The organism is Bacillus sp. M6-12, from assembly GCF_002860285.1.
Classification (GTDB): Bacteria; Bacillota; Bacilli; order Bacillales; family DSM-1321; genus Peribacillus.
This window is the reverse complement of record NZ_PGVF01000004.1, coordinates 57,672-173,014: the sequence shown is the minus strand read 5'-3', so window position 1 is coordinate 173,014 and position 115,343 is coordinate 57,672. Positions and strand designations below refer to the sequence as shown.

The 115,343-nt window shown below is 41.9% G+C and carries 110 protein-coding genes, 3 pseudogenes and 1 riboswitch (1 of these 114 only partly in view); of the genes and pseudogenes, 73 read left to right on the top strand and 40 right to left on the bottom strand.

Features of this window, described 5'->3' with window-relative positions:
* The 4 genes and pseudogenes from htpG to CVD28_RS07390 form a co-directional block, all read left to right on the top strand.
* A protein-coding gene (htpG, locus tag CVD28_RS07405) for a molecular chaperone HtpG (RefSeq protein ID WP_101591726.1) crosses the window boundary here: on the top strand, positions 1 to 1,290 show its 3' portion. 591 nt of this gene lie to the left of the window's left edge; the window shows 1,290 of its 1,881 coding nt (coding positions 592-1,881); the start codon falls outside the window, past its left edge; the stop codon is at positions 1,288 to 1,290.
* 479 nt (positions 1,291 to 1,769) lie between these two features.
* Positions 1,770 to 2,270 (top strand): cupin domain-containing protein, encoded by a 501-nt coding sequence (locus tag CVD28_RS07400; RefSeq protein WP_101591750.1) that lies wholly within the window; start codon positions 1,770 to 1,772, stop codon positions 2,268 to 2,270.
* Between the two features lie 151 nt (positions 2,271 to 2,421).
* Positions 2,422 to 4,470: a catalase gene (locus CVD28_RS07395; RefSeq protein WP_101591725.1), complete on the top strand. Its 2,049-nt coding sequence runs from the start codon at positions 2,422 to 2,424 to the stop codon at positions 4,468 to 4,470.
* A gap of 39 nt (positions 4,471 to 4,509) precedes the next feature.
* Positions 4,510 to 4,953, top strand: a pseudogene (locus tag CVD28_RS07390) (amino acid ABC transporter ATP-binding protein); the annotation flags it as partial.
* Positions 4,954 to 5,048: 95 nt separating this feature from the next.
* On the opposite strand, the gene CVD28_RS07385 reads toward CVD28_RS07390, so the two are convergent.
* The 4 genes from CVD28_RS07385 to CVD28_RS07370 form a co-directional block, all read right to left on the bottom strand.
* Positions 5,049 to 6,698, bottom strand: coding sequence for a M20/M25/M40 family metallo-hydrolase (locus CVD28_RS07385; protein ID WP_101591724.1), 1,650 nt, complete (start codon positions 6,696 to 6,698; stop codon positions 5,049 to 5,051).
* A gap of 233 nt (positions 6,699 to 6,931) precedes the next feature.
* A complete protein-coding gene (locus CVD28_RS07380) occupies positions 6,932 to 8,377 on the bottom strand; it encodes a serine hydrolase domain-containing protein (protein ID WP_142384737.1) in 1,446 nt (481 codons plus the stop codon).
* 82 nt (positions 8,378 to 8,459) lie between these two features.
* Complete coding sequence (locus CVD28_RS07375; RefSeq protein WP_101591722.1) at positions 8,460 to 9,035, bottom strand: response regulator transcription factor; 576 nt, start codon at positions 9,033 to 9,035, stop codon at positions 8,460 to 8,462.
* Positions 9,007 to 10,404, bottom strand: a complete 1,398-nt coding sequence (locus CVD28_RS07370) for a sensor histidine kinase (protein ID WP_101591721.1) — start codon at positions 10,402 to 10,404, stop codon at positions 9,007 to 9,009. The genes CVD28_RS07375 and CVD28_RS07370 overlap by 29 nt, the downstream gene beginning before the upstream one ends.
* Before the next feature lie 156 nt (positions 10,405 to 10,560).
* Positions 10,561 to 10,674, top strand: a riboswitch (SAM riboswitch).
* 109 nt (positions 10,675 to 10,783) lie between these two features.
* On the opposite strand from CVD28_RS07370, the gene CVD28_RS07365 reads away from it, so the two are divergent.
* From CVD28_RS07365 to CVD28_RS07340, 6 genes are all read left to right on the top strand, one after another.
* Complete coding sequence (locus CVD28_RS07365; protein WP_101591720.1) at positions 10,784 to 11,617, top strand: MetQ/NlpA family ABC transporter substrate-binding protein; 834 nt, start codon at positions 10,784 to 10,786, stop codon at positions 11,615 to 11,617.
* Between the two features lie 184 nt (positions 11,618 to 11,801).
* Positions 11,802 to 12,815 (top strand): methionine ABC transporter ATP-binding protein, encoded by a 1,014-nt coding sequence (locus tag CVD28_RS07360; protein WP_101591719.1) that lies wholly within the window; start codon positions 11,802 to 11,804, stop codon positions 12,813 to 12,815.
* 57 nt (positions 12,816 to 12,872) lie between these two features.
* The gene (locus CVD28_RS07355; protein ID WP_101591749.1) at positions 12,873 to 13,490 is read left to right on the top strand and encodes a methionine ABC transporter permease; all 618 of its coding nucleotides are present in this window, start codon (positions 12,873 to 12,875) and stop codon (positions 13,488 to 13,490) included.
* A gap of 14 nt (positions 13,491 to 13,504) precedes the next feature.
* Entirely contained in the window at positions 13,505 to 14,281 is a 777-nt protein-coding gene (locus tag CVD28_RS07350; RefSeq protein WP_101591718.1) for an enoyl-CoA hydratase/isomerase family protein, read from the top strand.
* Between the two features lie 19 nt (positions 14,282 to 14,300).
* Positions 14,301 to 15,437: an alpha-hydroxy acid oxidase gene (locus tag CVD28_RS07345; RefSeq protein WP_101591717.1), complete on the top strand. Its 1,137-nt coding sequence runs from the start codon at positions 14,301 to 14,303 to the stop codon at positions 15,435 to 15,437.
* Between the two features lie 28 nt (positions 15,438 to 15,465).
* A complete protein-coding gene (locus CVD28_RS07340) occupies positions 15,466 to 16,656 on the top strand; it encodes a CaiB/BaiF CoA transferase family protein (RefSeq protein ID WP_101591716.1) in 1,191 nt (396 codons plus the stop codon).
* A 167-nt stretch (positions 16,657 to 16,823) separates the two neighbouring features.
* Here CVD28_RS07340 and CVD28_RS07335 read toward each other — a convergent pair whose 3' ends face one another.
* A complete protein-coding gene (locus CVD28_RS07335; protein WP_101591715.1) occupies positions 16,824 to 17,354 on the bottom strand; it encodes a PhoX family protein in 531 nt (176 codons plus the stop codon).
* A complete protein-coding gene (locus tag CVD28_RS07330; RefSeq protein ID WP_101591714.1) occupies positions 17,351 to 17,932 on the bottom strand; it encodes an alkaline phosphatase PhoX in 582 nt (193 codons plus the stop codon). The genes CVD28_RS07335 and CVD28_RS07330 overlap by 4 nt, the downstream gene beginning before the upstream one ends.
* A 483-nt stretch (positions 17,933 to 18,415) precedes the next feature.
* Here CVD28_RS07330 and CVD28_RS07325 point away from each other — a divergent pair, with 483 nt between their 5' ends.
* Entirely contained in the window at positions 18,416 to 20,077 is a 1,662-nt protein-coding gene (locus tag CVD28_RS07325) for a 5'-nucleotidase C-terminal domain-containing protein (RefSeq protein WP_257985790.1), read from the top strand.
* Positions 20,078 to 20,458: 381 nt separating this feature from the next.
* Here the strand turns inward: CVD28_RS07325 and CVD28_RS07320 are convergent, their stop codons facing one another.
* The 3 genes from CVD28_RS07320 to CVD28_RS07310 form a co-directional block, all read right to left on the bottom strand.
* Positions 20,459 to 21,922, bottom strand: coding sequence for an alpha-amylase (locus tag CVD28_RS07320; protein ID WP_101591713.1), 1,464 nt, complete (start codon positions 21,920 to 21,922; stop codon positions 20,459 to 20,461).
* Positions 21,923 to 22,159: 237 nt separating this feature from the next.
* Complete coding sequence (locus tag CVD28_RS07315; RefSeq protein ID WP_101591712.1) at positions 22,160 to 22,669, bottom strand: hypothetical protein; 510 nt, start codon at positions 22,667 to 22,669, stop codon at positions 22,160 to 22,162.
* Positions 22,670 to 22,848: 179 nt separating this feature from the next.
* Positions 22,849 to 23,094 (bottom strand): hypothetical protein, encoded by a 246-nt coding sequence (locus CVD28_RS07310; protein WP_101591711.1) that lies wholly within the window; start codon positions 23,092 to 23,094, stop codon positions 22,849 to 22,851.
* Between the two features lie 196 nt (positions 23,095 to 23,290).
* On the opposite strand from CVD28_RS07310, the gene CVD28_RS07305 reads away from it, so the two are divergent.
* From CVD28_RS07305 to CVD28_RS07295, 3 genes are all read left to right on the top strand, one after another.
* Entirely contained in the window at positions 23,291 to 24,007 is a 717-nt protein-coding gene (locus tag CVD28_RS07305; RefSeq protein ID WP_101591710.1) for a class I SAM-dependent methyltransferase, read from the top strand.
* A 243-nt stretch (positions 24,008 to 24,250) separates the two neighbouring features.
* Complete coding sequence (locus CVD28_RS07300; RefSeq protein WP_101591709.1) at positions 24,251 to 24,943, top strand: response regulator transcription factor; 693 nt, start codon at positions 24,251 to 24,253, stop codon at positions 24,941 to 24,943.
* The gene (locus CVD28_RS07295) at positions 24,921 to 27,164 is read left to right on the top strand and encodes a sensor histidine kinase (RefSeq protein WP_101591708.1); all 2,244 of its coding nucleotides are present in this window, start codon (positions 24,921 to 24,923) and stop codon (positions 27,162 to 27,164) included. Before CVD28_RS07300 ends, CVD28_RS07295 begins: the two co-directional genes overlap by 23 nt.
* A 96-nt stretch (positions 27,165 to 27,260) precedes the next feature.
* Here CVD28_RS07295 and CVD28_RS07290 read toward each other — a convergent pair whose 3' ends face one another.
* A complete protein-coding gene (locus tag CVD28_RS07290; RefSeq protein ID WP_101591707.1) occupies positions 27,261 to 28,814 on the bottom strand; it encodes a glycosyl hydrolase family 28-related protein in 1,554 nt (517 codons plus the stop codon).
* Between the two features lie 471 nt (positions 28,815 to 29,285).
* Between CVD28_RS07290 and CVD28_RS07285 the strand changes: the two genes are divergently transcribed.
* The 11 genes from CVD28_RS07285 (at position 29,286) to CVD28_RS07235 (ending at position 38,852) form a co-directional block, all read left to right on the top strand.
* Entirely contained in the window at positions 29,286 to 30,476 is a 1,191-nt protein-coding gene (locus tag CVD28_RS07285) for an ABC transporter substrate-binding protein (RefSeq protein ID WP_101591706.1), read from the top strand.
* Positions 30,477 to 30,617: 141 nt separating this feature from the next.
* Positions 30,618 to 31,496 (top strand): branched-chain amino acid ABC transporter permease, encoded by an 879-nt coding sequence (locus CVD28_RS07280; RefSeq protein ID WP_101591705.1) that lies wholly within the window; start codon positions 30,618 to 30,620, stop codon positions 31,494 to 31,496.
* 17 nt (positions 31,497 to 31,513) lie between these two features.
* A complete protein-coding gene (locus CVD28_RS07275) occupies positions 31,514 to 32,488 on the top strand; it encodes a branched-chain amino acid ABC transporter permease (RefSeq protein ID WP_101591704.1) in 975 nt (324 codons plus the stop codon).
* On the top strand, positions 32,463 to 33,242 hold the full coding sequence (locus CVD28_RS07270; protein WP_101591703.1) for an ABC transporter ATP-binding protein: 780 nt from the start codon (positions 32,463 to 32,465) through the stop codon (positions 33,240 to 33,242). Before CVD28_RS07275 ends, CVD28_RS07270 begins: the two co-directional genes overlap by 26 nt.
* Positions 33,242 to 33,949: an ABC transporter ATP-binding protein gene (locus CVD28_RS07265; protein ID WP_101591702.1), complete on the top strand. Its 708-nt coding sequence runs from the start codon at positions 33,242 to 33,244 to the stop codon at positions 33,947 to 33,949. The genes CVD28_RS07270 and CVD28_RS07265 overlap by 1 nt, the downstream gene beginning before the upstream one ends.
* 751 nt (positions 33,950 to 34,700) lie before the next feature.
* Complete coding sequence (locus CVD28_RS07260; protein ID WP_101591748.1) at positions 34,701 to 35,462, top strand: threonine/serine exporter family protein; 762 nt, start codon at positions 34,701 to 34,703, stop codon at positions 35,460 to 35,462.
* Between the two features lie 18 nt (positions 35,463 to 35,480).
* A complete protein-coding gene (locus CVD28_RS07255; RefSeq protein ID WP_101591701.1) occupies positions 35,481 to 35,909 on the top strand; it encodes a threonine/serine exporter family protein in 429 nt (142 codons plus the stop codon).
* 138 nt (positions 35,910 to 36,047) lie between these two features.
* The gene (locus CVD28_RS07250; protein WP_101591700.1) at positions 36,048 to 37,097 is read left to right on the top strand and encodes a class I SAM-dependent methyltransferase; all 1,050 of its coding nucleotides are present in this window, start codon (positions 36,048 to 36,050) and stop codon (positions 37,095 to 37,097) included.
* Between the two features lie 269 nt (positions 37,098 to 37,366).
* Complete coding sequence (locus CVD28_RS07245) at positions 37,367 to 37,705, top strand: ASCH domain-containing protein (protein WP_101591699.1); 339 nt, start codon at positions 37,367 to 37,369, stop codon at positions 37,703 to 37,705.
* A gap of 9 nt (positions 37,706 to 37,714) precedes the next feature.
* A complete protein-coding gene (locus CVD28_RS07240) occupies positions 37,715 to 38,155 on the top strand; it encodes a DUF2269 family protein (protein ID WP_101591698.1) in 441 nt (146 codons plus the stop codon).
* 238 nt (positions 38,156 to 38,393) lie between these two features.
* Entirely contained in the window at positions 38,394 to 38,852 is a 459-nt protein-coding gene (locus CVD28_RS07235) for a hypothetical protein (RefSeq protein ID WP_101591697.1), read from the top strand.
* Between the two features lie 72 nt (positions 38,853 to 38,924).
* On the opposite strand, the gene CVD28_RS07230 is transcribed toward CVD28_RS07235, so the two are convergent.
* Complete coding sequence (locus CVD28_RS07230) at positions 38,925 to 39,734, bottom strand: DUF2935 domain-containing protein (protein ID WP_101591696.1); 810 nt, start codon at positions 39,732 to 39,734, stop codon at positions 38,925 to 38,927.
* Between the two features lie 151 nt (positions 39,735 to 39,885).
* Between CVD28_RS07230 and CVD28_RS07225 the strand changes: the two are divergent.
* Both CVD28_RS07225 and CVD28_RS07220 read left to right on the top strand, forming a co-directional pair.
* A pseudogene (locus CVD28_RS07225) lies at positions 39,886 to 41,066 on the top strand (NupC/NupG family nucleoside CNT transporter).
* A 125-nt stretch (positions 41,067 to 41,191) separates the two neighbouring features.
* A complete protein-coding gene (locus CVD28_RS07220) occupies positions 41,192 to 41,830 on the top strand; it encodes a spore coat protein (protein ID WP_101591695.1) in 639 nt (212 codons plus the stop codon).
* A 76-nt stretch (positions 41,831 to 41,906) separates the two neighbouring features.
* On the opposite strand, the gene cstA is transcribed toward CVD28_RS07220, so the two are convergent.
* From cstA to CVD28_RS07205, 3 genes are all read right to left on the bottom strand, one after another.
* Positions 41,907 to 43,712, bottom strand: coding sequence for a carbon starvation protein CstA (cstA, locus tag CVD28_RS07215; RefSeq protein ID WP_101591694.1), 1,806 nt, complete (start codon positions 43,710 to 43,712; stop codon positions 41,907 to 41,909).
* Between the two features lie 263 nt (positions 43,713 to 43,975).
* Positions 43,976 to 44,722: a LytR/AlgR family response regulator transcription factor gene (locus CVD28_RS07210; protein WP_101591693.1), complete on the bottom strand. Its 747-nt coding sequence runs from the start codon at positions 44,720 to 44,722 to the stop codon at positions 43,976 to 43,978.
* Positions 44,697 to 46,478: a sensor histidine kinase gene (locus CVD28_RS07205; RefSeq protein WP_101591692.1), complete on the bottom strand. Its 1,782-nt coding sequence runs from the start codon at positions 46,476 to 46,478 to the stop codon at positions 44,697 to 44,699. The genes CVD28_RS07210 and CVD28_RS07205 overlap by 26 nt, the downstream gene beginning before the upstream one ends.
* A gap of 323 nt (positions 46,479 to 46,801) precedes the next feature.
* Between CVD28_RS07205 and CVD28_RS28620 the strand changes: the two genes are divergently transcribed.
* Positions 46,802 to 46,930, top strand: coding sequence for a hypothetical protein (locus tag CVD28_RS28620; protein WP_257985788.1), 129 nt, complete (start codon positions 46,802 to 46,804; stop codon positions 46,928 to 46,930).
* A 305-nt stretch (positions 46,931 to 47,235) separates the two neighbouring features.
* Here the strand turns inward: CVD28_RS28620 and CVD28_RS07195 are convergent, their stop codons facing one another.
* The 5 genes from CVD28_RS07195 to CVD28_RS07170 form a co-directional block, all read right to left on the bottom strand.
* Positions 47,236 to 48,891, bottom strand: a complete 1,656-nt coding sequence (locus CVD28_RS07195; RefSeq protein ID WP_101591690.1) for a glutamine--tRNA ligase/YqeY domain fusion protein — start codon at positions 48,889 to 48,891, stop codon at positions 47,236 to 47,238.
* Between the two features lie 238 nt (positions 48,892 to 49,129).
* Positions 49,130 to 50,236, bottom strand: coding sequence for an AI-2E family transporter (locus tag CVD28_RS07185; RefSeq protein WP_101591747.1), 1,107 nt, complete (start codon positions 50,234 to 50,236; stop codon positions 49,130 to 49,132).
* Between the two features lie 516 nt (positions 50,237 to 50,752).
* Positions 50,753 to 51,481, bottom strand: a complete 729-nt coding sequence (locus CVD28_RS07180) for an amino acid ABC transporter ATP-binding protein (RefSeq protein WP_180954035.1) — start codon at positions 51,479 to 51,481, stop codon at positions 50,753 to 50,755.
* A gap of 26 nt (positions 51,482 to 51,507) precedes the next feature.
* Positions 51,508 to 52,173 carry an amino acid ABC transporter permease gene (locus CVD28_RS07175; RefSeq protein ID WP_101591687.1) on the bottom strand — a complete coding sequence of 222 codons (666 nt, stop codon included), beginning with the start codon at positions 52,171 to 52,173 and terminating at the stop codon, positions 51,508 to 51,510.
* A 20-nt stretch (positions 52,174 to 52,193) separates the two neighbouring features.
* Positions 52,194 to 52,973, bottom strand: a complete 780-nt coding sequence (locus CVD28_RS07170; protein ID WP_101591686.1) for a transporter substrate-binding domain-containing protein — start codon at positions 52,971 to 52,973, stop codon at positions 52,194 to 52,196.
* A gap of 408 nt (positions 52,974 to 53,381) precedes the next feature.
* Here CVD28_RS07170 and CVD28_RS07165 point away from each other — a divergent pair, with 408 nt between their 5' ends.
* Together CVD28_RS07165 and purU are read left to right on the top strand one after the other, a co-directional pair.
* Positions 53,382 to 54,071, top strand: coding sequence for a pseudouridine synthase (locus CVD28_RS07165; RefSeq protein ID WP_101591685.1), 690 nt, complete (start codon positions 53,382 to 53,384; stop codon positions 54,069 to 54,071).
* 113 nt (positions 54,072 to 54,184) lie between these two features.
* A complete protein-coding gene (purU, locus tag CVD28_RS07160; protein ID WP_101591684.1) occupies positions 54,185 to 55,078 on the top strand; it encodes a formyltetrahydrofolate deformylase in 894 nt (297 codons plus the stop codon).
* Positions 55,079 to 55,134: 56 nt separating this feature from the next.
* Here purU and CVD28_RS07155 read toward each other — a convergent pair whose 3' ends face one another.
* Complete coding sequence (locus tag CVD28_RS07155; protein WP_257985787.1) at positions 55,135 to 55,740, bottom strand: SIMPL domain-containing protein; 606 nt, start codon at positions 55,738 to 55,740, stop codon at positions 55,135 to 55,137.
* 297 nt (positions 55,741 to 56,037) lie between these two features.
* Here CVD28_RS07155 and rluF point away from each other — a divergent pair, with 297 nt between their 5' ends.
* Positions 56,038 to 56,727, top strand: a complete 690-nt coding sequence (rluF, locus tag CVD28_RS07150; protein WP_101591682.1) for a 23S rRNA pseudouridine(2604) synthase RluF — start codon at positions 56,038 to 56,040, stop codon at positions 56,725 to 56,727.
* Between the two features lie 84 nt (positions 56,728 to 56,811).
* Positions 56,812 to 57,546, top strand: a complete 735-nt coding sequence (locus tag CVD28_RS07145; protein ID WP_101591681.1) for a YwaF family protein — start codon at positions 56,812 to 56,814, stop codon at positions 57,544 to 57,546.
* A 62-nt stretch (positions 57,547 to 57,608) separates the two neighbouring features.
* Here CVD28_RS07145 and CVD28_RS07140 read toward each other — a convergent pair whose 3' ends face one another.
* The 4 genes from CVD28_RS07140 to CVD28_RS07125 form a co-directional block, all read right to left on the bottom strand.
* Positions 57,609 to 57,800, bottom strand: coding sequence for a YwbE family protein (locus tag CVD28_RS07140; protein ID WP_101591680.1), 192 nt, complete (start codon positions 57,798 to 57,800; stop codon positions 57,609 to 57,611).
* Position 57,801: 1 nt separating this feature from the next.
* A complete protein-coding gene (locus CVD28_RS07135) occupies positions 57,802 to 57,996 on the bottom strand; it encodes a hypothetical protein (RefSeq protein ID WP_101591679.1) in 195 nt (64 codons plus the stop codon).
* A 170-nt stretch (positions 57,997 to 58,166) separates the two neighbouring features.
* Positions 58,167 to 58,349, bottom strand: a complete 183-nt coding sequence (locus tag CVD28_RS07130) for a hypothetical protein (RefSeq protein ID WP_142384736.1) — start codon at positions 58,347 to 58,349, stop codon at positions 58,167 to 58,169.
* Positions 58,350 to 58,621: 272 nt separating this feature from the next.
* Positions 58,622 to 60,181 carry an FAD-dependent oxidoreductase gene (locus tag CVD28_RS07125; RefSeq protein ID WP_101591677.1) on the bottom strand — a complete coding sequence of 520 codons (1,560 nt, stop codon included), beginning with the start codon at positions 60,179 to 60,181 and terminating at the stop codon, positions 58,622 to 58,624.
* Between the two features lie 507 nt (positions 60,182 to 60,688).
* On the opposite strand from CVD28_RS07125, the gene CVD28_RS07120 reads away from it, so the two are divergent.
* The 8 genes from CVD28_RS07120 (at position 60,689) to CVD28_RS07085 (ending at position 68,076) form a co-directional block, all read left to right on the top strand.
* The gene (locus CVD28_RS07120; RefSeq protein ID WP_101591676.1) at positions 60,689 to 61,894 is read left to right on the top strand and encodes a ParM/StbA family protein; all 1,206 of its coding nucleotides are present in this window, start codon (positions 60,689 to 60,691) and stop codon (positions 61,892 to 61,894) included.
* 9 nt (positions 61,895 to 61,903) lie between these two features.
* Complete coding sequence (locus tag CVD28_RS07115; protein WP_101591675.1) at positions 61,904 to 62,497, top strand: hypothetical protein; 594 nt, start codon at positions 61,904 to 61,906, stop codon at positions 62,495 to 62,497.
* Between the two features lie 206 nt (positions 62,498 to 62,703).
* Positions 62,704 to 64,257, top strand: a complete 1,554-nt coding sequence (locus CVD28_RS07110) for a DEAD/DEAH box helicase (RefSeq protein WP_101591674.1) — start codon at positions 62,704 to 62,706, stop codon at positions 64,255 to 64,257.
* A 198-nt stretch (positions 64,258 to 64,455) separates the two neighbouring features.
* The gene (locus tag CVD28_RS07105) at positions 64,456 to 64,800 is read left to right on the top strand and encodes a lmo0954 family membrane protein (protein ID WP_101591673.1); all 345 of its coding nucleotides are present in this window, start codon (positions 64,456 to 64,458) and stop codon (positions 64,798 to 64,800) included.
* A 26-nt stretch (positions 64,801 to 64,826) separates the two neighbouring features.
* Positions 64,827 to 65,474 (top strand): PspA/IM30 family protein, encoded by a 648-nt coding sequence (locus tag CVD28_RS07100; protein ID WP_101591672.1) that lies wholly within the window; start codon positions 64,827 to 64,829, stop codon positions 65,472 to 65,474.
* 202 nt (positions 65,475 to 65,676) lie between these two features.
* Positions 65,677 to 66,408 carry a cell wall-active antibiotics response protein LiaF gene (gene liaF, locus CVD28_RS07095; RefSeq protein WP_180954027.1) on the top strand — a complete coding sequence of 244 codons (732 nt, stop codon included), beginning with the start codon at positions 65,677 to 65,679 and terminating at the stop codon, positions 66,406 to 66,408.
* On the top strand, positions 66,405 to 67,451 hold the full coding sequence (locus tag CVD28_RS07090) for a sensor histidine kinase (protein WP_101591671.1): 1,047 nt from the start codon (positions 66,405 to 66,407) through the stop codon (positions 67,449 to 67,451). The genes liaF and CVD28_RS07090 overlap by 4 nt, the downstream gene beginning before the upstream one ends.
* Positions 67,444 to 68,076 (top strand): response regulator transcription factor, encoded by a 633-nt coding sequence (locus tag CVD28_RS07085; RefSeq protein WP_101591670.1) that lies wholly within the window; start codon positions 67,444 to 67,446, stop codon positions 68,074 to 68,076. The genes CVD28_RS07090 and CVD28_RS07085 overlap by 8 nt, the downstream gene beginning before the upstream one ends.
* 145 nt (positions 68,077 to 68,221) lie before the next feature.
* Here the strand turns inward: CVD28_RS07085 and CVD28_RS07080 are convergent, their stop codons facing one another.
* Together CVD28_RS07080 and CVD28_RS07075 are read right to left on the bottom strand one after the other, a co-directional pair.
* Positions 68,222 to 69,271, bottom strand: a complete 1,050-nt coding sequence (locus CVD28_RS07080) for a serine hydrolase domain-containing protein (RefSeq protein WP_101591669.1) — start codon at positions 69,269 to 69,271, stop codon at positions 68,222 to 68,224.
* 65 nt (positions 69,272 to 69,336) lie between these two features.
* Positions 69,337 to 69,783, bottom strand: coding sequence for a MarR family winged helix-turn-helix transcriptional regulator (locus CVD28_RS07075; protein ID WP_257985786.1), 447 nt, complete (start codon positions 69,781 to 69,783; stop codon positions 69,337 to 69,339).
* Between the two features lie 179 nt (positions 69,784 to 69,962).
* On the opposite strand from CVD28_RS07075, the gene CVD28_RS28615 reads away from it, so the two are divergent.
* Complete coding sequence (locus tag CVD28_RS28615) at positions 69,963 to 71,144, top strand: class I SAM-dependent methyltransferase (RefSeq protein ID WP_257985785.1); 1,182 nt, start codon at positions 69,963 to 69,965, stop codon at positions 71,142 to 71,144.
* 244 nt (positions 71,145 to 71,388) lie between these two features.
* Positions 71,389 to 72,384, top strand: a complete 996-nt coding sequence (locus tag CVD28_RS07065) for an ABC transporter substrate-binding protein (RefSeq protein WP_101591668.1) — start codon at positions 71,389 to 71,391, stop codon at positions 72,382 to 72,384.
* A 213-nt stretch (positions 72,385 to 72,597) separates the two neighbouring features.
* Here CVD28_RS07065 and CVD28_RS07060 read toward each other — a convergent pair whose 3' ends face one another.
* On the bottom strand, positions 72,598 to 74,151 hold the full coding sequence (locus CVD28_RS07060) for an ABC-F family ATP-binding cassette domain-containing protein (protein WP_101591667.1): 1,554 nt from the start codon (positions 74,149 to 74,151) through the stop codon (positions 72,598 to 72,600).
* A gap of 308 nt (positions 74,152 to 74,459) precedes the next feature.
* On the opposite strand from CVD28_RS07060, the gene CVD28_RS07055 reads away from it, so the two are divergent.
* From CVD28_RS07055 to CVD28_RS07005, 11 genes are all read left to right on the top strand, one after another.
* Positions 74,460 to 76,652 carry a DNA topoisomerase III gene (locus CVD28_RS07055; protein WP_101591666.1) on the top strand — a complete coding sequence of 731 codons (2,193 nt, stop codon included), beginning with the start codon at positions 74,460 to 74,462 and terminating at the stop codon, positions 76,650 to 76,652.
* Between the two features lie 183 nt (positions 76,653 to 76,835).
* Positions 76,836 to 77,561, top strand: a complete 726-nt coding sequence (locus tag CVD28_RS07050; protein ID WP_101591665.1) for a polysaccharide deacetylase family protein — start codon at positions 76,836 to 76,838, stop codon at positions 77,559 to 77,561.
* On the top strand, positions 77,558 to 78,166 hold the full coding sequence (locus CVD28_RS07045) for a DedA family protein (protein WP_101591664.1): 609 nt from the start codon (positions 77,558 to 77,560) through the stop codon (positions 78,164 to 78,166). Before CVD28_RS07050 ends, CVD28_RS07045 begins: the two co-directional genes overlap by 4 nt.
* On the top strand, positions 78,166 to 79,299 hold the full coding sequence (locus CVD28_RS07040; protein ID WP_101591663.1) for an MGDG synthase family glycosyltransferase: 1,134 nt from the start codon (positions 78,166 to 78,168) through the stop codon (positions 79,297 to 79,299). Before CVD28_RS07045 ends, CVD28_RS07040 begins: the two co-directional genes overlap by 1 nt.
* Before the next feature lie 34 nt (positions 79,300 to 79,333).
* Positions 79,334 to 79,807 carry a Cys-tRNA(Pro) deacylase gene (gene ybaK, locus CVD28_RS07035; RefSeq protein ID WP_101591662.1) on the top strand — a complete coding sequence of 158 codons (474 nt, stop codon included), beginning with the start codon at positions 79,334 to 79,336 and terminating at the stop codon, positions 79,805 to 79,807.
* A 375-nt stretch (positions 79,808 to 80,182) separates the two neighbouring features.
* Positions 80,183 to 81,289 carry a PRK06851 family protein gene (locus tag CVD28_RS07030; protein ID WP_101591661.1) on the top strand — a complete coding sequence of 369 codons (1,107 nt, stop codon included), beginning with the start codon at positions 80,183 to 80,185 and terminating at the stop codon, positions 81,287 to 81,289.
* A 252-nt stretch (positions 81,290 to 81,541) separates the two neighbouring features.
* Positions 81,542 to 82,081: a GNAT family N-acetyltransferase gene (locus CVD28_RS07025; protein ID WP_101591660.1), complete on the top strand. Its 540-nt coding sequence runs from the start codon at positions 81,542 to 81,544 to the stop codon at positions 82,079 to 82,081.
* A gap of 28 nt (positions 82,082 to 82,109) precedes the next feature.
* Positions 82,110 to 83,087 (top strand): aldo/keto reductase, encoded by a 978-nt coding sequence (locus CVD28_RS07020; RefSeq protein WP_101591659.1) that lies wholly within the window; start codon positions 82,110 to 82,112, stop codon positions 83,085 to 83,087.
* Positions 83,088 to 83,102: 15 nt separating this feature from the next.
* Positions 83,103 to 83,780, top strand: a complete 678-nt coding sequence (locus tag CVD28_RS07015; protein ID WP_101591658.1) for a DNA alkylation repair protein — start codon at positions 83,103 to 83,105, stop codon at positions 83,778 to 83,780.
* A gap of 87 nt (positions 83,781 to 83,867) precedes the next feature.
* A complete protein-coding gene (locus CVD28_RS07010) occupies positions 83,868 to 84,728 on the top strand; it encodes a Cof-type HAD-IIB family hydrolase (RefSeq protein ID WP_101591743.1) in 861 nt (286 codons plus the stop codon).
* A gap of 30 nt (positions 84,729 to 84,758) precedes the next feature.
* On the top strand, positions 84,759 to 85,853 hold the full coding sequence (locus CVD28_RS07005; protein ID WP_101591657.1) for a PQQ-dependent sugar dehydrogenase: 1,095 nt from the start codon (positions 84,759 to 84,761) through the stop codon (positions 85,851 to 85,853).
* A 521-nt stretch (positions 85,854 to 86,374) separates the two neighbouring features.
* On the opposite strand, the gene CVD28_RS07000 is transcribed toward CVD28_RS07005, so the two are convergent.
* The 6 genes from CVD28_RS07000 to pdxK all read right to left on the bottom strand — a co-directional run bounded on the left by CVD28_RS07000 (position 86,375) and on the right by pdxK (position 91,653).
* The gene (locus CVD28_RS07000) at positions 86,375 to 87,028 is read right to left on the bottom strand and encodes a TetR/AcrR family transcriptional regulator (RefSeq protein WP_101591656.1); all 654 of its coding nucleotides are present in this window, start codon (positions 87,026 to 87,028) and stop codon (positions 86,375 to 86,377) included.
* A gap of 29 nt (positions 87,029 to 87,057) precedes the next feature.
* Entirely contained in the window at positions 87,058 to 88,083 is a 1,026-nt protein-coding gene (locus tag CVD28_RS06995) for an ABC transporter permease (protein WP_101591655.1), read from the bottom strand.
* The gene (locus CVD28_RS06990) at positions 88,073 to 88,804 is read right to left on the bottom strand and encodes an ABC transporter ATP-binding protein (protein WP_101591654.1); all 732 of its coding nucleotides are present in this window, start codon (positions 88,802 to 88,804) and stop codon (positions 88,073 to 88,075) included. Before CVD28_RS06990 ends, CVD28_RS06995 begins: the two co-directional genes overlap by 11 nt.
* Before the next feature lie 594 nt (positions 88,805 to 89,398).
* On the bottom strand, positions 89,399 to 90,070 hold the full coding sequence (gene bshB2 / locus CVD28_RS06985) for a bacillithiol biosynthesis deacetylase BshB2 (protein WP_101591653.1): 672 nt from the start codon (positions 90,068 to 90,070) through the stop codon (positions 89,399 to 89,401).
* Positions 90,071 to 90,230: 160 nt separating this feature from the next.
* Complete coding sequence (locus CVD28_RS06980) at positions 90,231 to 90,581, bottom strand: YojF family protein (protein WP_101591652.1); 351 nt, start codon at positions 90,579 to 90,581, stop codon at positions 90,231 to 90,233.
* 256 nt (positions 90,582 to 90,837) lie between these two features.
* A complete protein-coding gene (gene pdxK / locus CVD28_RS06975; protein ID WP_101591651.1) occupies positions 90,838 to 91,653 on the bottom strand; it encodes a pyridoxine/pyridoxal/pyridoxamine kinase in 816 nt (271 codons plus the stop codon).
* A gap of 511 nt (positions 91,654 to 92,164) precedes the next feature.
* Here pdxK and mobA point away from each other — a divergent pair.
* The 7 genes and pseudogenes from mobA (at position 92,165) to CVD28_RS06935 (ending at position 96,479) form a co-directional block, all read left to right on the top strand.
* On the top strand, positions 92,165 to 92,794 hold the full coding sequence (gene mobA, locus CVD28_RS06970) for a molybdenum cofactor guanylyltransferase (protein ID WP_101591650.1): 630 nt from the start codon (positions 92,165 to 92,167) through the stop codon (positions 92,792 to 92,794).
* Positions 92,795 to 92,861: 67 nt separating this feature from the next.
* Positions 92,862 to 92,993, top strand: coding sequence for a hypothetical protein (locus CVD28_RS06965; protein ID WP_180954026.1), 132 nt, complete (start codon positions 92,862 to 92,864; stop codon positions 92,991 to 92,993).
* A 47-nt stretch (positions 92,994 to 93,040) separates the two neighbouring features.
* Positions 93,041 to 93,535 (top strand): annotated as a pseudogene (locus tag CVD28_RS28610) (substrate-binding domain-containing protein).
* A 267-nt stretch (positions 93,536 to 93,802) separates the two neighbouring features.
* Complete coding sequence (locus tag CVD28_RS06950; RefSeq protein WP_101591646.1) at positions 93,803 to 94,267, top strand: molybdenum cofactor biosynthesis protein MoaE; 465 nt, start codon at positions 93,803 to 93,805, stop codon at positions 94,265 to 94,267.
* Positions 94,260 to 94,493, top strand: coding sequence for a molybdopterin converting factor subunit 1 (moaD, locus tag CVD28_RS06945; RefSeq protein ID WP_101591645.1), 234 nt, complete (start codon positions 94,260 to 94,262; stop codon positions 94,491 to 94,493). Before CVD28_RS06950 ends, moaD begins: the two co-directional genes overlap by 8 nt.
* Before the next feature lie 3 nt (positions 94,494 to 94,496).
* The gene (locus tag CVD28_RS06940) at positions 94,497 to 95,516 is read left to right on the top strand and encodes a MoeB/ThiF family adenylyltransferase (protein WP_101591644.1); all 1,020 of its coding nucleotides are present in this window, start codon (positions 94,497 to 94,499) and stop codon (positions 95,514 to 95,516) included.
* A gap of 231 nt (positions 95,517 to 95,747) precedes the next feature.
* A complete protein-coding gene (locus tag CVD28_RS06935) occupies positions 95,748 to 96,479 on the top strand; it encodes a nuclease-related domain-containing protein (RefSeq protein WP_180954024.1) in 732 nt (243 codons plus the stop codon).
* Between the two features lie 254 nt (positions 96,480 to 96,733).
* Here the strand turns inward: CVD28_RS06935 and CVD28_RS06930 are convergent, their stop codons facing one another.
* Both CVD28_RS06930 and CVD28_RS06925 read right to left on the bottom strand, forming a co-directional pair.
* Positions 96,734 to 97,063, bottom strand: coding sequence for a general stress protein (locus CVD28_RS06930; RefSeq protein WP_101591642.1), 330 nt, complete (start codon positions 97,061 to 97,063; stop codon positions 96,734 to 96,736).
* Positions 97,064 to 97,305: 242 nt separating this feature from the next.
* The gene (locus tag CVD28_RS06925; protein ID WP_257985783.1) at positions 97,306 to 98,748 is read right to left on the bottom strand and encodes a phospholipase D family protein; all 1,443 of its coding nucleotides are present in this window, start codon (positions 98,746 to 98,748) and stop codon (positions 97,306 to 97,308) included.
* A 255-nt stretch (positions 98,749 to 99,003) separates the two neighbouring features.
* Here CVD28_RS06925 and CVD28_RS06920 point away from each other — a divergent pair, with 255 nt between their 5' ends.
* The 6 genes from CVD28_RS06920 (at position 99,004) to CVD28_RS06890 (ending at position 101,758) form a co-directional block, all read left to right on the top strand.
* Positions 99,004 to 99,690: a uracil-DNA glycosylase gene (locus CVD28_RS06920; RefSeq protein ID WP_180954022.1), complete on the top strand. Its 687-nt coding sequence runs from the start codon at positions 99,004 to 99,006 to the stop codon at positions 99,688 to 99,690.
* A 476-nt stretch (positions 99,691 to 100,166) separates the two neighbouring features.
* Complete coding sequence (locus CVD28_RS29225; protein WP_101591740.1) at positions 100,167 to 100,283, top strand: potassium channel family protein; 117 nt, start codon at positions 100,167 to 100,169, stop codon at positions 100,281 to 100,283.
* A gap of 197 nt (positions 100,284 to 100,480) precedes the next feature.
* Complete coding sequence (locus CVD28_RS29220) at positions 100,481 to 100,672, top strand: NAD-binding protein (protein ID WP_101591739.1); 192 nt, start codon at positions 100,481 to 100,483, stop codon at positions 100,670 to 100,672.
* A 134-nt stretch (positions 100,673 to 100,806) separates the two neighbouring features.
* On the top strand, positions 100,807 to 101,025 hold the full coding sequence (locus tag CVD28_RS06900) for a cation:proton antiporter regulatory subunit (RefSeq protein ID WP_257985791.1): 219 nt from the start codon (positions 100,807 to 100,809) through the stop codon (positions 101,023 to 101,025).
* A 45-nt stretch (positions 101,026 to 101,070) separates the two neighbouring features.
* The gene (locus tag CVD28_RS06895) at positions 101,071 to 101,364 is read left to right on the top strand and encodes a YwdI family protein (protein ID WP_101591639.1); all 294 of its coding nucleotides are present in this window, start codon (positions 101,071 to 101,073) and stop codon (positions 101,362 to 101,364) included.
* A gap of 22 nt (positions 101,365 to 101,386) precedes the next feature.
* A complete protein-coding gene (locus CVD28_RS06890) occupies positions 101,387 to 101,758 on the top strand; it encodes a DUF423 domain-containing protein (RefSeq protein ID WP_101591638.1) in 372 nt (123 codons plus the stop codon).
* Positions 101,759 to 102,181: 423 nt separating this feature from the next.
* On the opposite strand, the gene gerQ is transcribed toward CVD28_RS06890, so the two are convergent.
* Positions 102,182 to 102,760, bottom strand: coding sequence for a spore coat protein GerQ (gerQ, locus tag CVD28_RS06880; RefSeq protein ID WP_257985782.1), 579 nt, complete (start codon positions 102,758 to 102,760; stop codon positions 102,182 to 102,184).
* Between the two features lie 271 nt (positions 102,761 to 103,031).
* A complete protein-coding gene (gene hemQ / locus CVD28_RS06875; RefSeq protein WP_101591636.1) occupies positions 103,032 to 103,775 on the bottom strand; it encodes a hydrogen peroxide-dependent heme synthase in 744 nt (247 codons plus the stop codon).
* Between the two features lie 370 nt (positions 103,776 to 104,145).
* Between hemQ and pta the strand changes: the two genes are divergently transcribed.
* Positions 104,146 to 105,123 carry a phosphate acetyltransferase gene (pta, locus tag CVD28_RS06870; RefSeq protein ID WP_101591635.1) on the top strand — a complete coding sequence of 326 codons (978 nt, stop codon included), beginning with the start codon at positions 104,146 to 104,148 and terminating at the stop codon, positions 105,121 to 105,123.
* A 416-nt stretch (positions 105,124 to 105,539) separates the two neighbouring features.
* The gene (locus CVD28_RS06865; RefSeq protein ID WP_101591634.1) at positions 105,540 to 106,388 is read left to right on the top strand and encodes a lipoate--protein ligase family protein; all 849 of its coding nucleotides are present in this window, start codon (positions 105,540 to 105,542) and stop codon (positions 106,386 to 106,388) included.
* A 337-nt stretch (positions 106,389 to 106,725) separates the two neighbouring features.
* Here the strand turns inward: CVD28_RS06865 and CVD28_RS06860 are convergent, their stop codons facing one another.
* Positions 106,726 to 107,469: an RsfA family transcriptional regulator gene (locus tag CVD28_RS06860; RefSeq protein ID WP_101591633.1), complete on the bottom strand. Its 744-nt coding sequence runs from the start codon at positions 107,467 to 107,469 to the stop codon at positions 106,726 to 106,728.
* Positions 107,470 to 108,069: 600 nt separating this feature from the next.
* Here CVD28_RS06860 and CVD28_RS06855 point away from each other — a divergent pair.
* The 3 genes from CVD28_RS06855 to CVD28_RS06845 all read left to right on the top strand — a co-directional run bounded on the left by CVD28_RS06855 (position 108,070) and on the right by CVD28_RS06845 (position 111,090).
* A complete protein-coding gene (locus CVD28_RS06855) occupies positions 108,070 to 108,291 on the top strand; it encodes a DUF1450 domain-containing protein (RefSeq protein ID WP_101591632.1) in 222 nt (73 codons plus the stop codon).
* A 790-nt stretch (positions 108,292 to 109,081) separates the two neighbouring features.
* The gene (locus CVD28_RS06850; RefSeq protein ID WP_101591631.1) at positions 109,082 to 110,386 is read left to right on the top strand and encodes an HD domain-containing protein; all 1,305 of its coding nucleotides are present in this window, start codon (positions 109,082 to 109,084) and stop codon (positions 110,384 to 110,386) included.
* A 170-nt stretch (positions 110,387 to 110,556) separates the two neighbouring features.
* On the top strand, positions 110,557 to 111,090 hold the full coding sequence (locus CVD28_RS06845) for a YwgA family protein (protein ID WP_101591630.1): 534 nt from the start codon (positions 110,557 to 110,559) through the stop codon (positions 111,088 to 111,090).
* 234 nt (positions 111,091 to 111,324) lie between these two features.
* On the opposite strand, the gene CVD28_RS06840 is transcribed toward CVD28_RS06845, so the two are convergent.
* A complete protein-coding gene (locus CVD28_RS06840) occupies positions 111,325 to 111,510 on the bottom strand; it encodes a 2-hydroxymuconate tautomerase (RefSeq protein ID WP_101591629.1) in 186 nt (61 codons plus the stop codon).
* A 140-nt stretch (positions 111,511 to 111,650) separates the two neighbouring features.
* On the opposite strand from CVD28_RS06840, the gene CVD28_RS06835 reads away from it, so the two are divergent.
* Both CVD28_RS06835 and CVD28_RS06830 read left to right on the top strand, forming a co-directional pair.
* Positions 111,651 to 112,307, top strand: a complete 657-nt coding sequence (locus tag CVD28_RS06835) for a site-2 protease family protein (RefSeq protein WP_101591628.1) — start codon at positions 111,651 to 111,653, stop codon at positions 112,305 to 112,307.
* Positions 112,308 to 112,332: 25 nt separating this feature from the next.
* Positions 112,333 to 112,845, top strand: a complete 513-nt coding sequence (locus CVD28_RS06830) for a YwhD family protein (protein ID WP_101591627.1) — start codon at positions 112,333 to 112,335, stop codon at positions 112,843 to 112,845.
* A 155-nt stretch (positions 112,846 to 113,000) separates the two neighbouring features.
* Here CVD28_RS06830 and CVD28_RS06825 read toward each other — a convergent pair whose 3' ends face one another.
* A complete protein-coding gene (locus tag CVD28_RS06825) occupies positions 113,001 to 115,076 on the bottom strand; it encodes a transglycosylase domain-containing protein (RefSeq protein WP_101591626.1) in 2,076 nt (691 codons plus the stop codon).
* Positions 115,077 to 115,343 lie beyond the last annotated feature (267 nt).

Here is a 115,343-nt window from a genome sequence, read left to right as displayed (position 1 = left end):
TACTCTGATTTCATCCGTTATCCAATCAAGATGGATGTGACGGGAAGACGTCCTAAGGAAGGCGACGAAAACGAATTCGAGGAGTATCAGGAAGAACAGATTATAAATAGCATGGTTCCGATTTGGCGCAAGAATAAAAACGAACTGACATCTGGGGATTACGAGAATTTTTATCAGGAAAAGCATTACGGTTTTGACAAGCCGCTTAAGCATATCCATATCAGTGTTGACGGTGCTGTGAGATATAATGCAATACTGTACATTCCGGAAAAAATGCCTTTTGACTATTATTCCAAGGAATTTGAAAAAGGATTGGAGCTATATTCAAGCGGCGTATTGATCATGGAAAAATGCCCAGACCTGCTTCCTGACTATTTCAGTTTTGTAAAAGGAATGGTTGACTCGGAGGATCTTTCGCTTAATATTTCGCGGGAAATCCTGCAGCATGACAAACAATTGAAGCTGATTGCGAAAAACATTAATAAAAAAATCAAGAGCGAACTACAATCCTTATTAAAGGATGAAAGAGAAAAATATGAAGAGTTCTACAAAGCCTTTGGCAGACAGTTAAAGTTTGGGGTTTATAGTGATTTTGGAGCAAATAAGGATGTTTTGCAGGACCTATTGATGTTCTATTCTTCCAAAGAGAAGAAGCTGATTACATTGGATGAGTATGTATCAAGAATGCCGGAGGACCAAAAATATATTTATTATGCTTCCGGCGAAACGAATGAACGGATTGAAAAATTGCCGCAGACAGAGCTTGTATCTGAAAAAGGCTATGAAATACTGTATTTTACAGATGAAGTTGATGAATTCGCGATCAGAATGCTAATGGCGTATAAAGAAAAAGAATTCAAATCAGTTTCCAGCGGTGATTTAGGCATTGAGGCTGAAGAGAATCAGGATGAAAATGATTCAGCTGCCGATGAAAATAAAGAGATCTTTGACTACATGAAAAACACTTTATCCGGCAAAGTAAAAGATGTAAGGGTATCAAAAAGATTGAAGTCCCACCCAGTATGCTTATCTACTGATGGTGAAGTTACGATTGAAATGGAAAAAATTCTGAAAGCCATGCCTAACAGCCAAAATGTGCAAGCGGAAAAGATTCTGGAAATTAATCCGAATCATGAAGTATTCAGCGCATTAAAAGCTGCATTTGAAAACGATAAAGACAAATTAAATCTATATACCAACCTGTTGTACAACCAGGCCCTTCTCATCGAAGGCCTGCCAATCCAGGATCCGGTAGAATTTACGAATGATATTTGCAAAGTGATGGTATAAAAGTTGATGTTTTAGATAAACTGAGCAGAAATTGCTTGGTTTATCTTTTTTTATGGCTAGTTTTTAACAGGTTCAATATGAGAGATTTCGTTTGCAAATTTTCTGGTGATATCGGCAACTTTGATAGCTTAACTGACAACTATTTGCATAGAATCGTTAACTGGAATTCACTGGTCTCTTGTGCTGGGTGGTAAATAGCTCCCTAACATTGACTTGGGCAAATTTTTTCGGTCAAGATTGAAAATTTCTTGTTTAACTTTGTATTTTTATCGATCAAGAACGAAAATTTATCCTCTGCTTTTTGAATTTTCTCGTACAACTTTGAAAAAATATCGATTTCTCGACAATATAATCTAAATTTCGACATAATAAAAGGCGTATAACCGGGTAGCCATTTACCTTTGAATTTGGATGCAGATAATTATTTAAAAGGGGTATACATAAAGGAAACTAATTTTAAAAAGATAGGAGCGATCACTATGGATTCGCAGGTGAAATCTTTTTTTCTGAATGATGATGGAGAAATTCCGAATAATAGCGAACTCCCAGTTATCATGTATGAAGGAATTTTCAGTGATAATCCGAATGGCATTGAAGCTACCTTCAACCGCCATAACTGGTCCGGCAGCTGGACGGGCGACATATATGATTTCCATCATTACCATAGTAATGCGCATGAGGTATTAGGTGTGAAATCAGGCAATGCCATTGTTCTTGTCGGAGGAGATGCAGGTGAACGGATGGAGCTGAAGGCAGGGGATGTTATCGTGCTTCCAGCAGGAACGGGGCATATGAAAATTGGCAGCAGTCCGGATTTCGAGGTGGTGGGTGCATATCCTGATAGCAAAACCCCTAATCTTATAGAGAGAGATCCTGCGGCCAGAGCCCAGGCTTTGTCGGAAATAAAAGAGGTCCCTGTTCCCGAAACGGATCCAGTCTTCGGGAAAGGCGGCCCATTGATTCAAAAATGGATGAAATAATTTTTGATAGATTAGTTGCCTGTCACATTTCGGTGACAGGCATTTTGCTAACCAATATGTTGTGAGCGACTCCGTTTACTACAACTCAAACCTGGGTACGAGGATAAGGTGTAAAAAATTACATAATTCTCATGCCAGGAGGGTAAACCGTATGAGCGATGAGCGTAAAGTGAACAGCAACAGCAAACAGGAGCAGCTTGAACAGTTTCGTGTTAATGATCAAGGTAAGAGTATGACAACGAATCAAGGTCTTAAGGTTTCGGAGGATGAGTTTTCTTTAAAGGCCGGTGAACGGGGTCCTACATTAATGGAGGATTTTCATTTTCGGGAGAAGATGACGCATTTTGACCATGAGCGGATTCCGGAACGTATCGTTCATGCCCGCGGTTTTGCAGCTCATGGGGAGTTTCAGGTTTATGAATCGATGAAGGAGTATACGAAGGCGAAATTTTTGCAGGATCCCTCTGTAAGGACGCCTGTATTTGTGCGGTTTTCTACCGTTGCCGGCTCGCGTGGGTCAGCTGAGACAGTGCGGGATGTACGAGGTTTTTCAACGAAATTTTATACTGAAGAAGGTAATTACGACTTGGTGGGAAACAATATCCCAGTCTTTTTTATTCAGGATGCCATCAAATTCCCGGACCTGATACATGCGGTGAAGCCTGAACCGCATAATGAAATGCCACAGGCAGCTTCCGCACACGATACGTTTTGGGACTTTGTTGCAAACAATCAGGAATCCGCCCATATGGTTATGTGGCATCTATCTGATCGGGCGATTCCCCGAAGCTTCCGGATGATGGAAGGGTTCGGAGTGCACACATTCCGTTTTGTTAATGATCAAGGAAAATCCCATTTTGTAAAATTCCACTGGAAGCCTGTGCTTGGTGTACATTCTCTTGTATGGGATGAAGCACAAAAAATAGCAGGGAAAGATCCTGATTTCCACCGCCGCGATTTGTGGGAGTCGATTGAAATGGGAAATTTCCCTGAATACGAATTAGGGGTTCAGCTTCTTGCCGAAGAGGATGAATTCAAGTTTGATTTTGATATACTGGATGCGACAAAAATTTGGCCGGAGGAGGATGTGCCGGTAAAAATCATTGGCAAGATGACGTTGAATCGCAATGTGGACAATGTTTTTGCAGAAACGGAGCAAGTTGCCTTCCATCCGGGCCATGTCGTGCCGGGAATAGATTTTTCTAACGATCCGCTGCTGCAGGGCAGGTTATTTTCCTATACCGATACGCAGCTTATCCGCCTGGGCGGCCCGAACTTCCATGAGCTGCCGATCAACCGTCCTGTTTGCCCGTTCCACAACAATCAGCGTGATGGATATAGCCGTCAAACAATAAATGTTGGACAAGTAAGCTATCACAACAATTCGCTTGCCGGAAATACCCCCTCGCCAGCAACTGAAGCAGATGGCGGGTATGCGCATTATCAGGAAAAAGTAGAGGGCCGGAAAGTCCGTGCCAGGAGTGAAAGCTTTAAAGACCATTTCTCACAGGCAACGATGTTTTGGAATAGCATGAGCCAGCCTGAAAAAGAGCACATTATCCAAGCCTTCAGCTTTGAACTTGGTAAAGTGAAGAGCAAGTTGGTTCAGCAGCAAGTAGTTGACATGTTCGCCAATGTAAATCTTGAGTTAGCAACAGCGTTTGCCGCTGAGATCGGTGCAAACCCGCCTAAATCGGGAGGCTCGGACATTACAAAGTCTTCTCCTGCACTGAGCCAGGAGAACACAAAGAAAATGCCGAACACACGGAAAGTTGGTGTCATTATTGACAATGACTTTAACGGCGCCGAAGTAATGACGATACTGGCTTCCCTGCAAGCAGAAGGAATACAGCCGGAAATAGTAAGCGAAAAACTTGGGAAAGTACAGGCTATGGACGGAACCGAGCTTGAGGTAAACCATACGTTTTTAACAGCGGATCCCGTCCTGTTCGATGCAATTTATGCAGTTGGCGGCAATGCAGAGAGTAAAAAGTTCTATAAGAATGCTGCTTACTTTATTAACGAAGCCTTTAATCACTATAAGCCAATCGGAGCAACCCATGAAGGTAAGCAATTTCTGGAAATAGAAAATATGATAAAAAGTCCGGGAGTGGTGATCGGTGAAGATGTAAACGAATTTATATCCGCATTCATCGAGGCGGTTGCCGCTCATCGCCATTGGAACCGGCAAGTGGTTTAATCTAAGCGGTTGCAGAAAGGAGAACTCCTTTCTGCATTAGTTCTTGAGAATGTTACACTTGCACCAATAAAAGTCCGTTCTTCGGATAAAGAAGCTGCAAATAAACGAGCCCTTGAACTTCTGGATAAAGTAGGGCTGCGTGAGAAGGCTGCAAGCTATCCTGGGGAATTATCAGGTGGACAAAAGCAGCGTGTAGCCATTGCACGGGCACTGGCTATGGATCCCATAATCATGCTATTTGACGAACCAACTTCAGCTCTGGATCCAGAGATGGTTGGTGATGTACTGGAAGTCATGAAACAGCTGTCCAAAGAAGGGATGACGATGGTAGTGGTTACCCACGAAATGGGGTTTGCCCGAGAAGTAGGCGACCGGGTTATTTTCATGGATGGCGGCTATATTGTGGAAGAAAACATTCCGAATGAGCTATTTAACAACCCTCAGCATGAACGGACCAAAGCATTTCTGAGTAAAGTTTTATAAACAGATCGAAGGGTTCCCTTCGGTCTTTTTTTTCGGCCGGATTATAAGCAAAAGAAAAAGGCAAGCTTCATCGCCTGCCTTCTTAACATAGTTATTTATTTTAAAAGATTCTGTATCACAAGGTTTGTTAAGTTTGGAACCACTTCAAGAGAATAAGTCATTTCCATTCGTTCAAGCTTTTTATGGGCGTCAATACCATAAGGGCCGATGTTGATAACAGGAACATTTAAATCGCGGATATCCTGATAGTTGACATAGTGCTTCGTGCCCCAGCCTGGGTTATTTTTAGAAACTGCGTTAATGCCTTCATCGTCATCACTGAGGGCAATAAAGCTCATATCCGAAATATAGGGGAAGAAGTTCCTTGTCACAATCGGATAATGGTACTGCGGCTGCATTGCTTCCACTGCATGGTCCAATGATGTAATAAGAGCTTGTTCCGCGTCTGTTTTACCAGTCAGTTCTATTCTTGGTGAATAGAGTGATGAGTAGAATAAGATGATTGCGGGGTTTTTGTCATTCATCCATTTCCAGGCTTCTTCTACTGCACGTGCAGCGAACATCCGGGTATCCAATTCTGAATTCTGCATCAGCATTTCCTTGAATTCGTTCATATGCGCCACAAATTTATCGCCATTTTCTGCAATCAGCAGCTGTTCCATTTCTTCATAGTTCATAACCCTAGTTTTCCATGGCAGGCTATGATAAGGCTCCCCGCTCATCGAACAAAACTGCTTATACCTTTCATCAAATGAGGAAAGGGCATTTTGGAACGCAATTGAAGCCTGTTCTTTTAGCTTTGTTAATACATCCTTTGGAGACCAGGAATGGATAAAAAAGTTATAATATACATAAGCAGACAATGCTGTTTGAACGGTATATGACGGTTTTAAATCGGTTTGTTTTAGCGAAACTGGCGGCACAGTTATTTCTCCAAAAGCCTCGTTGCTAAGCTCCGGATTATAGTTAATTTGTTTCGTTAATTCAGCGGCAATAAAGTTAGGGTCAAGGCCTTCGAAGCAGGAGCCAACATGGGTTTCTGCCCCGGTAATAAAGAAAGAAGGCAAAAGCTTTCCGACTGTTCCTTTGTAGATATACCGATTTTTATCACCCTCATAACGGGGTGAAACGAAATCTGCATTGATCGCAGCGGCATATTCAAATCCGTGTTCTTCCTTCCAGCTCTTAAAGGTCTTCAAAGCTGAAAGAACACCGTGTGAGCTGTCTTCCTCATCACATTCTGAAAGGAATACAATGTTTCCTTCTAATTCTTCCGGGTGTTCAGAATAATATTTTAACAAGTAAAGATGGCTTGCCACTCCGCTCTTCATGTCCAAAACTCCACGTCCGAACATCCAGTCACCTGAATCCAGATGCTCTTGTGCCGAAATCGGAAGCTGCTCCTTTTTGAGTGCTTCCATCAGTTCATCAGGGGAGCAGGCATAAGGCATTAATTGATTAAAGTCATCAATTCCGACAGTGTCCATATGGCCCATTAAGATGACAGTCCTGTTGCTGCGGCCTTTTGTACCTTTAACGAAGGCAAGTACATTGTACCTTTCATGTTCATCCAGGATGGTTGGCTCAATAGTTACATGGGATGGATTATCGATAAAATAAGGGAAAGTTAAGATCAGTGTATATAAAGAATGGGCGATAACCTTTTCGCCGCCTGTATTGACAATACTCTCAATATTAACCAGTTGTTTTGTAAAGCTAAGCACATCTTCTCGACATTGCAGCATACATTGTTGCCCCTTTTTCAAGTAAGTTCGTAATGTAGAAAAATGTATATCATGATATAAATATTCGTCAAGGCTTTTATCATACTGTAAATTTTCCAACAAACTAACATTTCTAAAAAGAATCTTACAGCAAATTTTATTAAAATTGGGCGAATTCACCACTCCTTTATGCAGTGGGCGGCCCTTTGAAAGAATGGTCACTTACAAAATATTATTAGCAGACTGCAGAACGCTTAAAAAAATCTGCCAGATTGATTGGCTCGATATTGAATATAACCAGAAAAAATCAGCGATAGCTTGCAGAGCCCGACAGCAAACAAAACAATCGCGCAAAGAATCAAAAATCCTGAGGCATCCGGAACAAAATCCAGTAAAAATGGCCATGTGAAACCAAGCAGCTGCGGCAACTGGAATAGAATAAAGGAGGGCAAAAGAAAATTGAAAAACAAAGGCTGAATATAAAGCTTAAAAAAACCAAGTTTCCGATTAAGAAAGCTATTTTTCCAGCTTTTAATATTTTTTATATGAAGCCCCATTAATATGATGATGATCAATAGAACTGCGTACATAATGGCATATGTTTGATAAAATGCTGAACTGTTAATCTTGCCAGGTTCCTGGCTTGCCATAATTTCTGTAATCCCACTGGCTATCTTTTCAATCAAGCCGGAAGTAAGAATCGAGTTATTCATATTGGCCAGCAGTATAATGCCATAGTTGTGATCGGGAACCATGATCATGGTGGAATGGTAATTAGGCACTTCTCCAGAGTGCCAGATTGTCGGGATACCATTTGTCGAAGAGTTGACCCAGCCCATTCCATAATAGCTGTCTTCCCCAAAAATGGGAGCCTTCACAGCCGGTTTATGCATTTGTGCTATACTTGCGTCAGACAACACCTCTGTCCCCTTATAGCGGCCGTCATTCATTTGGGCAATCAGGAAATGGGCCATATCCTCGGCGCTGGAAATAAGATACCCAGCTGCAAGATAATTTTTATGAAAAGGCATTTTCTTTGGAACATTGAACCCAAACAATGTAATATGTCCGGCTGCAAGGCCATGCTTCTCAGCCTCCGCTTCGGATACAAAGCTATTTTTCATTTCAAGCGGTTTAATGATATTCTCCTTTATATACACCCCATAAGGTATACCGGTTACAGATGTAACGATATCGCCCAGCAGTTTATAGTTTTCATTTGAGTATTCGAAAACAGTTCCTATATGATCTGCTTTCACCTCTGATTCAGCATTTGACCAATCGAGCGTTCTAGGAAGCCCGCTTGCCTGGTTGAGCAAATTCCTGACAGTAATATTTTTTGGGAGTTTTACCTCTGGCAAATAGGTCTGGATGGAAGCATCTAAATCTATCTTACCGGTTTCAGCTAATTGCATAATGGCCATCGCTGTGAAGGATTTGGCCGTTGACCCGAGGATAAACGGGGTTTGTGGTGTTAATTTTCTTTTTGAATTACCTGAGTTTCCGTAGCCGACCATATGCACAATTTCTTTATCCTTTACAATTCCGAGCGACAATCCCGTAATATGGGCTGCTGCCATTTCTTTTTGTATATACCTATCAATTTGCTGATAAATATCTTTATCCTCCGCCCTGACTTTATTGCTAGGGAAAACCATACTCAATAAAAGACATAGCATTACTATTTTTACTAATTTCAAATCCAACACCTCATCCTAAGCTTTATAGGATAAGTGTAAGAAAGAATGCAAAACAAAAGGAGGGTGAAATTTTCTCCCCTCCCTACTTTCGCCGTTTAAGTTTCTTTGAAATGTTTTTCATATGTGAGCCGATAGTGTCCAGCGTCGTATGGAAGTGCTGGGCCATTTGGGAGCGGGTATAGCCTGCTTCCTTTAGGTTAAAGATATTTCTTTCTGTCGGTGTTAATGACTTGAGCCGGATTTCTTTCAGAATCGCTCCAGTTGAATCGGGGTGCAGGGAAATCTGGTTTCGGTGAGCATCGCGAATGCAATCGAGAATATCCATGATACTGGATTTATTAACAAAATTATTAGCTCCAAATTCGATTGCCTTTACGATGACTGCAGGATCAGTAAGTGCGGACAGAATAATAATTTTTATATCTTTTTTAAGCTGGGAAATTTCTAGCGTCGCTTCAATTCCATCCAGATTATTTTCTGTTAAATTGATATCCATTAAGATAATCTCTATGGGCAATAGTCCGGCTGCTTCCATGGCTTCTTCCTTAGTTGATACCACTTTAACCACATCAATATCCGCTTCTGACTGGAGATCGCGGACTAAGTCTCTCTGCCATCTGGGATCGTCTTCAACCAGCATGAGTTTTATTTTTTCCAAGGGTCCCGAACCTCCATAACCTGCGGTGTGAATTCTTTCGAGGCAGCCGAATCTGAATCACAGTGCCTTTATCAACTTCTGAGTAGGGGATGGCTAGTGTGCCGCCATGTTTCGTAACAACAAAGTAACTATAGTACATGCCGATCCCTTGGTGAGACGATCCCTTTTTAGTTGTAAATAAAGGAGTGATTACGTCCTTAATATTTTCTCTGGGAATCCCTTTCCCGTTATCAGCCACTTCTAAGATGATTTCATTCCTTGCCTTGTACAGGTTTAGTTTTATCCATCCTGCCGAATGCTGAATGGCTTCCATGCTATTGGATAATAAATTAAGGATGCATTCCTTCATATGCAAAGGGTCTGCCTCTAGTTTTAGGCCTGGAGAGAGGTTTAATTGAACCTCTATCCGGCTGTCCAGCAATTCGGGTCTAATTGTTTCCACTGCGTCTGTAATAATAGAATCCAATGTAAGAATAATAGGGTTCAAGTCGATATCGTCAGTTTTTTTGACAGCTGCAAGCATGTCGTTCATATGGGCCAGTGATTCGTCCATAGAATCAATTTGATAGGAAAAGTCAGTTTTTACCTCTCCATCCAAACTTGCAAGAAGATTTTTATTTCGTTCGTTCAGGTACATCAGCCGGTGAATTTCATTCTTAAAGGTGTGCATCACCATAGATCCTGCCTGAATTTTTAACTCGAGGGGATCAGTGTCAAAGGTAAGAGTTTCCTTGAAAAAGTCAGGTCCTATTTCGATATAACGTTTCAGCAGGACGAATGTTAAGCATAAACAAAACAAAAGTAAACCCCAGGTTGTTGTTTGTGAAGGGGCATATCCGCCAATTTTAATGGCCTGGGAAATATCAAAAATAAGCGTTGCCACCAGGGTGAGCAAACCAAACGTAAATATCTTCGCATCCCGGTTGCCGGAATTAGCCTTGTAAATAGTTTCAATCGCTATCAAGACCACCGTGACAATGTTCAGCAGGCTGTAAGGAAAGAAGGACTCTTCCAGGCGGATAAAAGAAAACAGCGATAGAAAAATGATCAGCATCCAGCTAATCAAGTGGACCTGCCATAGCCGAGTATTTACTTTCTTAAAACCAGAACCAAAGATTTGCTCGTAAAATAGTAAAAAGAATGTGCTGGCACCGTAAGATACATACTTTGATACGGAGGCAGCAGTGAATTCAGGCCAGATTTGCCATACGGCGGCCAGATTTACTGCCATAGCTCCCAGGAAAAGTGAGAAATATAACAGATAGGACTGCCTTTTCCTTGAAAATGAGTAGATATATAACATGATGGAAAATAAACTTATTAATAAAAAGATAGACGTAAAATAAATCTCTAATGTATGGGCTTTCATTGTGGCTCCTGCTTAATTTATCAAAATGGGATATGTTCATTATAGACCGTAAAAATGAAAAATACGATTTGTAGTTTTTAAAAAAACTTATTGACTATTAAGAAAATGTCATGTAAATTAATAGCAATATACTAACCTAATTAAATATTTTGATATCTCTTATCAAGAGTAGCGGAGGGACTGGCCCGATGAAGCTCGGCAACCGTTCATGTACTAAACATGGAAAGGTGCTAAATCCTGCAAAACACATTGTGTTTTGAAAGATGAGAGAGGACGAACTTATTTTACACGTGCGCCTCTCTTCTTCTGAAGGGAGGCTTTTTACCTTTTATATCAAATATGCAGGTTGGCATACTTAAAAAATTTAGGGGGAATTTGCATGAAAAAGTTCGCATTTATTTTGTCGTTTATTTTACTAATTGGAGTATTGGCGGCATGCGGAAGCAAAGACACTGCATCAGGCAGTGATAAAAAAGAAAATCAGTTAAGTGAAGAAAAGCTTGTTATTGGTGTTACGGCCGGCCCGCATGAGCAGGTTGTAGAAAAGGTAAAAGAAGTTGCGGCCAAAGATGGTTTAGAAATTGAACTAAAGGTATTCTCTGATTACGTTATGCCGAACACTGCGCTTGAAGAGGGTGAGCTGGATATGAACAGCTATCAGCACAAGCCATTCATGGATCAATTTAACAAAGATAAGAGCACTCATTTATCAGCTGTCGGAAAGACAATTTTAAACCCTATGGCAATTTATTCAAACGAGTTCAAAAGTCTTGAAGACCTGCCAAACGGAGCAAAAGTCGGCTTGCCAAACGACCCGACAAACGGTACACGTTCACTATATCTGTTTGAAGCAGCAGGGCTGATTAAGATCAAAGAAGACAAAAGGGAAACAGCAACGATTCATGATTTAGAAGAAAACCCTAAGGAAATCGAGTTTGTTGAGCTGGAAGCAGCCCAAATTCCTAAACAGCTGCCTGAACTGGATGCAGCAGCGATTAACACGAACTTTGCTATTGATGCCGGTTTAAGTCCGAAAGAAGATGGAATCTTCCTTGAGCCAATTGAGTCACCATATGTGAACTGGCTTGTTGTAAGAGACGAAAATAAAAACGATCCGGCTGTTAAAAAAGTGCTAAAGGCTTTCCATACAGACGAAGTCAAGGCATTCATTGATGAAGAATTTAAAGGTTCTATCCTGCCTGGCTGGGAATAATACCCTTCTTGTGAGGCTAGATGAAAAGACAGAAAGCAGAACCATATGGCATAGCACCATATGGTTCGAGCTCTTTTAGAAAGAGGATGTGCTGACGTCGACGTTTGGCACAGGACGTGCCAGAACTTAGCCGACCGTCCATTTTTCCAGGGCGCTTACGCATTTCTTGAAAGGAAGTGAACTCATGATTGTACTTGAAAATGTTTCAAAGGTTTTTGAAACGAAAAAGGGCAGGGTGGAAGCAGTTAAAGATGTAAACCTTCATGTAAAGAAGGGTGAGATACATGGCGTAATTGGTTATAGCGGCGCCGGAAAAAGTACGCTGATCCGCTGTGTAAATTTATTGGAAAAGCCGACAGAAGGAAGAGTCTTGATAAACGGGGAAGAAATTACATCTTTGTCATCAGGCAAGCTGGCGGAAAAAAGAAAGCATATTGGCATGATTTTTCAAGGCTTCAATTTGCTGAAAACGGCGACAGTTTATGATAATATCGCAATTCCATTAAAGCTGATTGGACTCAATAAGTCCGAGGTAGAAAACCGCGTAAAAAAGTACCTGGATATTGTGGGTCTTTCCGACAAGGTAAATTCCTACCCGAGCCAGTTATCCGGCGGGCAAAAACAGCGCGTTGCAATTGCAAGGGCTTTATCTCAGGAACCGGAAATCCTGTTAAGCGATGAAGCGACAAGCGCATTGGATCCAGAAACAACGGATTCTATCCTGGATCTGCTGCTGAAAATCAATAAAGAGCTGGGGATCACGATTCTCTTGATCACCCATGAAATGAATGTAATCCAGAAAATATGTGATTACGTATATGTGATGGAAAATGGGGACATTGTCGAACAGGGAACAGCGATTCAACTATTTACTAAACCGGAAAGGGAAACAACAAAGAAATTTTTAAATACAATTGCCCAGCGAAAACTGTCGCCGTCGCTCATCAATCAATTACAGGTAACCGGGTCAGTCCAGAGGCTTACCTTCGTCGGAGAGTCGACAGGGCAGCCGCTTTTGGCAGCAGTAAGTAAGCAATTTAATGTTAGCCCAAATATTTTAACGGCTAATATTATTGAGCTGAAGAATGGCATCGTTGGCAATATTGTCATCCATCTCGAGGGTGACCAAAAAGATATCGGAGACTCCTTGCAATTTTTAAAAGAAAAAGGGGTTAGCATCGAGGGATTGGAGGGATAAGCATTGGAAAGAGTTCAACAATTTACTGAACAATGGCTTCCGATTATTGGAGAAGCGATGGTGGAAACATTTCAAATGGTCGGGATATCGCTTCTCTTCTCGGTTGTAATTGGCATTCCCCTTGGTATTTTACTAGTCTTGACACGTCCGGGCCAGGCCATGGCAAACAAGTGGGTATATCAGCTATTAAATCTGCTTATCAACATTATTCGCTCTGTACCATTCATCATCCTCTTATTCTTCATTCTTCCATTTACAAAGCTGATTGTCGGGACAACGATTGGTGTACAGGGTGTAATCGTGCCTCTTGTCATTTATACAGCTCCATATATTGCGAGACTGATGGAATCATCCCTCTTGGAAGTCGATAGCGGAGTGCTTGAAGCCTACGAGGCAATGGGGATCCCTACAAGGCATATCATCTGGCATGTTATGCTTCGTGAAGCTAGGCCATCCATCATTCTTGGATTGACCATTGCAACTGTGGGATTAATTGGGGCAACTGCGATGGCAGGACTTGTTGGAGCTGGAGGGCTCGGAGATTTGGCCTATCGTTTTGGACATCTGCGCTACGAGGTTGATGTCATGTATGCGACCGTATTAATCCTGATTATCCTTGTTCAAAGCATCCAGACAATCGGGAATAGATTGTCAGCCCGTCTAAAAAAAGATTAAAGGCAGGTTGTATCATGTCAAAGGAACTTTATATCGAGAGAGATGGCGCGATTGCTTCGCTAATAATCAACCGTCCTGAAAAAAAGAATGCCTTTACGCTGGCGATGTTTGAAAACTTGCCTCTATTGCTTGATGAAATTGAACGGGACTCAAGTATCAAGCTCCTAATCATCCGGGGAGTGGATGATACCGCTTTTGCGGCTGGTGCCGACATCAGTGAATTCCTTGAGTTCCGTCTCTCTGACGAGAAAGCAAAGGAATACAATGATAAGGCTCTATATGCGGTGGAAAAGCTGTACCGGTTTCCCAAGCCAACCATTGCTCTAATCCGCCGTCTCGCTATAGGCGGGGGACTTGAGCTGGCGCTTGCCTGTGATTTTCGTTTTGCATCAGAAGACAGCCTGGTTGGGATAACAGCTGCCAACCTTGGGATTGTCTACAATTTAACTAGTACAAAGAGACTTATGGATGCAGTAGGACCCTCAAAAGCCAAGGAATTACTTTATACTGGAAAATTAGTAAAAGCAGCCGAAGCGAAAACACTCGGGTTAATTGATTTTCTTCACCAAGGTGATGAGATTTATGAAGAAATGAATAATTTCGCAAAGCAGCTATCTGAAAAGTCATCTATTGCATTATCCGGAACTAAACAGGTGATCCAGGCCATTTTGGATGGTGCCAAAGAAGAAGATGAATACATATCCAAAGCTGTGTTAGAGTCCTATAACTCGGATGATTATAAAGAAGGCATCCAAGCTTTTTTAGAAAAAAGAAAACCGCGGTTTTCGTGAAGGGTGGAATTGGAAGGCTATGAATACAACAAGTGTGGACGCGTTATTACAAAACATCAGTTCAGATGACTATTTTCCGATTTCATATGAAGAGCTTGAACAGGGGGCGAAACAAAAAATGTCTGCGGGGGCTTATGGGTATGTCAGCTCTGGTGCGGGCGGAGAAGAGACTCTCAGAAGTAATGAAGCTTCATTTAAGAATTACTCCATTATGCCAAGGGTGTTAAGTGATGTTTCAGGGTTAGATACAAGTGTTACGCTCTTCGGACGGAAATTTCCCCATCCAATATTTCTTGCCCCTGTCGGCATGCTCAAGCTTGCAGATGAGGAAGCTGACATTGCCGTTGCTAAAGCGGCTGCAAAGCATGAGCTTCCGTTCGTATTAAGCACGGTCGCCAGTTATTCAATTGAAAAGGTAGCTGAAGCTTCTGATGGCCCCAAATGGTTCCAGCTTTATTGGTCAAACAATGAAGCGATCTCCTTCAGCATGGTGAAAAGGGCAGAGGAAGCGGGATACGAGGCGATTGTATTAACAGTTGATACGGTTATGCTTGGCTGGAGGGAAGAGGATATGCGAAATCGTTTTTCGCCTCTGAAGCTTGGGTTCGGAAAAGCAAATTACGAGACAGATCCTGCCTTTTTAGCCTCTTTGCCAAACCAAGACTCTGACTCAGTCATTCAAGGAATTCTTGATAATATTCATCACCCGGGACTTAACTGGAATCATGTTGCAGAATTGAAAAAAAGAACGACATTGCCTATTATACTGAAGGGAATACTGCATCCTGAAGACGCAAAGATTGCTGTTGAAAATGGCGTAGATGGCATTATTGTTTCCAATCACGGAGGCAGACAGCTGGATGGTGTAATCTCAGCCGTTGATGCCCTTCCTCATGTAGTCGAGGCAGTGGACAAAAGGGTTCCGGTACTGATTGACAGCGGGGTCCGCCGCGGGTCAGATGTGGTAAAGGCACTCGCTTTAGGTGCAAATGCTGTATTTATCGGGCGCCCCTTTGTATACGGGTTAGCTGTCGGCGGACAAAAAGGCGTCGAAAAAGTACTCGAAAATTTTATTCAGGAAACAAACGTTTCTATCTCATTAGCGGGTGTTTCAGCTATAAAAAATCTTCCTAACATAAAAATCTTCCGGAAATAAGCAGGATTGAAAAGGAGGGCTTATATAGATGAAGCAAGCTTTACAGGGCATGAGAGTAATTGACTTATCGCAGGTGCTGGCAGGCCCCTACTGTACAATGGTCCTCGGAGATATGGGAGCAGACGTCATTAAGATAGAAAAATTTCCAAACGGCGATGATACCCGGACAATGGGCCCATATATTAATAACGAGAGCTATGCATACATGATGGTCAATCGCAATAAACGGGGAATGCGGCTGAACCTGAAAAGCGGGCAGGGGAGAAGCATTTTTTACGATCTTATCAAGACCGCTGATGTTGTCATCGAGAATTATCGTCCGGGCGTAACAAAGAAGCTTCAAATTGATTACGATATATTAAAAGAGCTAAATCCAGGACTGATTTATTGTTCCATCTCAGGTTATGGCCAGACAGGCCCGTATCGTAATAAAGGCGGTTTTGACATAATGGCCCAGGGGATGTCAGGGCTGATGGAAATGACAGGTGAAAGAGATGGAAAGCCGGTAAAGGTTGGCATCGCAATTCATGATATTGCGGCTGCAGAAACAGCTCTTCAGTCGATCCTTACAGCATATATTCACCGGCTGAAAAGCGGAGAAGGACAATACATTGATGTGTCGCTTGTTGATTCTGGCCTTGCCTGGACGGTGTGGGAGGCAGCGGCTTACTTCGGAAAAGGGGAAATTCCCCAAAGAAATGGAATGGCTCACAGGGTTTCCGCGCCATATCAGGGTTTTAAAACAAAGGATAGCTATATATTAATCGGGGCAGCCAATCAAAAGCTTTGGGAATCATTCTGTTTGAATGTCATTTGCAAACCAGAATGGCTCGAGGATAAGCGGTTTGCAACAAATAGTCTGCGAAATGAAAACGCTGCTGCCCTCGAACAGGAAATAGAGTCAGTATTGGCCGGCCGCAGTTCAGGATATTGGCTGGAATTGCTAGATAAATACGGCATACCTTCCGGCCCTATTTATTCCTATGATCAATCCTTGAATGACCCTCATATCAGGGAACGGGAAATGGTCCTTGAGTACGAGCACCCAATTGCAGGGAACATTCAAACATTAGGCTTTCCGGCTAAATTTTCAGAAACCCCCGGCCATATCTCGAGGCCGGCCCCATTATTGGGACAGCACAATGGAGAGATTTTGCGCGAGTTGGGGTATTCGGCTAAGGATATAGAAATGCTCGAACAGGAAGAGATCGTTAAGTGAAAAGCGGGTTGTCCATGCGGACACCCGCTTTCCATGTTGAGGAAGATAAAGCTTGTTTTGCAATCCTCTTGAATTTTCTTAAGCCAGAAGCTTGGGAGAATGCCAGTCACTTAGAAAAATAACACTCAGATTAATAAAAAGCTGGCTTAATAAGTCTGCTTCAGCAATTATTTGGGCAGCTCCGGTCTGTCCATCGGTGTGCCTTTGGCAAGCTTAGCAGCATCTCTTGTATTAAACAATACTTCAGCCTGAGAACTAAATTTCTCTTGTAAGGCAGGTGTCTTCTCAATATCCAGCGGTACCCATTTTCCACTTCCAAAATCAGCTACATAAAGGGTTCCTTTTTCAAGCAGCTGGCTGTTTTGCTTTCCTGCATCACGCTTGAAAGTTCCGTCACTGACAAATTTATAAACACATTGATCGTTTGAATCATCACCTGAATAAACGACAACACGTCCGCTTCTTCCAATTGTCATTGCAGCGTTTTCATGGGCAAAACGGCCCAATGCTGTATGTTTTTTCGGTGTTGACTTTGGATCTAACGGATCAATTTCAACAATCCAGCCATAATGGGTAATGTCCATTGGATTTTGGGGGGGAGACCAATCTTTTACCATGCCTTCATAATTTTCTTCACCGCTCAATGCAGTATTCCATAACGTCTTTCCACCTGAACAGTTGGCAAATGTTCCAATCACCTGTGTTGCTCAGTAACAGCCTCGCTTCCCCTGGCTGGTCCTGTTAAATTGATTGGTGTATTGGCTGTAATTCGCCGATTATAACGGGAATCCTTAACAATGCTCCACTTTCCTTTATCTGTTTTTCTTATATAAATTACAGAACCGCCCACATTATATTTTTCAATTCGAATTTGTTCGGCGGTCCGTTGACCCTCACCCATATAACCTGAAACATAAATCCCCAGATTGCCAATATACTCATGATTGACCCAAAGAACGCCCTCATTCGGATTGTTCCCAAAATAACAATTAAAATCGTTATTAAATCCGAATCTTTCGCCATTTCCTATGTCCTCACCCCAGGTAGCGACAATATCATATTGAAATCCTTGAGTAACGACCAATTCATCCCTAGTGGAAGGCTTTATCGCCCTGAACTGGTGAAATCTCTGGCGTTGCCTTTCAACAGTCTGGCACATGTAATTTGATTGTTGGTAATCCGGCTGCTGAAAAACTGTCCGGATGAATTGGTCAGCCGGCAATTGATCGATTGAACTATACGGCTGAGCAGGCAGTTGCCGATAGGCATGGGTCAAGGCTTCCAGTGGTGGTTGATTATTAAGCTCACTGGATTGACATTGAGGTTGGTAGTTTGATTGGTTGTATTGGGGCTGAAAATTATACTGGTTAGAATAGACTGTCGGCTGATAATCGTACTGAATGTATTGATCTTACCAAGCTTGATAATTATTTTGGTCATTTGGATTATCAGAAGGCAAGTAACTGTATTGTTCTTCAGGATTATATCCGGACAATTCTGTTCACTTCCTTCGCTCTTGATGCGTAAAAAACAGACTCTTTAAGTATATGTATGGAAGTTCAGAAATTGTTTTGTCCTTTATAAAATTCACTGATCAATTACATTAAGGTGTAAATCATAATTTTACAAAAATATTAAATTAGCATTACATAAGACAGGGAAATTTAACACAGCTAATTTTGCTTGTTTGATATAGTTATTAATAGGTTTCTACTAATATCATATTTAAAACTATACTTCAAACGAAAGGTGAATAATGATGGACAAAAGAAATCGCAGTGCAAGGAATGTATTATCTGCAACACTTGCTTTAACACTTCTGGCAGCTCCTTTCATTTCAACCCACGAAAGTACAGTAGCAGCAAAGATCCAACCTTCTGATTATCAAAAGAATTCAAAAGCAAAGCTCTCGCATAAACAAAATATCCACGTGCAATTGCTTGGCTTAAATGATCTTCATGGCCAGCTTGATACAGATACAAAAGTAGGAACAGACCTTGCAGGAAGCATGGAATATACCGCTGCAGCTATCAGGCAGCGTGAAGCCTCCAACAGGAATACGCTTCTGGTTCATGCAGGTGATATGATTGGCGGGAGCCCGCTGGTTTCTGCCCTGTTCCAGGATGAACCTACTGTTGAAGTGATGGAAGCAATGGGCTTTGACGTAGGTACACTTGGCAACCACGAGTTTGATGAGGGAATCGCAGAATTGCAGCGAATGATCAAAGGAGGCGACCATCCAAAAGGGACGGAAGGCTATGATGGCATGAACTTTCCTGTTGTCGCAGCTAATGCCTTTGACACTGCAACTGGAAAACTGATCACCAAACCTTATACAACTAAAAAAGCTGGCAGTAAGAAAATTGGTTTCATTGGTGTTGTTACACAAGAAACACCTAATATGATTGTCAAAAAAGGAAATGAAACACTGCAAATTACGGATGAAGTAGCCGCCATCAATAAATATACAAAAATATTGAAGAAAAAAGGCGTGGAGGCAATTGTTGTACTTGCCCATAACCCAACCACCCAAAGTGGAAATGGTGATGCCTTTGACGCTACGAAAATTGCTGAAAACATAGACGATGAAGTAGACGTAATCTTTGCTGCCCATAATCACGTTAATGTGGACAAAGTAGTAGACGGAAAATTAATTGTCCAAGCTTACTCTTACGGTTCAGCGTTCTCTGATGTGGACTTGGAGCTTGATGCAAAAACAGGTGACATCGTAAAGAAGGAAGCGGAAGTGGTAACAGTTTTCCAAAAGGATTACACGCCAGATCCAAAGGTTTCAGCGATCATGAAAAAGTATGAGGACCTAGTAGCTCCTATTAAGGCAGAGGTTGTCGGAAATTCCAAGGAAACTTTAAAAACCGGCTATCCTTCTACAGCAGGGGATTTTGGCGACACTGCGCTTGGTAACTTAATTGCAGATGGAATGAAAACTGCAATGAATGCTGACTTTGCTTTAATGAATGGTGGAGGTGTCCGTGCCCAGCTTGAAGCTGGTGAAGTCACATTTGGCGATTTGTTCTCCATTCAGCCGTTTGGAAATGTATTGAATAAAGTAAAGTTAAGCGGTGCTGATCTGGAAACGGTATTAAATAATCAAATCACCGCTCGTGGCCTTGACTTCCATGTTGCTGGATTTAAGTATACGTACACCTATGATCCTGCTGCGAAAACAGGAAAAGTTATCGATGTGTTTTTGCCGGACGGCAGCAAGATTGATAAAACGAAAGAATATACAGTTGTAGTTAACAACTATATGTATGGAAACACAAAGTACGGTATTGGAACCCTTGCTGCAGATTTAGAAGTCGGACCTGAGGATTTACAGGCGACAGTTGATTTTGTAAAAACATTACCTAAACCATTTGAATATAAAACAGAAGGCCGGATTACAAAAGTTTCGCAATAAATGTAAAGGCAGAAGGAAAAAAGAAGCGGTTCAATATAGGGGATTTCCCCTATACTGAACCGCTTATTCTATTCATTCAGGTTTGCTGTTCTAAAAAAAATATTTCAATTAATATATCAACCTTTCATCCTTTATGCCACCACTTCACCGTGCTAAATTAATGTGGTTTGTCTCCGAAAGTGAACCTCCATATTGTTTTTGTTCGTCTAATAAATATGGGAGGGAGGAGAATTGTGATTTCAGAATATAAACAAGCCGAAAGCGATGCTGAATTAAAGCAGGGCTAGTCAGCTGGCCTTTCTTTTAAATTTGACCTAACAATATATAAGACAAAAAGGCACCCATATTTTTCTGTATGGATGCTTTTTAGGTTAAAGGGGATTAGCTTTTTTCCGCTAGTGCCCACACTGAAACACTTCCTCCATTAACCAGAAATGTTGCAAACCCATCGTCTTCAATGATAATCTGTTCTTCCCGATTATTGGTTATGTCTGTCCATGATTCTCCGGCTCGTTCTTCACCAACAAACATTCTTTTCTCTCCATCCTCTCCGTTGGAAATAATAACAGCACAGCCGGAATATTTGATTTCAGGTACACCCCTTCGCACCCACCCAATGGTATTTGGATGGTCAAAGTAATCTTCTTGCTCCCCATAGGATTTGTGGTGGCGGGCATAAAGCAGAGGGTCTATGGCATCTTTTTTACCTTCAATAGGCTCCGGTCCATTTATGCCAAAATAATCTCCATAAAAGACGCAAGGATACCCATCCTTCCGAAGCAGAATCAGGGCATAGGCACTTTGCTTAAACCAGTCCTGAACCCAGGATTCGAGCGCTTCATGAGGCTGAGAATCATGATTGTCAACAAAAGTAACTGCATGGAGAGGATGGGATTGAACGAGCGTATCATCGAAAATGGCAGTTAGATCAAAATTACTTCCAGCGTTTGATGCTTCATGTAATTTATAATGGAGAGCTACATCAAATAGATCGATATTATAGTCAACCTTGTTCAAAAATTCCTGGCATGCTGCAAGGTCAGGCTTCCAAAACTCCCCTACGAAATAACACTCTTTATCACTGCAGTGCTGAAGCATTTCGGCCGTAAAATTCCTGATAAATTCATGATTGATATGTTTTATAGCATCTAGTCTATACCCGTCACATTGTAAAGTATCACCAAGCCATTTTCCCCAGGCAATCATTTCCTGCTGAACGATAGGATGGTCATAGTCTATATTGGCAAACATTAAATAATCATAATTTCCAAACTCATTGTCTACATTTTCATTCCACGATTTATTTTCTCCCACGATTCGAAAAACGCCGTTTCTCCCTGTTTTTACATCATAATCTGTACCGTTAAAATGCTCAAAGCTCCATTTGAAAGAAGAATACTTATCACCCCGATTAGGAAAAGTGAATTTAGTCCAGCCCTCAATCTCAAATGGCTCTGAAATTTCCTTGGTCCGATCTTCCTCGTCCACTTCAATGACCTGGAAAACTTCCGTTTCATCAGCCCCAGCCTTATGGTTCATAACCAGATCAACATAGACACAAATACCGTTTGATCGGCATGCTGCGATTGCATCAAGCAGTTCCTGTTTAGTCCCGTATTTCGTTCGGACAGTGCCTTTTTGATCAAATTCGCCGAGATCATATAAATCATAGACACCGTAGCCGTTATCATCTCCCGAAATGGCCTTTGTGACTGGCGGAATCCACACTGAATCGATTCCTTGCCGCTTCAGCTCAGAAGCCAGTTCCTTCAGGCGGTTCCAATGGGCTCCATCTGCCTCCACATGCCACTCGAAAAATTGCATCATGGTATGATTGCGTTCCAAATTCTTTTCCCCCTCGATCATTGAACAGATAATAACCTATTTACCCAGGACTTAGAATCTGAACCCCTAAACATAAAAATAATAATGAAAATCGTTTCGGTCCTCGCTTTATCCGTAAAACCTCTTATAGTATTGGGTAAGGAATTGAACTATACTGAGTGCCATTAATATAGAAAAAGAGTGCTGAATTAGCACTCTGCCATATAGTTTGGCCTAATGTCCCTGTCTTTATAGGGCTCATTTAATGTTTTTAACGACTTCATAATCAGGTGGAAGTTCTTTAATATCCTTTTCATCGAAGGCTGCTTTCAGTTTTTGTTTGTTCTTCATATGATTAAAATCAATTTTAATCTCCTTCGGAATAGTTGAAGCGGCAATTCCATCTTTCAGGAAAATATAAAAATTAACAGAGCCGCCACTTAGGCTAGGGGTTCGACAAATCATATAAGAATCTATATCTCCCCATCCAATTTCAACGTTTCTTTTATCTTGCGCAACGATTACACCTGTTTCAGACAAAGTTATAAGTAATGTGGGAATTATTAGTTGTTTAAACGAATAAACAACCATATATAAGAAAAACATCTCAACTAATAAAGCAAGAGTCAGTCCTGCCCAATAACGCCAATTCATTTCATTACCTAAATAAGAATAAATAGCCACTGCCGTCATGATGAACAACAGACAAGAAACAATTAATATTACAAACATTTGGATTTTTGAATTATAGAACTTTTTATTTTCCAACTCATCACTCCCCTTCTATTAAATTACGGAACAATAAGTAAGAAAGTTTCACGTTTTTCTTTTTAAGCTAACTGCCCCGTTAGTTTTAAAAAAAACTAGCAATCACAAACATTTCCAATTCCAGTAAAAAAGGTACCGGCTGCAAAGCGGTACCTTTCTAAATAACCTATTAAATCTCATTACCAGAAAAACGGAATGAAAGCCAGTGCAGTAATGGCTCCCAGGAAAATCCCTGCTCCAAATCCCCAGCCCCAGCCCCAGCCATAACCGTATCCTCCATAGTTGCCGCTGAACGGGCGGAGATATACCCTGTTGGAACTTACCCGGTCAATAATCCCTCTATGTCTGCGGCCATCCCTTGTTGTAATTTCAACGGCCCTGCCAATTCCGCGGGTACACATTCCGTGATAACGTGATACTGACATGTTCTTTTCACCCCCATAAATGAAACTTACTTCAGGGTATGTCCAAATTTTTAATTTGAGTGGATGAATACCATAAGAAAGGGAGCGGAAATTCATGTTTTGTAACGAATTCTTCTAAAGGGCTGGATGAGTATCATTAGCTTAGGCATCTACATACGATAAACCATGTAGATTTTTTTGCAGAGGAGAAGAGGCTATGAGTAGCGCATATCAAGATGCATTGGCATTTTACGAGATTGAGGGAGCTCATCCAGGAGGAATGGCGCTTACAAAAAAACTGCTGCGGAATGAGAAGATAAGCACCCACACAAGAGTGCTGGATGCCGGATGTGGAACAGGCCAAACATCCTCTTATCTCGCTAAAGCTTTTTCTTGCATCGTGTACGCTGTTGATAATCATCCTGAAATGATTAGGACGGCCAATAGGAAATTTTTAGATGAACAGCTATCAGTCAAAGTGTTAAAAGCAAATATAGAACGCCTCCCTTTTCCGGAGGATTCGTTCGACTATGTTATAGCGGAGTCCTCGACTATTTTTACCCGCATTCCTAAAACGCTTCAAGAATATTTCCGGGTGCTGAAGCCGGGCGGTGTGCTGCTCACTGTGGATTTAACTGCAGAGCAGGCACTTAGCAAAAAGGAAAAAGCTGAAATTAAAGACTTTTATCAAATGGGCGACATATTTACTCAGCAGGAATGGATGAATGCTTTTAAAATTGCCGGGTTTCAATCTGTAGAAATGATAAAAGCTAATTCCGTTTTTGAAGAACTGGAAGAAGGCGAATATGAAGAGCCTGCCAGTATTAAAAAGTCCGACCCGGAAATGGATGAAGTGATGGAAGCCCATCAAAAATTAATCCTCAGTTATGGGGATAAACTGGGTTACCGTGTTTTCAGGGCAATAAAAAAATAATCGGAATACAAGCCAGGAGCAGCTGCTTCTGGCTTTTTTATATTAAAGAATAAGAAGCAGTATACAGTTTTAATACTTATTATGCAGTAGTCGACATTGGTTTTTCCGGGTGCTTTTATTTTTTTATAGACAATCTTAAGAAACTCTTAAGATTTTTCCAAATTGGTTGTTAAGATTTGTTGTCTATTATGTAATTAATCCCAAAAAAAGAAATGATATACTTCAGGAAGGAGTGTGATAAAAATGAGTAATTATAATGTATTGGTCGTTGATGATGAGAAAGAAATCCGCGATGCGATTGAAATATATCTGAAAAATGAAGGAATAACCGTTATTAAAGCTCAAGACGGCATTGAAGCCATTGAAATTTTGGACAGCCGCCAAATCCACCTTATTATCCTTGATTTGATGATGCCACGGCTTGATGGGATTTCAACTACCTTTCGCATCCGCGAGCAAAAGAATATTCCCATCATTATACTTTCTGCCAAAAGCGAGGATACAGATAAAATTCTTGGGCTTCAGGTAGGGGCAGATGACTATGTAACAAAGCCGTTTAACCCGATGGAACTCATTGCCCGTGTAAAATCCCAATTAAGAAGATATGTTACTCTCGGTACATATGAAGGATTAACAAAGATTATTGATTTAAATGGCCTTACTCTCGACCAATCGGCGAAGGAAGTAACGGCTCATGGTGAAATTGTAAAACTGACGCCTATTGAGTATAAGATTGTCGAGTTGCTGATGACCAACGCGGGCCGTGTGTTTTCAATCAGTGATATCTATGAACGAGTCTGGAAGGAACCCGGTTATAATGCCGAAAATACCGTTGCGGTTCATATTCGCAAAATTCGCGAAAAAATAGAAATTGATCCGAAAAATCCAAGATATTTAAAGGTGGTATGGGGAATTGGGTACAAAATGGAAAAGTAAGATTGCTCTGGTCGCTTGGATCCTGCTGTTTACTTTTGGCCTAAGCGGGGTTGTCTGGGGACTGGCAGACGCCAATCTTTATATGAAAAAAAACTACTTTCATACAGAAGAGTTTGAAGGTGAATTAGAACAATTTATAAATTATCTATCCTTTTTTGAACTGAGCGAGACTACAAAGGAGGACATGAAAAGGAAGCTGACTGTAACGGCCAGCGAGATAGAAGAACACAGAATGCGATATGGTAACCTATCAGATCAGATCGCAAATATCCAGGGCCAGTATGAGGCAAGTATCCAGGAAGCGCGAAATTCCAAAAATGAAGCAGTAGCCAATGCGCTAATCGCTGAAATGAATAAGAAGATAGAGGATATTTCCAAGAACTTTTCCAGTGATGAACATGTTCGGGAAAAAGTATTAAAAGAAAAGGAACAGGCTATTGAAGAAGTTTATAACGGACAGGAAAATAACCGTACAGAGTTTTTAAGATATAAAGCTTCCTTCAAATATTATTTAAGAAACACAGAAACGGAAGAAGTTTATACTAATCTAAAAATTTCGGATGACGAATCTATCGATACCATTAAGGATGAGGTAATCACTGAAAATGATATGCTGTTTATCCGCAGTTACCCTTCCAAGGATACTGACTATCTTTCCACTGAGGGGCGCAATAATTTCTTTGACTATAAAAATGAGTATGTTATGCCGGCTGTGGAGCAAGATGCAAGCCTTTTTGAAGGAATAATTGCCGTTCCGAAGTCAGCCCCTTCGGCCAGTTCAGTATTAGACGGGTATCATACCTATCATGATAATCAGGTAGTTTTCATTATCTATACATTAACCGGCCTTGCTGCCCTTTTGATAAGCATCTTTTTATATAAAAGAATTTCCAAAGCACCTTTTGTTGCAGCCATGGAAACTGTAGAACCATACTATAACCGGGTACCAATCGATGTAAGAATCATATTGTTTGGTTTCACAGCCCTTATTACTCTTTTGGTGTTAGCCAATAGTAGTCATGTGTATTATATTCAAGACTTTTACTATGCCATGGATGATATTCTGGCTGGCCTTTTTATGGAAGCGCTCCTTGTCTTATTGACGCTTATGCAGGGGATTTTACTGACAGAGCGGTTTAAAGACTCTCCCAGGCTCCAGGAAGACTGGAAAAAGAGCTTTTTGCCGAGAGGATATCAGGCCGTTAAAGAAGCCTTTTTGAATCGAAAGACAGGGACACAAACCTTTTTAATGCTGGCATTTGTATTTGCTTCCGGGATTGGGGTTACAGTGTCAACGATAGAGCCCGCCGTATTTGTTGTGACAATCCCAATCATAATCTTTTTCGGGATACCGATTTTCTTTATAATGGTTAAGCGCACAGGCTACTTTAATCGGATTGCCAGTACCACAAGTGAACTGGCCAGCGGTCATTACCCCCCGGATTTGCCAGTAAGGGGAAAATCAGCTCTCGCAGAGCTTGCTGGAAATATCAATACACTAAAAACCGGAGTGAAAATTTCACAAAAAGAACAGGCGAAGAGTGAGCGGCTAAAAACAGAACTGATTTCAAACGTCAGCCATGATCTGCGGACACCATTAACCTCGATTATTACCTATACAGAACTATTAAAAACACCTGATCTGCCTGAAGAAGACCGCAATTCCTATGTTCAGATCATTGACCGGAAATCGAAACGGCTGAAGGTATTAATAGATGATTTATTTGAAGCTTCAAAAATGGCCAGCGGCAATGTGGAGCTTGTAAAAGAAAGAGTCGATATCGTACAGCTATTGCAGCAGGCACTCGCGGAATACAACGAATCTATTAAAGAATCAACCCTGCAATTCCGCATAACAAAACCGGAAAAGCCTGTATACGCTATTGTTGACGGACAGAAGCTCTGGCGCATGTTTGATAATCTGATTGGCAATATCCTGAAATATTCATTGGAAAACACGAGGGTCTATATTTCTCTTAAAACAGAAAAAGACCAAGCCATAATAGTATTCAAAAATGTAGCCAAATATGAAATTGGTGAAAACACAGATGAACTGTTCGAACGTTTTAAGCGCGGCGATACGTCCAGGCATACAGAAGGGTCCGGGCTAGGGCTGGCGATAGCCAAATCAATCGCTGACCTGCATGGAGGAAGTCTTGATATTGAAGTGGATGGCGACTTGTTTAAAGTAATTGTAACCCTCGAAATTGCTGAACTTTAGTTCTTTAATTAAAAACCCGATTTATCTCCAACGAATGAGGTAAATCGGGTTTTTTTTGAGCAAAAGGTTGAAGCAGTATGGTATAAGCCGCTCAATTTAAACAGTTAAAACTTTATTAATACTAATATTTTCTATCCCTTTTCCAATTGCGATGGTCCTGGTGCCCGGCTTATCGCTCGAAACGCTCTGGATTTTAACATCATCTGCCCGGTTGTCTCCTCCGAAAACCTTAATGTAATTTCCAGCTGTTTTAAAATCCTTAATTTTAACATTGTTAAGGGTAATATTCCTGGCACGGTATTGAATGGCGATCATAGGATTTCCTTTGTAATCGTAGTCCGGATCGCCGATCAGGGTAAAATTATTAATAGCTACATTCCGATAGGCGGATACGACCATACAGCGCGGTGTTGAATCCGCGTATAAATCAGTAAAAACAGGAGCAATTGCGACGATATTCGAAGCCCGGATATTATAGGCTGTCTTGGATTCCGGGTCAGTCATTCTATGATGGCCAATATGGCGGAAATTATAGGAGCGGTTATCATTGACGGAAAGATGCCCGCTTATGTGAACATTGGCTGCTGCAGAAGAATTATGGTGGGCCTTGATTTCCACTCCTCCGAAGCATCTTGCTGTTGAGTTGTTTATAAGCCAAACGTTTCTTGAGCCGTCATCGACTTCTATCCCATTAGAGTTGGAAAAACCCTTTGCATGGGCCCGGCCGCTAGGGTCGGACATATGGGAATTTGAAATGATAATATCATCGCTATGATGGGTCGTGATGCCGTCATCGCCAAATCCGTATCCATTTAAATTATCAAGCCAAACATACCGGCTGCCGCCGCGAGCCCGGTGTCCATCACCTGAGTAGTTATACAGAGTGGAGGATATATCAAAGCAATGCAGCCCTGGATTAATAGCCTCCACATCCTTCACCCAGCCGTAAGATACATTGGCATAGGTCAAACAGCTGGAATGGTTGCCAAAGGTACTCGTTTTTTCGGCATTGCCAAGCCTCTCCACATTCCAATCCAGGGTCATTCCTTGAACAAGAATGTTTCGGTTGCCCTTCCAATGATGGGCATTTGTAACAAGCCGTCTCCCCTTTGGAGCATCGTTGTGCAGTTTAATAGTGGTTGCTCCTTTACCTGTGCCAATAAAACATGTCCAAGAGGGCAGCCGGATCCCTTTGGTAATATACACTCCTGCAGGAACAATCACCTTTACCCTGCCGCTTCCGAAAGCCTTCCGAAAGGCTTCCGTATTGTCGGTGACACCGTCTCCTACAGCACCATAGTCCCTAACATTGACTACCCGTCTGATTTTACTGAATAGGTGATTATATTCTTCATCTAATTGCCCTTTCCATTTGGGGTATATATCCATAGGGACAGCTTCCGTTGGTATTCTATTAACTTTTAAACTAAAAAAAAGGCCAAATACTTTTTTAAGCCTTCCGAAGATAGAAGTTTCAGCTGAAGTACTGGTGCTGCTATTTGCTTCCCAAACTGGGGCTGGCGTACTGTTTTGCTGAAAGAGCAGCTCTGTTTCAAGAACTATTTCTTTTTCAGATCGTTTGTCGCCAACCAATTCCGCAATTAAATTACGGTTGTTCGCTGAATCGTGTTTTTTATCTAAATAAATCATTCCAGCTCCACCTCTTGTTTATCCATTGCTAATTTCCTATAAAATAATATTCCCGCTTTACAGTGATGTAACCACAAAGAGGTGAATGCACTACTATTTTTTAACAAGAATGCTATACTGCGTTATTAATTTATCGGGTGAAAGTGTGTTTTATGTAGTTGGAACTGTGCAATTTGAACTAGTGGAGGGAGCTTAAGCATATGCTTTTTTCCTGTTTCAGTCGTTTTATGAGCATAAGTTGTAAGTGTTTAAAATATTAATCTGAATATAAACTGGAAATTTCTTTGTCCGTTATAAGACATTTTATTTGAATTATAAAAATATATTTGATTAGAACTAAAATACTATCTAGACGAAAACGAAATTTTCAGGTAATATGTTTTCAGAATATTAATTTTATTATCAATTTTTAGTCAGTAAATTCTGGTAATTGCTCTAGTATAAATTAAGAGAAAATGGGGGAATTGTAGCATGAATAAGAAAAAGTTAGCAGGAATTTTTCTATCATTATCGTTAACTACAGGTTTATTGGCAGGATGTGGCGGCGAGAAAAGCAGCGGGGGTTCATCAGGCGGCGGTGGCGGAGACACTATTAAAATTGGTGCCAATCTGGAGCTTTCCGGTGGTGTAGCATCTTACGGACAATCTATCGCAGAAGGCTTGGAACTAGGTCTTAAAGAAATTAATAAAGAGGGAATCGACGGCAAAAAAATTGAGCTTGTAAAGTTCGATAACAAGTCCGAAGCTGCGGAAGCAACAAACGGTGCTATTAAATTGATAAATCAGGATAAAGTTGCAGCTATTATCGGTGCCGCAACAAGTACAAATACCCTGGCTCAGGTTCAGATTGCAACAGATAAGAAAATACCAATAATTACCCCAACGGGTACAAGCCCAGCTGTTACTACGGGTGAAAAAGGCGACACACTAAACGAATTTATCTTCAGGACATGCTTTATCGACCCATTCCAGGGTACGGTTGCAGCAAATTTTGCAACACAGGAAAAAGGCTCTAAAACGGCTGCTATTTTCATTGACAGTGCAAGTGATTACTCCAAAGGACTTGCAAAGTCCTTTAAGGAAGTCTATGAAAAAAATGGCGGAAAAGTTGTTGCTGAAGAAGCTTATGTAGCGAAGGATACAGATTTCCGCGCGACATTGACACGCATCAAATCTGCTAACCCGGATTTCGTTTTCATTCCTGGTTATTATGAAGAAGTCGGGCTGATCATTAAACAGGCACGCGAGCTTGGTCTGGATGTTCCAATGATGGGCGGCGATGGCTGGGATTCTCCTACACTGATTGAAATCGCTGGCAATGATGCGTTAAACAACACATACATTACCAACCACTATTCTTCTGGGGATGAAGACAAGAAAATCCAGGACTTCGTTGCAGCATTTAAAGCAGAGTACAAAAAAGATGCTCCGGATGCATTCAACGCACTAGGCTATGATACTGCATACTTCCTTGCAGATGCTATCAAGCGTGCTGGCAGCACAGACCCTGAAAAAATCAAAGAAGCACTTGCTGAAACAAAAGATCTTTCATTAGTTTCCGGACAATTTACTCTTGACGAAAATCATGATCCGATCAAATCTGCTACTATTCTTGAATTCAAGGACGGAAAGCAACAGTTTAACACAAAAATTAATCCGTAAGATAAAAGAAATTCGCTGAAGCTAAATCAGCATTCAGCAACATGGCAATTTGGATATTTCCAACAACCGAATAGGGGGCTCTGCCCCCTATTCGGTTGTTAAAAAGAGAGAAATACAGCAGCACTAAGGGGAGAGGCTAGAATGGAATTCGTACAACAGCTAGTAAACGGAATATCCCTCGGCAGTATATATGCCTTGATCGCTCTAGGCTATACAATGGTTTATGGTATCGTCAAGCTTATTAACTTCGCCCATGGGGATGTATTTATGGTCGGGGCCTTCGTAGGCTTTTATTCTATTACAGTTTTGGATATGTCATTTTTCCCGGCTTTGATACTGGCAATGATTGTATGTGCATTGTTCGGGATCCTGATTGAAAGAATCGCTTATAAACCGCTAAGAAACGCAACGCGTATAGCAGCGCTCATCACAGCGATTGGTGTATCACTATTAATTGAATATGGCGTTATTTACTTCCGTGGTGCTCAGCCGGAAGCTTACCCGGGAGATGTTCTTCCAACAAGGAGCATTGATATCTTTGGAGTTGCGATAAGCAGCCAGTCATTATTTATTCTTTCCATTTCAGTAGTACTCATGGTGATTCTTCAAATAATCGTCCATAAGACCAAGATAGGAAAGGCAATGCGCGCGGTATCTTTTGATGCTGAAGCGGCCAGGCTTATGGGAATTAACGTTGATAATACGATTTCCGCAACATTCGCGATCGGATCTGCATTAGCAGGTGCAGCGGGTGTTATCTTTGGAACTTACTATATTAAGATTGAACCGTTAATGGGAGTACTCCCAGGATTGAAAGCATTCGTAGCTGCTGTACTTGGAGGCATCGGTCTTATTCCGGGAGCAATGGTAGGGGGTCTGCTGCTCGGTTTAATTGAATCGCTTGTCAGTGCCTTCGGATACTCTTTATGGCGTGATGCCGTAGCTTTTGTTGTGTTAATTTTGATATTGATTTTCCTTCCGTCCGGATTATTCGGGAAAAATAGAAGAGAAAAGGTATAGGGGAGGGAGCAGAGCACATGACAAATTTAAAAAATGCAAAAGGTTTTTGGCTCTCCATACTGCTATCCATCATTTTTTTTGGAGTGGTTCAATTCCTGATAAACGGAGCACTTCTCAACGATTTTTATATTAATACGATATTTTTCATTGGCATTAACATTATTCTGGCTGTCAGCCTGCATTTAATTATCGGGATCACTGGGCAGTTCTCAATCGGACATGCCGGGTTCCTTGCAGTCGGTGCGTACGGCTCGGCCATTATCACCATGAAGCTGGAGCTGCCATTTGCTCTGGCAATTATGACAGGCGGTATTGTGGCTGCAATTGCGGGACTTATCATCGGGATTCCGAGCTTGCGGCTAAAGGGAGACTATCTGGCAATTGCGACCCTTGGATTCGGAGAAATTGTCCGCATTATCTTCCTGAACATAGATTATGTTGGCGGTGCAAGCGGAATGCAGGTTTCCCACATGACTACCTGGCCGTGGGTTTTTGTGTCCGTTCTGGTTACAATTTTGGTCATTGTGAACTTTACAAACTCAACTCACGGCAGGGCTTGTATATCCGTACGTGAGGATGAGACAGCTGCTGATGCAATGGGAATTAATACAACCTATTATAAGGTGGCAGCTTTTGTTATTGGCTCATTTTTTGCCGGTATTGCGGGAGCGCTTTATGCCCATAACTTCTATATTATCCAGCCGTCTAACTTTGGCTTTTTGAAGTCATTTGATATTTTGATTTTTGTTGTACTAGGCGGTCTTGGCAGCATGTCTGGCGCAGTAATCGCTGCAATTTTGCTTACAATCATTTCCACATTCCTGCAGGATTATCCGGAAACACGAATGATTATCTACAGCCTGGTGCTGATCGTGATGATGCTTTACCGTCCGCAAGGCCTTATGGGGACAAAGGAAATTACTTCATTTTTTAAGAAGCGCAAGAATGTTGAAGGGGGTCCTAAGGATGGAAACCACCACACCGTTGCTTAAAGTAGATCAAGTTGGAATCCAATTCGGCGGATTGAAGGCTGTATCTGGAGTCAATGCAGAGCTGTTCCAGGGAGAGCTAGTCGGCCTGATCGGTCCGAACGGAGCAGGAAAAACAACATTTTTTAACCTGCTTACGGGTGTATATGTCCCGACAGAAGGACAAATCTTGCTTAATGGCGAAAAATTGAATAAATTGCCCCCATTTAAAATAACCAGAAAGGGAATTAGCCGTACCTTCCAGAATATTCGCTTATTCAGTGAGCTTTCGGTTATTGACAATGTAAAGGTAGCCTATCATTCTCTTGCAAAGCATACAGCTATTAGCTCAATTTTGAGACTGCCTGGCCATTTTTCCGGGGAAAAGGAAATGGATGAAAAGGCAATTGAATTTTTAAAGATATTCAATCTGGAACGCTTTAAGGATGAGAAGGCAAAAAATCTTCCTTACGGCCAGCAGAGAAGATTGGAAATTGCGCGTGCCCTTGCCGCCAATCCGAGGCTGCTGCTCCTTGATGAGCCTGCAGCCGGGATGAACCCGCAAGAAACAAAGGAACTGATGAAGCTAATTGCCTTCATCCGCGAACGCTTCAGCCTGACTGTATTGTTAATTGAACATGATATGCCGCTGGTAATGGGTGTCTGTGACAGGATTTATGTGCTTGACCACGGCCAGCTTATTGCACAGGGAACACCTGAAGAAATAAGAAACAATCCAAAAGTCATCGAAGCGTATCTCGGCGAGGAGGTTTCATAATGCTCAAGGTAGAAAATATCAATGTTTTTTACGGCAATATCCAGGCGATCCGGGATGTTTCCATTGAAGTTAATGAAGGTGAAATTGTAACACTAATCGGGGCAAATGGAGCCGGTAAAAGTACCCTTCTTAAGACAGTTTCAGGGCTATTGAAGCCAAAGCAAGGGCAAATCTTATATGAAGGAAAATCAATCAACGGAAAGCCGGCACAATCCATCGTTAAACAGGGCATTTCCCATGTTCCTGAAGGACGACGTATCTTTGCCAATATGTCAGTAGAGGAAAACCTTGAATTAGGTGCTTTCCTGCGCAAGGATAAAGCCGGCATTCGTGAGGATATGGAAAAGGTGTATGAGCTCTTTCCCCGCATGCGTGAACGGTTAAAGCAGCAAGCGGGAACCCTTTCAGGGGGTGAGCAGCAGATGCTGGCAATGGGCCGGGCCTTAATGGCACGCCCAAGGTTGCTGCTTTTAGATGAACCATCAATGGGGCTGGCCCCGCTTCTTGTTAAAACCATCTTCCGCATCATTGAAGAAATCAACAAGACCGGCACCACCATTTTGCTCGTAGAACAAAACGCCAACCTTGCACTATCAATCGCACACCGTGCATATGTTGTGGAAACAGGCCGGATCGTTCTGTCAGGTTCAGCAGAAGAACTAACAGCCAGCGAACAGGTCAAGATGGCTTATCTTGGCGGTCATTAATTTCTTGAAGACGAAAACTCATCGTACTTCGGCCTAGCAGCCAAAACATTATGAAGAAAATATATTAAGGCCCTATCCCCCGGCTTGGGGTAGGGCCTTTGTCCGTTTTATCATAAGTTTTATGCTGGGATGTAACAGAGAGCATCATAACCCTTTGTTGTGATAAAGAATCATCACCAACTATTGCCGCCAAGTGCAGGGAATTTCTGATCGGAACAGGGGCTAATCAAGGATGTTGTGCTTTGGTGTCTTTGGAGGCAATTTTATGTGTTTTAAGCTGTTTTTTAGTCAATAATTAATAAATCTGCAGAGCTTTGAAGGAGAGAATATTTTATCGTCAAATTTCCAGGTTTATTTTTCAAGATAACTGTATGTATCGTCCAATTTTTTAAGTGATAGTTTATATTAACTCAGTTTATCTGCTACTTTGAAACCCCGACAGCAAAGAGGCAGGGGTGGTACAGCCTGGTATCGTTGACTTCGCCATTTTTATCGTTCAATTTTGATGATTTTTCATTTAAATTCGCCATTTTATCGTTCAACTTTTGATTTTTATCGCACAAATTTAAAGAAATACCGATTTCTCGATATAAACTGACATGTTTCGACAGCTGCAAATTAATCAAAAATTATAATAAACGCATACCCAATCTGAAATTCATCTTAAACCCGGCTGCTAGTGCTGATAGATACCCAATTTAAGAAAAATTGTATATGATAGAAAGAAGTTTTCATGATGGATTCAGGAGAGATGAAAGTGGAAAGAATTTCAGCTAAAAACAGAGACATTATCGAGGTTTGCTTATTAGCCGGAAAAATAATGCTGCAAAGCGGAGCGGAAACGTATCGGGTAGAAGATACGATGTTCCGAATTGCTGCCTCCTATGGCATTCCCGAATCACATAGCTTTGTTACGCCAACCGGGATCATTTTCTCCATTGATGGCGATGATCCTTCTAAGCTGATCAGAATATCTGAACGGTCAACTGATTTGCAAAAGGTAACAGTCGTTAACAGCATTTCCCGGAGGATCAGCAGCGGTGAGCTGTCGGCCAAGCAAGCTCTGATCGAATTAAAGGAAGCGGAAAAGGCGGGAATGGCTTACTCAATCTGGGTCCAGATTGCAGCCGCCTCTATTTCCAGCGGATGTTTCCTGATTATGTTTCAAGGGGTGTGGAATGATTTTTTCCCTGCAATGGTTGCAGGCGGACTGGGATTTTCCTGTTTGCTGTATTTGCATGCCTTGGTACAGATTAAGTTCTTTGCTGAATTTTTATCGTCTTCTCTAATTGGTTTAGTGGCAATCCTGTTTGTCTCTACAGGTATGGGTTTTGAACTGGATAAAATTATTATCGGGTCTGTAATGCCTTTGGTTCCTGGCCTTCTTATTACCAATGCAATCCGTGACTTGATGGCCGGCCACCTGGTTTCCGGGATTTCAAAAGGCGCCGAAGCCTTCCTTACAGCCTTCGCCATTGGCACTGGGATTGCGGTTGTTTTTTCATTTTATTAAGCGAGAGGTACCATATAAATGATAGCGCAGCTTATTACTAGTTTTATCGCTACTGCAGGGTTCGGCATACTATTTAATACACCCAAAAAATCGCTGCTGCATTGCGGGCTGAGCGGAATGATTGGCTGGGCATTTTATATCTTGCTTGCAGACCATTATGTTGACAGTGTTCTGGCCGCATTGTTTGCTTCCCTGGTGGTTGGGCTTGTGTCTCAATACTTTGCAAAGAGATATAAAACACCTGTGATTATTTTCAGCGTGGCAGGAATTATACCGCTGGTTCCAGGAGGCCTGGCCTATGACGCAATGAGAAATTTTGTGGAGAACGACTATAACGCCGCTCTCCAGCTTGCTGCTAAGGCAGGTATGTTTTCAGGAGCGATTGCAATTGGTCTCGTATTTTCTGAGGTTATTAACCAGATCATCAAGAAATATAATAAAAAATAATCATTGGAGGCAGGCGGGCCGTCTGCTTCCTTTTTTCAAAACTTTTTACTATTAACCGTGTTAAAAAAGGAGTTATTCCGCTTTTGTTGAATTATAAAATGAAAGCGCTTGCCAAAATTATTGAAAAGGGGTGTACATTTGTTAAATGCTGAAGAATTATACGTCAATAACGATCCATATTCGGAAGAGGACTTTGGCTCAACGTCTTTAACACCTAGCTATCGTGTTGATCTGCGGGATCCTGAAAACGATAAACTGGATAAATTTATGAATGCAAACCTTGTAGCGGATTGGTCACAGCTTTCGTGGAAGGATGTTGGTAAACCCTATGAAGTAAAAACGGTTGCAAAATCGAAAGTGGACTATGAAAAAGAGTACGGCAGCATGTCGGTTAAGACGTCTTGGAAGTACTTTAACCGCTCCTTTCATGAATGGTTCGTAAAGGATGTGCCCGAGGAAATCTCCCGGTCAAAAAATGATTTAAAACGGCATCTGGCACGTTTTCAATTGAATGATGTTAAAAAGGCTTTAGGTGAAACCATTCAATTATCCCTATGGAATTATGCACATCGGGTGGAGGATGGTGTATGGGATCCGCGAGGCAAACGTGCTCTTTTTCAGGGCCTTGATGTACAGAAGCCTAGAATTCTGTTTCTGGGAGCGGCGGAAGGATATGAAGCCATGCAGCTGTATGCGATGTATCCGGAAGGAGAAGTCGTTATGGTAGATTATGATGAGTTCTGCCGTACGGACCGGTTCGGCCATTTTCCAGACAGCTATCCGTTTTTAGGAACCAATCCAGCTACAGGGCAGCCAAAGGTTTGGTATAAAGATAAGATGAATATACATTACGTTATAGACAATATTCGCAATCTGACTTTTGGACGCGAGTTTGATATTGTTATTAGTGTTGGCCTGCTCGAGCATTTCCCGGATGAATATAAGCAGGAGGTAATGGACTGGCATCGAAAATTTTTAAAACCGGGAGGATACGCCATTATGACGACGCCACGGCTACAGCTGAAATCCAAGCTTTTTTATATGATTATGGCTGATGTGATGAATCATACGTATCGGGAGCTGATGGATATCAGGCAAATGGGTCTGTATGTTTATGAAGGAGGCTTTGATATCCTCCGCCATGGATATATCAAGGTCCATAATGGAATTGTCGCAAAGGCAAGATAACAAGTCCTATTAGGGCTTTTTTTTATGAAAAACGGGGGAGCTGCGCTGATTGTGCAGCTTAAGAAAAACTAAATAAAAATGTAAAATAACTTGTGGTATTAGCACGTTCTGCCTGCTTGCTATTGTTTCCATGCTGGGTTGGAAGTATAGACACATGATTTTTTTTTATATAAAGAGAAATTTAATAAAAGAGTTTTCACTGTAGATGTTTGTTTTACCTGGATATGGTACATTAAAATAGTGACATCAGAGGAAAAGGAGTTTTGACAATGACAAATAATACACTGCCTCCAAAAACTTGTTCAGTCGATCGTTTGGTAACGATGGATGGGGACGTTGAAAAAGTACTAAATGGACAGAAAACGGCTACACGCCGAAATGGAAGATATGCAGATGTTGGGGAAGTAATGGTTCTAAAAGATAAAAAATTTGTAGTTGACCGCGTGTATTCCCAGTCTCTTGGGGAGTTAACCGATGAGCATGCGCGCCAGGAAGGCTTTGAGACAGTTGAGGAGTATAAGCAATCCATCCTATCTTATCATCCTGGTATGCCGTGGCTGCCGCAGATGAGAGTCTGGGTTCATGAGTTCAGCCCTGTGAACGAGTAAGCATAGAAAATGGATTTACTATATCGAGTTTTGATTTATCTTCATGTGTCCAGTGTAATTGTTTCGATTGGCCCATTCTTTGTTCTTTTGCCATTGGTTAAAAAGCTGCGGCAGGCAAAAGGGGCCGAATTGGAAGCGATAATGGACGCATTCCGTTTTGCTGTCAGGCTTACGATGCATGCAGGCCATGTATTGGTAACGACAGGAATCCTGATGGTTGTAATGGGGCCGTGGACCTGGAAAACGCCTTGGATCGTCATGACGTTATTCATCATGTTCTGTTCATTATTCTTTCTGGCCAGGGCATTTTCTCCAAAACTGCGAAAATTGACGGAAGAAGGCCAGAATAGAAGCGACATTGCTGCCAAGCTAAACCGGTCTGTCTGGACCTATATTTTTTTGTTAATGGCCATGCTTTGGTTTATGGTCGTTAAACCATCTTTATGGTAAAAGAGGACTTACCAGTCGAATAATACCAAAACCTTGTCAGGAATTTAATGACAAGGTTTTTTGATGTGTAATTTGGTCTGCCCTGCCCTTTTCCAAACAGTAATATTTTAAAAAAATCATCTTTTTTAATGCTTATAGGTTTAAAAAATTCTATACAGGGTAAAATATCCGTTTATTTTCCTGTGGAATTGGCATATAATAAGTAACCTAAAAGTTAAAAAGAAAAAAGGTGTATCATTTGAAACAGGAAAGCATCAAGCTGTTAATTGATGAACTGTTACTAGCCTCTGGAAGCCAGGTAAAGGTCAGCCTTGAAAAAAATTATCCCGGTGATCGTTTTGCCGGCGGAAAATATAGCATGGGTTCGCACACAATCACTTTATACATAGAGGAAATTGAGCAGCAGTGCCTGCAGCTTTTTTCGTCTCTTGATCATTTTATGGATTATTTAGCTGTCGTTTTTGCTCATGAAATTGGGCACGCTGAAGATAAAGAATTGTTGGCTTTAGCTAATAAAATGGATGAAAGCTCAAGTGAGCGGGAAAGACAAGAAATAGCTTTGCAAATCGAAGAAAATGCCTGGGATTATGCAGTACAGCTGCTCCCGCATCTGAATCCCGACTTTGTTGACGAAATTAAAGAAAATTCCCTGGAGCCTTATTGGGAGCAGCTTGGACAAGAACCTGCACTTGTATAAGGATCATCTTTATATAAAAAAAGCAAAAATCCTTGTTAATAAACGGCAAGGTTTTTTGCTTTTTTTAAGGTATTATGAAGGGGTTCTCGGTTTTGCGGGATCGCAGGCCGGATGTTTTATTGCGGCTGATTCAGCTAGCTTGGTGAGATAATAGCATTCCTCCCTAGCCATATGGTCGGCCATCAAGGGAGTTAGCGCTCCTAAAATTTCTTTTTTTAGCTCCATTTCTTCCAGTTCACGCAAAAAATGCCGGAATATTGTCATTTCCAGATCTACATCATGGTGAAACTTGGCCAGTGCGGGGAATTCCGCTAATTTGGTCCTTAAAAACCCGGTTAACTCAATTGATTTTAAATAGAATTCTTCCCAATCCTTTGCGAACTGTTTGGCCTGCCTTTTTAGCTTCTTTTCAACCGTATCAAGTTCATTGGCAATCGCTCCGGCATGTCCGGCAGCATCCAACAGCCAAAGCAAATCATGGTGTAACGGGTGGACGCCGGGTGCCTGCTGGCCTGTTACGTAAAAGGAGAACAGCCTTAGCGCCTCTTCGACTTCGTTCACCATATGATTTAGAAATGAAGGGGTAAGCGAAATCTTCACCTCTCCGGCAAGATGGTCTCTAATGAGGGACAGCTTCAGATCGCGAATCGCCTCGGCCTCTGTTTGTGCCAAGCGCAGTAACGAAATAAGATTTTGATCCTCTGCGGGTGTCTTTGCTGCAGCCAGCAGCTGATCGAATTTGATAATAAACTGACTCGCTTTTTCGATGTATCTTTTTTCTGAGGGAGCCAATGAATCATGAATGAACCGGCTATGGTCCCCCAAAATTTGCATCCAAAATCGCAGTTCAAACAATGCTTCATCACGAAAATCCGTTTTCATTAACCAGCCCCCTACACACAAAATTACAATAAAAACATATGCGGTGGTTTAAGTTTTCATGAATCTAAAGTTTTTGTTAACCCCTTTTTATGGATAGGTAATTAGGGAAAACGGAATGATAAATCCTGAAAATATTAAATGGAGGCAGCATATGAAATACATAACTTCATTCCTTGGTTTACTAGTGGTATTACTTCTTGCCTGGGCTGCAAGCAATGATAAAAAAATATTAAATTCAAGCCGGTTATATTAATGTTAGCAATCCAACTAGTGTTAACTTTTTTGCTGTTAAACACAAAATTTGGCCTTATTGTTGTTACTGGAATTGCTAACGTCTTCGAAACTTTGCTGAAATATGCACAGGAGGGTATCGGCTTTGTATTCGGGGGAATAGCCAATGAAGGACAGGCTCCATTTTTCCTGAACGTTCTGCTCCCAATCGTTTTTATTTCCGTTTTGATTGGAATATTGCAGCATTTACGGATCCTTCCTTTTATTATGAAAGGTATCGGGTTTGTACTAAGTAAAATTAATGGGATGGGAAAATTAGAATCCTATAACGCGGTAGCTTCTGCTATGGTAGGGCAATCAGAAGTGTTTATTACTGTAAAGAAGCAGCTGGGGCAGCTGCCCCCTCATCGGTTATATACACTTTGTGCATCTGCCATGTCCACCGTTTCCATGTCGATTGTCGGTGCTTATATGACAATGATTGAGCCAAGGTATGTTGTGACAGCTATAATAATCAACCTTTTCGGCGGTTTTATCATAGCATCCATCATTAATCCCTACACAGTGGAAGACAAGGAGGATATTTTGGTTGTGATGGAAGAAGCCAAACAATCCTTTTTTGAAATGCTTGGGGAATATATTATGGACGGCTTTAAGGTTGCTATTATCGTTGGGGCGATGCTTTTAGGCTTTGTAGCCTTAATCGCAGCCATAAACGGGATTTTTGACATGATTTTCGGCCTTACCTTCCAGCAGATTTTAGGCTATGTTTTTGCTCCTTTTGCAATAATGATGGGCGTACCCGTTTCTGAGTCTGTGGCAGCTGGGGGAATTATGGCAACAAAATTAGTGACTAATGAATTTGTAGCGATGATGGAGCTTACTGATATCGGTAACAAATTGAGCGAACGGACACTTGGGATCATTTCGGTTTTCCTTGTCTCGTTTGCCAACTTCTCATCGATTGGCATTATCGCTGGCGCTGTTAAAGGGCTCAATGAAAAGCAGGGGAATGTAGTATCTCGGTTTGGGCTCAAGCTTTTATATGGAGCAACACTTGTCAGTGTGCTCTCATCCGTAATTGTCAGCTTTATTTTATAGCGGTCAAGAGCTATCTTTTCAGTGTTTGGGCATAGTGGTCATTATTTTGCCAGATAAAAGTGTATAGCTCCTTTCTAAGAACGTATACTAATCGAGTATGCATCTTTATTCTAGGAGGGGTTTTCATGGAAAATCAACAAGGTCATTTGCACGAAAACATGCATACGGGGGCGGTTACCCAGCGTATGAATCATAGCGCTCATGAATTGCTTGATGTAAGAGAAGCTTTAACGGGATCCATTGGGGCAATGAATCAATATACAATGCTCCGGCAATATGTTAAGGATCCAGAACTGCTTTCTATTCTTGACCGTCAATACTCTTTTATGCAAATGGAGTATAACACTACCATCGATTGTTTCAGGACCGGACAGGACCCTGCTGTGCCAACAAAAAGTTATAATATGACACAGGATAATGATTTTATATATGGACTTAAGCCTTCCCAGCCAAGTAAACCGATCCAGTCAATGAATGAAATGACAGATGAACAAGTTTCTAGCTGTCTGCTGGCGTCTCAAAAATCTAATGCGACGATGAAAACAATGGCTGCGCTGGAATCAACCAACCCAGTGGTTCGCCGCGTATTGGCCGATTCTCTTCCAAACTGTATTGAAATGGCATATGAGTTGTCCATTTATCAAAACAAGCATCATTACTACCAGGTACCTCAGTTTGCTCAGCAGGATATGGAGCAAATGGTTAATATGTTTGCTCCAGCGGGAGGAAATCCGCAAGAGTCTGCCGGCAATGTAAACCATTAAGATTACATGAGAGTATCTAAGCTTAAAATGAAAAAGACCTTGCCGCGGAATGAAGTGGCAAGGTCTTTTTTAGGGGTTAAGAAGCTTTGACTGCTTTAGTAATATTTTCTGTTTGGCGCGGGCGATTCCAGTCGCTGACCCATTTTTTAACGGCTGTTACCATGATAACTACCCCAAGGATTAGCATGGTGATGGAAAGAATGGCATTTAGTACGCTGTATCCGGCAGCTGCTGTATTCAAATACACATTCTTGACCATCCAGAAGCCTGCATAGTTAACTGTTACATACAGATAAGCAAGCGGTATTAAGCAAGTAAGCATATATCTGCGCTTGTCTGCAACTTTCAGAATTATGGTGGCACCCACAATTAAACCAATTGAAGCCATTAGCTGGTTAGATACACCGAATAGCGCCCAAATGGAGCCAATATCTCCTGAGAATAGCAGGTAACCCCACAGGAAGCAGGCACTTGCACTTGCTATAATAGCTCCAGGAAGCCAATCGACCTGCTTCATCGGCTTATAATAAACACCTGCAAAGTCCTGGATCAGGTAACGGGCAACACGAGTTCCTGAATCAATTGCTGTTAAAATAAACAATGCTTCAAACATAATGACAAATTGGAAGAAGAATGAAGCAAGCTTTGAAAACCATGGTATTTCCGTAAAGATATAAGTCATACCTACGGCCAGTGTTACGGCGCCGCCTGTACGGCCTTCCAGGCTAAGGCCAATTTCTTCTGTTAATTTTGGAAGGTTAACGACTTCCATTCCCAATGTTTTAAAGACTTCAGGTGTTGAGTTAATTGCAAAATAGTCGGCAGGCTGCAAGGCAGTAGCTGCTACAAGAGCCATAATGGCAACCAGACATTCCACTAGCATCGCACCAAAGCCAACCACCTTAATATCGCTCCAGCGGTCAAGCATTTTTGGAGTCGTACCGGATCCTACGAAAGCATGGAAACCAGAAATTGCACCACAGGCAATTGTAATGGAGATAAACGGCCATACAGGTCCAGCTAAAATAGGACCGCCTCCGTGAATAAACTCAGTTACAGCAGGGAACTGAATTTCTGGGTTAACAACAAATACTCCAAGAATCAAGGCAGCAAATACTCCAAGCTTCATAAAGCTGCTTAAATAATCGCGCGGTGCCAGCAACAGCCATACCGGCAGTGCAGCAGCAAAGAAAGCATAAACCGGCAGTATTATTGATAGCGTTTTCACATCAAGGTTTAATAAATCACCAAGGAAAGTGTTTTGAATATAAGGGCCGGTGAAAACCGCAATGATAATCAGCGTGAAACCGACAATGGAAGCTCCTTTAAGATTTCCGGTTTTCTTATGATATAAACCTACACCCATCGCAATTGGAATGGTGCTTCCTACAGCAAATGTACCCCATGGATTATGCTCTAAAGCGTGAAGTACAACCATTGATAATCCTGCCATTGTAATCGTGATGATAAACAGCATCGCCAGGCCTGTACAGAAGCCGGCAACAGGTCCCAATTCTTTCTTGGCTACCTCAGCCAGTGATTCACCTCTTTGTCTCATGGAAGCAAAGAGCACAACCGCATCGTGAACAGCTCCTCCAATTACTGCGCCGATTAATAGCCACAGCATGCTGGGAAGGTACCCGAATTGAGCTGCCAGAATTGGTCCTACCAGCGGGCCAGCAGCAGCGATGGCAGCAAAGTGATGCCCAAAGGTTACCCATTTATTAGTCGGAACATAATCTTTTCCATCTTCCAGCTCATGTGCCGGCGTTTTTTTAGAATCATCTAGTTTCAGTACCTTTACAGCCATGAAAGTGCCATATAGGCGATAGGCAATCATTAAGATACACATAGAACCTATGACTAAAGTAATCGCATTCATATCAAGTCCTCCTATCGTTGTATGACTTCATTTTACTAAATGAAAACGATTACATAGACTTTTCATGTTAATATGCAAAATAACTGTTTTCAATTGCAAAAATAGAAGGCTGAAATGCAGCGGGGGGAGGGTGAAATGCATAAGAGAAAAGGAAAAGGCTTGAATGAGAGACCTATTTAATAAAGAACGGCTGGTGTTTAGTCGGGTACTGTGGGATCAACAGCTCCAATAAAAAAAGACCTTGTCTGCTAAACAAGATCTTATTAAAATCCAAGCACCTGTTTCAGATCTTTGACATATGTCCTGCTAACGGGTACTTGGGAACCGCCTTTCATAATGAGGTTGTAAGTCGAATTGAACCAGGGCTGTATTTCTTCAATGTGGTGCAGGTTTACAAGATAGCTGCGATGAACCCGAAAAAAGGATGGTATGTTAAGCTTTTTCTCCAGCATAATTAATGGATCTGCAATTTTATATTCTGTTTCCAGGGTCTTTATGATAGTTTTCCCTTCGGCAGAGCCAACAAAGAGAATGGACTGGACATCCACTAATACAATTCTTTCGTCAATAGTAACCGCAATTTTTCCGGTTTGCTCCATAGGTATCCAGGGGGGTTCGAGAGCCGCAAAGTCACCATGGCCGCCAATGGATTTCATTTTTGTTATTTTCTCTAATGTTTGCTGGAGCCTGATTTCGTCAAACGGCTTTAGAATGTAATCCACCGCGTTCAGGTTAAAAGCCTGCAGTGCGTATTCATCGTAAGCAGTCGCGAAAATGATGGCAGGAGAAGGTTCCAGCTTTCTGATATGCTCTGCAAGCTCAAGCCCGCTTTCCTCATCCAGTTCAATATCGAGAAAAACTAGGTCCGGACCCAGAATTGAAATCTGCTCTAGAGCTTCCTCCAGCGAGCCGGCCTCCCCTAAAATCTGTACTCGTTTGCTTCGAAGCAGGAGATATTTCAGCTCATCTCTTGCCAATGGTTCATCATCTACTATAAATGCCTTCAGCATAATGATCTTCCGCTCCTATTCTGGCAAGAGGGATGCTAATCGATATTTTTGTACCCTTGCCCACTTCACTCTCAATGTGGAACCCGGCTTTCATATTATAAATACCTTCAAGTCTCTCGCGGATATTGACAAGGGCAGTTCCCGTTCCTTCCTTTGATGCTACAGCTTGTTTACCGAGGGAATCCAGCTTGCCTTCCGGAATTCCTTTCCCGGTATCCTTAACGGATAAATTCATCAGCCCCTGATTAGAGGACGCTGTAATCGTAACCCTTCCTCTGGTTTTAGAACGTGAAAAAGCATGACGAATCGCGTTTTCTACAAGAGGCTGCAGCGTAAAGGGAGGGATGGCGACTTTTTCAAGCCCTTCTTCTATATTAAAAACAACTTCATATTTAGTCGGGAATCTTGCCTGCTCCAATGACAAGTAAGCCTGGACATGTTCGATTTCTTTTTCAAGAGAAATCAAGGTTTGTCTGGCACCCTGGAGATTGCTTCTGAAAAAAACACTCAGTTCAAGCAGGAGTTTCCTGGCTTTTTCGGGATCTGTCCGGCAAAGGACAGAAATGGTATTAAATGAATTAAATAAAAAGTGCGGGTGCACTTGTGCCTGCAGGGCCTTGACCTCTGCATCCTTTAATAGCTTGCTTTGCAGTTCCGCTTCAGCCAGCTCTAACTGAGTCGAAAAAAGGTTAGCCAATCCTTCGGCCAGCTCCTGTTCTGCTTCCGATAGCTGAGCCGGATGTTTAAAGTATAGTTTCAAAGTCCCAGCTGTATTATTGTGAACCTTGAGGGGCAGTACAATGGCAGCCTGCAGAGGACAACCTTCCTTATAACAGTAAATTTCTTCTTTTCGCCTTGCCGTAATAATTTTTCCTTCGCCCAGAACTTTTTTTGTAAGCCCGGTTGCAAGGCCTTCCCTTGATACATGATGGTCGGAAGCAGCCCCGACATGGGCAAGCACCTCGTGTTCATTTGTAATGGCAATGGCATCAGCCTCTGTGAGCTTAAATAAGATCTGGGCTACTTCTTTACAGGATTCTGGATTTAATCCTTGGCGGAAAAAGGGCAGTGTCTGGTCGGCGATATGGAATGCTTTATTTGTCTGCAAAGCACGGAAACGTTCTTCTTCTCTCAGTATAGATTGAATGATAAACATAAACAGCAATGTTCCAAAACCATTTATGACGATCATCGGAATGCCAATCAGCTGTACGAGCTCCCAAGCCATTTGAAAAGGTTCAGTGGCAATTAGGATTATCCCCATTTGGATCATTTCCATAATAACACCGATACTTACGGCAAACCATGGAGTAACCGTTGCCGTTTTCTTTCGCCATTTTCCCATGTAACCCGCAGCAAGACCGGCCAGAACTGCGGATATAGCACAGGCCAGAGCGGTAAAGCCGCCCAAAAATAACCGGTGCACTCCGGCAATTAATCCTATTCCAAGCCCGACTGTAGGGCCGCCCAACAGGGCTCCAATACCAATTCCCATAATCCTTGTATTGGCAATCGCGCTGTCCGGCTCTACATTCATAAGCCAAGAACTTTCAAAAGCTGAATTATTATGAATCTCGATCCCTGTATAATTGCTGATAATTCCAAAACCGCCGAACACTATTATTAATAGCAGCTTTTCCTTTGTCCGATGGTCATTGTTGATAATGCTGCGAAACACCTTAACTCTTGCGAACAAAAAAGCAATGATAATAATGATTCCAACTCTCTCAAGCATTAACGGCAATAAAAGTATCATAGCTGCTCATCCTTTATGCTTAAACGGCGTCTATTAAAACACCGTGAAAGATATGATTTGTATCATTTTATAACGCTATCGGCAGCTTGTCGAATCCGAAAATCCAAGGGATTTAAGGGGTTTAATAACATTTTGGCTAGGGAATGAATAAAGGACTGCTTTTTAAGCTTTGTATACCTTCCTTTTAGCCCTCACGTTAGTCTGTATTTACCATGCGGGCAAGGATTTTTTCGTCAGAACAAATCTGCATAAACCCCCAGAAAAGAAGGATCAGGTTCGAATTATGTTACAGATCTTAATTCCCAAGGTGAAGGAGGGAAACAATGGGTTTATTGAATGTTGATATTGATGAATTATTAGAGGCGACCGCCAACACTGAAATAGAAGACAACTGTACGCTTATTTATCATATTGATATCGATAAATTGCTGCTAAATACCTGTGACTGGTAAACTGCAGGCATAGTGTAATTTTCCGGATGAATTTGGCATCGAGCCAATATATATATAAGTTTTTTAAAGTACCCTGCCAGGCAAATGGCAGGGTTTTTATATGAAAAAGCCTGCAGACCAATGAAGGAATGCAGGATGGTTATAAGATTAACAAGTACAGATGTCTAGCTTCAGCACCCAGCCCCGACGCACACGATGTGCTAGTGCCGGCGACGCCAAAGGACAAAGGTTGTAACAAGAATTTAGTTACAACACTGGCGAGCTTAGCTGTTCTTCCTCTGACCAGGGCGCTTGCGTTTTTCCTGTTACAGCTTAAATGAACTTTTCAGTTCAACAATCGAATTAAAGACAAGCTGATTTGCGCTTGTGTACTTCGGATCGACATTGAAATATCCATGTCTAAAGAATTGGAATTTATCTTGAGGAGCAGTATCCTTCATATTTGGCTCCACGAAGCCTCTAAGGATTTCCAGTGAATTAGGATTAACTCGCTCAAGGAACGTTTTTTCTTCTTGTTCTTCTTCAGATTCTTCGTCCAAAATAAGCGGCTGATATAGCCTGAATTCAGCAGGAACTGCATTCGAAGCTTCAACCCAATGGATAGTCCCTTTTACTTTCCGTCCAGTGAAGCCAGTGCCGCTCTTCGTTTCTGGATCATAGGTACAATGGATCTCTGTTACATTTCCGTTTTCATCCTTAATGACATCTTCACACTTAATAAAATAAGCATGCTTTAAGCGGACTTCATTTCCAGGGAATAGACGGAAGTACTTTTTAGGAGGGTTCTCCATAAAGTCATCCTGCTCTATATAAATCTCCCTGGAGAATGGGATTTGTCTTTTCCCCATTTCCTCATTTTCCGGATTGATCTCTGCATCAAGCATTTCCACCTGACCTTCCGGATAGTTTGTGATCACCACTTTTAGCGGCCGGATGACACCCATTGTCCGTGGCACTTTTAATTTCAGGTCTTCCCGGACGAAGTGTTCAAGTACCTGGGAATCCACTGCCCCGTATGCTTTTGAAACTCCAATTTCATGGCAGAAGGCACGGATTGCTTCCGGTGTATAGCCGCGTCTTCTTAAGCCTGAAACCGTTGGCATGCGCGGATCATCCCAGCCATCTACAAAGCCTTCGTCAACTAGCTGCTTGAGTTTACGCTTGCTCATTACAGTATTTGTAAGGTTGAGTCGGCCAAACTCGTACTGCTGCGGCTTGCTTTCCATTTCACAATTTTCCACAATCCAATTATAAAGCGGGCGCTGATCCTCAAATTCAAGTGTACATAATGAATGAGTTACACCTTCAATCGCGTCCTCCAGCGGATGGGCAAAAGCATACATCGGATAAATGCACCATTTATCTCCAGTATTATGATGTTCGGCGTGCAAAATTCGGTAAAGGACAGGGTCGCGAAGATTGATATTTGGAGAAGACATATCAATTTTTGCCCGCAGGACCTTTGCGCCATTCTCAAATTCACCATCACGCATCCGTTCAAACAAATCAAGATTTTCTTCAACGGAACGGTTGCGGTAAGGGCTATCCTTACCTGGCTCAGTTAATGTGCCGCGGTATTCCCTGATCTCATCTCCGGAAAGATCATCAACATAAGCAAGCCCCTTGTTAATCAGCAAGACAGCGCGATTATACATTTCATCAAAATAGTCTGAGGCAAAGAAGAGGCCGTCCCATTCATAACCCAGCCATTTTACATCTTCTTTAATAGAATTGACATACTCCACATCCTCTTTCAGCGGATTGGTGTCGTCAAAGCGCAAATTCGTTTTACCATTGAATTCGTCTGCTACTCCAAAGTTCAGGATGATTGATTTTGCATGGCCAATATGTAAATATCCGTTTGGTTCAGGAGGGAAGCGGGTAATGATATGGTCGTGCTTACCGGTCTCGAGATCTTCTTTAATAATGTTTCTTATAAAATTCGGAGAATTATGTTCCAACTAAATTCGACCTCTTTCGTTTGTATTAATTCTTTTATATATAACATAAATACATACATTTTTCCATGCTTCAATGGCTTTTAACCCTATAAGTGCCAATAGAACGCAGATAAGTAACTGATTGGGTGTAAAACTGAAAGAGTTTCTATAATTTTTAACTTTTTTAATTAAGGATAAGTCAATGAAATATAAAAAGAACACTCTCTCACTGAAACGCTTTGATAGAGTGTTCTTTGCTTTATTCCACTTCAATAATATTGTCCTTTCTCACTTTGCGAAGCAAATAAAGCCGATAGGCATGGCTTGCGATCACCTTCAATACAGCATAGACGGGGACTGCTACAATCATGCCTACCAGGCCAGCCATATTGCCGGCGACTAAAAGAAGCAGGATGATGGTGAGCGGGTGAAGGTCCAGCTTCCGTCCCATTATGAGCGGAGAGGATACATTGCCATCTATTTGCTGGACGATAACCGCTACGATGACGACTTTAAGCGCCATAAAGGGAGAAGTCATAAAAGCAATAGCCAGCGCTGGGACGATCGCAATAAAAGGCCCAATAAAAGGAATGACATTTGTCAGCATCGCTATAAAAGCAAGAATGAGAGAGTAATCAAGTCCGATAATTAAATAGCCAATATACATCATGACCCCAACGATAAATGAAACAATTGCCTGGCCCTGGATATAGGAGCTTAAGGCACTATCCATATCCCTGACAATCTTCTTCGCTTCCTCCGCCTGAAAATAAGGCAGAAATTTCAGTACGTTGCTTGATGCCCCTTCGCCGTCCTTTAGCAGATAAAACACAATGAAAGGAACGGTGACAATCACAGTAATGATACTGGTTAGCATTCCAAACGCGTTTGAAACCTTTGAACCGATATCCGACACATTGGATTTAAAATACTCACTAATTCTTGTATTGATGCTATCAACGGTAAGATACTCGTTTTCCTGGAACCTTGAAAACCATTGGCTTTCCTTTAGTTCATTTGTTTTAGTCTGCATTGTCTCAATCAGCTTTGGTGAATTATCTATTAAACTTTTTGTCTGCTTCTGCAGTTCGGGCCCAACGAGAAGGACAGCTGTGATTCCCAGGCCGATCACAAGCAAGTAAATGAGCAGAATCGATAAAGTTTTCGGCACTTTTCTATCATGGAGGAAGAAGACGATGGGCCGCAGCAAGTAAAACAGCACTCCCGATATTAAAAATGGGAAAAATAGAGTTTCAAAAAAGATACCTAAAGGATGAAAGATAAAATCAACCTTCGTTGCCAGCATGATAATAACTAAAACTATGATAATCGCATATCCAATCCGAAAATACTTAGAATTCGGCACTTTCATCAACCTCACTTTCGATAAAAGACTTGTTGGCGCCTGGCAATGTCCTCAACCATTATGACTTATATCCTCAAACAGCCTCTTTCAAGCTATAAAGCAATATTTTTTCGTTTAACCTGAAAAAGCATGGAACGCCCATGCTTTCTTTTAGAGATAAGAAAAAAACAACGTTTTTAACATATACAGTTGTCTAGCCCCAGCGCCTCGAGTGCTGTAACCAAGTGCTGTACAACCTTGGTCATAAGCCAACATCTTCAGAAGGCAAAAATCGCCTTCCGCCAGTGCTGGTCTTATGCTTGCCGGACTTGCACAGGACAAGGAACGCTACGCCAGCGACCCATCGCAAGAACAAAGCGGCGGCTTTGTGAGGATGTGCTGGTGTCGACGTGCACAGGACGGAGGTTGTAACGGCTTTATGTTACAACCCTGCCAGAACTTAGTCGACGTTCCTTTGTGAGGACGTGGCGACCTTAGCCGTTCTTCCTCTTTCAAGGGCGCTTGCGCTTTTCCTGATTACTTCAAATCCGTAGTGCTTAAGAATTCCTTTGTTCGTTCTTCCTTTGGATTGTTGAAAAATTGGTCTGAAGGGGCACTTTCAATGATTCTTCCTTCTGACATAAAGATGATCCAGTCACCGACCTCACGGGCAAACCCCATTTCATGGGTAACTACTACCATGGTCATACCTTCCTCCGCAAGCTCCTTCATTGTCGTCAAAACCTCGCCTACAAGCTCGGGGTCCAGTGCTGAGGTTGGTTCATCAAAAAGCAGGATATCAGGCTTCATCGCTAATGCACGGGCGATAGCGACACGCTGTTTTTGGCCGCCTGATAGTTTACTAGGGTAAACATCGGCCTTATCGGCTAATCCAACTTTATTCAGCAGCTCTTTTGCTTCTAGAATAGCCTGGTTTTTCGGCACTTTTTTAACGTGTATAGGCGCCTCGATAATATTTTCAAGAACAGTCATGTGGGGGAACAGGTGGAAGTGCTGAAACACCATTCCAACCTTTTCACGGACTTTATTAATATCATGGGATTCAGGGAGAATTTCCTCGCCTTCAATCACAATTTGTCCGCTGTCTCTTTTTTCTAAAAAGTTCAGGCAGCGCAGCAATGTGCTTTTTCCTGACCCACTCGATCCAATCAGGCAGACAACATCGCTTTCCAGCACCTTCATATCTATATCCTTCAACACATGTAGGTCGCCGAAAGATTTATTTAAGTTTTTGATACGTATCATTGTTTTTGCACTCAATTAAAATCCTCCTATCGGTCACTTACTGCTAGTTTTCGCTCAATTACATTTACAATGAGTGTCAGCACGGCTACTAAAATCAGGTAGTAAACGGCTACAATCAATAAATATGTCATTTCGTCAAAGTTATTAGATCCAAGTGTAGTAGCTACGTTGAAGAGCTCGTTCATTGAAATGAAAGCCGCCAGTGAGGAATCCTTCAAGCCGATAATGAATTGGTTACCTAACGGTGGAAGGGCTCTTCTGAATGCCTGAGGCAGTATGATTCGGCGAAGTGCCAAAGATTTGCTCATCCCAAGCGAACGTGCAGCCTCCATCTGGCCTTTGTCAATGGACTGGATTGTCCCGCGGAAAATCTCAGCAATATATGCGCCGTTATGAAAGGCTAGCGCAAGGGCAGCAGCCCAGAAATCAGGTATTAGAAAAATACCGCTAATTCCAAAGTATAAAATGAAAATCTGCACAATAAGCGGGGTGCCCCTTACCAGGTAAACATAAATATCCGAAATCCAGCCAAGGACCTTTATATTGGAAATTTTTAATAAGGCAAAGAAGAGGCCAATTACGATACCGACTAAAATCGAAACAGCTGTTAGCTCCAAAGTGAGCAGCATCGCTTCAATAAAAACAGATTTATTTTCAATTAACGTATTAAAAAAATGAGAAAAACTAGGCAAATGAACGACTTCCTTTCTATTTATTCCGGTTTTGTTGTGATATCTTCACCAAAGTATTTTTGGCTTATTTTGGCTAGAGTCCCATCCTGACGAAGGTTTTCCAATGCCTCATTAACACGTTTCAGCAGTTTTGGATTATCTTTGGGCAGAACGATGGCTTGTTCACTTCGTTCGATTAACTGCCGCCCTTCAATCTTAAAGCCTTCCTTTGCTGCTGTTTTTCCTGTAACAAAGTCCGTAATGACGGCATCATGGCGCCCGCCGTCAAGGGCCTTCAGAGCGGTTATATCACTGTCATAAACTTTAACGTTATCGGTATATTGCGCAGCGGTATCAGCATAAGTAGACCCTTTTGCCGCCGCAACCTCCTTGCCTTTCAGGTCATCTACGGTTTTAATCCCGCTGTCAGGTCTTACGAAAATTTGCGGGCCTGAGTAATAGTATGGAGTGGAGAAAGCAACATGTTTTGCCCGCAGTTCGTTTATTGTGTGACTTGCGACGGCAGCATCTGCGCGCCCGGTTTTCACACCTTCAACGATTCCTTTAAACTTTAACCGTTTTTCAACTGGCTTTAACCCTAATTCCTTGGCCACTTCCTTGCCGACTTCTATATCAAATCCGGTTAATTCCATATCATCTGTTGTGTAGCTGAACGGTTTAAACTCACCGGACGCCGCATAAACGAATGTTTCTTTATCGATCAGCTCTGATCCATCTGAAAGTCTATCTTTCTCAGCGCAGCCGGCCAAGAGGCCGAAAAGAAAGATAGATGATAGAAAAAGCTTTGCTTTTTTTCGCATGCTGATTTAATATCCCCCTTTGTTTAATATGCAAGTTTATTTTTCACTTAAAATACTGTTGAGCGTAAGCTGCGTGCAACTAAGCTGTGGAGCAGGCCCGTAACGTGTTAAGTTAGTACCATGGCTGCTTTAGGGAGCCAGAGTGTTGCCAAATCCCTCTAAATCATTATTGAATGCCTAAAGCCGCGGCATAATATAGCTTACGCTGTTCTATCCATAAGCTATTTAGTGAGCATACTTGTTCTTACCCCTAATTAAATCCTTGTAATCATCATGTAAAAAATGGTTTGATTATTGAAATCAAAACAGGTTATTTGCGAGGATAATAGTTGCATTACAGATGTGCAGGCATGACAATAATAAACATGTTAAAAGTTCTATATAGCTGAACAGAAGGGTTTTTTCGATATGAGGATACAGAAGTATATTAGTTTGACCGGATACTGTTCCAGAAGAACCACAGACAAGCTGATTAAGGATAAACGGGTTACTATTAATGGTGCAGGTGCCGTACATGACAGTGAGATAGCAGAAGGGGATGAGGTGCTGATCGATGGCAGCCCAATTCCTCAAAAAGGGATGCCGATTTATTTGGCATTAAATAAACCGCCAGGGATAACCTGTACGGCGCAGCCAAATGTACCGGACAATCTCATAGATTTCATCAATTATCCTGAACGGGTTTTCCCGGTGGGCAGACTTGACAAAGCTTCTGAAGGATTAATCCTATTGACGAATGATGGTGATATTGTTAATAAAATGATGCGCTCAGAACACAATCACAGCAAGGAGTATATCGTAACCGTGGACAAGCATGTAACTGAGGATTTTTTAGAAAGAATGGCAGCGGGTGTTAAAATTCTGGGTACGGTAACTAAGCCGTGTGAAACTTCGCTGATAAGTGAATATATCTTTAGGATTGTTCTTACACAAGGTTTAAACAGACAAATTCGCCGGATGAGTAAAGAGCTTGGATATCGGGTTTTGAAGCTAAAGCGGGTACGGATTATGAATATAGAGCTTGGGGACCTTCCGTCTGGACAGTATCGGCATCTGAATAGCAGTGAGCTTGAGGAAATGAAGAAACAATTGGACTAAAGCTTTTATTAAAACTTTATGAAAAAAGATAAATTATATAAAAATTTAGATCTTTTACCGGTGGTATACCGTTATAATATTTAATTAAAAGCTTATGAAGAAGGGATAATGGCATGAACATTACAGAACAATTAAATGAATTTCGGAAAAGGAATGAAAATATTGGCCGCCTTGTAATCAAGTGCCCTGACCAGCCTGGGATAGTGGCCTCTGTATCTAATTTTTTATGGAGATTTCAAGCGAATATCATTGAGCTTAGCCAGTATTCGCTCAACCCGGAGGGAGGCACTTTTTTTACACGAATTGAATTTGAATGTCCTGATTTAAAGTCAAAAGCAAAGGAAATGGAAAAGGAATTCCGTGAAATAGGAGAATCTTTTTCAATGGAGTGGAAATTTTCGGATGTAAGCGATATTAAACGGACAGCTATATTCCTCTCTAATGAACCTCATTGCCTGCTGGAGCTTCTTTGGGAGTGGCAAAGCGGTGATTTAATAACTGACATTGCATTGGTTATCAGCAACCATGAGGATTCGCGTGAGGTTGTGGAATCACTGAATATCCCGTTCTATTACATACCGGCGAACAAGGATATACGCAAAGAAACAGAAAAAAGACAGCTGGAGCTGCTGGAGGAATATAAGATTGATTTAGTTGTGCTGGCCCGCTATATGCAAATTCTTACTCCTGAATTTGTGGCCGCACTTCCAAACAGGATTATCAATATCCATCACTCGTTTTTGCCGGCGTTCATCGGAGCCAAACCATATGAGCGCGCCTTTAACAGGGGAGTAAAGCTGATAGGGGCGACCTCGCATTATGTGACTAATGATCTTGACGAGGGGCCGATTATTGAGCAGGGAATTGAACGGGTAAATCATCGTGATAACGCCGAGGACTTAAAAAAGATCGGTCGTTCGATTGAACGGAGTGTCCTGGCCCGCGCGGTAAAATGGCATCTGGAAGACCGTGTTATTGTTCATGAAAATAAGACTGTTATATTTTAATCATGGAGGCAAGGGACTTTCATCCCTTGCCTTTTTGTCAAAGGTGTAAATAATACTTAGCTGTAAATATATTGTGCACGAATGAGAGCACTTATTGTCTGCTCCCCAGGCTGTATCTGTGTTGCCTGAATTGCGGCAAACTCGGCTGATTTATACGTTAACGGGGACGGTGCTTGCGACACCTCTTCAACATGAATTGGGGTGGCTATTAGATGGACATCCAATGTTTGGGCTATGGTAATTGCTTTTCCATAGGCATTTTTTAAAGCAAGGGATAAAGCCTGATTATAGTATGCCTCGGGGTTCGATATTGAGAATTCGATATTTGCTGCGTAATTTGCCCCGTTTTTTACAGCGGTATCAAGTACAGTTCCGGTTTGTTCAATTTTCTCAACAGTAATCCTAAGTAAATGAGTTACTTTGTAGCCTTTAAAAATCTGCTGGCCCTCTTTATAGTCGTATTGCGGTTCGATTCGGTAATCAGCCGTGCGAATGTTTTCCCGGGGAATACCGATTGCGACAAGTGCATTTACAATTCTTGTTATTGCTGCGGCATTTTCAGTTTGTGCTTTCTCGGGATCATTTCCTTCAGTTATAACGCCAACAGTAACAATGGCGCGGTCTGGAGCGGCCGTTACCGATCCTTCACCTGAAACTTTCAAGATATCCCTGCTATTTCTTGTCTGCGCATAAGTAAAATCGGGTAAAGTTTGCCTTCCATACATTAAGCAACACTGCCTTTCCGTTTGTGATGAGTGCCAGCCACCTGCAGCTTAATAGATGCACATTTCTGCAGGATTTGGCTGCTGGTAAAGGTGCGTACTCTTTACTCCATACTATTATTCGGCAGAAACTAGATTAATGTTCCGGTATCAATATTTAAAGAACATAAACTTAAGAATGGAATTTCCTGATTGTGGTACAATGATACACATACAACTCATAAGGAATGGTTTGTCATGAGAATAAATAAGTTTATTAGTGAAAGCGGTTTTTGCTCAAGGCGTGAAGCGGACAAATTGGTTGAAGCAAAAAGAGTGACTATTAACGGCGCCATTGCTGAGCTAGGGAGTCAGGCAGAAGCTGGTGATGATGTTAGGATTGATGGGAGGCTGCTTGGGAAGAAGAAAGAAACAGTCTATATAGCGTTAAACAAGCCAGTTGGGATTACATCCACCACAGAACTGCATATTCCAGGAAATATTATAGATTTTGTAAACCACCCGGAACGTATTTTTCCAATTGGAAGATTGGATAAAGATTCACAGGGATTAATCCTGCTTACGAATGACGGGGATATTGTGAATCAAATCCTAAGGGCAGAAAACAATCATGATAAGGAGTATGTCGTTACTGTAAATAAACCGATAACCCCAGCGTTTTTAAAAGGAATGGCCAGCGGAGTCGAAATTCTTGATACGGTTACGAAGCCATGCGAGGTATACAAGGTAAGCGATAGGGTGTTCCGAATTATTTTGACTCAGGGTCTGAATCGCCAGATCAGAAGAATGTGCCAGGCTTTCGGATACAGGGTTACCCGGCTTGAACGAATCAGAATCATGAATATTAATCTCGGCAGTTTAAAGATTGGCCAATGGCGCGATCTTACAAAAAACGAACTAAAGGAATTGCTGGATTTGTTGCGGTAAAATAGTTTTTCAGGGCAAGCATTCGAAATCACTGGATTTGGGATGCTTTTTGCTTATAAATTTCATGAAAAAAGGGTGACTGGGATGGAGAGGTTATGGGGAGACGGGGATTCCTCGGTTTTTCAAATGTTTTCATTGACCCACTTTGCTGCCATTGGTTTCTTATGCATAATGGGAGGGCTTCTGCTTATTTTTAGCGGAAGCATGAAAATCAATAAATCCGGTAAAACTGTGGAGCGGTTGTTTGCTTTTACATTGATCATAACTGAGTCTTTATACTATGTTTGGATTAGCAGTATAGGAAGCTTTGACCTTTCTGATTCACTTCCGCTTGAACTTTGCAGTGTAAGCCTGATCCTTTCAGTGGTTTTGCTTTTGACGGGGAACAGAAGGGTTTATGACTTTGTGTTTTTTGCGGGGATTGCAGGAAGCCTGCAAGCAGTTTTTACACCTGTCCTTTTTATTGATTTCCCTCATTTCCGCTATTTTCATTTCTTTTACACTCACATTGGTATAATTTTAACAGCCTTATATTTTACTTGGGTGAAGGGATATCGGCCGACTATCAAGGGTCTGGCCTGGACGATGGTATTTTTGAATTTATTACTTCCTGTCATTTTTATGATTAATAAATTCGTCGGTGGAAATTACATGTTTTTAAGAAGAAAACCTTCAAGCGGCAGTTTGCTAGATTTGCTGGGGCCTTATCCTTGGTATATTGTCTCCCTGGAGGCAGTTGCAGTAGTGTTATTTCTGTTTTTATGGCTGTTATTCCGGGAAAGAAGGGTGGACAGAATCTCGGTAGAGCAGGAAAAGTAAAAGGAGATAAAGGAAGGGTGAAAACAAAAAACTGTCCCAGTTCACTGGCACAGTGGATGTCTTTATTCGATTACTTTTACCCGTCCCACCTGTCCTGATTCCAGCCTGACTTTAATGCCATGTGGATGATAGGAAGAGTTTGTCAAAATATCTTTAACAACACCGGCAGTAAGGGCGCCGCTTTTCTGGTCTGCTTTTAATACAATTTGGACACGGTTTCCCTTGTCCAGGTTGTTCCGATATCGGCCATCCATGTTAAACGCCCATTTTTCTTCTCGTGTTGCTTGGCTTCTTCGTTTGCTGGCTGGTCAGCTTCTTTGTTTTTTGAGATTGGCCGGAAGCAGAATTGTTTCCTGATGTTTGCTGTTTTTTGCTTTCTAGCTTTTGTTTAATAGCTTCTTGCAGAGACATTTTTTTCGGCTGCTGCTCTTTTTGTTCCTGGTTACTCATAATGCTCTCCTTTGTAAAACATGATTATAGGGATAATTATAATCCAAAAGAAGGGGAAACTCAATGCTGCTCCTATTTCCAAGCCGTTTTAAGCTGGTGAAAATCCCCCGAATATCTCCACCATTTGGCTTTTAGCATCAGAATTTCCTCTTCAGCTTTTGCAAGTTTAACTAAGTGGGTGTCCAGGCGACGGTGGACATGCACTCATGGGATAGCTTTCCTGTCAATTCTAATAGCTGAAGAAGCACTTTTCCCAGATCACCGGTTTGAAAATCTTCCATTCTTTGCAGTGCTTCCTTAATATCTGACAGTTCTATCTGATTAACAGCTACTCTATGCTCAATACTATCCATCTTTTCCAATCTGGTCAGACGCGTTTCAATACTATCCAACTTTTCGGTTAAAAGACTCTAGAAGTTCTATTATGCTGCCCATTGTTTCCGATATATTGGCCGGATTGTGTTCCATTTTGTTCACCATCCTAATTGGTTTTGTTAACCTATTTTACCACCGTGCACCCTTTAAAATTGTTACAAAATGGAAATATCCAGACAATATACCGGTTTTTTCAATGAGTGTTAAAAATTAAACAAATAACAGCCTGGAATGTGGTGCAGTGTTTTGTTCATTCCTGCTGTTGTTCCACCTTTTTCAGAGGCTTCAAAGCCGGGCCTTCCACAACCTCACCGGAATATGAAAAACGTGATCCATGGCATGGGCAGTCCCATGTGCGTTCTCCGTTATTCCATTCAACTTCACACCCCATATGTGTACATGTCGTATCCACCAGGTGAAGTGTCCCGCTGGTATCTCTGTAAGCACCAGCACGTTTTCCTTTTATTGAAACCACACAAGCTTCATCTTCCTTAAGTATATCTGGTGTTATACCCGTATTTTCCATTTTTCCTTGTACTAAATGTACGGCTACATCAGAGTTTTCCTTGATAAAGGTCTTTGTGCTTTTAACCGTCGATTTGGCATTAAACCTTGTAGGAGTGTAGAGCTCATAGAAGCGGTTCTCTTTTTTCAAGATCAAGTCAGCCAGCAATAAAGCCGCTGCCGTGCCATTGGTCATGCCCCATTTTGCGAATCCGGTTGCAACCAGGATATTAGGGGAGCCTGAGGTGATTTCCCCAACATAAGGGATCTGGTCCAGTGTAATTAAATCCTGGGTTGACCATCTGTATGGAATTTCTTTAATTCCAAACGTTTGGTCAGCAAAATCCTTCAATGCTTTATAATGATCAAGCGTATGATGGCTCTGTCCTGTTTTGTGGCACTCTCCGCCAAACAATACCAGCGGTTCGCTGCCATTTACAGATGCATATCTAAGGGACCTTGTTGGCTGTTCAGCGCTGATATACATACCGCCTGGATAGTCTTTTTCCGTTTTAACTGCCAATACATATGACCGATCTGGATGAAGCCTTGTAAAATAAAGCCCTTTCCCATCATAAAAAGGGTAATGAGAGCCGACAATGACTGTTTTGCAAGAAATGGTGTATCCATCTCTTGTTAACACTTTCGGTTTGTCGCCCTCTTCAATATCTGTAGCGGTTGTGTCTTCGAATATTTGCCCGCCAGACTCCGTGATCGCAGTGGTGAGGGTGGACAAGTATTTCAATGGATGGAATTGTCCTTGATTTCTCATCACAATTGCGAGCTTGCATTCAATAGGAAGGGGGAGGCTTTCAACTATTTCCCCTTGGATTCCGAGTTTATCGTATGCTTGTTTCTCGTTTTGAATTTTTTCTATATATTTGTCGTCATTTGTATAAACATAGGCATCTTGGGTTGATAAATCACAATCAATAGTATGTTCCTCGACAAGTCGGCGGATAAAGTTCATTGCTTCGCTATTTGCTTCGTAATAAAGTCTTGCTTGTGTTTCTCCGGAGGTATTAATCAATTGATCATATATTAACCCGTGCTGCGCAGTGATTTTCGCTGTTGTATGCCCGGTTGTTCCATTCAAAATTCTCCCTGAATCAATTACAGTCACCTTTATACCTTGCTTTGAGAGTAAGTAGGCTGAAGTAAGCCCAACTATACCTCCACCCACAATCGCTACATCTGTTTCTATGTTTTGCTGAAGCTTTGGAAAAGAGGGGAGGGGGGCTGAATCCCTCCAATAAGGTTCAGGGGTCTGAGGAAGGAACCATTTTTTGTTTTTAGAATCGCTCATATCTATATCCTCCGTATCACTAATAATTATCGTTTGCCAGAAATTTGATTAGTCCACTATTTACCATACCCATATTCTTGAGTTATACACGTAAGTATTCTATGGCAGGATTTGTATTTTTAAGTATAAGGAATTAATGGAATCATTATTTACTGTGAATTAAGTAATAGTTAGTTAACCAGTTTATCTCAGTCATCCGATTAAAAGCAGTGTTAATAAAGGGAGAAATGGGAGGGATATCCCTGATCAAAGCAGTGTTTACAAAAATGTTTACATGTTTACAAAGAAAGATATTTTGTATACAAAAAATGTATGCATGTAAACAAAGCTGTAAACATATTGATATATAAGGATGTGTACATATTTGTTTGAATTGTATACAAAAAAGAAAACAAGATAGACAGGAAAGAATGCATCTTTGGGAGTATTGACCATTCGAGGAATCTTTTTTATCCTTAATCTAGTAATCAAGTAATTCTTAAAGTGAATTTTGAAAGGATGATTGTTTTGACAAACTCACGTATAGCAGCAGTTGACGTAGGAAACGACGCAATTAAAGCCCTTTTTGGCAAATTGGATTCTGAACTGTATATACCAAACGTAATTGCTAGGGATATCGAGGACAGGCCGGTTATAGGAATAGAAGAATTGGACGAAAAAGATCCTATTGAAGGAATTCATATCAAAGTACACTCTCCTGCCCTGCAAGACAATAATGCTATTTACCGGGTAGGTAATCTGGCAACAAAAAGCGATAATCCTTCAGAGCTTGACCCAGGGAGCAGCAAATCAGAGGAGGATCAAACCCTCGTAATGCTGTTTGCCGCGCTGGCTTTGGATGCCGTAAACGAAGAAAATCCTGCAGGCTTCCGCAAAGTAAATAATGTTGTAGAAGCAAATTATACTCTTGGTACAGGACTTCCCCTTCGCGAAGTGAAAGAAGGCAAGGATGTTGGTTACCGTTCTAAATTGTTAGGAAACGTACACCAGGTAGAATTTTTAATAACTCCAAAATATCAGGGGTTAAAAGTAAATATTAAATTTGAAGAAGTGAAGGTTTATCCAGAAGGGTTTGCAGCTTATATTAACCTTGTGATGGATAACGATTTGAATATCATTAACCGTGACTTGATTGATAAACGCATTCTTATCCAGGATATAGGCGGCTTATCTACTGATATTGCAGTAATTAAGAATCGTAAGGTAGATGACGATAAGGCACAGGGCTTTAACCTTGGGGTTGCAGAATCTTTGGAAGCAATTCGGGAAGAAATCAGAAAGAAACATGGTGTGGAGCTGGATAGCCGACGCGATGTGGTAGAAATCATTACCAAGAAAAATGATAGAAATCATATCATGGTAAGAGGAAGCCGTACAAGCGTCCACGATATCACGGACCGGATTTTGCTTGAGCTGGCTAAGAAGCAATACCGCCATTTGCGAAATGTATGGCAGAAAAACTCACAGACGGAAATCTGCTATTTTGTAGGCGGCGGAGCAATTGTTTTAAAGGAATATTTAAAAACCTTGAACAATAATCTGGATGGCTATAATATCGACTTTTTTGAAGATGAAAAGGAAAGCATCTGGATGATGGCTAATGCGTATTATAAGCTGATTTCTGATTTTACGAGAAGGACATCAGGGGAAACAGCGAAAGCTGCCAATAAGGAAGCTAAAAAAGAAGAGCAGAAGGCTGGCACAGCGAAATAGGTGGATTAAATGACAAACAAGAATTCCTCAGGAATCCAAAGGGGACAAGCTATTACATTCCGTGTTCCCTCTGATGCTCCTGATCATATTGTCAGGCAGTTGCAGAAACTGAAAGAAACTGAGAAGAGGAATTTTTCAAGTAAGATTGCAGAATATGTTATGGAAGGTGTCAGTAGTTCCTATACAAGGGAACGGGAAATGATCTCCATTCCCCTTCCGCAAAAGCTGAGTAAAGCACAAAGGGATTGGCTGAAGCACTCTCACTCGGAAGCTATGCTTGGAAGCATTCTATTCCAGCTGCTTTCTGATCCGCTGAGAGCAACAGCCCTGCTGGCTTCCTTAAACAGCAACGCGCTTGAAATAGACGATGCTTTATATCTTCAGGAGACAACTGAAAAGGTCGTCCCGGTGCAAAATGAAGCTTCTGATAAAACAGAAGAAAGAGATCAGCAGCCGGTGTTTAATGATGATAGCATAGACGATCTCGAAGACTTTGACTGGGAGCAGGCCCGCAGTTCTGATGATGAGCAAGAGGAGCAAAATCAGCCTGAAGAGAGCCTTGATGATTTGCTGGGGGACTTCCTGGCGCAGATGAATAAATAATATGACAACAAACGCATGATTTTTTTCATGCGTTTTTTTTATGAAAAGCTGTAGCAGCAGGATAAAAGATGCATTTTCCTGGCTGTATGTGTGAAAATAAATGGAGCAAAGTAATAATTCACACCAATAGGAAGATATATGCAATAATAAAAGCTTATAACTAGAGACATGTCATTGATAGATCCTTATGAAGGAAGGAATAATAAATGGATTTTATAAATCTTGGAGTCGGTCCGGAAGTCAATAATTTGCTGCGTGAAAATGGCATTACAGAGCCAACTCCAATTCAAGAAGAGGCCATTCCTGTTTTGCTGGAGGGCAAGGATATCATTGGGCAGGCAAAAACAGGAACTGGAAAGACGCTTGCTTTTTTGCTGCCAATCTTGGAGAAGGCAGATCCTGAATCGGAACATATACAAGCTTTGATTGTAACGCCAACCCGCGAACTTGCACTGCAAATTACAAATGAAATGAAGAAGCTGGCTTCCGCTAAAGAAGGTCTTCAAGTACTGGCTGTTTACGGAGGGCAGGACGTTGAGCAGCAATTAAAGAAGCTGAAGCGGAACATTTCTGTTGTAGTAGCGACACCTGGGAGGTTGCTGGACCATATGAGGCGTGGAACGATAGATCTTTCCAATTTATCCATGCTTGTACTGGATGAAGCTGATCAAATGCTGCATATTGGATTCTTGCCTGAAGTAGAAGAGATTATCCAAGCAGCCTCTCCGGACAGGCAAACAATGTTATTTTCGGCAACGATGCCTGAACAAGTGAGGACCCTTGCTCGAAAGTATTTGAAACAGCCAAAAACAATATCGGTTAAAAGCAGCCAGGTAACAGTAGAGGAGATAAGCCAGCTGATTGTAGAAACGACAGACAGAGGAAAGCAGGCAGCTTTGCTTAATAAAATAAATGAGGAACGCCCCTTTCTTGGTATTATCTTTTGCAGAACAAAGCGCCGGGTAAGCAAGCTGAATGAGTCATTGGTGAGCCTGGGTTATGTGTCAGATGAACTGCATGGTGATCTATCGCAGGCGAAACGTGAAAGGGTAATGAAACGATTCAGAGACGCTGAGCTTCACCTGCTGGTTGCAACTGATGTAGCCGCACGGGGATTGGATGTAGAAGGTATTACCCATGTGTTCAATTATGATATTCCGGAGGATGTGGAAAGCTATATCCATCGAATTGGCCGTACAGGAAGAGCTGGAGGTGCCGGAAGAGCTATAACTTTTATCGCTCCTAAGGATTCAGGAGAAATGAAAGATATTGAAAAGGCAATCGGTCTAACAATTGAACGGGAGAAAACAGCGGAAGCAGAAAGGTATGAAAGTACGCCAAGCCGAACCAGCAAGCTAAAGCCTCGGGACCGGCAAACTGCCAGCAGCTCTGGAAGAAGAGGCCGCAGTGAAACAGGCAGACAGGAGCGTTCAAAAACCGACCGCCCGGGAAATGACAGAAACGGCACCAGGACGGGCAAGCCGAGAGGTGAAAGAAACGACTCCAGGCCCGACAAACCAAGAAGTGGAAGAGACGGTTTTAGGACGGGCAGGCCGAGAAGTGAAAGAAGCGACTCCAGGCCTGACAGACCAAGAAGTGAAAGAGATGATTTTAGGACGGGCAGGCCGAGAAGTGAAAGAAACGATTCCAGGCCCGACAGACCAAGAAGTGAAAGAAACGACTTTAGGCCCACCAGAACTGGGCGTCCCATTAAGAAAGATAATGCACGAAATTCAAAGCCGCAGGGCAAAAGAAGGTAACGTGAGGCTGAAGAGCTGACAGATAAATCATCAAACGCAGGAATCCGCTGGGAAAATACAGCGGGTTCTTTTTCTTCTGGTAAGTTTTAATGCTTAACTCAACTAGGACTCAAGTCTTACTGGAAAATATAGCTAACGAGCAATTATCAATCTCTGCAAATCCAGGTAAGCTAGAAACATGAAAAGGAGGAACGACAAATGAAAAAATTTGGATTGTTTTTAGTAGGTGGAATTGCAGCAATAACGCTTTTGGCGAATGTGGGGCCGATGATCGGATTAGCGATCAGCCTGGTGATTCTTTACTTCGTTTTTAAAGAATTCCTAAAGGCAAGCAGAACCCCCAGCAAAATTGCCTGGGCAATTATCGGGCTAGTGGCACTATCTGCTTCACTGGCAAACGTGCCATCCATCATTGGGCTGGTAGCCGCATATGTGCTTTATCTTGTTTATAAAAAATGGAATGAAACGAAAGTATCCTGCAAAACTGCGGAAAACGACCCATTCATTAATTTTGAAAAGCAATGGGCTGAATTAAAAAAATAAAAAACATTAAAAAGGAGAGTTTTTAAATGAACAACTTATTTAACAGAATCGTAAATGCTGTCACTGCTGATATCCACGAGGTACTTGATCAAAAGGAGCAGAAAAACCCGATCGCTACCTTGAACCAGTACCTGCGCGAATGTGAACAGGAGACTGAAAAAGTCCGAAAGCTTGTTGAACGCCAGCACTTGTTAAAAGAAGAATTCAGCAGGGAATACCTTTATGCCCATGACTTAGCGGAGAAGCGCAAACACCAGGCCGAGATTGCTAAAGAAGCAGGTGAAATTGAGCTGCATGAGTTCGCAATCCAGGAATATTCGATGTTTGAAGAGCGGTCATTCCGACTAAAGGACGCGATGCAAAAAGCGGGATCCCAGCTAGTTGAATTAGAGCGTAAGTACGAAGAAATGAAGCATAAGCTAAAGGACATGAACATTAAGCGTATGGAGCTGATGGGCCGCGAAAACATGGCAAGAGCACATTACCGCATGAATCAGGTTCTGGATCCTGCAAGAAATGCCGATCAATCATTCTCCCGATTCTCAGAAATGGAAAGCTATCTCGAAAGGCTTGAGCATAAAGTAAACTCAGCTTTCTATCGGAATACGATTGATGCACGGATTCACCAGCTTGAAAAAGAAATGAAAAATAAAGAAACCCATACTATTTCCTAAACTAATCATGGTATTCTAAAAAGGCGTAGATATCTGCGCCTTTTTATGGCGAAAAGGAAAAACAACCTTTGGCGTTGCGATCAGCCACATATTGCTTAAAGCATTTTTTCATAGATTAATATCCGGTTAGAGCAGGCTTAAGGGCTCGGAATTTTTAAAAAATATACTATATCACCGGGATGAAGAGGGAAGGAGGCCGCTCGTGTTCAATAATATGAAAACGGATTTAATCAGCTGGATATTGTTAATAGGTTTGATTGTCCTTGTCTTGGAAATTTCTTTCTTTGACGGAGGGCTCATCTTCTCCCTTCTCATTTCAGCAGCTTGTATATATATCGGCCGTAAAAAAAGAGGCCGCACCATAGGCAGGGTATTATTTTGGATCGGTACGGTTACAGCACTATTTACAGTCATGAATATGATGGCCTTTAAATTTTTTATTATGGCGATTCTGGCATATATATTATTCCTTTATATTCAGTCAAGAAAGGAACCCAGAAAGGTGGAGCCAGTTGTAAAAGAGCCAATAGATACACCGCCGCTTGATATGGTAATAAGAAAACCGCTGCTCGGAAATAAACTATTTGGACATGAAAAAACACCAGATCATGTATATGAATGGAATGATATCAACATCCAGACCGGAATTGGAGATACGGTGATCGACCTGAGCAATACAGTACTGCCGAAGGGAGAATCCGTCATTACGATTCGGGGTTTTATTGGAAATATTAGGATATTCATTCCTTATGATATTGAAGTATCAGTCCAGCATTCTGTTTTAGCAGGTACCGCAGAAGTTTTACAGCACCACGAGAAAAGGGTTTTTAATCAAAACATCTCTTTGCAGACATCTGAGTATGAAAACGCAGAACAAAAGGTAAAAATCGTTACCTCGCTTATTTCCGGGAATTTAGAGGTGAAGCGGATATGAGTATTATCCAGCGGCAGATTATAGCCGGACTATGCTTTTCACTCTTGCTTTCCCTTTTAATTGCGGCTGTAACCATTATTGTTTTTCCTATTGGTAATTGGTCAGAGCTATGGAAAAGGGAAGTCATGGATTTCCCGTATTTGCTGTTTGTTCCCGGCGTTAGTATTATTGCCGGTACGGGCTTTGGAGTTTGCTCAGGGTTGTTTTGGCGCAAGCAAATCCAGCAGATAGGCGATGCACTTTATCAGCTTGAACAAGGGCAAGCCCCTTTGTATAAAAAAGAAAATTCGATCCAGGATTTTTCACTGATTGAAACTAGACTGGATCAAGTGCAGCGGCATGTATCCGAGCAGATTAAGGCAACGCAAAAGCTTGCGAACGAAAATGCAGAGGAATTGGAAAAAAGAATGCAGGAAATCGTGTCACAGGAGCGCAATCGCCTGGCAAGAGAGCTGCACGACTCAGTAAGCCAGCAGCTGTTTGCAGCCTCAATGTTATTGTCAGCAATAAATGAGGCCGGCCCCGAGGCGGATAACAGCAAAGCAAAGCAGCTAAGAATGGTTGAGGAAATGATTCACCAATCCCAGCTGGAAATGCGGGCGTTGCTGCTTCACTTAAGGCCGATCCCATTAAGGGGAAAATCACTGCAGGAAGGAATTCAGGAGCTGCTTGCTGAATTACAGCAGAAGGTTCCGATGGATATATCATGGAAGGTCGAACCAGTGCCGCTGGATAAAGGGATTGAAGACCATCTATTCCGAATCCTTCAAGAATCTGTTTCCAATACGCTAAGACATGCGAAGGCAAGCGCGCTGGAGGTACTGCTGATAAGCCGTGATGACTTGATCATTTTACGTATTGCAGATGATGGCGAGGGATTTAATATGGAGGAATCAAAGGCGGGGTCGTACGGCTTGCAGAATATGCATGAACGGGCAGTCGAAATAGGCGGAACGATGAAGATTGTCAGTGTGAAGAATAAAGGAACACGCTTGGAAGTTAAGGTACCTTTGATGGCAGGGGGAATGGGAGAAAATGATTAAGGTTTTATTTGTTGATGACCATGAAATGGTTCGAATTGGAGTTACTTCATATTTATCAGCACAGCCGGATATCGAAGTGGTTGGCGAGGCTGACGATGGAAAAAAAGGAGTCGAACTGGCCTTGGAGCTGAGGCCGGACATTATTCTTATGGATTTGGTTATGAAGGAAATGGATGGTATTGAAGCTACAAGGGAAATTATTGCCCGTTGGCCGGAAGCGAAAATTATCATAGTAACGAGCTTTTTGGATGATGAAAAGGTTTATCCTGCATTGGAGGCGGGAGCGACAAGCTATATGCTTAAAACGTCAAAAGCCAGTGATATTGCCAATGCCGTCCGCGCAACATTTAAAGGGCAATCTGTGCTTGAACCAGAGGTTACCGGCAAGATGATGCAAAGAATGCGCCGGGGCAATGAACAGCTTCCTCATGAGCTGTTAACAAGCAGAGAAATGGAAATTCTGCTGCTCATGGCAGAAGGCAAAACCAATCAGGAAATAGCGGATGAATTATTCATAGCAATAAAAACAGCCAAGGTTCATGTGAGCAATATTTTGAGCAAGCTGGAGGTTCAGGACCGAACCCAGGCTGTGATATATGCCTTTAAGCATTCATTGGTGCACTAAAACATACGGAAGTGCGAAAAGAATACGTGAATCTTTTCTGCATGAAGCAGTCTGCTGTAAAGTTTGGAGTGCCGGCAGAGAAGAGAATTTGCAAAGATGAGTTTTTTCTTTCATGCGCCCATTCTAATAGGCCGAACTGGAGTATTTATTTTCCTGCCGCATCCTTAAAAACTTCTGCTGCAATTCTGTCTGTTACAACGGGACCTTTTCCTGCTAAAACTAGCAATAGATCATGTATCCTCAGATGATACGATGATAACACGGTCACACCAAGCCCCAATTCTTTGATGAAACCTGCGTAACTGTGGAAACCGACAGTTGTTCCGCCCGTCCAGATGATTGGATATTTGATGTGCTTGTTATGCTCAATAAACCAATTGGTTCCCATCTCAAAGTTTTTTTTAGGGCCGTTTGCCTGTTTTTGATGGGAAGCTTGCAAAATGTCCTTTAATGGGCTATCGATGATTCCAAGATTCAATTCAACGAATCGAATCATATTATCCATCGTTGATAATAGCCCTCCTGCACCCAGGATGCCATAAAGTTCCATTAACGGAATGGGCTCCTTTTTCTTTGTGCGGGCCACAATTCTCCGTTCTGCTTGTTCATCTGATAAGCTCATAACTGTGTCTGCTAATCCGAGTGGCTTACATATCCTTTCCTCAATTGCTTCCTCAAGAGGCTTTCCTGTCACATCCTCCAGTATTCTTCCCAGCAAAGACACCCCTAAATTCGAATAGCCCCATTGTTCAGCTTTTTTTAGTTTATAAGAACGGAAGAAAGCATCAAGGTCTTCATTCAGATAATGTTTATATGGATTTTTCTTATCAAGCAGCTTTTTACGGAGCGCTTTATCCTCCCGTGGCAGTCCGGCCGTGTGAGTGGCTAAATGCCTTAGTGTCATAGGTTTTCCTGCTAGATTAACAGCATTTTTGTATTCCGGTTTGTATTTTTCAATTGGATCGTCAAAATTTACAATTCCCCTTTCGGCTAATTCCGTTAATAATAATCCCGTAAAAACTTTTGTAATCGAACCAATTTCAAAAACGGCATGGTCCTTAGGGATGCTTTGGAAGTCGCCGAAGGAATGATATTCTCTTTCCCCACTACGGGTAATTCCGATATATATTACATTGCTTCTGTCTCGGTATAGGCCATTCGAGGCTAATTTCTCTATTCTTGCTTGAAGCACCATAAATGATCCCGCCTTTTTTAATTTAAATTAATATTTAAGGAAACTTAAATATTTGATAAAAAAATTTATTCTTGGGTGTCTATCATAATCTGGTAAAGTTTTTCATAGAGATCCAGCAGATTTTCAAGGTCTTTTTGCCCTAACTTAAGATAATATTTCTGAATTATATACAAATCGAGTTCTTCGGCTTTTTTTACATACGATTCACCTTCTGTCCCTAAAGAAACGATGATTTCACGACGGTTATCCAGGTTGATTTCTCTTTTTACATAATGGGAGTTTTCAAGTTTTTTGATTAGCTGGCTGGCAGCGCTTGCGGTCATTTGAAAGCTTTCCGCAATTTCTCCGATAGTTCGTGGTGATTGCCTTAAAAGCTCAAGCAGCATAACTTGCTTTGTTGTAAGCTTAGAATAAGCATCATCCAGATGGTTTTTATAATCCTCCATCAAAACAGCGCCCAGTAGCTCAGAGTATTCTTTTATTTTGTAGGATATAGCTGTTCGTTGGTCCACGCGTATGCTCCTTCCAGTTATTTCTTAATTTCATTATAAATCATCATTAATATTTAGGCAAACTTAAATATTAACCTCCTTTTATGATAGATGGCTTGATTACGGCTGCCGCACAATTTTATAATGGGTAAATAACATGGCTGCGCGGTGCAGCAGTACAAGAAATTAGGAGACTGCAAATGAAATTAATCTCGGAAGTAATAGGCGATTTAGCTGCGGAATTTGAAAGGCATAGTATCACATATCAATATACAGGGGCTGCTTCGTTATGGATTCAGGGAGTTGAAATTCCCAGCCCGAAAAGCCTTGATATTGTCATCCAATGGGATGTGCTCGAGAAAGCTTATGAGATGTTCAGGGATTATGGGGTATCTGAAATAGCTAAAACACCAGCCAAAGCGGTTTTCACCTTTTTGAAGAATGAGCAGGAGATCCGGGTTATTTGTTATTACAATACTACGGTGAAAACGGATCCGTACCGAATTGCGATTCCGCTGGAGAGCGGCGAAGTATGGTGCCGTTCATTATACAGCTACTTATATGATTCTGAATTAAAACCATATAAGCAAGCGATCCAGTCCTACTTATTGCAGCAGCAGCGTTTATTTTCATCACATAATGAAATAGCGTGGAACCAAAACAACTATACAGCCCTAGTGAACCGTTATGGCGAACCGGCTGAAATGGCCCGCAAGATTCAGCAAAATCCTGAATGGCGTCTTCATCCTTTTTATAAATACATGGGAGATGTACATGGCAGTAAAATTGTCCATCTGATGGGCTCAAATGGCATCAAGGCTGCGGCACTCGGACTTCTTGGGGGGAATGTAACGGTAGTGGACTTTTCTGCTGAGAATGCAGCCTATGCAAAGGAGATAGCGAAAAAAGCTGGAATTTCAATCGAATACTTGATCTCTGATACACTTTCTATTCCGGCAGAAACTGCAAAAGGTGATTATGACATTGCATTTATGGAGCTTGGAGTGCTGCATTACTATATGGACCTTCACCCGTTGTGGGAAATGGTTGGGCGATTGCTAAAACAGGGCGGCAAGTTTATTCTGCATGAATTTCACCCGATCAGCACCAAACTCATTACATCTGCAGGCAAGAAACATAAGGTTACAGGCAATTATTTCGATCCGGGAATTGAACAAAGCGTGATTGCCTTTTCGAAGCATCTATCAAGCGAGGAACAGGAAACGCTTTCGAAGTCGATGCACAGAAAGTGGACATTGGGAGAGGTACTGACTTCGATGGCCCAAAGCGGACTCACTCTCTCAGTGTTGGAAGAAGAGCCAAACCATAAATCCCATGATATTGGACTGCCGAAAACGTATACGGTAGTGGCGTGTAAATAAGTGAATTTTAATAAAACAACCATGGATTTTATATACCGCATCCATGGTTGTTTTATTAATTTAACTGTTTTTCAATTGTGGCAGTTATCTGCCTTTACCAGGTGTGATTATCTAAATATTAGAAAATATCAAAAAATAGTAGAAATTAACCCCTTATCAAAGTTATAATAGGTTTATTATTTATCGCTTTTATGCGTTGAAGTAATAAATTATAAATAAAAAATTAGCCAAGGGGGAACTCCAAATGAAAAAGATTTTACTTGTGATACTATGCGGAGCGATGTTAATGCTTTCGGCATGCGGTTCTGGGGAAAAAGCAAAAGGTAAAGAGAAAGAAAAGAAAACTGTAAAAATAGGCATAATACAGCCGGTTGAACACCCTTCTTTGGATGCGGCGAGAGAAGGTTTTATTCAGGCGTTGAAAGATGCCGGCTACGAAGATGGCAAGAATGTAAAAATTGATTACCAGAATGCCCAGGGTGATATGAATAATAATATGACCATTGCACAAAACCTTGTCGCTGACGAAAAGGATCTGATTCTAGCAATTGCTACATCGAGTGCCCAAGCGGCTGTTCAATCAACAAAGGATATTCCAATTTTGTTTACAACGATTACTGATCCGATTGGAGCAAAGCTTGTCAGTGATTTAGAGAAGCCAGGAGGAAATGTAACAGGCACATCTGATACTCATCCAGACGCCATAAAAAATACAATAACATCTATCAAGGAGTTTATTCCGGATGCCAAGAAAGTTGGTATTATTTATAACTCAGGAGAATCCAACGCTGTAGTTAACGTTGAAAATGCCAGGGAAGTACTAAAGGAAATCGGACTGGAAGCGGTTGAAGCAACGGTGTCAACAAGTGCAGAAGTGAAGCAGGCAGCTGAGTCATTATTAGGGCGGGTCGACGTTCTCTACATACCGAAGGACAATACCGTTGTGGCTGCACTGGAATCAGTCATCAAAGTAGCCAATGAACATAAGATACCAACGTTTGTTGGGGAAGGAGACTCGGTAAAGCGCGGTACATTTGCTTCATACGGAATCGAATACCATGATCTTGGTTACTCAACCGGAAAGATGGCAGTTGAAGTGCTTGAAGGAAAGAAACCAGGTGATATTCCAGTTGGCTTTCCAGAAAAGCTGGAGCTGGTCATAAACAAAAAAGCCGCTGAGCAAGAAGGCATAACATTAACGGAAGAGATGCTAAAAAATGCCAAAATAGTTGGAGAGTAACGCAGGCAAAAATCCACAAGAGTTTCTGCTCCTTGTGGATTTTTGCATTTGGCTAATTAAACGTCATTTCACTTAATACTCTGGATTTTGGACAGATTAGTTTATGTTTCGGATAAATAAATTCCCAAATCCGATAAAATATGAACGAACTGGCCAAACCAGAAAAAGAACCTTGCCGGTTGGCAAGGTTCATCCTTATTTATATCAAAGGGCTTACTGATTCTGATTCGCCCATTCCTCAACGTTCCAAACTTTCGTAACCCAATCTTCATAAAAGTCAGGTTCATGGCAAACGAGAACGATTGTGCCTTTATAAGCTTTCATCGCGCGCTTTAGCTCTTCTTTTGCCACCACGTCCAAGTGGTTTGTCGGCTCATCGAACAGCAGCCAGTTGCTTTCTGTCAGCATTAGCTTACAAAGGCGGACCTTTGACTGCTCTCCGCCGCTCAGCTGATTTAGCGGGCGGGTAATATGGTCGTTCTTTAACCCTACACGGGCCAGGATCCCGCGAACCTGAGGCTGCTCAAGATGCGGAAAGGCATTCCACACTTCGTCGATTGGCGTTGTGTTTCCTGCTTTTACTTCCTGTTCAAAATAAGAAGGGAAGAGGAAGTCCCCACGGTTTAACGTACCGCTGATAGGGTCGATTTTTCCAAGAATAGTCTTTAACAGCGTGGATTTACCAACACCGTTGCAGCCCACCACCGCGATTTTATCGCCGCGCTCAATCGTCATTGACATTTTTGGCAGCAATGCGCGGTCATAGCCAATTTCAAAGTCTGTACCTTCAAAGACATAGCGGCTGCTGCCGCGGGATTCTTTGAAGTCAAAGGTTGGCTTCATTGCTGTTTCAGGACGGTCAATACGCTCCATGCGGTCAAGCTGCTTTTGGCGGCTCTTCGCGCGGCCGGTTGTGGAGTAGCGTGCTTTATTCTTCGAAATAAAATCCTCTTGCTTTTTAATAAATTCCTGCTGTTTTTCATAGGCATTAATATGCTGGTTCTTGTTAATTTCCGCCAGCTCCAAGAATTTCTCGTATGTTGCCGTATAGCGGGTCAGCTTGGAGAATTCGAGATGGAAAATAACATCTACCACTCCATTCATGAATTCTGTGTCATGGGAAATCAGCAAAAAGGCATGCGGATATTCCTTCAGATAGTTTCCAAGCCAGCGGATATGCTCCACATCAAGGTAGTTGGTTGGCTCGTCCAATAGCAGGACCTCAGGCTGTTCAAGCAAAAGCTTTGCAAGCAATACCTTTGTTCTTTGGCCGCCGCTCAGTGCAGAAACATCGCGGTCAAGGCCGATCGCATCCAGGCCTAATCCTCGTGCTGCTTCTTCTATTTTTATATCAAGATTGTAAAAACCGCCTGCTTCCAATTTGTCCTGGATTTCTCCCATTTGTTCAAGAAGCTCCTCTAATTCCTCAGGAGTGGCAGTTCCCATCTTTTCTGTTACTTCATTCAAGGCTTTTTCCTGTTCAAATAACGGCAGGAAGGCATCGCGCAATACATCACGTATCGTTTTTCCCCGAGTGAGTACGGTATGCTGGTCAAGGTAGCCATAATGTACTCCAGGTGTCCATTCGACCCGGCCAGTATCGTAAATAATTTCCCCGGTAATGATATTCATCAATGTTGACTTGCCAACACCGTTAGCGCCAACCAATCCCACATGTTCCCCGGCCATAAGGCGGAAAGAAACATCTTTAAACAAAGTTCTGTCGCCAAAACTGTGGCTTAATTTATCTATAGAAAGCAAGCTCATTATCTGAACCTCCACTTTAATTTAAAAACAACTACCCTTCATCATACTAAAAATTGAGAGAAAATACTATCCTTCATTTTAGTAGGAAATTATGAAAAGGAAATTAGTTGACTAATCCTAAACGGGAAATGCTATGGGGATTAATTGAAACAGATGGGAATTACATGAAACCCTTGCCAAGTAAAGAACAGGTGCAATTGTGGAGCAAAATCTGATTTTGCCCCTATGAAGGTAGAGGGGAACCATGATTTTCTCGTATTTTTATGAGATAATAGTGAGATAGTTATGGTGGAAGAAAGGATGTTAAGATGACTAAAATTTTGGTGCTGGCGGAGAAACCCTCTGTCGGCCGTGATATAGCAAAAGTATTGAACTGCAATAAAAAAGGAAATGGCTGCTTTGAAGGAGATAAGTACATCGTCACGTGGGCACTGGGGCATCTTGTGACGCTGGCTGATCCTGAGGCCTATGATGAGAAATATAAGACGTGGAAGCTGGAGGATCTGCCAATGCTTCCGCGTGAATTAAAGCTTGTCGTCATCAAGCAAACGGGAAAGCAATTCCAGGCGGTAAAATCCCAGCTTAACCGTAAGGATGTCGGCTCCGTTGTAATTGCTACGGATGCAGGGCGTGAAGGTGAGCTTGTGGCGCGCTGGATTCTTGAAAAAGCGAATATAAAGAAGCCGGTGAAGCGCCTGTGGATTTCTTCTGTTACAGATAAGGCAATTAAAGAAGGCTTCAGCAAACTTCGTGACGGCAAGGAGTATGAAGATTTATATGCTTCAGCGGTAGCGCGTGCGGAGGCGGACTGGATTGTCGGAATGAATGCAACAAGGGCGCTGACCAGCAAGTACAATGCTCAGCTTTCCGCTGGCCGTGTCCAGACCCCGACACTTGCCATGATCGCTAAGAGAGAAGAAGAAATAAAAAGCTTTAAGCCGAGAGAATTTTATGGAGTAGCGGCTTTAGCTGAGAATCTGCTAAAGCTGACATGGCGGGACAGCAAAACAAATGATATCCGGACATTTGATAAATCAAGGGCAGAGCGAATTGCTGAATCTGTTAAAAGGAATGATGCAAAAGTAACTGAAGTTGACCGGACACGAAAGAAAAGCTTTGCGCCGGGACTGTATGATTTAACAGAACTGCAGCGGGATGCCAATAAAATGTTTGGCTATTCTGCTAAAGAAACACTCTCAATTATGCAAAGGCTATATGAGAGCCATAAAGTGTTAACCTATCCAAGAACGGACTCGCGCTACCTTTCTTCCGATTTAGTGGACACTCTAAAGGAACGGGTTCAGGCAATCAGCGTTAAGCCGTATAGCCCTTATGCGGCAAAAATCCTAAGAGGTCCGATTAAAGCGAATAAATCTTTTGTGGATGATAAAAAGGTTTCGGACCACCACGCAATCATTCCAACAGAGCAATCGCCGTTTATCAGCAAATTCACCGATAAAGAATGGAAAATTTATGACCTAGTCGTAAAGCGCTTTTTAGCTGTTCTATATCCTCCTTTTGAATATGAGCAAACAACGATCAAGGCGAAAATTGCGGAAGAACAGTTTGCAGCAAAGGGAAAGGTGGTTATTCATTCTGGCTGGAAGGAAATATATGATAACCACTATGAGGAAGAAGAAGCAAAAGACGGCCTGGCAGAGCAGTTGCTGCCAAGCGTCAAACAAGGGGACAGCATCGCTATTTCTGCAGTTAATGTAACAAGCGGAGAAACAAAGCCGCCTGAGCCATTTAACGAGGGCACATTACTATCTGCGATGGAAAACCCATCCCGGTTTATGAACCTGGAAAATAAAGATTTGATTAAAACGCTGGGCGAAACAGGTGGAATCGGAACGGTTGCAACCCGAGCCGATATTATCGAAAAGCTGTTCAATTCCTTCCTGATTGAAAAGAAGGGCAAAGGAATTTTCATCACTTCCAAGGGCAAACAGCTGCTTGAGCTTGTTCCGGAAGAGCTCCAGTCACCTGCTCTGACCGCTCAGTGGGAGCAAAAACTGACGGCCATTTCTAAAGGTAAACTTCAAAAGAATGCATTTATCCTCGACATGAGGAATTATGCGAAGGATGTTGTAACTGAAATTAAGAACAGCGGCAAGAAGTTTAAGCATGATAACCTGACAGGGACTAAGTGTCCGGAATGCGGCAAACCCATGCTGGAAGTGAACGGAAAGCGTGGGAAAATGCATGTTTGCCAGGATAGGGAATGTGGCCATCGGAAAAATATTTCCCGATCTACGAATGCAAGATGCCCGAATTGCCATAAAAAGCTGGAGCTTCGCGGAGAAGGAGAAGGCCAAATTTTTGTATGCAAATGCGGCCACCGTGAAAAGCTTTCCTCCTTTACGAACAGAAAGCAAAAGGGCAAGAACCACCAAGCTTCTAAACGGGACGTATCGCAATACCTGAAGCAGCAGAACAAGGATGAGCCGATGAATACAGCGCTCGCGGATGCACTTGCCAAATTGAAATTTGATAAATAATCTGCTTGAAAGCTGACTCAATTTGGGTCAGCTTTTCTTTTTGGGGGGGAATCATATTGGTGTCATTATCTGACTGTACAGAGCACCATGTATGAATGTTATAATATAGACTGGATTTAGTATGAATTAGTGGTGAAAAGCTTGTTTGCTAGTTTAAAATACAGGGGAAAGGAATGACAGAAAATGAATTGGATATTAGCATTTTTTATTTTATTTTTACTATTTCTTTGTTATTCCGTAATTCCTACGATCTTTATCCGCAGGAGCGGTTTAAATATAGTTAAAGAACTTAACGGGAAAAAAGCAGTTGCCCTGACATTTGATGATGGACCAAACCCGATATATACTGAGCAGCTGCTTGATATATTAAAAAAATATCAAGTAAAGGCGACGTTTTTTGTAGTAGGAAAAAAGGTTGAACAATATCCGGAAACCGTAAAACGAATGCACAGGGAAGGTCATACGGTCGGCATCCATCATTACAGCCATGTATCCAGCTGGTTCATGTCTCCGCTTGTATTGCGCAGTCAGTTAAAACGGACGGAGAAGGCTATTTATAACTGCATTCAAGAATATCCGGCTTTTTACCGTCCGCCTTGGGGCCATTTTAATCTAGCAACATTATTGATATCCAGAAAATACCGCATCATTATGTGGTCGGATATATTCAGTGATTGGAAAATCGATGTATGTAAGAATGTACTTCTTCAAAAGCTAAAAGCAGTTACAGCTAAAGGCTCCATCCTCCTGCTTCATGACTGCGGCAAGACCTTCGGAGCACAAGAGGAAGCACCGAAATTTATGATTGCAAGCCTGGAAGTGTATCTCAAAGAAAGCAAGCAAAAAGACGTTCAATTTATTTCACTGCCAGATCATTTTAAAGAAAGTAAAGAAAAAATCGCGCTATGAATATAGATATGCTGTTAGGTTATATCGATGTGTATGGATATGCTATCATATTTATTTTTTTATTTCTGGGAATTGTGGGAATCCCGGCTCCGGAAGAATCCCTCTTATTCCTGATAGGGGTACTCGCAATCAATCATAAATTATCCTTTATCGGAGCTGCCTTCTTTGCCTGGGCCGGAGCATTTGCTGGGATGGCTGTGGCGTACGTATGCGGCTGGTATGTTGGCTATCCTTTTATCAGGAAATATGGGAAGTTTATTGGAGTCACGGAAGAAAGATGGCTGAGGGCAAAGGAGAAATATACAGGAAACGTGAGAAAAACAATTTTGCTGGGATTTTATCTGCCGGGACTAAGACAAATTAGCCCTTATTTCGCCGGCATAAGCAGAATTTCTTTTCGAACCTTCATTCTTTATTCTTTCTTAGGGTCCATATTGTGGACGTTTCCCTTTATACTGGGCGGATACTTTGCAGGAAGCTTTTTTGACATAAACCCAAAATATGTTCCATATGTGGGAGTTGTTTTATTAATCCTTTTTTGTCTATACAGCCTTATCAAGTACTTCCAAAGAAAAAAAGAAAAAAAATCAGAAGGTGTTCATTGATGAAGGTTCTTGTATGTTCATTATTCCAATTTCCGAACGGACATCTAAAGGTGGCTGAAGCGATACAGGAAAGCATCAGCAAGGAGTATGCGAATGCTGAAATTAAGATTGTGGATTTTTTGGGCTATTGCAACTGGAATTTAGAGAAGTTCGTTTCCTCCGTATATCTTACTTGTATTAACAAATCGCCTTCCGTTTATAGATCTTTATATAAGACCATTATGTATAGTGAAGATAGAAGTAAAACGCAGATGCAAATTCCTTTTGTATCACTTTATTTTGAACAGAAAATGAAACAGTTAATTGTAAAAGAGGAGCCCACTTTAATAGTTTGTTCGCATTCCTTTCCCTCAAAAATGATTGGAAAGCTGAAAGAAAAAGGCTTAATGGAAAATATTCCGACGGTAAATGTGTATACCGACTTTTTTATTAACGATATTTGGGCTAAACATCCAATCCAGTATCATCTGGTACCGCATAATAAGGCTAAGGAAACCCTGATTGCCAAACACGGCATAAACGAAGAAAATGTGTTTGTTACCGGAATTCCTATCAGCAATTCCTTTAATCAGACAATCACTAAGGAAAATAAACGATCAAAGCACGTCTTGGTGGCTGGCGGGAACAATGGTCTTTTCAAATCAAGTGAGCTTGTTGATATGCTTGAAAATCATCCGGAGATAACATTCACTGTATTATGCGGAAAAAATAAGGAGTTATATGACAGGTTAAGCAGTTTGAACCTGCCTCATATCCATCCGAGAGGCTACATTGAATCCTCCTCAGAATTAAATGTTCTATACGGCGAAGTGGATGCAATATTAACAAAGCCAGGAGGGGTAACAATAAGTGAAGCACTCCAAAAGAAAATACCTATTATCATTCATAATTCCCTTCCGGGACAAGAAGAGATTAATTTAAAATTTCTGGAGGAAGAAGGAATAGTAAGTGCATCATCATCCAAAAAATTAATTGAACAGGTGAATTCTGTGATTTTTAATGATGACGAGCGGAAAGCAATGAAATTAAAAATGGAGCGCTATCTTGAGGGAATTTCCTACAATTATTCTGATGCGATTTCTCACATTATCCAAAAGGAAGTGTTTGGGGGCTTAGTAAGATCGAGCAGTTAATTTGCAATGGAACGGAGAAACATGGGGGGACTGGATGATGGCTGGAAAAACAAACGCAATCCGAATCCTTGATTCAAAAAGGATTACTTATAAGATGATGGAATATGAAAATAAAGACGGCAAGATTGACGGTGTCTCCGTTGCAGCAAAGATTGGCAAAGATCCCAAAATGGTTTATAAAACCCTCGTTACACAAAATACGCATTCTCACTATGTCTTTGTTATTCCCGTTGACGAGGAGCTGGACTTGAAAAAGGCGGCAAAAGCAGCAGGGGAAAAGAAGCTGGACATGCTGCCTGTCAAGGATATTCAAAAGTTCACCGGCTACATTCGAGGCGGGTGTTCACCTATTGGAATGAAAAAGCTCTTTCCCACCTTTATTGATCAGCAGGCAACCGATTTAAATACGATCATTGTGAGCGGGGGCAGAATTGGCATTCAGATTGAACTGGATGTGGAGGATTTGCGGAAAGTTGTGAATGCATCCCTTATTGACCTTGTAAAATAGGAAACTGTATATAACTCAGTTTTAACCAGATTTAGACCAGCATATATTTGATCAGCAAATGAGCATACGGTTCCCGGGTGCTTATTTTTTGTTGGCAAGAAATATTTAAAAGGTAAGGGCTTGGCTAACTGAGTTAGCGGACCTATATATTGACCCGTTCAAGTCCTGACAAAAGAACAAGGAACACTGCGGCTGGGCTGCATCGCACGAAACAAAGCGGCTGCTATGTGAGAACGTGGAATAATATATAGCTGGTGTTTCTTTTCTTAGGGCGCTTGCGCTTTTTTTTTCTAAATTAGGCATTCACCTATACAAACCCTGCCGCATATCCTGTGATAGGAAGAATTAACAACAGGCAGGGAGTGTGGTTGGAAGGTGTCTGGAAAAATCAAACATTATTATGCAGGGGGCAATACATCCCGCGGTTTTTACAGTTTATATGATTCTAATCTTCAGGGACTGGAAAAAATATTTATTTTAAAAGGAGGGCCTGGCACTGGGAAATCCACATTGATGCGGACAATAGGCCTGGAATGGCGGGATAAAGGCTTTGACATTGAGTTCATGCATTGCTCATCTGATAACCATTCCATTGATGGTGTCATCATTCCGAAGCTAAAGATCGGGATTGTCGATGGTACGGCTCCTCATGTCATTGAGCCCCATGCTCCTGGAGCGATTGAAGAGTATGTGAATCTGGGTGCAGCCTGGGATGCGGATCAGCTGGCTTTAAAAAAGGATGAAATATGCCAGTATACATCGAAAATTAGCAGCGAATTTGCCTCAGCTTATTCAGCGTTCGCAGCGGCATTGAGGATTCATGATGATTGGGAAAAGATATATATTGAAAACATGGACTTTGTGAAAGCAGATCAGCTTGGAGAGAAGCTTTTGAAGGAGCTTTTCGGCGAGATTGCGCTCAATAAAAAGGCGGATGTCCGCCACCGCTTTTTGGGAGCTGCCACTCCTCAGGGAGCATGTGATTTTGTTCCGAATTTAACAGAAGGTCTTAACAAACGGTACTTCATTAAAGGCCGCGCAGGCACCGGGAAATCGACCATACTAAAGAAAGTGGCAGCACAGGCAGAGCTCAGAGGATTTGATTCGGAAATCTATCATTGCGGTTTTGATCCGCACAGCCTTGATATGGTTATTGTCAGGGAGCTTGGGATTGCGATATTTGACAGTACTGCACCGCATGAATATTTTCCAAGCCGGGAAGGTGACGAAATCATTGATGTTTACAATGCTGCTGTAACGCCAGGGACGGATGAAAAATATGCAGAAGAAATCAAAAACATTTCCTCGAATTATGCAGCCAAGATGAAGGAAGGAACGGCATTTCTGGCAAAGGCCAAGGCCCTTCATGATGAGCTTGAGGAGATTTATAAAGCGGCAATGGATTTCAGTAAGGTAACGGAAATTCGGGATGAAATCAAAGGGAAGATTGAAAAACTTGCAAGCGTAACTTCTTCTCTATAAATTGGAAACTGGCCTAGCTTGACCATCATGGCGAAACAGAGCAGTGCAAGATTTACAATATATCAGCAATAATAAGGGAGGCTGGACTTTGTCCAGCCTTCTTAATATTTACAGAGCTATAACTCCTGAAACAGAATACTGGAAAAAAGACTCTATTAATATTGTTTCCGGGAAAATAATGCTTTTACTTTTTATTTCAGATGCAAGAACAGTAAAATAGTGACAAGAGGCTTATTTTAAAGGGGAAATACAATGAAACATAACAAATTATCCATTTCTTTGCTGAAAACTGAAGATGCAGAGGCCTTGCTTGCTTTTGAAAGGGTGAATCGGAAATACTTTTCTTCTACTCTTCCGGACAGGGGAGATGATTACTTCCATTTGGAAAACATAACGAATATTATTGCTAGTATTGAGGAAGAGCAAAAAAGGGATCTTTGTTATATGTATACAGTCAGAAATTCGGATGAAGAGATTGTCGGCAGGGTAAATCTTTTTTCCGTAGTGAGAGGCGATATGCAAAGTGCTGAACTTGGCTACCGGATCGGCGAAAAGCATAATAGGAAGGGTTATGGAACGGCTGCTGCAGCGCTGGCAATCCGGGAGGCGTTTGAGACACATGGCCTTCACCGCTTATATGCCTCCACTGACCCGGCCAACATAGGCTCACAAATCGTTCTGATTAAAAATCGTTTTCAATTTACTGGAAGAACTCCGGAATACATACAAATTAACGAGAAATGGTATGACAGTATCCATTTTTCTCTGCTTCGCAAGGATTGGAAAAAATAAAATAAAGCAAATAAAGGAGTTTTAATTTATGAAGAAAATGCCTTTAGAAAAGCGTAACGTTTCTGACAGCCGTATCATTCTGGGATGTATGGGATTTGGCGGGACATGGGATAACAGCTCGGCATCCGATGAAGAGGTATTAAAAGCTGAGCGGGCCATCAATGCGGCGCTGGAATCCGGAATGACGATGTTTGATCACGCAGATATTTACAAAAGGGGAAAAGCGGAAGAAGTATTTGGAAAAGTGCTGAAAGACCGGCCGGGCTTAAGGGAAAAGATTGTTATTCAAAGCAAGTGCGGGATTAGGTTTGCTGACGAGGCGGCCCCTGGGCGATATGATTTCTCAAAAAACCATATTCTAGATTCAGTAGATGGGATTTTGCAAAGGCTGTCTATAGATTACCTTGATATCTTACTCCTGCACCGTCCCGATCCGCTAATTGAACCAGAAGAAGTAGCCGAAGCATTCCTTCAGCTGAAAACATCCGGGAAGGTACGCCATTTTGGCGTTTCCAATATGAACCGGGGGCAGATTGACCTCATTCAGGCTTATTCTGAGGAGCCGATTATTGTCAATCAGCTGGAGATGAGCCTGAATAAGCTGGACTGGATTGATCAAGGAGTTTCTGTCAATCAGGCAGCCGGAAAAGCGTCGCATTTCGCTGATGGCTTAATGGAGCACAGTATAATGAATAATATTCAAATACAGGCATGGTCTCCTTTGGCCAAGGGGGTTTTTACAGGCAAAGACTCCGGGCAGCTTTCAGAGGCTGAATCGAAGACTAGAAAATTAGTAGAGCAAATGGCTGCTGAAAAAGAAACAACAACTGAAGCAATTGTTCTGGGCTGGCTAATGCGCCATCCTGCGAAAATCCAGCCGGTAATTGGCACAACAAATCCAGAACGGATTAAAAACTGCGGCGACGCTGTCCGCCAATCGGAAATCATGACACGTGAGGAATGGTACCGCCTTTATGTTTCTGCAAGAGGCAACAAGCTGCCGTGATCAAGAGAAATGTTAATGGAGGGCATTACAGTGAAAGAATCGGAACAATTATATTTTCTCTTTGAAACTAATCAGAATAGCGAAAACGCTGGACCTATGGCAGCTTACATGAAGAATCTTTTTCCGTTCTTCGGAATAAAATCACCGGACAGGCGAAGGCTTTTGGGGCAGTTTTTTCAAGAAACGGGGATGGTAAAGAAGCCTTTTTCCGAGGCATTTGTCAGGGAGTTATGGTCTTATCCGGAGAGAGAACTGCAATATTCCGCAATGGATTATATGATTAAATTTGCTAAAAAGCTGGAAAAGGGACATATCAGCCTTTTAAAAGAGCTGATAGAACAGAAGTCCTGGTGGGATAGCGTAGATGCGATCGCGTCCAATGTAGTTGGTCCAGTAGCAGCTAAATACCCTGAATTGATTGATGAGTATATCGACGTTTGGTACAAACATTCAAATATGTGGCTGAGGCGGACCGCCATCCTTTTCCAATTGAAATTCAAGGAAAAGACCGATGAAGAGAGGCTGTATCGATATATTCTATGGAATGCTGACAGCGGAGAATTTTTCATTCAAAAAGCAATTGGCTGGGCATTAAGGGAATATTCAAAAACAAACCCGGAGTCAGTTAGGGAGTTTATTGGTTCACATACATTGTCTAAACTAAGTGTCAGAGAAGGCAGCAAATATATTTAGATGTAACAGCTTATCGGCTGAGCCCCATTCCAGCAAATAAGGATGAATTTGTTACAATGGGAAAAACAACAAGAAGAGGGTGCAGTTTTGATAAAATCTATTGCAATTGATATGGATGGAACGCTATTAAATAAAAGCCAAAAGGTTAGTAAGGAAAACAGGGAAGCAATTATTTCAGCACAAAACAAAGGGGTAGAAGTTGTAATTGCTACCGGCAGATCCTTTAGCGAAGCCCGCTATGCTTTGGATGAAGCAGATATCACTTGTCCGATAATTGGCATCAATGGAGCAGTAGTGATGTCGGAGGAAGGAAAAGTAGCGGCTTCAAACCCGATGAATGTGGAAGATGTAATAGCAGCTGACCGGATCCTTTCTGAAAAAGATCTTTATTATGAAATTTATACGAGCGAAGGGACATTTTCAAAGGACTTTGACCGCTCAGTTGCTACGCTTGTCGATATCTATTTGACAGCAAATCCGGATATCGATCCGCTGGCCGTGAGTGAACATGCACGGCAAAGGCTGGAGCTTGGCCACCTTAAAACCATTGAAAGCTATGAGAAGCTGTTCCAAGAGCCGAATATAGAGTTTTATAAACTGTTAGTTTTCTCAGTTGATCTTAAGAAACTGGGAGAAGCTGCTTCTGAGTTGAAAGAAACGGTTAATCTTGCCGTTACTTCTTCCGGCCGCGAAAATATAGAAGTTAACAGCATGGAAGCCCAAAAAGGGATTGCGCTTGAGAAATATCTGGAGAAAAAAGAAATTCCTTTAAGTGAAGCAATGGCAATTGGGGATAATTATAATGATGTTTCCATGTTTGAGCGTGTTGGCCGGGCTGTAGCAATGGGAAATGCACCTTCAGATATTCAAAAGCTATGTGATTTTGTTACTGATACGAATGAGGAAAACGGTGTGGCGAACGCAATTTGGAAAGTGCTTAAGGATTGATCTAAAGGAATGCTGAAAGGAGACGGGGTGATGAAAGGTATACCGCTATTACTGTTTTTCTTAACCGCTTTATGGCTGGGAGGCTGTTCACCTGAACCTGAAAAAAGCATGGACAAGGAAGAAGCTGTCAATGCATCAGACAATGGGTTAAGGCAAAATAAAGCGGAAGCCATTCTCACTGACCTCAACATTCCCTGGTCGATTCAAAAAAGCGGAGAAGTTTTCTACATTTCAGAGAGGACCGGTTCGATCGTTCACAGGCAGGATGGCAAGATGAAGCGTCAAAAAGTGGAGCTTGAAAAAAGGTTGTCACAAAATCCTGAAGCGGGACTATTAGGGTTTGTCCTTGCTCCTGACTTTGAAACCATACCTCAGGCCTTTGCCTATTATACATATGATCAGAACGGGAACCCAATAAACCGGGTGGTTTTGCTCTCACTTGAAGGTGATACATGGAAGGAAATTAGGGTGTTGCTGGACAAAATACCGAGCGGAACCTATCATCATGGCGGTAGGATTAAGGTTGGGCCAGACGGCAAGCTATTTGTTACCACTGGGGATGCCCATCAGGACGAAATTGCCCAGGAAATGCAGTCACTTGGCGGGAAAATCCTGAGGATGAATCTGGATGGCAGCATACCGAACGACAACCCTGATCCAAATTCATATGTGTATAGTCTGGGGCATCGAAATCCTCAGGGACTTGCCTGGGATGAAGCCGGCCAGCTTTATAGCAGTGAGCATGGTCCTTCAGCTCATGATGAAATTAATATTATCAAACCGGGAAAGAACTATGGCTGGCCGCTGATCACGGGAAATGAAACAAGGCCAGGTCTGGAAAGTCCGCTTTTTCAGTCTGCTGATGACACCTGGGCTCCTTCTGGCATCGCCTATCACGAAGGTGCCATCTATGCAGCAGCTCTAAGGGGAGAAGCAGTCAAAGCTTTTCATTTGAAAACAAAGCAAAAGCAGCTTGATAATGTTGTGGAAGGTTTAGGGAGAGTCAGGGACGTTCTCATCGACGGTGATTCTTTATACTTTATCACCAACAACACAGATGGGAGAGGGACTCCGGGAGAAGGTAATGATAAGCTGTACCGCCTGACTTTATCGTCACTGAAGTAAACTGACTTAAATAGTCGTATTGGTTATAGCAAATGGGGGATTCCAGACTAAAACAAAACCCTTGCCAGCAGGCAAGGGTTTTTCTCTGTAAAGTGCAGTTTTCGCTAAAAATACATTCACTGAAACCGGTATTCTGCAGATTTGCCTGCCTTTGTGACCTGCATTTGTTGTCGAATTATGTAGAAGAATCGGTATTTTTCAAAAGTCGACGATAAAAAATGCCGAGTTGATAGATAAAAATCGGAAGTTGAACGATAAATTTCGAAAGCTGAATGATAAATTACCAAAGTTGACGATAAATTCCCCAGCTAAACTGCAATGATTTATTGAGTCCTCTTTTTGCTCCAGTATACATACAAAAGTTGACTTTTTACGCCGAAAAAGCTGATGTTAATAGCCATTAAGTTACGACAATACATGATTAACTTGACGATAAAATAGCAAATTGAAAACATGACGGTTTTCTATTAATTTTCGGCTTTTTTTACGATGAAAACCGTCGGAAATTTAATAAAAGTTCCTTATTCTTTTTTGCTTAAGCCATGCAAGATGAACTGTACGGTGCGTTCAGCTTCTTCCTCGTCATTCCATTCAAATTCGGGAACCAGCAGGAAGCGGATCATTAAATGTCCGAAAACGGCAGAGGCTGCCATTCGGATAACGGAATAGGACGGAATATCAATTAATTCGCCTTTCGCTTGGAAATGGCATATGATTTTCAAAAAACGATCAAACACTTTTTTCGCTATGTGCTCCATAAACTGTTCCTTCAATTCAGGATGAAAGGGGATTTCCTGGATGACAATTTTAAGCAGAGGCAGGTTGTTTCGCGCAAATGCCATCCGGTTTTTTATCATTGCCCTTAAGAAATCCTCAAATGAATCAAAGTTTCCATCGAGTACTTTATTCAAATCATTAATGATGAACGGGGCAAATAGCCTGGCCATTGTAGGGGCTACGATGGAGACCAGAAGTTCTTTCTTTGTTTTATAGTGCCGGAAGATGGTTCCCTCTGCTACCCCTGCCTTTTTGGCGATTTCACTGGTAGAGGTGGCAGCATAACCCTTCTCCGCAAACATTTCCACTGCCGCAGTGATTATTTTCTTCTGTTTCTCGGTCAAATTTTCTTTTCCAGCCTGGAGCAACAGTTGTTCCAGTGTTTCATTTACTAACATACTTTGCCCCCTTCAGGAAAACGTATCTATTACATTTTACGATATTTCTTCAACGCTGCAATATTTAAGATCATAAACAGCAGGGAGAAACAAAGCAGAATAGATACAGATCCCGAAATTGCCTCCCAGCCCATTCCCCGGACCATAATGCTGCGCAGTGCATCCGCGGCATAATAAAGCGGTGTGATATAGCTGATCCAGCTGAGCCAATCAGAAATAGTCTCCAAATTAAAAAGGCCTGAAAAGAACACCTGTGGCACTATAATTAGAGGAATAAATTGAATCATTTGCAATTCATTATTGGCAAAGGCTGATAAAAGAATACCGAGTGTCAAAGCAGAAAAGGATAGCAGCGTGATTACCAATAGAACATACAAGAAAGCACCCTCCATCAGCATGCCTAATCCGTATATTGCATAAGCAGCGATAATGGAAGACTGAATCAAGGTAAAAATGCCAAAACCGGCAACGTACCCAACAACTATCTCCCAAAGGTGCAATGGGCTGCAAATTAGGCGCTCTAGTGTTCCTCCAGTTCTTTCTCTTAAAAAGGATACACCAGCAACCAGAAAGACAAAGAAAAAGGCAAAAAAACCAAGCAGGACAGGGCCGAAATAATCAAACTGTCCCATATCTTCAGAGCCATTCAGATATTCTGTTTTTACATTAAGAGCTTTTTCCTGTCCCTGAAACGATTTGGCAGAATTCTGGACCCATTTCATTACAGACCCATTTACGGAGGGATCACTTCCCTCCAGTCGGACTACTAGCTGCCCTCCATCAAACAGGAGATAACCGTCCAATTCTTGATTTTCCAAAAGGTTCTGTGCCTCTTGTTCAGATAAATGCAAGGTGTTGGCATCCTTGTTGTTGAAAACATCTTCTGCTAAATCAGGAACATTGACGAGGCCAATATCCGGCACATATTCATCTCCGTTAAAGACCAGATTAAGCATGGTAAGGATTAATATCGGTGCAAAAATCATGAGGCCCACAGTCCGTTTGTCATGAAGAAATTGCCTAAGAATACGGATAATTAAAGCTTTAATTCTCATGTCCGGCACCTCCCAAGGTTAAAAATGCTTCTTCAATCGTTTGAGCTGATGCAGATTTTCTGATATTTTCTGGTGATCCCGAAGCTATGATTCCCCCATTTCTTATCAGCGCTAACCTGTCACACTTTTCTGCTTCATCCATTACATGTGTGGTCAGGAGGATAGTCACACCATTCTCTTTGAGATTTCTTAAGTTATTCCAAATAGATTGCCGAAGAATCGGATCAATTCCCACAGTCGGTTCATCTAAAATCAGCAGCTTAGGGTTATGCAATAGGGCGGCAGCCAAGGAGAGGCGCCTTTTCATCCCACCGGAAAAATTCCTTACCGTTTTCTTAAGATGTTCCTGCAAGTTGACGATTTCCATAACATGATGAATTCGCTGGTTTCGCTGTTTACCGCTTAATCCATAAAGAGAAGCAAAGAATTCAAGATTTTCGTAAGCTGTAAGTTCATGATACAAAGCGTCTGACTGAGACATATAGCCAATTCGCTGCATAAGAGAAATCGATGGCACAGATGTATCACCCATCCAAATCATTCCGGATGTTAAGCTTTCAAGCCCGGTAAGCATTTTAACAAGTGTCGTTTTGCCAGCCCCTGATGGGCCAAGAAGGCCAAAAATTTCCCCTTTTTTAATCTCTAACGTAATGTTGGAGAGGACAGTCTGATGTCCAAACACCTTGGAAACATTTTCGAAACGAATAAGTGTTTCTGCCATTTATATTCACTCCATTCTTAAAGTGAGTAATCACTCACTAATAATATATGGCAGAAATGATCTGAAGTAAAGTGAGTAACCACTCATTTGATTCGACAATTTTTTCATACTTGCCGCGGGGTTAAAAATGGAAAGTCTTTAATACGGAAAAAGAATTAATTTTAAACTAAAAATAAAATAGTGTATAAAAAATAGTGACAGGGGCTATAATAGTACCACGATGAATTTTCCATAAATATCCCCCTTTTTCCGTCTGGCTAATCCGGGCGGAATTTTTTTGTTACATGGGATTGGAATATTACAACTTAACTTATTAGTGTAATCCAGAGGCACAGTACCTTTTTTCACTAAACCTGAAGAATGATCCCATTTTAATGTAAATAAAACAGCCCGCAGCTAAATTCTTCTGCAGGCTGTTTCTATAAGATAAGTATAACTTTTTTAACGTAGTACAGATGTCTAGCTCCAGCGCCCAGCCCCGATGCACAGGACAAGGAATGCTTCGGCACCGATATCGCACGAAACAAAGCAGCAGCTTTGTGAGGACGAGGGGACTTTAGCCGTTCTTCCTCTGACCCGGGCGCTTCGTCTTTTCTATTCTGGCCACTGATAGAACCAGAACCGTTCGTTCCGGATCCAGCCAAGAAGCTGCGGATCCTGGTTTTGGAGTTGTTCTGCCCAGGCAGCCACCATTGATTCTGTTTGAGAGCGGTGGGCTTTGATAGAGGCAATTTTCTTATCTTCCACAGCTGTAACATCATGGTAGATGTTTGGTTCGCCCAGTTCCTCCAGGCTGTTATTGGCAAATGCAACGCAATACAGTTTTGGCTGTTCGTCCTTTGGAATTTTTGATACTGCACGTACAACGGCCCTTGCGGTTGCTTCATGGTCGGGGTGTACGCTGTAACCGGGATAAAAAGTGATAATGAGGGAAGGATTAAGCTCTTCTATAACTTTGGTTATCCTGCCAGCAAGTTCCTCGTCATCTTCAAATTCAACCGTTTTATCTCTAAGGCCCATCATACGTAAATCCTTGATACCAAGAGCATCTGCCGCATCCTGGAGTTCTTTTTTCCGGATTAAAGGCAATGATTCCCTGGTAGCGAAAGGGGGGTTGCCGAGGTTGCGCCCCATTTCACCTAACGTCAGGCATACATACGTTACAGGTGTACCGCTTTCAATATAGGAAGCAATCGTGCCGGATACACCGAACGCTTCATCATCCGGGTGAGGAAATACGACTAATACGTGTCTTTCTTTTTCCATGCCATTCTCTCCTTTAATCAAAAGATAACTTTCTTAACAAGTACAGATGTCTAGCTTCAGCGCCCAGCCCCGACGCACAGGACGTGCTAGTGCCAGCGGCGCCACAGGACGTGCCAGACTTTAGTCGACGTTCCTTTTGCCAGAGCGCTTGCGATTTTTCTTATTCAAACGGGGTCTCACTCAGTTCTAGAGCAACAGCCAGTTTACCAGTATTGTCCAGTCCAGCAAGAAGAAGTCTCCCTTTATCATCCAGCTCAAAATGGGTAATGCCTTCTCCGTATACCCAGCCAATTTCAAGCTTCAGACCTACGCGGAAAGGGCCTTCTCCGACAATCTTTCCAAGTTCATAACGGATTTTTGCGTTTCGTATATAAGCGCCCGCAGAGAAAAACGATTCATCCTTATGGGTTGCATAAGCACCGTTGGTCGTTTCAAGGTGCAGGAATATATCCTTGCCCGCCATTGAATCGATGGTTCGCTGTACGATATCCTTTTGTTCAATTGCTTCCATGATTTCCTCCTTATATGCCAATCGATAAGAAACATTTAATATATTTATTATTTTACTAAAAACCTTCCTGAAATGCGAAAAGCTGAATCGGGTTTCAGAAAAGTTAAACCAGGCTTGTCTAGAGCATAAGCCTCAATAGAACTGCCTTCGCAATACTCTTATGTTCACCTGTTTTTAAAGTGTTTCCTCACTTGATCACTACTGGACACAAAAATAAACCCCCTTGTCTTTCAACAGGGGGGTTCGAAAACGTATATTATTTTACGCCGACGCGCGCCCGGTAAGCGCTGTGCATTGTTGGGCCGACATATTCATTTAATTTCCAAGAGTGGCGGATTGCTTCTGTAATGAATTCTTTCGCTGTGTAGATCGCTTCACGGGCAGACTTTCCTTTAGCTAGCTCAGCCGTAACAGCAGCGGAGAATGTGCAGCCTGCTCCATGTGTATAGGTTGTGTCGATACGCTCGCCTTCGAGTACTTCAAATTCGTTTCCATCAAAAAGCAGGTCGACAGCTTTGCTATGGTCAAACTTATTTCCTGCAGTAATGACTACATATTTTGCACCAAGCTCATGAATTTTTGCAGCAGCATTTTTCATGTCATCCATTGTACGGATTGGGCCTGTTCCAGCAAGCTGGCTGGCTTCAAACATGTTAGGGGTAACTACAGCTGCCTTTGGGGTTAATATATCACGAAGTGCAATTGCTGTTTCCGGGTGAAGAACTTCGTCTTCCCCTTTACAGACCATAACCGGGTCGATAACAACATTTTTCAGGTTAAGTTCTTCTATTTTACGGGCTGCAAGTTCAATAATTTCCACTGAACCAAGCATTCCTGTTTTCATTGCGTCGATTCCTACAGACAGGATAGTTTCCAGCTGTGCTTCTACTGTTGAGAGAGCTTGAGGGAAAACGTTGTGATGCCAGTCATTTTTTGGATCCATGGAAACGATCGTAGTTAAAGCGGTCATTCCATAAACACCTAGCTCCTGGAACGTTTTCAGGTCGGCCTGGATGCCAGCACCGCCGCTAGAATCAGAACCAGCTATTGTCAAAGCCTTTTTCATTGTCATTTGAGAACCTCCTAAAAAGTTTTGTACTGCTTAAATTTTCGCTTTTAAAGCGAAAAGGACTTTAGTTTCGGAACATAATGTTCTCTTTCTATTCAAACTCACTATTAAGAATATAACAATTTCATTAATCATGACAAGGTATTAGAAAAATAGAAAATAATCCAAGTGTACATTTTGTTCTTCCTTCTCCTATTTAGAATGCGGGAAGCTTGTATAATAGATTGGTATTTATTACATTAAAAGTAACATTGCCATAATGAAAAGAGGGGTAAAAATGAACACTGATAATGGCATTTCAACAGAGTATGAAGCAATGCAAAAAGGGATCGTAGCATTGAGGTTAAACTGGAAGAAACAGCTTGATAATAAAAAGTGAGAAAACCAGGCTCGAGAATAAAAGAGACTATCTAAGAAGCTAGATCATGCACTCAAGGTTATTTTTGTAAAGAAGAAGGTAAACCTGAGAATAGGAATATGTAAAAATAAATTCAGAAAGCTGGGGGGCATTGGGATGAATACTACAGCTCTGCTTTTGGCTGGCGGAAAGTCGAGCCGAATGGGAAAAAATAAAGCTATGCTTCCGATGTTTGGCCAGCCGAATGTTTGCAATATAAAGGATGAGTTAACAAAGGCTGCTGATGAGGTCGTATTAATCACTAATACACCCGAAAAATACGGGTTCTTGAATATCACAGTAACAGTGGATATCTATAAAGATATGGGGCCGCTGGGAGGGCTCCACGCCGGATTAACTGCGTCACAAACAGATGTAAATGTAATCACCGCCTGCGATATGCCTTTTATAAAGGCAGATATCATAATGCGGATGATTAGTTTTGCGGAAGGATACGATGCTGTTGTCCCAGAGATTTTCGGGCAGCTTCATCCGCTTTTTGCCGTTTACAGGAAGAGCTGCCTTCCTGCTTTAGAAGAGTGTTTATTAGATAGAAAGCTCAGAATGGCCGCTTTCATCGATAAACTGCATGTTAAAATACTAAAAGAGACTGATTTTAAAGAGTATTTTCAAAATGAAACTCTTTTTTCCTATATGTTTTACAATATGAATAAACCCGAAGATTACTCCAGGGCATTAGAAATAGAAGCAATGCTGCTGGCCAAAAAGGGCGGGGAAGAACAATGAAATTTTTTCAGGTTACCTCATAAAAAGTGCTGCCAGAGTCACGATGTCACTTATGAGGGCTGACGGAATGCTAATTGTCCCACCCGATGTATTAGGTTACGAGCAGGGCCACGAAGTGGAGATTGAAGTGTTAAAGCCGCTTGAAGACATCAATTCGGCCGTTATTTTTAATGGAAGCCATGACATGACTATTTTATAAAAAGGGAGAATCCACTAACCAGGATTGTTTCGGCCCACACAGGGAGCATGGCGGGAATCTTAGCTGTAAAAAAAGGGGAAGCTCACGCCGCCGGTATTCACTTGCTCGATCCGGATACAAAGGAATATAATCTTTCCTATCTATCAAAATTGATAGGAAAAGATGATTATGTACTATATCCTTTTCTGAAAAGGAAACAAGGCTGGATTGTACAGAAAGGCAACCCGCTTGGGATTCAGACGGTTTCTGACATAGCAGAAAAGGGTGCTGAATATGTTGACAGACAAAAGGGTGCAGGAGCGAGAATATTGTTTGACATGCTTTTTAAAGAATGAAGCTCTCCGGCCTGACAGCATATCAGGCTACCAAAGAGAATTTTTTTCACACCTGGCTGTTGCCGTGAAGTAAAAGAAAGCAAAAAAGCGGCAGGGCTCGGCATTTACTCCGCTGCTAAGGTAATGGGCCTGGATTTCGTCCCGGTAGCTGATGAATCATATAATCTGTTCATGAAAACCTCTTTCTTTTTAAAGGCCAGCAATTAATCAAGCTAAGTCAATCAGAAGCTTTTATTGAAGAAGTTGAAAGGATTGGCGGCTATCATATAGTCAGGGACCCTCAGCCGCTTTATTTAAAGGATCAAGCATATCACATGGCGTCTTTCAGTGTATCGCAAGGCTTAAAATAAATTCCTATGATACTATAGGGGTAACCGGCATTTATTTTTCTGGCTAATGTTAATGCGGCTGTGATGCTGGCAGGTATGGCGGAGGCTGAGCAATCATCCATTTTTCGAATCATGGAGGTAAGCGATGAACTTTCAAATAGCAAAGGAACCAATTGATATTCAATCAGTGATTGATAAAGTTGTTCAAAGGGAAGCGGGCGCCATCACGACTTTCATCGGAACGGTGAGAGAGCTGACTCATGGCAGGAAAACACTATTTCTTATATATGAGGCCTACGAAGCTATGGCGGTGAAAAAACTTGAGCAGATCGGTGCTGAAATAGGCGAACGCTGGCCCGGAGCACAGACTGCAATTACCCACCGGGTCGGCAAGCTTGATATTACTGATGTGGCAGTAGTAATCGCAGTGAGTACTCCGCATAGGAATGATGCTTATGAGGCCAACAGGTATGCCATCGAACGGATTAAGGAAATTGTGCCAATCTGGAAAAAAGAACACTGGGAAGACGGGGAAAAATGGATTGGCAATCAGCTAGAAACAGTAAGTTACCCCACCGGAAAGCCGGAAGAGGAGGATTTCAATGGTTAAAGTTTTGCTATTCGCCCATTTAAAAGATCTAATCGGTAAAGATGAAATAGAAGTAGAAGCGGACGGACTGACCATTGAAGAGCTTCGGGAAAAGCTGTCGGCCGAAAATGGACTTCATGGCCTTGAAGGCGTAATGGCAGCTGTTAATGAAGAGTTTGCCGATCCTGAAACGGTTATCTCCAGCGGTGACACTGTAGCATTTATTCCGCCGGTCAGCGGAGGGTGAGCCATGGATGAACGCTACTCACGGCAAACACTATTCCCGCCTATTGGGGAAGCCGGCCAGGAGAAAATCAGGAGCAAGCACGTTTTATTGGTCGGTGCAGGCGCCCTCGGTTCTGCCAATGCTGAGTTTTTAACACGTGCCGGAGTGGGCCGGCTGACGATTGTGGACCGGGATTATGTGGAGGAAAGCAATCTTCAGCGTCAGCAGCTTTATACCGAGGCAGACGTTCAAGGAAAATGGCCCAAAGCGGAAGCAGCCAAAAGACATTTGCAGGGAATAAATAGTGAAGTGGAGGTCCATGCAGTTGTAATGGACGGCACGGCTGTTACTCTTGAGCAGCTTATGAGTGATGCAGATTTAATCATGGATGCCACGGATAACTTTGAAACCAGGATGGTCATCAATGACTTGTCGCAGAAGCATCGAATTCCTTGGATTTACGGAGCCTGCGTCGGCAGTGTAGGAATGAGCCTGACAATCCTTCCCGGAATTACTCCCTGCTTAAATTGCTTATTGCGGACGATCCCGATTCAGGGGATGACCTGTGACACAGGTGGAATTATTTCGCCAGCTGTAACAATGACAGTTGCCCATCAATCGGCTGAAGCGCTAAAAATATTGGCGGAAGATTGGGACGCCGTCCGCCCAAGCTTTGTAACATTCGATGTATGGCGGAACCAATACCAAAGCATGAAAATTTCCCGCGCAAAGAAAAAGGATTGCCTTTCCTGCGGCGAGGCACCTGTTTTTCCTTTCCTTACGCTGGAAAATGCAACGAAAACAGCTGTCTTATGCGGCCGCGATACCGTACAGGTGCGTCCTCCGCAGCCGTTGAAGCTGAATCTCCAGAAACTTTCTGATGACCTGGCAAACAGCGGCTACACCGTCAAGGCCAATCCATTTCTTGCCTCAATCGAACAGAATGGGCAGCGCATGGTCATCTTCCAGGACGGCCGCGCACTAGTACACGGAACAAAGGACGAAGCCCACGCCAAAACACTTTATCAGAGAATATTAGGATGACCCCGCTGCGGCGGGGTTTTTTACTGGTGTTAGAGGGAAGTTAAGTGAATTGGCTAGTAAAAGTCGGATTTTGGCGAGTAAATCCTGATTTAGTTAAAAGAGTTTAAGTAATAGGCAGGAAATCCAGCCTTAAACTTAGAAATCAAATGAAAAAAGAGAGGAGGTGCGAAACTTTGATAAATAAAAAAGGAACGGGAAATTCCATTAAAAGTACAAAAACTTGAGGCATTATTGAGGAGGCTGCCTTCTAACCATAGCAAACGACCAAGAATTGAAAAGGAATTAAAAAAGAGGAAAGCTGGGTACAGAGGGGAGAAGTCGCTAGATAAGGAATTGAATTCTTTTTCTGATCAGAAGTACAACATTCTTCATGATCTCAGGCTTTTACATAGTGAAGACAGCTTCTTCCAGTTAGACACTTTGATGGTTTTGCAAAATTATCTTTTAATTTTGGAAGCAAAAAATATTGCAGGAACTATTTTCTTTGATCAGACATTTCATCAGCTTATCCGCACAGCGAATGGGAATGAAGAGGCGTTTCCAGACCCTATCATACAAATAGACCGCCAGCAAAGACAGCTTGAATTATGGCTCCGAAAAAACAAGTTTCCAAACATACCGATCTTTTCTCTAATTGTAATCATCAATCCTGCCACTCAAATCAAAACAGACCGTAAAAACTGTATCATAAAACAAAAAGTAGTTCATACTGCATTGCTCCCTGAGAAAATTAAAATTTATGATGACAATTGCCCCAATGAAAAAATCACATTAAAGGAAATGAAATCCCTCATTCGGCAGCTGATAAAACTGCATACCTCGTTTAATCCGGATGTCCTCCAGCAATTTCAAATACAAAAATCTGAAATCCTCACTGGTGTTCATTGTCCGGAGTGTCTCCGGCTTCCGATGAAAAGGAAGAGAGGAGGCTGGCTCTGTTCATATTGTAATTCCATTTCGTAAAATGCTCACATGGCTGCAATGCTAGATTACTCCTTACTAATAGGAAAGGCCATTACAAATAAACAATTGCGGCAATTTCTCCATCTACCCTCCATGTCAGTTGCAACTAAAATATTAACCTCATTAAGACAGGGTTCCTCAGGTAATTTTAAAGATAAGAAATATAAGTTAACTTTGTTCGACTAGCAGATCGATATAAAATAAAACCCACCCCAGCTCACATCCAGCCGGGGTGGGTCTATCCAATCAAATATTTATACTGTCTTCTTACTGGCAATCATAACTACTTTTCCTTCGTCCAGCATTTTTTCATAGGCGTCTGCTTCTGATTCTGATAGTCCGAGAGATTGCATTTTCGAGCGGAGTTCATCTCCGCGGGAACGGAAGAGGTTGCCTACAGAGCTGAAAAAACCTTGTTCCTTCATGCCGGTGCCGCTGGTATCTGTGTTTTCTGTTAGATGCTCTGAGCGGTTTTTGTCATGGGCGAACAGATAAATATCGTCTTTCGTAAAGCCAGACATCAATAGCATGTCCATCTTTTCTTTTGCCTGAAGGCCGTTTTCTACTACTTCTATTTGTCTCATTGATACATTCCTCCTTGAAAATTAAAATTTAATTTTAAATGCTGATCAGCTACTCTATTTATTTAACCAAAGTATCGTCTTGTAAAACATCTAATTTACTAATACCTGGTTAGTTCCATCATCAAGATTTGATCAAAATCGTATAAGAGGTCCTCCTCCGAGACAACGGGAAAGGCTGCCAGATACCGTTACCTACATAGAAAAAATCTCCTGCAATTAAATGAATTCCTACACCCGACAAATTAATAAGTCGTGAATCGCAATACTTTCTGTATCCGGTACACGATGTATTTTAGCCAAGGTAGCTTGTCCTGGTGTTCTTTATATTCGGCAGTATAGCTGCCGTTTTGGTTATTCCAGATACGCTTGAAATAGGCCTCCACATCCTTTGAAATAGGAGCGTCGACTGGAGCTGTGATTATAACGTTCGATTCTAGGTTAAAGTCATCGAGATTGCGGCTTGTATAGTTGGCCGATCCGCCAATGATAATACTTTTATCATGTTTTTTAATCATCATAAGTTTAGTGTGGAACTGCTCTTTCCCCGTTTTGTACCAACGGATCGTTATATTCTGTTCCCCGATCTCTTCTATTTCTGCCGCAACGGGAAGGTTTGGCAAGCCGTTTTTCTCATTGCCAAAGGCATTTTGATTAGGGTCCAGAACCATATTAATGACGACACCACGCTTCGCTGCTTCCGTTATTGCATTTACAACATCGCGGTCGGCAATATAAAACATTCCGATCCAAATGGTATCGCCATTTTTCGCTGCTTTTACTTCATTCACCACATGGGTTTTAATTTTCCCCTCCGTTATCAGCTGTGCTGATATCGGACTCTTTTTCTCTCTTGTCTGTTTAAAAGCTGGAAATTTATCTGTCCCTTTTGAAAAATGGCTGACAGCTTGTTCAGATTTTACAGAATCGCCAATGATGTTCCCGTCCATAGAGAAAGCTATATTCGAGTGGAATCCGCTTGCATCATGAGGATTTGCAGAAGAGACGATCGTCGTTTTTTCTGTAGCGACTACCTTTCTGTGATTGGCCTTAATATTGAGAAGCCTGAGATACGACCGTACTGTTACTTTTGGAGCCGTTTCTGCAAAGGGGTTACGTACCCAACCGCTGCCTTTCTCACCAAACCATTGTATGAATGACCTCCAGACAGCTGAATAAAGAGGGTTCGGGTCTCGAAGGCGTTCCAGGTTGGTCTCGACGACCTCAATCTTATTTTTTTTGAGCTCTTCTATTTCTTTGGCAGGGTGTGAGCCATAAGTTGTGTTAATTTCATCCGTAATGAAGATAATCTTCATGTCGGGATGTTTCTTTTTTTGCTGGATGAGCTTATCGGTCAGTTTTTGGCTGATTTTTGGAAAGTTTCGATTTTCATCATAGTAGCCGTTGAATAAAAACATATCCAAAACGATAAAGGACTCAGCATCCTCTATTGCTTTATAAATAGACGGGAAAATGTGCTGTTCACTTTTTATCTCGCCATTAGGCTGCTTGTAAGTTAAGTCGTACAAGAATTCAATGTTTTGGGGATATCGAACCTCACCATCCATGGACACCCCCTCAGGCAGAGGCTTGTAGCTATGATAGGCCATTACGAAAGTCATGAAAATAACGAATAGTGATGGAATATACACACGTTTTCTTTGAATCCAGAGCCGGAATTTACTCAATTATGACACCACCATTTCAATATGAAACCCGATGCATATGCAGGATTTTATGATTATAATAGATTTGTAGATATTCGATGATTGAAGATGCTAACTTGCTTTTTATCTATTCCCTTGTTTGCCGGGAATGGAAACATCCAATAAATAGATTTGGAATATGAGGATTTCGGGTATTAGTTACAAAGTGACAAGTCCTTCTTAGTTCAGAGGTGGGCGAAGCAGGCAGAAGTTGCTAAACTTAAAGGAGGAACCTATATGATCGCTGAAATATTGAAGAATGACTGGGCACCTCTGCTGGCAGAAGAATTTTCCAGTCCCTATTATTTAAAACTGAGAGAATTTCTTAAAGAGGAATACAGCAGCCAGATTATACATCCGGATAAAGAAGATATTTTTAATGCCCTTCAATACACTCCATATGAAAAAGTAAAGGTAGTCATTCTTGGACAGGATCCCTATCATGGTCCAAACCAGGCCCATGGTTTAAGTTTTTCAGTTAAAAAAGGTGTTGCAGTGCCGCCATCCTTACGGAATATCTATAAAGAACTTAACACTGATCTTGGCTGCAGAATTCCGGACAATGGCTACCTGGCAAAATGGGCGGATCAGGGAGTTTTGCTCCTGAATACTGTATTGACTGTAAGAGAGGGAAAGGCTCATTCGCATCAGGGAAAGGGCTGGGAAATATTCACGGATAAGGTGATATCAAAGCTTAGCGAGCGGGAGAAACCTATGGTTTTCCTATTGTGGGGCAAACCGGCCCAAAGTAAAATTCCGCTCATTGACCATAATAAACATTTAATTCTTACTTCCGCCCATCCAAGCCCGCTTTCAGCGAGCAGAGGTTTTTTTGGAAGCCGTCCATTTTCGAAAGCGAATCAATTTCTTGAGAAGAATGGCTGGGGTAAAATTGATTGGCAACTCCCGAAAATTTCCGTTTAGTGCATAAAGGCCGCAGATAGCAGCAGAATTTTATGGAAGATGCTTTCCAGCTTTCGACAATGTTTCACATGAAACATTATACTTTGACAAGACAAGCTGCTGTTCTGCCTATTAAATATAAAGGAAGCATATAATGGATCAAAAACGAATTAACTGCATGAAGTGCAGGCATTATTATGTCACATGGGATCCGAAATTTCCAAAGGGATGCCGCGCCTTTCAGTTTAAGACCGCCAGACTCCCTTCTCTGGAAGTGCTGCGATCCTCGGGACGCCCGTGTCTAAAATTCGATGCAAAATAGCTTTTTGTGTAAAATTTGACTTGATGGGATAGAGAGATGGGTATATTTCGATATGAAACCTATAAACTCGTCTACAATGCGGTAATTAGCATGGCGGTTGTGATTATTCTGGGTACGGCTGCTTTATTATCTTTGAGAGGCTAGAATTTTTTAATTCTCTTTAGCTTACTATGATATTACTGTACTTACCGTCGGATATGGTGATGCGGTCCCGCAAACAAAACCGGGGAGGCTTTTTGCTCTTGTAATAAGCTCAACCGGAATAGGGATAGTATGCAATCGGTGCGATTAGTACACTGATGCTCGGAGGAGAATTGTCAAAGACAGTAAGATTAGGAGAGATAGATTTCAAGGCTGCAGATCATATTATTTTGTGCGTTATGGAAGAGTGGGGGAGCAGGCAGCAGAGCAATTGGCGTATAAGGAGATTCCTGCGATAATACTTGAAAATGATATAGACAGGGTTCCTGAAAATCCGCCAAAAAAAATATATTTTTTTTAATTGGTGATGCTACTGAATACCAGACGCTTATTGAGGCTGGAATCGAAAAAGCTTCCGGGCTTGTTTCCAGACTTTCCGAGGATGCATATAATGTATTTGTTACACTTACTGCAAAAGGAATAAACCAAACATCCACGTGGTTGCCCGCTCCGAGAGGATCCAGTAGGAAGAAAAGCTAAAAAAAGCGGGGCATCAAAGGTTTTCAATCCTTCTTCAATTGGCGGCAAGCAGCTGGTTTTATCCTTGTTAAAGCCTTTAAGTGTTGAATATGATATGTTGATATAATGCTGAATTCCGGAAAAAGGAGTTTGGAATAGAAGAATTCAGTTTAAGTATGAAATCAGCATTTGTTAATAAAAGCATACGGGAACATAATATACGGAAGGCATATGGCGTCACTGTCGTTGCCATCATCAGAAACGGAAATATGATCAGCAATCCTATGCCAGAGGAATTGCTGCGAATAGATGATACACTGCTTGTTTTTGGCTCAGAGAAGCAGCTGACCGGTTTAAAAAAGCTTTACAATTAGCCTGATACATATAATACGCCACGAAAGAACTAAGGGGGTGAAGAAATGGAAATAGCATCGAATAGCGTTTTATTGAAGATGGAAGAGCTTGTGAAAAAAGCCAGATCTGCAGAAAGTAAAGAAAAATTAAATGGCTATATTATTGCTGTTCAGGCTTTATGCGATATTATTCTCGACGAACCGGAGACAACACCAGCCGGTATTTATGGAGAAAGGTTTGTGCCTGCTGCGCAATCACCAGTCATACAGCAGGAGAGTGCCCGTTCAGTTTCTTCGCTTCCACAGGGAAAACCTGCTAAGATGGATGAAGCAAATGGTGAATCTTTATTTGATTTTTAATGGATTGAGAGGAGCGATATAAATGAAGCTATTTATCATCCTGGGAGCTGTCAATGCTTTCCTTGCAGTTGCGTTAGGAGCATTCGGTGCCCATGGGCTTGAAGGGAAAATCCCGGATAAGTACTTAACTATATGGGAAAAGGCAGTAACCTATCAGATGTTTCATGCCGGCGGTTTATTGGCAGTCGGAATTATCTTTGGGAAGATGGGTGCCAACTTGCTGATCTCGTGGTCAGGATGGCTTATGTTTGCAGGGATCCTGATTTTTTCTGGTAGTTTATACATATTAAGTGTTACGCAGATCAGGGTGCTTGGAGCCATTACGCCAATCGGAGGAGTTTCCTTTTTAGCAGCTTGGGTCCTCCTGATCCTGGCTGTAAATAAGTATTTATAAATTTTAATACCAAATAATAAGATAAGGCAGAGCAATTATTAGCTCTGCTTTTTTATGTAGATAAATAAGGTTTAAATCTTATCTTCTGCCTAATTCATAGCCTAAGTTGTAAAAGGATACAGTCATATCCAAGATCATTTCTAATGAATAGACGAAAAAAAGAATACTTAGAGAAACACATATAAAACGGAAGAGGGAATTCAGCAGATTTGCTTCCTTTTGGTTATGTGTATTCTTCAATCCTGATATTGCTCCTCTCCACAATAAAATAAGGTCGTAAAGGTATTTAGCTAACTCTAATATTTTTTCATATATTTCCATGAAATAAAAAAAGCCGCGGATTTTCACCATTGTAAAAATCCGCTGCTGTAGGTTCTTTTAAAAATGTCCGCAGTATCCGCAGTCTGCACAATCATGTTACCGTTATCTAGGTGGGTAAACTGCCATACCGCCGGCACCGTATGGATATTCGTATTCAATTTCTTCTTCAAATGTAACATAATCCAGGTAGACCATAAGCAGCAAATAGCGCATGCCGGTTTGCGGATCGCTGAGAATGATATGGTCACGTCCAGCGGCCTCAATAATCCCCCTAAAGGTTAAGGTGTTTTCTCCATCACGTCTGCCTTCAAAAGTCATATAAACAGTGGCAAGCTTCCCTCGGTTTAATCTTAGGATATTTTCAATATAAGACTCTTCAGCAGGAAGCTGTCCTGGAGCCTGCCCTCCCATCCCCATAGCCTGCATGCCTGCTCCAGGAGCTTGCATTCCCATAGCCTGCATCCCCGCTCCAGGAACTTGCATTCCAAGACCGGGTTGAGGACCTGCTGCCTGAGACCCAGGAAGGCTCTGCATATCAGGTGTAGGCACAAATTGCTGGAATTGTCCTTGAGGAGGGTACCCCCCCGGTTGAGCGAATTCTCCCTCCTGACGCCCATACGGGCTGTCGTACGGATAATAAGGAAAGCCATAATTATACTGATTAGGATTATTTTGATTCATATTTTTCCCTCCATAGATCAGAAATAGAAAATAAAAAGATACTCACTGTTCAATATGTATGGAGGGCAAAGAGTATTTATGTCAGGGTTTTTACAAATTAGCATGTCCCTGCATTCAAATAAAAAGCTGTTCTGAAATATACGCTATTATCAAAATAAAAATTCCCTTGGCTGTGTAAACGGTTTACGTATGGCAATTTCACAACTGTTTTAAGTCAAATAAACAAAAACACCCTGCCGTTTTTAGACAGGGTGCTGTAGAATTTCTAATATTAAACGTGAAGGAATGCTCCAATACGTTCCTGTGGCAGAATATTGCCTACAAAGAATGAGCCAAATTCACCGTAGCGAGCGCTGACTTCATCAAAACGCATTTCATATACGAGCTTTTTAAATTGAAGGACGTCATCAGAGAACAAAGTTACGCCCCATTCGTAATCATCAAAGCCGACAGAACCGGTGATGATTTGTTTTACTTTTCCTGCATACTGGCGTCCGATCATTCCGTGAGAACGCATCATGTTGCGGCGGTCTTCCATCGGAAGCATATACCAGTTATCATTGCCCTGGCGGCGCTTGTCCATTGGATAGAAACAAACATGCTTTGCTGCAGGAAGGATTGGATATAGTCGGGCCCGGATTTCTGGGCTCTCGTAAGGATCCTGACCAGCAGGCAGATAATTGCTCAGCTCCACGACCGAAACATAAGAATGAGCCGGGATAGTGAATTCAGCAAGTTTAGTTTTATTGAATTCCATTTCAATTTCATTTAATTCTTCCATTGTTGGGCGGACAATCATCATCATGAAGTCTGCCTTTTGGCCAACGATTGAATAAATCGCATGGCTTCCTTCTTTTTTGCTTTGTGTAACATTCCATTTCTCAAGTAAATTCATATATTCAGAAATGGCAGCTTGGCGTTCGTCACTTGAAAGCATTTTCCAAGTTGTCCAATCTACAGTACGGAAATCATGCAAACAGTACCAGCCATCAAGAGTTTGTGCTGCTTCACTCATAAGACAATCACTCCTATATAAGTAAGTATACCCATACTATATCATAGTTTTACTCTGGTGCTAATTTTGGACCCATTAAAATAACCGTTTTCATGTCGAATTTGAAACTTTTTTGTCTTATTGCAAAAGGTTGTCAGAAATTTGTAAAAGTTTATTCAATGTGGGTTTATTCACCAAAAAATAGGAAATCATTTTATAGAGCGGAGACTGTTTATCGATATTAAAGGTTCGTATATTTCTGAATTGTATTATTTTAATAGTGAAAGCGATGACACCGGCTCTACCAATAGAAATATTGATTTGTAAGGGGTATTCTAAGAATAACGAAAGCACTCAGGTGCTAGACATTATCAAAAAGGAGGAAGACATTTTGACCGATTTATTTACGTCATTAAAGGATAAGGTTTACGGGCATAATTTAAAAATCGTTTTTCCTGAAGGGTTGGACGACCGTATCCTTACTGCTGCGGGAAGATTGGCAGAGGAGAAGGTTCTGACGCCTATCCTTATAGGCAATATTGAACAAATTCAGAGCAAAGCAAAAAGCCTGGGCGTTTCTGTCGCCGGGGCCGAAATTTATGATCCGGTAAACTATATCATGTTAGATGAATTAGCGGCTTCTTTTGTAGAACGCCGCAAAGGGAAGTCTTCCGGGGAAGAAGCGAAAAAAATCCTTCTTGATGAGAATTACTTTGGAACCATGCTGGTTTACACCAATAAAGCAGATGGCCTTGTTAGCGGGGCTGCCCATTCAACGGCAGACACAGTAAGGCCGGCTCTGCAAATTATCAAAACAAAGGAAGGTGTACGCAAAACTTCTGGAACGTTTATAATGGTCCGCGAGGATGAAAGATACGTATTTGCTGACTGTGCCATCAATATTGCGCCTGACAGCAAGGATCTGGCCGAGATTGCAATTGAAAGTGCAAAAACAGCGAGAATGTTTGATATAGAACCGCGTGTAGCTATGCTTAGTTTCTCAACAAAAGGATCGGCAAAGTCAGTGGAAACTGAAAAGGTTGCAGAAGCGGTAAGGGCAGCACAGGAGCTTGATCCCATGCTGATTGTAGACGGTGAATTTCAATTCGATGCAGCATTCGTTCCTTCCGTGGCACAAAAGAAAGCTCCTGATTCGCCGCTTCAAGGCGATGCGAATGTTTTTGTGTTCCCAAGCCTGGAGGCAGGGAATATTGGTTATAAAATAGCTCAGCGCTTAGGCGGTTTTGAAGCGGTCGGGCCAATACTGCAAGGATTGAACAGACCTGTGAATGACCTTTCCAGGGGCTGCGATACAGAAGATGTTTATAAGCTCGCATTGATAACAGCAGCACAGGCGCTGCAGCGATAATAAGAAAAGCGCATGCGCCCTGGTTAGAGGGAGAACGGCTAAGACCGCCAATGTTGTAAATAAATTTGTGTTACAACCTTCGTCCTGTGGCGCCGCCTGCACTAGCACGTCCTCCCAAAGCTGACGCTTTGTTTCGAGCAATGTATCGCTTCCGTAGCGTTCCTGTCCTGTGCATTGAGGCTTTTTTTCCTGCGGGAAAAAGTCGCTGGGCGCTGGAGCTAGACATCTGTAATGGTTAAAAAGTTATACTTTCTTATCTTTATAAAAAGCAGAGGCAATCTTTCCTGAGATTGTCTTTTTGTCTGGCTGCAGACTGGCCGAGCTGGGAAGAGCGGGCAGCTCTCTTTCCAGCTTTTTTTGCTTCAAAAGGATTGTGATATAATGAGTATTATTTTTTCAGCTAAAGGAGCTTGCATATGGGCGACTCGATTTCTTTATTGAATCAGCCAGAATGGCGTATCATTGACCAATCATCGCTTGGTCCCCAGTTTCATCCGCTCCAGTCATTTGCAATGGATGATACATTGTGTTTTTCAGCGGGCAGTGGGAGGTCTCCAGCCATTGCCAGAGCCTGGGTACATTCAAAAACAGTTGTGCTTGGCATTCAGGACACCAAGCTTCCTTTTTTGGAAAAGGGACTGGCATTCCTAAAGGATCAAGGCTATGACTATATCGTAAGAAATTCTGGCGGTCTCGCCGTGGTGCTTGATGAAGGCGTTTTAAATATTTCACTTATTTTTCCGGAGACGGAAAGGAAAATAGATATTAACCGTGGGTATGAGGCAATGTGGAGCCTGATCAGAGTCATGTTTCAGGATTTTAATAGAAGAATTGACGCATATGAGATTGAAGGTTCTTATTGCCCGGGAAGTTTTGATTTAAGCATAGAGGGGAAAAAGTTCGCCGGGATATCCCAGCGGCGCATCCGCAATGGAGTAGCTGTCCAAATTTATCTTTGTGTAAATGGCAGCGGGGCTGATCGAGCCGGTTTGATCCGGGACTTTTATAGTCTGGCAAAGGGTGATGCGGAAACGAAATTTTCCTATCCAGCTATCAATCCTAAGGTGATGGCCTCATTATCTGAACTGCTGGACGAAGAACTGCGGATTGAGGATGTAATGCTGCGGCTTTTGCAGAATTTAAAACTATATAGCGGCCGAATTTTTTCATCTCCATTATCCCCAGAGGAAATCCCTGTTTACGATGCTTATTTTGCCAGAATAGCAGAACGGAATGAGAAAGTGTTTATGGCTTTGGAAGAATAGAAGCAAGCCCGTCTCTTTCTGTTATTTTTTGGAATATAGCTAAATATATAAGTTTTCTTGGGCAATAAACAATAAAAATAAGCAGTTAGAATATGCTGACATAATAAAGAGCTGTGTGGGTGAGGTTTCTAAGTGATTTTCAATTTTAGTTTCAATTAGTTATTTCGTATTCAGCTCAGCCTCTTTCTGCAGAAAAAGGCATCCCAGCGATAATCCAACTGGAATTATCATGGGAATGCCTTTTTTAAGTGCTAATCGAGTCGTGTTTTTTCACAAAGCCTCACTATAAGATTAAGAGCTGTTGCCATCTCTCCGTCTCCGCTGGCACAATTCTATGTTATTCAGCTAATTTCTCTAAATTGCCGTTTCGGTCCATTTTAAATTTTGTCGCAGGGCGATCATCCTCATCCAGCAGTACAAGCTTTCTGGCCCGATTCATGATTTTCATTAATGTTTCATAATCTTCCTGAATCATAACTGAATTTTGTTCAAGGTGCGAAACTTTCTTTTCTAGTTCGTGATTTTGCTGCTTTAAATCCTTGATTTCAAGCCTTAATCTTTCGTTCTCTGACTTTAAAACCTCGGAATGAAGGGTGCTGCCGTTTAGCGATTGTAAAAAGGCAATGACTGCATCAATAGTTAGGCTTTCTTCCCGATATACGGGCTGTTTAACCTGTTCGAATTCTATAAGTTCACCGAGCTCTATTTGATTTTCCTGCTCAGGTACTGATACTGAATAACTGATAGTTTCTAAATCTTCTTCAATAGGCTGTGAAATTCCTATATCCTGAATGGTGGGAACAGGTGGGGAGTATAGCAATTTTTTCTTTCCTCCCTGATCTTTCCCTAATATGCGCTGGCGCTGCTTGCGCTGTTTTTTTGCTAGTGCAAGAGCTTTATCATAGCTATGGCGTACCACTGCGTTCCACCTGAATCCGCATGCTGCGGATGTCCGGTTCAGCTTATCGCCAACCTCCTCAAATGCGTTTAACTGGGTGCTTCCTTCACGAACGTGGCGCAGTACCGTTTCTGCTAAAAGCAAATCATCTTCCTCTGTCCAGGCATCTTGTCTAACTTTCATCCTGCCTACTCCCTTTCTATTGATTATTAACCATCAAACAGCAAATCCAGCAGTTTTCAAACGAGGGCCGCTTGATGGCGGCGGACTGTTGCTGAATGATGCTTGCTAGTTGGTTTATTAAGCATGAAGAATAATGTCATGCTTCTTCTAGTCATCATTTTGTACAAAATAGTAAAGTTTTATTCAAAAAACTTAGAAGGATAATAGTTTTTTTTCCAAATCGTTTCACTAATTTGCTTTTAAAGCCTTTTTGGGAGTAATTACTAGGTTGTTTAAGTCACTGCTGCTTACAAAAAGAAGCCGCGAAGTCCATATAAATAAAGGGGGGGGCTTGGATACGAATAATAACAAAATAAATTCGAAAACAGCCCTGATTCACGTGAACTGCCTTGAAATTGGGAGGCAGACACTGTAAAATACCCCTTAGGCTCAAAGGCTCACAAAGATAATTTTCTAACGATACATCGTATGAATTAAAAGGATTTTTTTGTAAGGATAGACTTGGGCAAATTGATATCCCTTTCTCCTGAAGCAGATAAAAATTTAATGAGTACTTACGCTAATCTAAATAAATGAAACAGGAAGGATGGTGACCTGAGTATGCCAAATGAATTTAGAGTATGCGACGATTGCCAGGCTACCAATATAAAAACTCTTGTTCCAAGACTGGAAAAGCTTGATCCGGATGCGAGTATTGAAATTGCCTGCCAGTCCTATTGCGGTCCCGGCAGAAAAAAGTCGTTTGCATTTGTGAATAACCGGCCGGTTTCAGCTCCAACAGAGGATGAGCTGATAGAAAAGGTTGAGAAAAAGGTTAAATAGGACACAGGTCAATAAGTCACCTTGAAGATATTTGATGGGTGATTTTTTCTTTTCCCCGGAAACAATTGCACTGTTTTCAATTGAGAAATAAGGGTAAAAATATTTAATAATACTTAGAGAATTACCATAGAGTTCTCTGTTAAAAAATTAGCGGCAAACCTATCGAAGGAACAGCTAATCAAGCTATAATGGAAGCATACTAGTCTATTAGAAAAGCGGAAGCGCCCTGGTCAGCCCCGACAAGCATAAGACAAGCACTGACAGAAGGCGCTTTTTGCCTTCCGAGGTGATTGGCTTATGACCTCGAGGGGCTGGGCGCTGGAGCTAGACAATTAGAAAAGCGGAAGCGCCCTGGCAAAAGGAACGTCGACGAAAGTCTGGCACGTCCTCACAAAGCTGTCGCTTTGTTTCGTGCGATGAATCGCTGCCGAAGCGTTCCTTGTCCTGTGCCAAACGTCGACGCCAGCACATCCCTTCTAAGGATGAACGGCTAAGTTCGCCCCGTCCTGGGGCAACGCCGTTCTGACCCACATCCTGTGGGCCTAAGCATAAGACAAGCACTGACAGAAGGCGCTTTTTGCCTTCCGAGGTGATTGGCTTATGACCAAGGTTGTAACTGAACTTGGTTACAACACTCGAGGCCGACTAAAAACGCCACGTCCTGTGGCGCCGCCGGCACTAGCACATCCTGTGCGTCGGGGCTGGGCGCTGGAGCTAGACATCTGTACTTGCTAAAAAAGTTATACGTTCTTATCCGCTAAGAAAGCCTTAATGAAAATGAGGGTAGTCCATGGAATATTCCGCTGAAAAACTTAAAGAAGAAAAAGTATTTAAAGATCCAGTCCATCGGTATATTCATGTGAGGGACAGGGTTATTTGGGATTTGATAGGAACAAAGGAATTTCAGCGGCTTAGAAGGATTAAACAGCTTGGAACTACTTATTTAACCTTTCACGGCGCCGAGCATAGCCGCCTTAACCACTCGCTTGGTGTCTATGAGATCGTTCGCCGCATTATTGACGATGTCTTTAAAGGACGGCCGGAATGGGATGAAGGGGAGCGGCTGCTATGTCTTTGTGCAGCCCTGCTTCATGATTTAGGGCATGGCCCATTCTCACATTCGTTTGAAAAAGTATTTGATCTGGATCATGAGCACTTTACCCGGGAGATTGTAGTTGGGAATACGGAAGTTAATGCTGTTCTGAGACAGGTTGGTGTGGATTTTCCGAAGAAAGTAGCCGATGTAATAGCCAAAACGTATAAGAACAAGCTGGTAGTCAGCTTAATTTCGAGCCAAATCGATGCCGACAGGATGGATTATCTCCAGCGGGATGCTTATTTTACCGGTGTCAGCTATGGCCATTTTGATATGGAAAGAATCCTGCGAGTCATGAGGCCGCGGGAGGACCAGGCCGTGATTAAGCAAAGCGGGATGCATGCGGTAGAGGACTATATTATGAGCCGCTATCAAATGTATTGGCAGGTCTACTTCCATCCAGTTACAAGAAGTGCGGAGGTTATTCTTACGAAAATCCTGCATCGAGCCAAGCATTTACATGAAACTGGCTATACATTTAAGCAGGAACCAGTTCACTTTTACTCCATGCTTACCGGAAATATGTCATTAAGCGATTATTTAAAGCTGGATGAAGCCGTTATGTTCTATTATTTCCAAATCTGGGAAGAAGAAGAGGATGCGATTCTCCGGGATTTATGCAGGCGGTTTGTAAATCGTAACTTATTTAAATATGCAGAATTCCACCCATCCAACGATCAGATGAACAAGCTGATGGAGCTGAATAAGCTTTTTAAAAAAGCTGGCATTAACCCGGATTATTATCTGGTAGTGGATTCATCATCAGATTTGCCTTATGATTTTTACCGGCCGGGTGAAGAGGAAGAACGGCTGCCAATCCACCTGTTAAAAAAGGATGGAGATATTAGAGAATTATCGAGAGAATCAGAAATTGTTGATGCTATTTCCGGAAAAAGAAGAACAGACCATAAATTATACTTTCCGGAAGACCTACTTTGGGATGATTCTTCAAAAAAGAATATCAAGAAACAAATTAGAAAGCTGCTGGAGCTGGAATAGGCCAAGGTCCATTACATATTGATGATTCCGTTTTTTTGCCGAAAAAAGCAGCTGTGTCAGCAAATACTGCTGTCTGGCGAAAGCAGTCAGCCAAATGAATGCGGCAGATGTGAACCAATGTCCATTAAGCTGGTGCCTGGATTTTATTATAGGTTGAGGAGTGACATGCCTTGTTCAAGGATCATGCTAAAATTATACATGCCATATTTTCAGCAGGGGAAATAGTCGGAAGGAAAAAACTGCAGAAAATTATTTTTATTGCCAAGAAAATCTCATTTCCGTTTCAGGAAAAATTTCAATTCCATTTTTATGGCCCGTATTCTGAAGAACTGACGCTTCGAATCGAAGAGCTTTGTAACATGGGATACCTGGATGAAGTCAAAGAAAAAAAGGCGGGCTATTGGCAGTACCGCTATTCTGTTACCGAATCCGGAAAGGAATTTCTATCCCTGCATGAAATAAGCATGCCAGCGCTTGATGAGTGCCTGCTGGATATGAATCAGCAATCAGCAAGGTTCCTGGAATTAGTTTCAACCGTCCTGTACTTTGACAATCTTCCGCCTGAGGAAATTGCCGAAAAGGTCTTTACCTTAAAAAGCAAGCAAAATTACACGCTTGAGGAAATGGCTGACGCCCATGCCTATATTGACTCCTTAAAGCAAAAGGGGCTGCTGCAGCAAGCAGCTGGACCGGCGATTGTGTAAGGTGAACATACCGGCTTAGGATGAGGCTGGAAAGGTAATGGTTATGTACGGTATAATCAACGCTGCTGTGCCGACTAATTCCGTGAAAATAAAAAAAGAATATAATTGCTGTCCAGACTTCCTATAATGATAAAAACCTTGCCTCAGATATTCGAAGGCAAGGTTTTTTAGAATAAGAAGAGTATTAACCTTTCTAACAAGTACAGATATAGCAGGGCGCTTGCGCATTTCTTTTTATTCGTCGCTTAATCGCTTTCCAGCGACTGCATAATGGTTTTTAGACATTTCTTCAATGAAAACGACCACTTTGTCTTTTGTTGCTCCAGTGGATTCTGCCACAGCTTCTGTTACCTTCTCAACCAGCGCTTTTTTCTGGTCCTCTGAACGGCCTTCAAGCATTTTCACAGTTACATAAGGCATGCTGCAAACCCTCCTTTCATATTCTTATTTTAATAGTGTTTCATATGGCTAAACTAAAAGCAAGATAGGTGTCTTGGTTTTTAACATCCATAATCATTTGATGTATACTGATTGTAAGAAAAAGAATGGGGAGAATCAGTTTGGAACAATTTTTAGCATTTTCATTGGAGCAGCTGCCTTATGTCATCATAACGCTGCTGATTGCTTTTACAGTCCATGAATTTTCGCATGCTTATGTCGCCTATAAATTTGGTGATCCAACTGCGAAGAATCAGGGCAGAATAACTTTAAACCCAATTAATCATCTTGACCCTGTCGGAACCATCCTGCTCTTGATTGCAGGGTTTGGCTGGGCAAGGCCAGTACCGGTGAATCGGCACCATTTTAAGAATCCGCGACTGGCCGGAGTTGCGGTTTCATTTGCAGGACCCTTCAGCAATTTCCTGCTGGCCTGTCTTGGTTTTATTATCTGGTATGGACTTGCTGCGGCAGGCATGTCTGGCCAGCTTCCTGACTTTATCCGGCAATTTCTTGATATGTTCATTCAGCTGAATATCATATTATTTATTTTTAATCTGCTTCCATTGCCAGCTTTGGATGGGTGGCGGATTATTCAGGATTTGGCCCCTTCCAATATTCGGGCCAAGATGACGCAATATGAAGTTTATGGAGTATTAATCTTTTTAATTTTGATGATTACCCCGCTTGATCAATATACAATACAGCCGTTATTCGGGGTTGTTCTTCCATTTGTTCTGGGAGGGATGGGTGACTTTTTTTCAGCAATCTTTCTTTAAATCTTTTACAAGGAGACAATAAACTATGGAAAATCAGCCAAAAAAGAAGATGGGCTTTAATATCGTAAAAAATGACCCGATGGCAGGCCATAAAGGCTTTGGCGCTGGAGTGCTTACCCTTGATAATATTTCTCCTGTTATCATTGATGTAGAAGCAGGTGATGCAGCCGTTGATGTTGGCGCTATGCACGCAAGGAGCGCCGTGGAGAAGGGGATAAAGTTCCTTCCTGACAAAACCCAGGTTCCAAATGGAAAGCCTTATTGGCTCGTCTGGGTGACAATTGAAGTAACTGCAGATGGCCCGCTCTACGCCGGAGTGACAGCCTGTGAAATGACAGTGGACAGAGAAATCAGAAGAGGCTATAAATCGCTTCCTGAGCATGTCAACAAAATGGATAAGTCTTTAAAACGGTATATCATGGTAGATCATATGGACGACCGGTCCAAAAAAATCCTGGCGGAGTACCTGCAAAATCATAATAGCGAAATGTGGGAAAAATCTTCAGAGGAATTAAAACAAGGATTGCAAGCTCTTTGATCAGAAAATATATGTCAATTTTGTGAAAAAATTTCGAATCTTACATGAAAGTCTTTTGAAATTCAGTAAAATCAGGTAAACTAATTTACAGCGTGCAGACGCTGTAAAACTAGGACAGGAAAAACCCCGGGACGGAATGTCTCGGGGTTTTTCCGTTATTCAGACTTCCAAAATTCAAGGAACTTTTTATACCAGCCTTTTTTCTGTTCAGGCGATTGTCTGTTTTCCCGGTTGAAAAGCCCATCATGGATATGGTCTGTACAGTATTCGGTTGGTTCCGTACCTTTTTCAAAGTAGGTCATCCTGGCAGCAGGGCAATCTTCTGTTGCAAGCAGTCCGTTGGCGGGGTCAATTTTCACACCTGTAACATTTTCAGAAGGCTTAAAGTTTTTCACCGGCTCATCTTCAAGGCTGTATTCCATAAACCGGGCCCAAATCTTTTTAGCATAAGATTTATCTTCTGTTGCTTCAATTTTTTGGGAATGATCAAATCCGGCCCAAACGCCGGCCACAAGCTGCGGTGTATAGCCAATCATCCAGCTATCTGATGGCGTTGTGCCAGATTTGCCCGCATAAGGGCGGGTAAGCTGCGGAATAATGGCTGTCCCGGTAACACTTGCATGGCCATTGAGCTTTTTATCAAAAATCCCTGTCAGCATTTGTGTCATAACATATGCTTTATCAGGGTCCAATACTGTCTTTTTATGCTGTTCATGCTTATAGATAATGTCCCCTTTATGGTTTTCGACCCGTTTGATAAAGACTGGCTCTACCTTTTTTCCTCCATTTGCAAGGATTCCGTAAGCATTTACCATCTCGAGCATCCGTACTCCGGAGGTGCCAAGAGCAAGCGAAGGAACGGCTGACATTTTCGAGGAAAGGCCAAACTTCCTGACTGTATCTACTAAAGTATCTTCCCCGAGAAACATATGGGTTTTGACAGCGTACACATTATCAGACAGAGCAATAGCCTGTGCAAGCGTGATATTCCCGTTCGCATACTGATGATTAAAATTATGCGGTGTGTAAGAAGACGCGCCGTCATCAAAAGTAAAAGTCGTTTTTTCGCTTCTCAATGTGGTGGAGGGGGTAAACCCCTTTTCCAGCGCAGCATAATACAGCAGCGGTTTGATTGTCGACCCAGGCTGGCGTACCGCTTGAGTGCTCCGATTAAAAGAACTTTCCTTATAGTCCCTGCCGCCAATCAGAGCCTCAACCTCTCCATTTTTGGGGTTCATTGCAATAAGAGCTGCCTGTATTTTCGATTGATCTGACATAATCGAGTCAAAGGCTTCTTCTGCCGCTTTTTGTTTTTTCTTATTGAGCGTTGTATAGACCTTTAATCCTCCAAGCTCAATTGTCCGTTCGTCCAATCCCAGTTTACTTTTTAGTGCCTGCTTTACAGCATCCTGAAAATACGGTGCAGTTTTTTCGCCTGAAGATGGATGTTTGCCTGTTAATGCCAAAGTCTCGCCTTTTGCTGCTTCAGCTTCAGCTGATTTGATAATCTTCTGATTCTTCATCGATTTCAATACGATAGCTTGGCGTTTTTTTGCTTTTTCGATATTCTCCAGCGGTGAATAGCTGGCCGGGCCCTTTGGGATTCCGGCGAGCATGCTGGCCTCCGCAAGAGTCAGATCCTTGGCTGATTTGTTGAAATAATACTGGCTGGCAGCTTCGACGCCATAAGCTCTGTGTCCATAATAAATGGTATTTAAGTAGCCTTCTAAAATTTCTTTTTTAGAATAATTCATTTCGAGACGAAGTGTATAAAAAGCTTCGGTAATCTTCCGCTGCCATGTTTTATCATGTTCGAGAAACAAGTTTCGGGCATATTGCTGGGTGATCGTACTGGCTCCCTGAACCTTTGCCATCGCTCGGATGTCCGCGACTACCGCTCCGGCGATCCTTTTCATGTCAAAGCCGTAATGCTTGTAAAAATGCTGGTCTTCCACGGCTATGGTTGCATCTATTAAATCCTTCGATATATCATCAAGCTTTACCCAATATCGTTTTTGTCCATTATCGCTTTCTCCGATAACCTCTCCATTTTCCCCAAAATAAATGGTCGATTGCGGAACAGCTAATGGCGGTGCACCTAATATTTTGGCATAGGTGAACAGCGAAAAAGCTGCAAGTCCAAGCAAAATGGAGAAAAGGCACGCAATAATGACCGCTGCCCTGATGTATTTTGCTGTTCGTTTAAAATTTTGTCCAGTAATCAATTCCACTTACTTCACCTTCTTCGGCCATAGGTATTACTATCAGTATGAAAAAAAACAATGATTTTTAAACATCGATATTGATAGAGCAAATTTTTTCTTGCAATTTTGCTAGATTGTTCTATACTTTTCTCTAGCAATGAACTCGGCAACCACCGAGTTTTTTCTTATGCGGATTAGGGTAGTTACCCTGACTTGAACGAATCCAGCTGCAGCCCCCTGATTACAACCGAGAACCGTTACAAAAAATCAGTACCAACGTGAACGTTCCTTTTG

Coding starts and splice junctions, on each gene's coding strand:
- CVD28_RS07400 (WP_101591750.1), top strand. CDS start 1,770: ATGGATTCGCAGGTGAAATCTTTTTTTCTGAATGATGATGGAGAAATT.
- CVD28_RS07395 (WP_101591725.1), top strand. CDS start 2,422: ATGAGCGATGAGCGTAAAGTGAACAGCAACAGCAAACAGGAGCAGCTT.
- CVD28_RS07385 (WP_101591724.1), bottom strand. CDS start 6,698: ATGCTGCAATGTCGAGAAGATGTGCTTAGCTTTACAAAACAACTGGTT.
- CVD28_RS07370 (WP_101591721.1), bottom strand. CDS start 10,404: ATGAAAGCCCATACATTAGAGATTTATTTTACGTCTATCTTTTTATTA.
- CVD28_RS07365 (WP_101591720.1), top strand. CDS start 10,784: ATGAAAAAGTTCGCATTTATTTTGTCGTTTATTTTACTAATTGGAGTA.
- CVD28_RS07360 (WP_101591719.1), top strand. CDS start 11,802: ATGATTGTACTTGAAAATGTTTCAAAGGTTTTTGAAACGAAAAAGGGC.
- CVD28_RS07355 (WP_101591749.1), top strand. CDS start 12,873: ATGGTGGAAACATTTCAAATGGTCGGGATATCGCTTCTCTTCTCGGTT.
- CVD28_RS07350 (WP_101591718.1), top strand. CDS start 13,505: ATGTCAAAGGAACTTTATATCGAGAGAGATGGCGCGATTGCTTCGCTA.
- CVD28_RS07345 (WP_101591717.1), top strand. CDS start 14,301: ATGAATACAACAAGTGTGGACGCGTTATTACAAAACATCAGTTCAGAT.
- CVD28_RS07340 (WP_101591716.1), top strand. CDS start 15,466: ATGAAGCAAGCTTTACAGGGCATGAGAGTAATTGACTTATCGCAGGTG.
- CVD28_RS07325 (WP_257985790.1), top strand. CDS start 18,416: ATGGACAAAAGAAATCGCAGTGCAAGGAATGTATTATCTGCAACACTT.
- CVD28_RS07310 (WP_101591711.1), bottom strand. CDS start 23,094: ATGTCAGTATCACGTTATCACGGAATGTGTACCCGCGGAATTGGCAGG.
- CVD28_RS07305 (WP_101591710.1), top strand. CDS start 23,291: ATGAGTAGCGCATATCAAGATGCATTGGCATTTTACGAGATTGAGGGA.
- CVD28_RS07300 (WP_101591709.1), top strand. CDS start 24,251: ATGAGTAATTATAATGTATTGGTCGTTGATGATGAGAAAGAAATCCGC.
- CVD28_RS07290 (WP_101591707.1), bottom strand. CDS start 28,814: ATGATTTATTTAGATAAAAAACACGATTCAGCGAACAACCGTAATTTA.
- CVD28_RS07285 (WP_101591706.1), top strand. CDS start 29,286: ATGAATAAGAAAAAGTTAGCAGGAATTTTTCTATCATTATCGTTAACT.
- CVD28_RS07280 (WP_101591705.1), top strand. CDS start 30,618: ATGGAATTCGTACAACAGCTAGTAAACGGAATATCCCTCGGCAGTATA.
- CVD28_RS07275 (WP_101591704.1), top strand. CDS start 31,514: ATGACAAATTTAAAAAATGCAAAAGGTTTTTGGCTCTCCATACTGCTA.
- CVD28_RS07270 (WP_101591703.1), top strand. CDS start 32,463: ATGGAAACCACCACACCGTTGCTTAAAGTAGATCAAGTTGGAATCCAA.
- CVD28_RS07265 (WP_101591702.1), top strand. CDS start 33,242: ATGCTCAAGGTAGAAAATATCAATGTTTTTTACGGCAATATCCAGGCG.
- CVD28_RS07260 (WP_101591748.1), top strand. CDS start 34,701: ATGAAAGTGGAAAGAATTTCAGCTAAAAACAGAGACATTATCGAGGTT.
- CVD28_RS07255 (WP_101591701.1), top strand. CDS start 35,481: ATGATAGCGCAGCTTATTACTAGTTTTATCGCTACTGCAGGGTTCGGC.
- CVD28_RS07245 (WP_101591699.1), top strand. CDS start 37,367: ATGACAAATAATACACTGCCTCCAAAAACTTGTTCAGTCGATCGTTTG.
- CVD28_RS07240 (WP_101591698.1), top strand. CDS start 37,715: ATGGATTTACTATATCGAGTTTTGATTTATCTTCATGTGTCCAGTGTA.
- CVD28_RS07230 (WP_101591696.1), bottom strand. CDS start 39,734: ATGAAAACGGATTTTCGTGATGAAGCATTGTTTGAACTGCGATTTTGG.
- CVD28_RS07220 (WP_101591695.1), top strand. CDS start 41,192: ATGGAAAATCAACAAGGTCATTTGCACGAAAACATGCATACGGGGGCG.
- cstA (WP_101591694.1), bottom strand. CDS start 43,712: ATGAATGCGATTACTTTAGTCATAGGTTCTATGTGTATCTTAATGATT.
- CVD28_RS07210 (WP_101591693.1), bottom strand. CDS start 44,722: ATGCTGAAGGCATTTATAGTAGATGATGAACCATTGGCAAGAGATGAG.
- CVD28_RS07205 (WP_101591692.1), bottom strand. CDS start 46,478: ATGATACTTTTATTGCCGTTAATGCTTGAGAGAGTTGGAATCATTATT.
- CVD28_RS28620 (WP_257985788.1), top strand. CDS start 46,802: ATGGGTTTATTGAATGTTGATATTGATGAATTATTAGAGGCGACCGCC.
- CVD28_RS07180 (WP_180954035.1), bottom strand. CDS start 51,481: ATGATACGTATCAAAAACTTAAATAAATCTTTCGGCGACCTACATGTG.
- CVD28_RS07170 (WP_101591686.1), bottom strand. CDS start 52,973: ATGCGAAAAAAAGCAAAGCTTTTTCTATCATCTATCTTTCTTTTCGGC.
- CVD28_RS07165 (WP_101591685.1), top strand. CDS start 53,382: ATGAGGATACAGAAGTATATTAGTTTGACCGGATACTGTTCCAGAAGA.
- purU (WP_101591684.1), top strand. CDS start 54,185: ATGAACATTACAGAACAATTAAATGAATTTCGGAAAAGGAATGAAAAT.
- rluF (WP_101591682.1), top strand. CDS start 56,038: ATGAGAATAAATAAGTTTATTAGTGAAAGCGGTTTTTGCTCAAGGCGT.
- CVD28_RS07145 (WP_101591681.1), top strand. CDS start 56,812: ATGGAGAGGTTATGGGGAGACGGGGATTCCTCGGTTTTTCAAATGTTT.
- CVD28_RS07140 (WP_101591680.1), bottom strand. CDS start 57,800: ATGGATGGCCGATATCGGAACAACCTGGACAAGGGAAACCGTGTCCAA.
- CVD28_RS07135 (WP_101591679.1), bottom strand. CDS start 57,996: ATGAGTAACCAGGAACAAAAAGAGCAGCAGCCGAAAAAAATGTCTCTG.
- CVD28_RS07130 (WP_142384736.1), bottom strand. CDS start 58,349: ATGGATAGTATTGAGCATAGAGTAGCTGTTAATCAGATAGAACTGTCA.
- CVD28_RS07125 (WP_101591677.1), bottom strand. CDS start 60,181: ATGAGCGATTCTAAAAACAAAAAATGGTTCCTTCCTCAGACCCCTGAA.
- CVD28_RS07115 (WP_101591675.1), top strand. CDS start 61,904: ATGACAAACAAGAATTCCTCAGGAATCCAAAGGGGACAAGCTATTACA.
- CVD28_RS07110 (WP_101591674.1), top strand. CDS start 62,704: ATGGATTTTATAAATCTTGGAGTCGGTCCGGAAGTCAATAATTTGCTG.
- CVD28_RS07105 (WP_101591673.1), top strand. CDS start 64,456: ATGAAAAAATTTGGATTGTTTTTAGTAGGTGGAATTGCAGCAATAACG.
- CVD28_RS07100 (WP_101591672.1), top strand. CDS start 64,827: ATGAACAACTTATTTAACAGAATCGTAAATGCTGTCACTGCTGATATC.
- CVD28_RS07090 (WP_101591671.1), top strand. CDS start 66,405: ATGAGTATTATCCAGCGGCAGATTATAGCCGGACTATGCTTTTCACTC.
- CVD28_RS07085 (WP_101591670.1), top strand. CDS start 67,444: ATGATTAAGGTTTTATTTGTTGATGACCATGAAATGGTTCGAATTGGA.
- CVD28_RS07080 (WP_101591669.1), bottom strand. CDS start 69,271: ATGGTGCTTCAAGCAAGAATAGAGAAATTAGCCTCGAATGGCCTATAC.
- CVD28_RS28615 (WP_257985785.1), top strand. CDS start 69,963: ATGAAATTAATCTCGGAAGTAATAGGCGATTTAGCTGCGGAATTTGAA.
- CVD28_RS07065 (WP_101591668.1), top strand. CDS start 71,389: ATGAAAAAGATTTTACTTGTGATACTATGCGGAGCGATGTTAATGCTT.
- CVD28_RS07060 (WP_101591667.1), bottom strand. CDS start 74,151: ATGAGCTTGCTTTCTATAGATAAATTAAGCCACAGTTTTGGCGACAGA.
- CVD28_RS07055 (WP_101591666.1), top strand. CDS start 74,460: ATGACTAAAATTTTGGTGCTGGCGGAGAAACCCTCTGTCGGCCGTGAT.
- CVD28_RS07050 (WP_101591665.1), top strand. CDS start 76,836: ATGAATTGGATATTAGCATTTTTTATTTTATTTTTACTATTTCTTTGT.
- CVD28_RS07045 (WP_101591664.1), top strand. CDS start 77,558: ATGAATATAGATATGCTGTTAGGTTATATCGATGTGTATGGATATGCT.
- CVD28_RS07040 (WP_101591663.1), top strand. CDS start 78,166: ATGAAGGTTCTTGTATGTTCATTATTCCAATTTCCGAACGGACATCTA.
- ybaK (WP_101591662.1), top strand. CDS start 79,334: ATGATGGCTGGAAAAACAAACGCAATCCGAATCCTTGATTCAAAAAGG.
- CVD28_RS07025 (WP_101591660.1), top strand. CDS start 81,542: ATGAAACATAACAAATTATCCATTTCTTTGCTGAAAACTGAAGATGCA.
- CVD28_RS07020 (WP_101591659.1), top strand. CDS start 82,110: ATGAAGAAAATGCCTTTAGAAAAGCGTAACGTTTCTGACAGCCGTATC.
- CVD28_RS07015 (WP_101591658.1), top strand. CDS start 83,103: ATGGAGGGCATTACAGTGAAAGAATCGGAACAATTATATTTTCTCTTT.
- CVD28_RS07005 (WP_101591657.1), top strand. CDS start 84,759: ATGAAAGGTATACCGCTATTACTGTTTTTCTTAACCGCTTTATGGCTG.
- CVD28_RS07000 (WP_101591656.1), bottom strand. CDS start 87,028: ATGTTAGTAAATGAAACACTGGAACAACTGTTGCTCCAGGCTGGAAAA.
- CVD28_RS06995 (WP_101591655.1), bottom strand. CDS start 88,083: ATGAGAATTAAAGCTTTAATTATCCGTATTCTTAGGCAATTTCTTCAT.
- CVD28_RS06990 (WP_101591654.1), bottom strand. CDS start 88,804: ATGGCAGAAACACTTATTCGTTTCGAAAATGTTTCCAAGGTGTTTGGA.
- bshB2 (WP_101591653.1), bottom strand. CDS start 90,070: ATGGAAAAAGAAAGACACGTATTAGTCGTATTTCCTCACCCGGATGAT.
- CVD28_RS06980 (WP_101591652.1), bottom strand. CDS start 90,581: ATGGAAGCAATTGAACAAAAGGATATCGTACAGCGAACCATCGATTCA.
- pdxK (WP_101591651.1), bottom strand. CDS start 91,653: ATGACAATGAAAAAGGCTTTGACAATAGCTGGTTCTGATTCTAGCGGC.
- mobA (WP_101591650.1), top strand. CDS start 92,165: ATGAATACTACAGCTCTGCTTTTGGCTGGCGGAAAGTCGAGCCGAATG.
- CVD28_RS06965 (WP_180954026.1), top strand. CDS start 92,862: ATGCTAATTGTCCCACCCGATGTATTAGGTTACGAGCAGGGCCACGAA.
- CVD28_RS06950 (WP_101591646.1), top strand. CDS start 93,803: ATGAACTTTCAAATAGCAAAGGAACCAATTGATATTCAATCAGTGATT.
- moaD (WP_101591645.1), top strand. CDS start 94,260: ATGGTTAAAGTTTTGCTATTCGCCCATTTAAAAGATCTAATCGGTAAA.
- CVD28_RS06940 (WP_101591644.1), top strand. CDS start 94,497: ATGGATGAACGCTACTCACGGCAAACACTATTCCCGCCTATTGGGGAA.
- CVD28_RS06930 (WP_101591642.1), bottom strand. CDS start 97,063: ATGAGACAAATAGAAGTAGTAGAAAACGGCCTTCAGGCAAAAGAAAAG.
- CVD28_RS06920 (WP_180954022.1), top strand. CDS start 99,004: ATGATCGCTGAAATATTGAAGAATGACTGGGCACCTCTGCTGGCAGAA.
- CVD28_RS06895 (WP_101591639.1), top strand. CDS start 101,071: ATGGAAATAGCATCGAATAGCGTTTTATTGAAGATGGAAGAGCTTGTG.
- CVD28_RS06890 (WP_101591638.1), top strand. CDS start 101,387: ATGAAGCTATTTATCATCCTGGGAGCTGTCAATGCTTTCCTTGCAGTT.
- gerQ (WP_257985782.1), bottom strand. CDS start 102,760: ATGAATCAAAATAATCCTAATCAGTATAATTATGGCTTTCCTTATTAT.
- hemQ (WP_101591636.1), bottom strand. CDS start 103,775: ATGAGTGAAGCAGCACAAACTCTTGATGGCTGGTACTGTTTGCATGAT.
- CVD28_RS06865 (WP_101591634.1), top strand. CDS start 105,540: ATGGGCGACTCGATTTCTTTATTGAATCAGCCAGAATGGCGTATCATT.
- CVD28_RS06860 (WP_101591633.1), bottom strand. CDS start 107,469: ATGAAAGTTAGACAAGATGCCTGGACAGAGGAAGATGATTTGCTTTTA.
- CVD28_RS06855 (WP_101591632.1), top strand. CDS start 108,070: ATGCCAAATGAATTTAGAGTATGCGACGATTGCCAGGCTACCAATATA.
- CVD28_RS06850 (WP_101591631.1), top strand. CDS start 109,082: ATGGAATATTCCGCTGAAAAACTTAAAGAAGAAAAAGTATTTAAAGAT.
- CVD28_RS06840 (WP_101591629.1), bottom strand. CDS start 111,510: ATGCCTTATGTAACTGTGAAAATGCTTGAAGGCCGTTCAGAGGACCAG.
- CVD28_RS06830 (WP_101591627.1), top strand. CDS start 112,333: ATGGAAAATCAGCCAAAAAAGAAGATGGGCTTTAATATCGTAAAAAAT.